Annotated in this window: 93 protein-coding genes, 2 tRNA genes and 1 pseudogene (2 of these 96 only partly in view); 49 read left to right on the top strand and 47 right to left on the bottom strand. The window is 65.3% G+C overall.

From position 1 onward, the window contains the following. Positions 1-168, bottom strand: the start of a protein-coding gene (locus tag RZN05_RS12085; RefSeq protein ID WP_317226855.1) for a pyrimidine 5'-nucleotidase. Its footprint begins 495 nt before the window's first position; only the first 168 of its 663 coding nucleotides appear in the window; the start codon lies at positions 166-168; the stop codon falls past the left edge of the window. A 124-nt stretch (positions 169-292) separates the two neighbouring features. Between RZN05_RS12085 and RZN05_RS12080 the strand changes: the two genes are divergently transcribed. Both RZN05_RS12080 and RZN05_RS12075 read left to right on the top strand, forming a co-directional pair. Continuing rightward, positions 293-2,671 carry a S8 family peptidase gene (locus tag RZN05_RS12080; RefSeq protein ID WP_317226854.1) on the top strand — a complete coding sequence of 793 codons (2,379 nt, stop codon included), beginning with the start codon at positions 293-295 and terminating at the stop codon, positions 2,669-2,671. A 70-nt stretch (positions 2,672-2,741) separates the two neighbouring features. After that, a complete protein-coding gene (locus RZN05_RS12075) occupies positions 2,742-3,728 on the top strand; it encodes an LLM class flavin-dependent oxidoreductase (RefSeq protein ID WP_317226853.1) in 987 nt (328 codons plus the stop codon). Here RZN05_RS12075 and RZN05_RS12070 read toward each other — a convergent pair. The 3 genes from RZN05_RS12070 to RZN05_RS12060 all read right to left on the bottom strand — a co-directional run bounded on the left by RZN05_RS12070 (position 3,725) and on the right by RZN05_RS12060 (position 6,216). Next, the gene (locus RZN05_RS12070) at positions 3,725-5,074 is read right to left on the bottom strand and encodes a sensor histidine kinase (RefSeq protein WP_317227615.1); all 1,350 of its coding nucleotides are present in this window, start codon (positions 5,072-5,074) and stop codon (positions 3,725-3,727) included. The genes RZN05_RS12075 and RZN05_RS12070 overlap by 4 nt on opposite strands. A gap of 106 nt (positions 5,075-5,180) precedes the next feature. Next, on the bottom strand, positions 5,181-5,849 hold the full coding sequence (locus tag RZN05_RS12065; protein ID WP_317226852.1) for a response regulator transcription factor: 669 nt from the start codon (positions 5,847-5,849) through the stop codon (positions 5,181-5,183). Positions 5,850-5,874: 25 nt separating this feature from the next. Beyond that, the gene (locus tag RZN05_RS12060) at positions 5,875-6,216 is read right to left on the bottom strand and encodes a hypothetical protein (protein ID WP_317226851.1); all 342 of its coding nucleotides are present in this window, start codon (positions 6,214-6,216) and stop codon (positions 5,875-5,877) included. Positions 6,217-6,289: 73 nt separating this feature from the next. Here RZN05_RS12060 and RZN05_RS12055 point away from each other — a divergent pair, with 73 nt between their 5' ends. Then, positions 6,290-8,068 (top strand): ABC-F family ATP-binding cassette domain-containing protein, encoded by a 1,779-nt coding sequence (locus RZN05_RS12055; protein WP_317226850.1) that lies wholly within the window; start codon positions 6,290-6,292, stop codon positions 8,066-8,068. Between the two features lie 298 nt (positions 8,069-8,366). Here RZN05_RS12055 and RZN05_RS12050 read toward each other — a convergent pair whose 3' ends face one another. From RZN05_RS12050 to hslV, 4 genes are all read right to left on the bottom strand, one after another. Then, positions 8,367-9,380 carry a sensor histidine kinase gene (locus tag RZN05_RS12050; protein ID WP_317226849.1) on the bottom strand — a complete coding sequence of 338 codons (1,014 nt, stop codon included), beginning with the start codon at positions 9,378-9,380 and terminating at the stop codon, positions 8,367-8,369. A gap of 74 nt (positions 9,381-9,454) precedes the next feature. Continuing rightward, positions 9,455-10,264: a DUF815 domain-containing protein gene (locus RZN05_RS12045; RefSeq protein ID WP_317226848.1), complete on the bottom strand. Its 810-nt coding sequence runs from the start codon at positions 10,262-10,264 to the stop codon at positions 9,455-9,457. A gap of 108 nt (positions 10,265-10,372) precedes the next feature. Next, complete coding sequence (gene mutS, locus RZN05_RS12040; protein ID WP_317227614.1) at positions 10,373-12,955, bottom strand: DNA mismatch repair protein MutS; 2,583 nt, start codon at positions 12,953-12,955, stop codon at positions 10,373-10,375. Between the two features lie 104 nt (positions 12,956-13,059). Next, a complete protein-coding gene (hslV, locus tag RZN05_RS12035; protein ID WP_317226847.1) occupies positions 13,060-13,614 on the bottom strand; it encodes an ATP-dependent protease subunit HslV in 555 nt (184 codons plus the stop codon). A gap of 49 nt (positions 13,615-13,663) precedes the next feature. Between hslV and RZN05_RS12030 the strand changes: the two genes are divergently transcribed. Together RZN05_RS12030 and RZN05_RS12025 are read left to right on the top strand one after the other, a co-directional pair. Continuing rightward, positions 13,664-14,500, top strand: coding sequence for an endonuclease/exonuclease/phosphatase family protein (locus RZN05_RS12030; protein ID WP_317226846.1), 837 nt, complete (start codon positions 13,664-13,666; stop codon positions 14,498-14,500). A gap of 2 nt (positions 14,501-14,502) precedes the next feature. Continuing rightward, positions 14,503-15,726 carry a threonine synthase gene (locus RZN05_RS12025; RefSeq protein ID WP_317226845.1) on the top strand — a complete coding sequence of 408 codons (1,224 nt, stop codon included), beginning with the start codon at positions 14,503-14,505 and terminating at the stop codon, positions 15,724-15,726. A 127-nt stretch (positions 15,727-15,853) separates the two neighbouring features. On the opposite strand, the gene RZN05_RS12020 is transcribed toward RZN05_RS12025, so the two are convergent. Genes RZN05_RS12020 through yajC form a run of 5 tightly spaced genes read right to left on the bottom strand, consistent with a single transcriptional unit; the run spans position 15,854 to position 19,808 of the window. Next, positions 15,854-16,492 carry an alpha/beta hydrolase gene (locus RZN05_RS12020; RefSeq protein WP_317226844.1) on the bottom strand — a complete coding sequence of 213 codons (639 nt, stop codon included), beginning with the start codon at positions 16,490-16,492 and terminating at the stop codon, positions 15,854-15,856. Positions 16,493-16,537: 45 nt separating this feature from the next. Then, complete coding sequence (locus RZN05_RS12015) at positions 16,538-16,909, bottom strand: Mth938-like domain-containing protein (RefSeq protein ID WP_317226843.1); 372 nt, start codon at positions 16,907-16,909, stop codon at positions 16,538-16,540. Continuing rightward, complete coding sequence (gene secF / locus RZN05_RS12010) at positions 16,906-17,868, bottom strand: protein translocase subunit SecF (protein WP_317226842.1); 963 nt, start codon at positions 17,866-17,868, stop codon at positions 16,906-16,908. The genes RZN05_RS12015 and secF overlap by 4 nt, the downstream gene beginning before the upstream one ends. A gap of 12 nt (positions 17,869-17,880) precedes the next feature. Beyond that, entirely contained in the window at positions 17,881-19,467 is a 1,587-nt protein-coding gene (gene secD / locus RZN05_RS12005) for a protein translocase subunit SecD (RefSeq protein WP_317226841.1), read from the bottom strand. After that, complete coding sequence (gene yajC / locus RZN05_RS12000; RefSeq protein ID WP_317226840.1) at positions 19,467-19,808, bottom strand: preprotein translocase subunit YajC; 342 nt, start codon at positions 19,806-19,808, stop codon at positions 19,467-19,469. Before yajC ends, secD begins: the two co-directional genes overlap by 1 nt. A gap of 141 nt (positions 19,809-19,949) precedes the next feature. Here yajC and RZN05_RS11995 point away from each other — a divergent pair. After that, a tRNA-Pro gene (locus RZN05_RS11995) sits at positions 19,950-20,026 on the top strand. A gap of 63 nt (positions 20,027-20,089) precedes the next feature. On the opposite strand, the gene hutU is transcribed toward RZN05_RS11995, so the two are convergent. Genes hutU through hutI form a run of 4 tightly spaced genes read right to left on the bottom strand, consistent with a single transcriptional unit; the run spans position 20,090 to position 25,296 of the window. After that, a complete protein-coding gene (hutU, locus tag RZN05_RS11990) occupies positions 20,090-21,751 on the bottom strand; it encodes a urocanate hydratase (protein WP_317226839.1) in 1,662 nt (553 codons plus the stop codon). After that, on the bottom strand, positions 21,748-22,566 hold the full coding sequence (gene hutG, locus RZN05_RS11985) for an N-formylglutamate deformylase (protein WP_317226838.1): 819 nt from the start codon (positions 22,564-22,566) through the stop codon (positions 21,748-21,750). The genes hutU and hutG overlap by 4 nt, the downstream gene beginning before the upstream one ends. Next, positions 22,559-24,097, bottom strand: coding sequence for a histidine ammonia-lyase (gene hutH / locus RZN05_RS11980; protein ID WP_317226837.1), 1,539 nt, complete (start codon positions 24,095-24,097; stop codon positions 22,559-22,561). The genes hutG and hutH overlap by 8 nt, the downstream gene beginning before the upstream one ends. Then, positions 24,094-25,296, bottom strand: a complete 1,203-nt coding sequence (hutI, locus tag RZN05_RS11975; protein WP_317226836.1) for an imidazolonepropionase — start codon at positions 25,294-25,296, stop codon at positions 24,094-24,096. Before hutI ends, hutH begins: the two co-directional genes overlap by 4 nt. Before the next feature lie 86 nt (positions 25,297-25,382). On the opposite strand from hutI, the gene RZN05_RS11970 reads away from it, so the two are divergent. Both RZN05_RS11970 and hutC read left to right on the top strand, forming a co-directional pair. Further along, positions 25,383-26,738, top strand: a complete 1,356-nt coding sequence (locus tag RZN05_RS11970; RefSeq protein WP_317226835.1) for a formimidoylglutamate deiminase — start codon at positions 25,383-25,385, stop codon at positions 26,736-26,738. Further along, on the top strand, positions 26,738-27,445 hold the full coding sequence (gene hutC / locus RZN05_RS11965) for a histidine utilization repressor (protein ID WP_317226834.1): 708 nt from the start codon (positions 26,738-26,740) through the stop codon (positions 27,443-27,445). Before RZN05_RS11970 ends, hutC begins: the two co-directional genes overlap by 1 nt. 167 nt (positions 27,446-27,612) lie before the next feature. Here hutC and RZN05_RS11960 read toward each other — a convergent pair whose 3' ends face one another. Next, on the bottom strand, positions 27,613-32,466 hold the full coding sequence (locus RZN05_RS11960) for a beta strand repeat-containing protein (RefSeq protein ID WP_317226833.1): 4,854 nt from the start codon (positions 32,464-32,466) through the stop codon (positions 27,613-27,615). Between the two features lie 523 nt (positions 32,467-32,989). Here RZN05_RS11960 and RZN05_RS11955 point away from each other — a divergent pair. Then, positions 32,990-33,076, top strand: a tRNA-Leu gene (locus tag RZN05_RS11955). Positions 33,077-33,240: 164 nt separating this feature from the next. Then, a complete protein-coding gene (locus tag RZN05_RS11950) occupies positions 33,241-33,771 on the top strand; it encodes a tyrosine-type recombinase/integrase (protein WP_317226832.1) in 531 nt (176 codons plus the stop codon). A gap of 242 nt (positions 33,772-34,013) precedes the next feature. Here the strand turns inward: RZN05_RS11950 and RZN05_RS11945 are convergent, their stop codons facing one another. From RZN05_RS11945 to trbL, 5 genes and pseudogenes are all read right to left on the bottom strand, one after another. Continuing rightward, the gene (locus RZN05_RS11945; protein WP_317226831.1) at positions 34,014-34,406 is read right to left on the bottom strand and encodes a PIN-like domain-containing protein; all 393 of its coding nucleotides are present in this window, start codon (positions 34,404-34,406) and stop codon (positions 34,014-34,016) included. Next, entirely contained in the window at positions 34,403-35,092 is a 690-nt protein-coding gene (locus RZN05_RS11940; protein WP_317226830.1) for a DUF433 domain-containing protein, read from the bottom strand. Before RZN05_RS11940 ends, RZN05_RS11945 begins: the two co-directional genes overlap by 4 nt. Next, positions 35,089-35,574: a hypothetical protein gene (locus RZN05_RS11935; protein WP_317226829.1), complete on the bottom strand. Its 486-nt coding sequence runs from the start codon at positions 35,572-35,574 to the stop codon at positions 35,089-35,091. Before RZN05_RS11935 ends, RZN05_RS11940 begins: the two co-directional genes overlap by 4 nt. After that, positions 35,571-36,365 carry a conjugal transfer protein TrbF gene (trbF, locus tag RZN05_RS11930; protein WP_317226828.1) on the bottom strand — a complete coding sequence of 265 codons (795 nt, stop codon included), beginning with the start codon at positions 36,363-36,365 and terminating at the stop codon, positions 35,571-35,573. Before trbF ends, RZN05_RS11935 begins: the two co-directional genes overlap by 4 nt. Continuing rightward, positions 36,365-37,483: pseudogene (gene trbL / locus RZN05_RS11925) on the bottom strand (P-type conjugative transfer protein TrbL); the annotation flags it as partial. The pseudogene trbL and the gene trbF, both read right to left, overlap by 1 nt. A 549-nt stretch (positions 37,484-38,032) precedes the next feature. Between trbL and RZN05_RS11920 the strand changes: the two are divergent. The 4 genes from RZN05_RS11920 to RZN05_RS11905 all read left to right on the top strand — a co-directional run bounded on the left by RZN05_RS11920 (position 38,033) and on the right by RZN05_RS11905 (position 41,067). Further along, on the top strand, positions 38,033-38,443 hold the full coding sequence (locus tag RZN05_RS11920) for a PDDEXK-like family protein (protein ID WP_317226827.1): 411 nt from the start codon (positions 38,033-38,035) through the stop codon (positions 38,441-38,443). Positions 38,444-38,677: 234 nt separating this feature from the next. After that, positions 38,678-39,484, top strand: a complete 807-nt coding sequence (locus RZN05_RS11915) for a hypothetical protein (protein ID WP_317226826.1) — start codon at positions 38,678-38,680, stop codon at positions 39,482-39,484. 45 nt (positions 39,485-39,529) lie between these two features. Further along, entirely contained in the window at positions 39,530-40,561 is a 1,032-nt protein-coding gene (locus RZN05_RS11910) for a hypothetical protein (protein ID WP_317226825.1), read from the top strand. Continuing rightward, positions 40,558-41,067 carry a DUF6998 domain-containing protein gene (locus tag RZN05_RS11905; protein ID WP_317226824.1) on the top strand — a complete coding sequence of 170 codons (510 nt, stop codon included), beginning with the start codon at positions 40,558-40,560 and terminating at the stop codon, positions 41,065-41,067. Before RZN05_RS11910 ends, RZN05_RS11905 begins: the two co-directional genes overlap by 4 nt. A 100-nt stretch (positions 41,068-41,167) precedes the next feature. Here RZN05_RS11905 and RZN05_RS11900 read toward each other — a convergent pair whose 3' ends face one another. Both RZN05_RS11900 and RZN05_RS11895 read right to left on the bottom strand, forming a co-directional pair. Further along, positions 41,168-41,911 (bottom strand): hypothetical protein, encoded by a 744-nt coding sequence (locus RZN05_RS11900; protein ID WP_317226823.1) that lies wholly within the window; start codon positions 41,909-41,911, stop codon positions 41,168-41,170. A gap of 119 nt (positions 41,912-42,030) precedes the next feature. After that, positions 42,031-43,209 (bottom strand): ATP-binding domain-containing protein, encoded by a 1,179-nt coding sequence (locus RZN05_RS11895; RefSeq protein WP_317226822.1) that lies wholly within the window; start codon positions 43,207-43,209, stop codon positions 42,031-42,033. On the opposite strand from RZN05_RS11895, the gene RZN05_RS11890 reads away from it, so the two are divergent. The 3 genes from RZN05_RS11890 (at position 43,175) to RZN05_RS11880 (ending at position 45,854) form a co-directional block, all read left to right on the top strand. Further along, positions 43,175-43,927: a response regulator transcription factor gene (locus RZN05_RS11890; protein WP_317226821.1), complete on the top strand. Its 753-nt coding sequence runs from the start codon at positions 43,175-43,177 to the stop codon at positions 43,925-43,927. The two genes, RZN05_RS11895 and RZN05_RS11890, sit on opposite strands and share 35 nt — an antisense overlap. Before the next feature lie 518 nt (positions 43,928-44,445). Continuing rightward, positions 44,446-44,709, top strand: a complete 264-nt coding sequence (locus RZN05_RS11885; protein ID WP_317226820.1) for a nucleotidyl transferase AbiEii/AbiGii toxin family protein — start codon at positions 44,446-44,448, stop codon at positions 44,707-44,709. Positions 44,710-44,993: 284 nt separating this feature from the next. Then, complete coding sequence (locus RZN05_RS11880; RefSeq protein WP_317226819.1) at positions 44,994-45,854, top strand: aminoglycoside phosphotransferase family protein; 861 nt, start codon at positions 44,994-44,996, stop codon at positions 45,852-45,854. Here the strand turns inward: RZN05_RS11880 and RZN05_RS11875 are convergent. Genes RZN05_RS11875 through RZN05_RS11850 form a run of 6 tightly spaced genes read right to left on the bottom strand, consistent with a single transcriptional unit; the run spans position 45,849 to position 63,219 of the window. Then, complete coding sequence (locus RZN05_RS11875) at positions 45,849-48,311, bottom strand: YncE family protein (RefSeq protein WP_317226818.1); 2,463 nt, start codon at positions 48,309-48,311, stop codon at positions 45,849-45,851. The genes RZN05_RS11880 and RZN05_RS11875 overlap by 6 nt on opposite strands. Positions 48,312-48,325: 14 nt before the next feature. Beyond that, positions 48,326-53,407, bottom strand: coding sequence for a hypothetical protein (locus tag RZN05_RS11870; protein ID WP_317226817.1), 5,082 nt, complete (start codon positions 53,405-53,407; stop codon positions 48,326-48,328). 16 nt (positions 53,408-53,423) lie between these two features. Further along, positions 53,424-54,401, bottom strand: a complete 978-nt coding sequence (locus RZN05_RS11865; protein ID WP_317226816.1) for a hypothetical protein — start codon at positions 54,399-54,401, stop codon at positions 53,424-53,426. Between the two features lie 9 nt (positions 54,402-54,410). Further along, positions 54,411-56,117: a hypothetical protein gene (locus tag RZN05_RS11860; RefSeq protein ID WP_317226815.1), complete on the bottom strand. Its 1,707-nt coding sequence runs from the start codon at positions 56,115-56,117 to the stop codon at positions 54,411-54,413. A 1-nt stretch (position 56,118) separates the two neighbouring features. Beyond that, the gene (locus RZN05_RS11855) at positions 56,119-61,176 is read right to left on the bottom strand and encodes a DUF6603 domain-containing protein (protein WP_317226814.1); all 5,058 of its coding nucleotides are present in this window, start codon (positions 61,174-61,176) and stop codon (positions 56,119-56,121) included. A gap of 15 nt (positions 61,177-61,191) precedes the next feature. After that, a complete protein-coding gene (locus RZN05_RS11850; protein ID WP_317226813.1) occupies positions 61,192-63,219 on the bottom strand; it encodes a DUF4135 domain-containing protein in 2,028 nt (675 codons plus the stop codon). Positions 63,220-64,280: 1,061 nt separating this feature from the next. Between RZN05_RS11850 and RZN05_RS11845 the strand changes: the two genes are divergently transcribed. The 3 genes from RZN05_RS11845 (at position 64,281) to RZN05_RS11835 (ending at position 73,424) form a co-directional block, all read left to right on the top strand. After that, positions 64,281-65,729, top strand: a complete 1,449-nt coding sequence (locus RZN05_RS11845) for a hypothetical protein (RefSeq protein ID WP_317226812.1) — start codon at positions 64,281-64,283, stop codon at positions 65,727-65,729. A gap of 148 nt (positions 65,730-65,877) precedes the next feature. Continuing rightward, entirely contained in the window at positions 65,878-72,687 is a 6,810-nt protein-coding gene (locus tag RZN05_RS11840; protein ID WP_317226811.1) for an SDR family NAD(P)-dependent oxidoreductase, read from the top strand. Next, positions 72,684-73,424 (top strand): aspartyl/asparaginyl beta-hydroxylase domain-containing protein, encoded by a 741-nt coding sequence (locus RZN05_RS11835; RefSeq protein ID WP_317226810.1) that lies wholly within the window; start codon positions 72,684-72,686, stop codon positions 73,422-73,424. The genes RZN05_RS11840 and RZN05_RS11835 overlap by 4 nt, the downstream gene beginning before the upstream one ends. A 318-nt stretch (positions 73,425-73,742) precedes the next feature. Here the strand turns inward: RZN05_RS11835 and RZN05_RS11830 are convergent, their stop codons facing one another. Both RZN05_RS11830 and RZN05_RS11825 read right to left on the bottom strand, forming a co-directional pair. Then, on the bottom strand, positions 73,743-75,812 hold the full coding sequence (locus RZN05_RS11830) for an Atxe2 family lasso peptide isopeptidase (RefSeq protein WP_317226809.1): 2,070 nt from the start codon (positions 75,810-75,812) through the stop codon (positions 73,743-73,745). Between the two features lie 8 nt (positions 75,813-75,820). Then, a complete protein-coding gene (locus tag RZN05_RS11825; RefSeq protein WP_317226808.1) occupies positions 75,821-78,418 on the bottom strand; it encodes a TonB-dependent receptor in 2,598 nt (865 codons plus the stop codon). A 212-nt stretch (positions 78,419-78,630) separates the two neighbouring features. On the opposite strand from RZN05_RS11825, the gene RZN05_RS11820 reads away from it, so the two are divergent. The 9 genes from RZN05_RS11820 (at position 78,631) to RZN05_RS11780 (ending at position 87,180) form a co-directional block, all read left to right on the top strand. Beyond that, entirely contained in the window at positions 78,631-79,404 is a 774-nt protein-coding gene (locus RZN05_RS11820) for an alpha/beta fold hydrolase (RefSeq protein ID WP_317226807.1), read from the top strand. Between the two features lie 499 nt (positions 79,405-79,903). Beyond that, positions 79,904-80,806: an AraC family transcriptional regulator gene (locus RZN05_RS11815; protein ID WP_317226806.1), complete on the top strand. Its 903-nt coding sequence runs from the start codon at positions 79,904-79,906 to the stop codon at positions 80,804-80,806. 270 nt (positions 80,807-81,076) lie between these two features. After that, positions 81,077-81,337, top strand: coding sequence for a hypothetical protein (locus RZN05_RS11810; protein ID WP_317226805.1), 261 nt, complete (start codon positions 81,077-81,079; stop codon positions 81,335-81,337). A 66-nt stretch (positions 81,338-81,403) separates the two neighbouring features. Continuing rightward, complete coding sequence (locus RZN05_RS11805; protein WP_317226804.1) at positions 81,404-82,360, top strand: hypothetical protein; 957 nt, start codon at positions 81,404-81,406, stop codon at positions 82,358-82,360. Next, on the top strand, positions 82,357-84,186 hold the full coding sequence (locus RZN05_RS11800) for a type I secretion system permease/ATPase (protein WP_317226803.1): 1,830 nt from the start codon (positions 82,357-82,359) through the stop codon (positions 84,184-84,186). The genes RZN05_RS11805 and RZN05_RS11800 overlap by 4 nt, the downstream gene beginning before the upstream one ends. Beyond that, on the top strand, positions 84,183-85,520 hold the full coding sequence (locus RZN05_RS11795) for an HlyD family type I secretion periplasmic adaptor subunit (RefSeq protein ID WP_317226801.1): 1,338 nt from the start codon (positions 84,183-84,185) through the stop codon (positions 85,518-85,520). Before RZN05_RS11800 ends, RZN05_RS11795 begins: the two co-directional genes overlap by 4 nt. A gap of 9 nt (positions 85,521-85,529) precedes the next feature. After that, the gene (locus RZN05_RS11790) at positions 85,530-85,799 is read left to right on the top strand and encodes a hypothetical protein (RefSeq protein ID WP_317226800.1); all 270 of its coding nucleotides are present in this window, start codon (positions 85,530-85,532) and stop codon (positions 85,797-85,799) included. 138 nt (positions 85,800-85,937) lie between these two features. Continuing rightward, entirely contained in the window at positions 85,938-86,486 is a 549-nt protein-coding gene (locus RZN05_RS11785) for a sigma-70 family RNA polymerase sigma factor (protein ID WP_317226799.1), read from the top strand. After that, the gene (locus RZN05_RS11780) at positions 86,479-87,180 is read left to right on the top strand and encodes an anti-sigma factor (RefSeq protein ID WP_317226798.1); all 702 of its coding nucleotides are present in this window, start codon (positions 86,479-86,481) and stop codon (positions 87,178-87,180) included. Before RZN05_RS11785 ends, RZN05_RS11780 begins: the two co-directional genes overlap by 8 nt. Before the next feature lie 7 nt (positions 87,181-87,187). On the opposite strand, the gene RZN05_RS11775 is transcribed toward RZN05_RS11780, so the two are convergent. Then, the gene (locus RZN05_RS11775; RefSeq protein WP_317226797.1) at positions 87,188-87,916 is read right to left on the bottom strand and encodes a Crp/Fnr family transcriptional regulator; all 729 of its coding nucleotides are present in this window, start codon (positions 87,914-87,916) and stop codon (positions 87,188-87,190) included. A 167-nt stretch (positions 87,917-88,083) separates the two neighbouring features. Between RZN05_RS11775 and RZN05_RS11770 the strand changes: the two genes are divergently transcribed. From RZN05_RS11770 to RZN05_RS11755, 4 genes are read left to right on the top strand one after another with little or no spacing between them, the layout of a single operon-like run. Continuing rightward, positions 88,084-89,067: a ferritin-like domain-containing protein gene (locus tag RZN05_RS11770; RefSeq protein WP_317227613.1), complete on the top strand. Its 984-nt coding sequence runs from the start codon at positions 88,084-88,086 to the stop codon at positions 89,065-89,067. 22 nt (positions 89,068-89,089) lie between these two features. Beyond that, complete coding sequence (locus RZN05_RS11765; protein ID WP_317226796.1) at positions 89,090-90,103, top strand: ferritin-like domain-containing protein; 1,014 nt, start codon at positions 89,090-89,092, stop codon at positions 90,101-90,103. Between the two features lies 1 nt (position 90,104). Further along, positions 90,105-91,445, top strand: coding sequence for an Nramp family divalent metal transporter (locus RZN05_RS11760; RefSeq protein ID WP_317226795.1), 1,341 nt, complete (start codon positions 90,105-90,107; stop codon positions 91,443-91,445). A 26-nt stretch (positions 91,446-91,471) separates the two neighbouring features. Next, the gene (locus RZN05_RS11755) at positions 91,472-92,281 is read left to right on the top strand and encodes an outer membrane protein (RefSeq protein ID WP_317226794.1); all 810 of its coding nucleotides are present in this window, start codon (positions 91,472-91,474) and stop codon (positions 92,279-92,281) included. A 581-nt stretch (positions 92,282-92,862) separates the two neighbouring features. On the opposite strand, the gene RZN05_RS11750 is transcribed toward RZN05_RS11755, so the two are convergent. From RZN05_RS11750 to RZN05_RS11700, 11 genes are all read right to left on the bottom strand, one after another. Continuing rightward, entirely contained in the window at positions 92,863-93,777 is a 915-nt protein-coding gene (locus RZN05_RS11750; RefSeq protein ID WP_317226793.1) for a right-handed parallel beta-helix repeat-containing protein, read from the bottom strand. 66 nt (positions 93,778-93,843) lie between these two features. Next, complete coding sequence (locus RZN05_RS11745) at positions 93,844-94,092, bottom strand: outer membrane protein (protein WP_317226792.1); 249 nt, start codon at positions 94,090-94,092, stop codon at positions 93,844-93,846. 20 nt (positions 94,093-94,112) lie between these two features. Further along, on the bottom strand, positions 94,113-94,337 hold the full coding sequence (locus tag RZN05_RS11740) for a hypothetical protein (RefSeq protein WP_317226791.1): 225 nt from the start codon (positions 94,335-94,337) through the stop codon (positions 94,113-94,115). Positions 94,338-94,495: 158 nt separating this feature from the next. Further along, positions 94,496-95,374: a 3-hydroxyisobutyrate dehydrogenase gene (gene mmsB, locus RZN05_RS11735; protein WP_317226790.1), complete on the bottom strand. Its 879-nt coding sequence runs from the start codon at positions 95,372-95,374 to the stop codon at positions 94,496-94,498. Positions 95,375-95,477: 103 nt separating this feature from the next. Then, on the bottom strand, positions 95,478-96,251 hold the full coding sequence (locus tag RZN05_RS11730) for an enoyl-CoA hydratase (RefSeq protein ID WP_317226789.1): 774 nt from the start codon (positions 96,249-96,251) through the stop codon (positions 95,478-95,480). Positions 96,252-96,261: 10 nt separating this feature from the next. Next, positions 96,262-97,305 carry an enoyl-CoA hydratase/isomerase family protein gene (locus RZN05_RS11725; protein ID WP_317226788.1) on the bottom strand — a complete coding sequence of 348 codons (1,044 nt, stop codon included), beginning with the start codon at positions 97,303-97,305 and terminating at the stop codon, positions 96,262-96,264. Further along, the gene (locus RZN05_RS11720; RefSeq protein WP_317226787.1) at positions 97,302-98,444 is read right to left on the bottom strand and encodes an acyl-CoA dehydrogenase family protein; all 1,143 of its coding nucleotides are present in this window, start codon (positions 98,442-98,444) and stop codon (positions 97,302-97,304) included. Before RZN05_RS11720 ends, RZN05_RS11725 begins: the two co-directional genes overlap by 4 nt. Then, positions 98,441-98,935 carry a hypothetical protein gene (locus tag RZN05_RS11715; RefSeq protein ID WP_317226786.1) on the bottom strand — a complete coding sequence of 165 codons (495 nt, stop codon included), beginning with the start codon at positions 98,933-98,935 and terminating at the stop codon, positions 98,441-98,443. The genes RZN05_RS11720 and RZN05_RS11715 overlap by 4 nt, the downstream gene beginning before the upstream one ends. Next, a complete protein-coding gene (locus RZN05_RS11710; protein ID WP_317226785.1) occupies positions 98,932-99,867 on the bottom strand; it encodes a polysaccharide deacetylase family protein in 936 nt (311 codons plus the stop codon). The genes RZN05_RS11715 and RZN05_RS11710 overlap by 4 nt, the downstream gene beginning before the upstream one ends. Then, positions 99,864-100,394, bottom strand: a complete 531-nt coding sequence (locus tag RZN05_RS11705) for a hypothetical protein (RefSeq protein ID WP_317226784.1) — start codon at positions 100,392-100,394, stop codon at positions 99,864-99,866. Before RZN05_RS11705 ends, RZN05_RS11710 begins: the two co-directional genes overlap by 4 nt. A 54-nt stretch (positions 100,395-100,448) precedes the next feature. Further along, on the bottom strand, positions 100,449-101,981 hold the full coding sequence (locus RZN05_RS11700) for a CoA-acylating methylmalonate-semialdehyde dehydrogenase (RefSeq protein WP_317226783.1): 1,533 nt from the start codon (positions 101,979-101,981) through the stop codon (positions 100,449-100,451). 207 nt (positions 101,982-102,188) lie between these two features. Between RZN05_RS11700 and RZN05_RS11695 the strand changes: the two genes are divergently transcribed. Together RZN05_RS11695 and RZN05_RS11690 are read left to right on the top strand one after the other, a co-directional pair. Then, on the top strand, positions 102,189-103,502 hold the full coding sequence (locus RZN05_RS11695) for a methyl-accepting chemotaxis protein (protein ID WP_317226782.1): 1,314 nt from the start codon (positions 102,189-102,191) through the stop codon (positions 103,500-103,502). 72 nt (positions 103,503-103,574) lie between these two features. Further along, complete coding sequence (locus RZN05_RS11690) at positions 103,575-104,171, top strand: DUF4142 domain-containing protein (protein WP_317226781.1); 597 nt, start codon at positions 103,575-103,577, stop codon at positions 104,169-104,171. A gap of 88 nt (positions 104,172-104,259) precedes the next feature. On the opposite strand, the gene RZN05_RS11685 is transcribed toward RZN05_RS11690, so the two are convergent. Continuing rightward, positions 104,260-104,688: a bactofilin family protein gene (locus tag RZN05_RS11685; RefSeq protein ID WP_317226780.1), complete on the bottom strand. Its 429-nt coding sequence runs from the start codon at positions 104,686-104,688 to the stop codon at positions 104,260-104,262. Between the two features lie 4 nt (positions 104,689-104,692). Then, entirely contained in the window at positions 104,693-105,283 is a 591-nt protein-coding gene (locus RZN05_RS11680) for a hypothetical protein (protein WP_317226779.1), read from the bottom strand. Positions 105,284-105,562: 279 nt separating this feature from the next. On the opposite strand from RZN05_RS11680, the gene rpsL reads away from it, so the two are divergent. The 14 genes from rpsL to rplP form a co-directional block, all read left to right on the top strand. Further along, positions 105,563-105,934 carry a 30S ribosomal protein S12 gene (gene rpsL, locus RZN05_RS11675; protein ID WP_086129340.1) on the top strand — a complete coding sequence of 124 codons (372 nt, stop codon included), beginning with the start codon at positions 105,563-105,565 and terminating at the stop codon, positions 105,932-105,934. Between the two features lie 52 nt (positions 105,935-105,986). Then, positions 105,987-106,457 (top strand): 30S ribosomal protein S7, encoded by a 471-nt coding sequence (gene rpsG, locus RZN05_RS11670; RefSeq protein ID WP_317226778.1) that lies wholly within the window; start codon positions 105,987-105,989, stop codon positions 106,455-106,457. A 193-nt stretch (positions 106,458-106,650) separates the two neighbouring features. Beyond that, on the top strand, positions 106,651-108,747 hold the full coding sequence (gene fusA, locus RZN05_RS11665) for an elongation factor G (RefSeq protein ID WP_317226777.1): 2,097 nt from the start codon (positions 106,651-106,653) through the stop codon (positions 108,745-108,747). Positions 108,748-108,826: 79 nt separating this feature from the next. Next, positions 108,827-110,023, top strand: a complete 1,197-nt coding sequence (gene tuf, locus RZN05_RS11660) for an elongation factor Tu (RefSeq protein ID WP_317226776.1) — start codon at positions 108,827-108,829, stop codon at positions 110,021-110,023. Positions 110,024-110,107: 84 nt separating this feature from the next. Beyond that, a complete protein-coding gene (locus RZN05_RS11655; protein WP_317227612.1) occupies positions 110,108-110,569 on the top strand; it encodes a hypothetical protein in 462 nt (153 codons plus the stop codon). Positions 110,570-110,747: 178 nt separating this feature from the next. Beyond that, positions 110,748-111,056, top strand: a complete 309-nt coding sequence (gene rpsJ / locus RZN05_RS11650; protein WP_317226775.1) for a 30S ribosomal protein S10 — start codon at positions 110,748-110,750, stop codon at positions 111,054-111,056. A gap of 278 nt (positions 111,057-111,334) precedes the next feature. After that, positions 111,335-112,093 (top strand): 50S ribosomal protein L3, encoded by a 759-nt coding sequence (gene rplC / locus RZN05_RS11645; RefSeq protein WP_317226774.1) that lies wholly within the window; start codon positions 111,335-111,337, stop codon positions 112,091-112,093. Between the two features lie 2 nt (positions 112,094-112,095). Continuing rightward, on the top strand, positions 112,096-112,725 hold the full coding sequence (rplD, locus tag RZN05_RS11640; protein WP_317226773.1) for a 50S ribosomal protein L4: 630 nt from the start codon (positions 112,096-112,098) through the stop codon (positions 112,723-112,725). Next, positions 112,718-113,035 (top strand): 50S ribosomal protein L23, encoded by a 318-nt coding sequence (locus RZN05_RS11635; RefSeq protein ID WP_317226772.1) that lies wholly within the window; start codon positions 112,718-112,720, stop codon positions 113,033-113,035. Before rplD ends, RZN05_RS11635 begins: the two co-directional genes overlap by 8 nt. Beyond that, on the top strand, positions 113,035-113,886 hold the full coding sequence (gene rplB / locus RZN05_RS11630) for a 50S ribosomal protein L2 (RefSeq protein ID WP_317226771.1): 852 nt from the start codon (positions 113,035-113,037) through the stop codon (positions 113,884-113,886). Before RZN05_RS11635 ends, rplB begins: the two co-directional genes overlap by 1 nt. Before the next feature lie 6 nt (positions 113,887-113,892). Then, a complete protein-coding gene (gene rpsS, locus RZN05_RS11625) occupies positions 113,893-114,168 on the top strand; it encodes a 30S ribosomal protein S19 (protein WP_029936458.1) in 276 nt (91 codons plus the stop codon). After that, positions 114,168-114,545, top strand: coding sequence for a 50S ribosomal protein L22 (rplV, locus tag RZN05_RS11620; protein ID WP_037566464.1), 378 nt, complete (start codon positions 114,168-114,170; stop codon positions 114,543-114,545). Before rpsS ends, rplV begins: the two co-directional genes overlap by 1 nt. After that, on the top strand, positions 114,545-115,252 hold the full coding sequence (rpsC, locus tag RZN05_RS11615; RefSeq protein ID WP_317226770.1) for a 30S ribosomal protein S3: 708 nt from the start codon (positions 114,545-114,547) through the stop codon (positions 115,250-115,252). Before rplV ends, rpsC begins: the two co-directional genes overlap by 1 nt. Positions 115,253-115,264: 12 nt before the next feature. Beyond that, positions 115,265-115,343, top strand: partial view of a 50S ribosomal protein L16 gene (gene rplP / locus RZN05_RS11610; protein ID WP_317226769.1) — the start only. 353 nt of this gene lie beyond the right edge of the window; 79 of the gene's 432 nt are visible here — the first part of the coding sequence; it begins with the start codon at positions 115,265-115,267; its stop codon lies beyond the right edge, outside the window.

Raw genomic sequence — 115,343 nt, 5'->3', positions numbered from 1 at the left:
ATATCCCTTTTGGATGCGGTGCGCTTCCTCAGGTCCACATTTCAGCAGTGTTTCCACATATTCGCCGATCCGAGCGTCTATCATAGGGAAGAGATTGGCGCTCACCGGATAGAGCGTGTTGTCCAGATCGAAGATCCAGTTGCGGATATGGGCCAGCGCGGGAAGCATCGGAGCGGGGCTCTACGGAGTGGACGCCATGCCCGCAAGGCGGCAGGGAAGATTAGCGTTAACGCCCCGGAATGGCTGCATAAACTATCGGTGCCATTGGGCAGTTTCCAACAGGATCGGCGATATGCGGGCAATATTCCACGCGCGGTTGATGCAGGGCGTAGCGATCGGCGGTCTGCTGGCGCTCGCCGCATGCGGCGGTGGCAGCGGCGGCGGCAGCCGTCCCGCGCCGATCCCGGCGCCCGCCCCGCCGCCTGTGCCGGTGTCCACGCCGACACCGACTCCCGCGCCGGTCCCAACTCCCACGCCGAGTCCCGCCCCTACGCCGACGGTGAACTATGATACCGCCGAATATCGTGCGACGATCGGCGCGATCTCAATGAATGCGCTCACCGCTTATACGCACGGCGGCACCGGCGCCGGCATTCGCGTCGGGGTGATCGACAGTGGCATCGACCTGCAGAGCGCCGAGTTTGGCGACTGTTCGGGCGGAGTCGGAACCGGAAGCTGTCGAATCGCCGCCGCCTCGATCGCAGCTGCGGGCAATGCCAGCATCGACGACGAAGGTGGGCACGGCACGGCGGTCGCCTTCACTATCGCGGGGCGTCGCAACGATGTAGGCACGCACGGCGTCGCCTTCGACGCACAGCTGATCGTCGCGCGCGCCGACACGCCGGGCACCTGCACCGATACCGGCGACGATGGCGGCTGCAGCTTCGGCGACAACGCCATCGCCGCGGGGCTCGACGCCGCGCGGACCGGCGGCGCGCGCGTGGTCAACATCTCGCTCGGCGGCGATGCGCCCAATGCCCGGCTGCTCCGCGCGATCAGCGACGCGACCGCGGCGGGGATCGTCATCGTGATCTCGGCGGGCAATGACGGTGCCAAGGCCGAGGGCGTCAATCCCGATCCCTTCGCCGCGGGCGCTGCCGCCAGCGCAGGTGCGCGCGGGCTGGTGATCATCGCCGGCTCGGTGGGCACCAACGACCAGATCTCGAGCTTCAGCAACCGCGCCGGCACGGGCGCCAACACCTTTCTAGCCGCGGTCGGCGAGCGCGTGCGCGCCCCCGACGAGAACGCGACGCCGCTGCTCTGGTCGGGCACGTCCTTCTCGGCGCCGCAGATCGCGGGCGCGGTGGCGCTGCTCGCCCAAGCTTTCCCCAACCTCACCGGCGCGCAGATCGTCCAGCTGCTCTACGCCACGGCGCGTGACGCCGGCGAAGCGGGGATCGATGCGATCTATGGCCGCGGCGTGATCGACCTCACGCGTGCCTTCCAGCCGGTGGGCACGACTTCGCTCGCGGGATCGACCGGCGTGGTCTCGAGCGGGGTCAACGGCGCCCTGTCGCTGCCGATGGGGGATGCCCGGCAGGGCGCGCTCGGCGCGGTCGTGCTCGATTCGTTCGACCGTGCCTTCGCCACCGAGCTGGCGCGGACGATCGTCCGCCAGGGACCGGCCCGCCGCCTGCCTGCGCTGATGGCGACGCGCCAGCGCAGCTTCTCGGCCGGGGTGCGCGACCTGAACGTCGCCGTCTCGCTGGTGCCGGCGCGCGACACGGTGCGGCTCGAGCCGCTCGGCATCGGTACGCGCGACGCCAATGTCGCGCGGATGCTCGCCGCAACGGTGAGCGGCAAGCTCGGCAGCACCGCGCAGTTCGCGATCGGCGCGTCGGAGACGGGTAATACGCTCACTGCGCGGCTGGCAGGACGCGACGATCCGGCCTTTCTCGTCGCGCGCGATCCGCTGCGCGATGCGGGTTTCGACGTCGATGTGCAGGGCTCGGTGGCGGTGCGCCACCCGCTCGGGCGCTGGGGCGTGAGCCTCGCGCAGGAGCAGGGACAGGTGCTCAGCCGGCGCGAGACGCAGTTCGCGGCGCTGCGCTGGGATGCACAGCGATCGGGCTATTGGCGCACGACGCTGGGGCTCGACCGCGCACTCGGCGACCTGCGCGTCGGCGTGTCGGTCACGCGGCTCAGCGAGCGCGACACGGTGCTCGGCGCGCGGTTCAGCGGCGGGCTGGGCGGTGCGCGCGCGGACAGCAATTTCGTCGATCTCGGGCTGCGTTACGAGATGGGCGAGGGCTGGTCGCTGGGCGGCTCGATGCGGCAGGGCCGGACCAAGGCCAAGCTGCGCAACGGCGTCGAGGGCGGGGGCATGATCCGCACCAGCGCGTTCGCCGCGGATATCGGCAAGGACGGGCTCTTCGCCGACGCGGACAGCTTCGGACTGCGCATCGCCCAGCCGCTCCGTGTGGCCAGCGGCGGAATCGGCATCGCGCTCCCCGCCGACTGGGATTACGCGACGATGTCGGTGAGCGCCTGGGACAAGGGGTTCATCAACCTGGCGCCACAGGGCCGCGAGGTCGATTACGAGCTGCGGTATGCCTTGCCCGTGTTTGGCGGGAGCCTGAGCAGCAACCTGTTCCTGCGCCGCAACCCAGGCAACTACGCCGCTTTGCCGAGCGACAAGGGCGGAGCGGTGCGGCTGACCTTGGGGTTCTGAGAAACTGCTTGCCTGCCTGAAAGCAAAGCTTCGGGTGGCGCAGCGGACCTGCGCCACCCATCTCCCGAGCATGACCGCTTATTCGCTGCTCGACCTCGTTCCCATCGTCCAGGGTGGGACCGCTTCCCAAGCCTTTGCCAACGCCGCCGATCTGGCGCGGCATGCCGAGGGCCTCGGTTTCACTCGCTACTGGGTCGCCGAGCATCACGGGATGGAGGGCATCGCCAGCGCCGCCACCGCGGTGGTGATCGGCCATGTCGGCGCCGCGACCTCGACGATCCGCGTCGGGGCGGGTGGGATCATGCTGCCCAATCATTCGCCGCTTCAGGTTGCCGAACAGTTCGGCACGCTCGATGCGCTGTTCCCGGGACGGATCGATTTGGGGCTCGGACGTGCGCCGGGATCGGACCAGCGCGTATCGGCCGCGATCCGCCGCGGCATGGGCGGCAGCGGCAACGAATTCCCGCAGGACGTGGTCGAGCTGCAAAGCTATTTCGCCGATGACGGCCAGACCGGCATCCGCGCTACGCCGGGGGCGGGGGCGGACGTCAAGCTCTGGATCCTCGGATCGAGCCTGTTCGGCGCGCAGCTCGCCGCGGCGCTGGGGCTGCCTTATGCCTTTGCCTCGCACTTCGCGCCTGGGTTGATGGACGAAGCAGCCGATGTCTATCGCCGCAACTTCAGGCCCTCGGCAGTGCTCGACAAGCCGCATCTGATGCTCGGGTTCAATGTGTTCGGCGCGGACAGCGACGACGAGGCGGAATATCTCGCGACGTCGCAGCAACAGGCGTTCGTCGCGATCCGTACCGGGCGCGGCATCCAGCTGCCGCCGCCGGTGCGCGGCTATCGCGAGAGCCTGGGGCCGCAGGGCAATGCGATGCTCGAACAGGTGCTCTCGGCGAGCGCGATCGGCGGGCCCGACAAAGTGCGCGCGCAGCTTGCCGCGTTCGTGGCGCGGACGGGGGCGGATGAGCTGATGCTGACCAGCGCGATGTTCGATCACGATGCGCGCAGGAAGAGCCTGACGATCGCCGCGGAGGCGATGAAGTCGCTTTAGCTCGCCGCCGGCAGCCTTAGCCGAACCAGCAGGCCCCCGAGATCTTCGCTCTCTTCGAGGCTGACGGTGCCATCGTAGATCTCGGCCACGTCGCGAACGATCGCCAGGCCCAGGCCGGTCCCGGGCTTGCCGCTGTCGAGGCGGACGCCCCGGTCGAAGATGCGAATGCGGTCGGCCTCCGGGATGCCGCGGCCATCGTCCTCGACGAGGATCTCGACGAACCCGGCCTGAACGCCCGCGGTGATGAACACGCTGCCGCCGCCATATTTGGCGGCGTTCTCGACAAGGTTGCCGAGAAGGTCGTCGAGATCCTGGCGCTCGATATGCGCGACCAGGTCCTTCTGGCCGTCCACGTCGATGCGGACATTCGGATAGAGCCGGGCGACGGCGCGCTCGACGGCCTCGACCGAGGGCCAGACCTGCGCGCGGCTGTGGGCGCTGCCCCGCCTGCCGACGGCGCGGGCGCGGGCGAGGTGGTGGTCGATCTGGCGACGCATCGTCCGCGCCTCGCGGATCACAGTGGGGGCGAGGTCGTCCTGTCCGGCTGCGGCGGCGTTCATGATCACGCTGAGCGGGGTCTTGAGTGCATGGGCGAGGTTGCCGGCATGGCGCCGCGCTTCCTCGGCCTGGCGATCGTTGTGCTCGACCAGCGCGTTCAATTCGTCGACCATCGGCGCGATTTCCGCAGGCATGCGATCCTCGATCCTGCTGGCCTCGCCGGCGCGCAGCCGGGCGATCTCCTTTCGGACCTTCCGCAGCGGCAGCAGTCCGTACCAGGTCTGCAACCCGACCATCACGATCAGCCCGAGCCCGAGCAGCACGAAGCTGCGCACCAGCGTGCGGCGCAGCGTGGCGATCTGGGCGTCGAGACCGTCGCGGCTCTGCGCCACCTGGAATTTCCACCGCACCGGCGATCCGGGCAACGTCAGGTCGCGTTCGGCGATGCGGAGCAACTGGTTGCTCGGATCGTTGGGATCGCGGTCGGCGCGCGGGGTTTTGTCAACGAACTCGTCGCTGTCGTAGATGTGGAGGTCGCGATCGTCATGGCGCTGATTGACGCGCAGCTTGCGGTCCCACAGCGAGCGCGACGGGAAGGGTTCGAAGCCCTTGCCGCTGATTTGCCAATAGGCGCCCGAGCCGGGTTCGAGGAAACGCTGGTCGGCGAGTTCGCGGTTGAGCATCACTTCGCCGCTCGGGCCGAGCTCGGCCGAGACGATCATCGAGGTAAGCAGGTAATCGAGCTGCTCGTCGAAGTTCCGCGTGATCGCGGTGGTGAGCACGCGATCGAGCGCGACGCCGCCGCCGACCAGCAGCACGAAAATCCACGCGCTGGCGATCAGGATCATGCGCCGGCTGACCGAGCCGGTGGCGCGCGGGGCATAATTCCGCGGCTGCGGCTCGAGCGCCGCGTCGCTCAGGGGGGACGGGACATTGTCCCCGGCTTCGGCCATGTCAGGCGACCGCGGGTTCCTCGAGGCTGTAGCCCAGCCCGCGGATGGTAGTGATCACGTCGGGCCCGAGCTTCTTGCGGATGCGGGTGACGAACACTTCGATCGTGTTCGAATCGCGATCGAAATCCTGATCGTAGATGTGCTCGATCAGCTCGGTGCGGCTGACGACCTTGCCCTTGTGGTGGAGCAGATAGCTGAGCAGCTTGTATTCCTGCGCGGTCAGCTTGACCGGCTCGCCGGCCTTGGTGACCTTGCCGCTGCGCGTGTCGAGGCGGATGTCGCCGGCAATGAGCTCCGCGGACGCGTTGCCCGAGGCACGGCGGATCAGCGCGCGCAGCCGGGCGATCAGTTCCTCGGTCTGGAACGGCTTGGCGACATAATCGTCGGCGCCGGCATCGAGCCCGGCGACCTTGTCCGACCAGCTGTCGCGCGCGGTGAGCACGAGCACCGGGGTGGTCTTGCCTTCCTTGCGCCAGCGATCGAGCACGGTGAGGCCGTCGATCTCGGGGAGGCCGAGATCGAGGATGATCGCGTCATATTGCTCGTTCGAGCCGAGATAGAGCCCTTCCTCGCCATCGGTGGCGAGATCGACCGCATAGCCCGCGCCTTCGAGCGCGTTGCGGAGCTGCTGTCCGAGATTGGGTTCGTCCTCGACGATCAGAAGTCGCATATTTGTCCCTGTACCGTTGCTGGCGCTAATTGCCCGTGCGTCGCAGAATGTTCCCCGTGCGCCCGTCCGCATCCACCCAGATCACCGATCCATTGCGCAGGAACTTGAGCGTGTAAACGTCCGTCGACGGGTCGTAGTCGAATCCGAGATATTGCGCGCCGGGCATGCGGGGAACGACGCGGCGCTCGATCTCGCGCACCGGCAGGTTCTGGCCCTTGAGCCGGCGCTGGCTGGCAGCTTCCTGGTTGCTGTCCTGCATGTCGAGCGCATGCGCGTGCTGCCCTCCGGCAAGCGAGAGCACCGCCAGGCACGCACAGAAAACAGGCTTAACCAGCATCTTCATCCGTCTGGCATAGGGTCCGCCCATTGAATAGCCCCTGAACGCCGCCGTCAGCCGGCTGTAACTTGCGGCGGACGGGCGCGGCCCCTAGGTGGCCCGCATGGCTGCACCTGTACTTGCATATGAGGGCCTGGGATTGATCCAGGGCTCGGGCTGGCTGTTCCGCGGGCTCGACGTCTATATCGGCGAGCGCGACCGCCTGGCGCTGATCGGCCGCAACGGCGCGGGCAAATCGACGCTGCTGCGGCTGATCGCCGGGCGTATCGATTGCGACGAGGGCCGGCGGACGATCGTGCCGGGCACGCATGTCGTGCTGCTCGAACAGGATCCGCAGGTCGCGGGATTCGATACCTTGCTCGATTTCGTGCTGGCGGGCGACGATGCGCCCGAGCGTTACGAGGCCGAGGCGATCGCCGACCAGCTCGGCATCGACTTGAACCGCGAAGCGGCGACGGCTTCGGGCGGCGAGCGGCGCCGCGCGGCGATCGCCCGCGCGCTGGCGCAGAACCCCGACGTGCTGCTGATGGACGAGCCGACCAATCATCTCGACATCGCCGCGATCGACTGGCTGGAAAGCTGGCTCAGCCGCTACAATGGCGCGTTCATCGCTATCAGCCACGATCGTACCTTCCTCACCCGGCTGACCCGGCAGACCTTGTGGCTCGACCGCGGGACGGTGCGCCGCGCCGAGATCGGGTTCGGCGGGTTCGAGGCCTGGACCGACCAGGTCTATGCCGAGGAGGAGCGCAACGCCCAGCGGCTCGACGCCAAATTGAAGATCGAGGAACACTGGCTGCTGCGTGGTGTCACCGGACGGCGTCGGCGCAACCAGGGGCGGCTGAGCAAATTGAAGGAAATGCGCGCCGAGCGCGCGGCGATGATGGGGCCACAGGGCGCCGCCAAGCTCCAGATCGGCAGCGACGACGCGCAGACGAAAGTTGTGATCGACGCCAAGCACGTCACCAAGCGCTTTGGTGACCGTACGATCATCAACGATCTGACCTTGCGCGTCACCAAGGGCGATCGGATCGGCGTGGTCGGCAAGAATGGCGCGGGCAAGACGACCTTGCTCAAGCTGCTCACCGGCGAGCTCGTGCCCGACCAAGGCAGCGTGCGGCTCGCCAAAACTCTGGACGAAGTGATCATCGACCAGCAGCGCAGCCTGATGGACCCGGCCAAGACCGTGCGCGACGTACTGACCCAGGGCGGCGAGTGGATCGACGTGCTGGGGGTCAAGAAGCACATCCACGGTTACCTGAAGGAGTTCCTGTTCGAGCCCGGGCTTGCCGACGCGCGGATCGGCACGCTCTCGGGCGGCGAGCGCTCGCGGCTGCTGCTCGCGCGCGAGTTCGCCCGGCCGTCGAACCTGCTCGTGCTCGACGAGCCGACCAACGATCTCGACCTCGAGACGCTCGACCTGCTCCAGGAAGTGATCGCGGACTATGAAGGCACCGTGCTGATCGTCAGCCACGATCGCGACTTCCTCAATCGCACGGTAACGGTGACCTTGGGGCTGGACGGCAGCGGCAAGGTCGATGTCGTCGCGGGCGGCTATGCCGATTGGGAGCGGCAGCGGGCGCCGGTTCGGGCCGAGCCGAAGAAGGCGGCGGCCAAGCCGTTGGCCGAGGCGCCCAAGGCCAAGCCGACCAAGCTCAGCTACAAGGACCAGCGCGACTACGACCTGCTGCCCAAGCGGATCGAGGAAATCGAGGCGCAGATCGCCAAGGACGAGGACGCGATGGCCGATCCGACGCTCTATTCGCGCGACCCCAAGCGGTTCCAGGCGCTCAGCGACGGGATCGGCAAGCTCCGCGACGAGAAGGACGCGGCGGAGATGCGCTGGCTCGAACTGGCCGAGCAGGTCGAGGCGCTGGGGTGACTCCTGACGGCAGGTTGACGAAATTGACTCGAAAGCGGGTTTCTAAGCGAAGTTGACTCCACAAATCCTGGATAGTCAGGGCTTGCCTGCGCGCTTCCTGAACCAGGCGGGCGGCTTCGCGCCCGTAACGCGGCACCGATGCAGCATGCGTGTCGAACGCTCCGTGTGCTCCGGTGAAGGCCGGAGCTCTTGGTACGCGGGGCGATCAATCGGACGGTGTCAAAGAGCGGTCGGCGAACCGACCGCTCGAGGCAAGCAGACGAAATCCTACATTTCAAGTGGGGTGGGCGCCCGCTGGCTAGGCCTCCAGATCCACCGTCACCGTCGTGCCCTCGGCGCCGCTTTCGACCTGCATCGTGCCGCGGGCCTGGCGGACGAAGCCGTCGATCAGCCGCTGGCCGAGGCCGCCGGGGCGGCCCTTGGCGCGGGTCTCGGCGGTCATGCCGGTGCCGTTGTCGGCGATGGTCAGCCGCCAGCCCGGCGCGTGCGCCGCGAACCGCACCGCGATGGCGCCGCCCTCGCGGCCGGTAAAGGCGTGCTTGGCGGCGTTGGTGACGAGCTCGTTGACGATCAGCCCGATCGAGACGGCGCGGTCGCGGGGTAGTGCGGCATGGTCCGATCGATGCTCAAGCACGATCGCGCCGCGCAGGAACAGCGCGTCGGACAGCGCCGCGCAGAGTTCCTGGAGATAGGCCGCCATGTCGACCGTGCCGGGCGTCGCCGTGCCGCGATAGAGATGGCGGTGCGCGCGGGCGATGCTCTCGACCCGGGTGAGCGCGCTCGACAGTGCGTCGGCGGTCTCACCCTCGCCGGCGCGGCGGCGCTGCATGTCGAGCAGCGCAGTGACCAGGGTGAAGTTGTTCTTCACGCGGTGGTCGAATTCCTCGAGGAAGAGCTCGCGCTCGGCGATCTGGCGGTCGCGCTCGTGCGCGGCGCGGCGCACCGAGCGGCGGAACAGCTCGGCGAGCAGGATCGTGATCAGCGCGGTGAGGATCACCGACCCCATCGTCACGGCCTGTGCCGATGTCTCGAAGCGGAAGCTGTTCTTGACCGGATAGAGATAATACCAGCCGAACCCGATCGATACGCTCGCTGCGGTCAGCCCGGCGAGCCAGCGCGCGAACAGCGTCGCGATCATCGCGGCGGGGAACACCCAGGAGAAGATCGCCGCGCCCGGCACCAGCGTATCGACGATGAAGCGCACCACTGCGGCGCAGGCGGTGGCGAGCAGCCCGACCGCGACCGAGGTTACCCAGCGGGGTAGCCAGGGCGCGAGCCGGTCCGGAAGATCGAGTTCGCCAAGACGCGCCATGATCGGCGATTGAACGGGCGGCGCACCGCGCAAGTCAAGCGCCCAGATCGGCGAAGCTGATCTGGATCAACATTTTACAGCGTCTTTCCCGATCTTCCGGCGAGATCGACGACATATTGCCACGCGACCCGGCCCGAGCGGCTGCCGCGGCGGGTCGCCCAGTTGATCGCCTCGGCGGGTTCGAAGGCGAGGCCGTGCGCGTCGGCATAGCCGCGGACGATGTCGACATAGGTGTCCTGGTCGATCGCATGGAAGCCGAGGCTCAATCCGAAGCGATCGGCGAGCGCGAGGCTGTCATCGACCGAATCGCGCGGATTGATCGCGCTGGCCTGTTCGGCGATGTCGCGCGGGACCAGATGGCGGCGGTTCGACGTGACGACCAGCCGCGTGTTGGCAGGCCGCGCCTCGGCACCGCCTTCGAGCAGCGAGCGCAGCGCGCGGGCGTCGCCGGCGGCATCGAAGCCGAGATCGTCGAGGAAGACGACGAACGGGCGGTCGTGCGCCGCGAGCAGGGCGAACAGCGCCGGGAGCGCATCGAGATGCTGGGTGACCGCCTCGACCAAAGCGAGCCTGCCGCCCTGGGCCTGGACCGCGGCGACGGCGCTCTTGACCAAGGCCGACTTGCCGGTGCCGCGCGCGCCCCAGAGTAGGACGTCCTGCGCGGCGCTGCCCGCCGCCAGCCGTTCGAGATTGGAAAGGAGCGCGTCGCGCTGTGGCTCCATCCCACGGAGCATCATTAGCGGGAGCGGGGCGAAGGCGCGCGCGGCGGCGAGGCTGTGGCCGCGCCAGACATAAGCGGGGTGGGCGAGCGGATCGGCGGGCGGGGCCGGCGGCGGCGCGAGGCGTTCGAGAGCTTCGGCGATGCGGGTGAGGGCGTCGGTCATCGGGGAGGGGCTATAGGGCAGGAGGTGGCCGCCGGGAATCCTGCACGAGCGGGCGAAGTCGAAGAAGCGAGCTGACGATAGCACCTCCCCTTCAGGGGAGCGGCTTTGTCAGCCGCCGTCCACGGCAAGCCCCTTGAGCCGATACAGCGTCTCCAGCGCATCGCGCGGGCTCAGCGCGTCCACGTCGAGCGCCTCCAGCTCGGTGCGCAGCGCATCGACCTTCTCCGCCTCCGCCTCCACCGCTGCGGCGAACAGCGGCAAATCGTCGAGGCCCGCGGCTATCCCTCCGGTCTTGGCGCGGCCGGCTTCGAGCTTGTCGAGCACGGCCTTGGCGCGCTTGATCGTCAGCGGCGGCAAGCCGGCGAGGCGGGCGACGGCGAGGCCGTAGCTGCGATCGGCGGGGCCCTCGGCGACTTCATGGAGCAGGACGAGCTCGCCCTTCCATTCGCGGGCGCGGACATTGTGGAGGGTCAGCGCGTCGCAGCGCTCGGCGAGGCGGGTGAGCTCGTGATAGTGGGTCGCGAACAGGCAGCGGCAGCGGTTGTCCTCGTGGATCGCCTCGACCACGGCCCAGGCGATGGCGAGGCCGTCATATGTCGAGGTGCCGCGGCCGACTTCGTCGAGGATGACGAAGCTGCGCGGCGTCGCCTGCGCGAGGATCGCGGCGGTCTCGACCATCTCGACCATGAACGTCGATCGGCCGCGCGCGAGATTGTCCGAGGCGCCGACGCGGCTGAACAGTCGGTCGACCAGCCCGAGCGTCGCGCTGGTCGCGGGGACGTAGCTGCCGGCCTGGGCGAGCACCGCGATGAGCGCGTTCTGGCGCAGGAAAGTCGACTTGCCGCCCATATTGGGTCCGGTGACGAGCCAGAGGCGCGAATCCTCCGACAGATTGCAGTCGTTGGCGACGAAGCGTCCGCCGGATTTGCCGATCGCTTCCTCGACCACCGGGTGGCGCCCGCCGGTGATCTCGAAGCAGCTATGGTCGACTAGCGCCGGGCGCGCCCAGCCCCCTTCGGCGGCGCGCTCGGCGAGCGCGGCGGCGACGTCGATGCGGGCGAGCGCATCGGCGGTGGCGGCGACGGCTTCGCGGCGTTCGAGCGCGGTGCCGGTGAGGTCTTCCAGATGCGCGGCTTCGGCGGTGAGCGCGTGCGCGCCGGCCTGGGTGACCTTGATCGCGACATCGTGGAGATCGGGGGCGTTGAAGCGGACGACGCCGGCGAGCGTCTGGCGATGGGTGAAGCCGCTGGTCGGCGCCATGAGCGGATCGGCGGCGCGGGCGGGGACTTCGATATGGTAGCCGAGCACGCCGTTGTGGCGGATCTTCAGCGCGCCGATGCCGGTGCGGGTGCGATACTCGGCCTCGAGCGCGGCGATCGCGCGGCGGCCACCGGCGCCGGCATCGCGGAGGTCGTCGAGCGCGGCGTCATAGCCCTCGGCGATATAGCCCCCGTTGGCGGCGTCGATCGGCGGCTCGGGGACGAGCGCGCGCGACAGCAGGTCGATCAGCGCGCCGTGGCCGCGGAGTTGGGGCGCCAAGTCGTGCAGAAGGGCGGGAACTTCGCCGATCCCGTCGAGCCGCTCGCCCAGCCGCCAGGCGCCGTCGAGCCCGTCGCGGAGTTGGCCCAGGTCGCGCGGGCTGCCGCGACCCGCCGCGAGCCGGCCGAGCGCGCGGCCGATGTCGGGGAGCGCGCGCAGCGCGCCGCGGACCATGTCGCGCAGCCCGGCATCGTCGTGGAAGCGCTGGACGAGGTCGAGCCGCGCCTCGACCTGGCCGCGGTCCATCAGCGGCGCGGCGACGTCCTGGCCGAGCAGGCGCGCACCGGCGCCGGTGACGGTGCGGTCGATTGCGTCGAGCAAACTCCCCTTGCGAGTGCCGGCCTGGCTGAGGGTGAGCTCAAGGCTCTCGCGGGTGGCAGCGTCGATCGCCATCGCCGCGTCGGTGCGGCTGATCCGTGGGGGACGGAGGAAGGGGAGCGAACCCTTGGCAGTGTGCTCGAGATAGGCGACCAGCCCGCCCGCCGCGGCGAGCGTCGCGCGCGAGAAGCTGCCGAAGCCGTCGAGCGTGGCGACGCCGAACAGCCGCTTGAGGCGCGCCTCGCCCTCGGCGCTGTCGAAATCGAGCCTCGGCCGCGTGAGGGTGGCGAGGTCGGCGAAGCTGGTGGCGTCGCAGGTGACGGTCTCGGCGGGGTTGAGCCGGGCGATCTCGGCGGCGACGCGATCGGGCGTCGTCTCGATGACTTCGAACCGGCCGGTCGATATGTCGGCGCAGGCGATCGCGACGCCGGTCGCGGCCTCGCCGATCGCGGCGCACCAGTTTGCCGATCGGCTGTCGAGCAGCGCCTCCTCGGTGAGCGTGCCGGCAGTGACCACGCGGATGATCGCGCGGTTGACCAGCGCCTTGCTGCCCATCCGCGCCTTGGCCTGCTCGGCGGTCTCGGTCTGTTCGGCGACGGCGACGCGGTGGCCTGCCTTGATCAGCCGGGCGAGATAGCCGTCCATCGCATGGACGGGGACGCCGCACATCGGGATGCGCTCGCCGTCATGCTCGCCGCGCGCGGTCAGCGCAATGTCCAGAACGCCGCTGGCGACCTTGGCATCTTCGAAGAACAGCTCGAAGAAATCGCCCATGCGATAGAAGAGCAGGCAATCTTCGGCCTCGGCCTTGAGCGCCAGATACTGCGCCATCATCGGAGTGGGGGCGGCGGACATGGCGGTGTGGGTAGCCGATGCGGGGAGGGGATCAACACCCAGGCGGCGGATTCCTGGGGACAAATGGTGCGATCCCGATCGGCTCAACTGGCGCTATCGAGGATCTCCACCGTCAGCCGGTCATTGGTGTAGACGCAAAGCTCGCCGGCGATCTTCATGGCGGCGCGCGCGATCTTTTCGGCGTCGGTCTCGTAATCGACCAGCGCGCGGGCGGCGGCGAGGGCGAAGTTGCCGCCCGATCCGATCGCGGCGACGCCGCCCTCGGGCTCGAGCACGTCGCCGTTGCCGGTAACCACCAGCGTCACGTCCTTGTCGGCGACGATCAGCATCGCCTCGAGGTTGCGGAGATACTTGTCGGTGCGCCAGTCCTTGGCGAGCTCGACCGCGGCGCGGAGCAGCTGGCCCTGGTGCCGCTCGAGCTTGGACTCGAGCCGCTCGAACAGAGTGAAGGCGTCGGCGGTGGCGCCGGCGAAACCGGCGATGACCTTGCCGTCACCAAGTGGTCGCACTTTGCGCGCATTGGGCTTCATCACCGTGTTGCCCGCCGAGACCTGCCCGTCGCCTGCGATGACCACCTTGCCGGATTTGCGCACGGAGAGGATTGTGGTGCCGTGCCACGCATTGCTGTTGTCGCTCATAGGCGCCGCATATGGGGAGCCGTTTCGGTGGCGCAAAGAGGAGGTTTGGATGAAGTTGATCCTGTGGGTGCTGGCGGCGATGCTGGCGGTGGGCGGACCGGCCTGGGCGCAGGCGCCGCTAAAGGTGATGAGCTTCAACATCCGCTACGCCAACGACAGCGACGGCGCGAATGCGTGGGACAAGCGCAAGGAAGTCACCGCGGCGATGCTGAAAAAAGCGGCGCCCGATCTGTTCGGGACGCAGGAGCTGCTCAAGGTCCAGGGCGATTTCCTGGTGTCGCGGCTCAAGAATTACGCCTGGTTCGGCAACGATCGCCGCGGCGGCCATGACGACGAGCATATGGGCATCTTCTACCGGACAGACCGGCTCAAGCTGATCGAGTCGGGCCAGTTCTGGCTGTCCGACACGCCGGAGGTGGTGGGCAGCATCAGCTGGGGGCATCCGTTGCCGCGGATGGTGACCTGGGGGTTGTTCGAGACAGTGAAGGGCGGGCGGCGTTTCTATGCATTCAACACGCACTTCCCGTACCGCGAAGAGGACGAGGATGCGCGGACCAAGGGCGCGGCATTGATCCTCGAGCGGATCACCGCGCTCGCCGGCGACCTGCCCGTGGTGCTGACCGGCGACTTCAACACCACGCCCGACAGCGCGGCGCATCGCACGCTGGCGACCAAGCTGGTGGACGCGCGGGCCAGTGCCCCGGTGAAGCTGGGGCCGGCGGAGACGTTCCACAATTTCACCGGCAAGGCCGACAAGCAGATCGACTGGATCTTCCTGCGCGGCTTCGCTGCGAAGCGCGTGACGACGATCACCGACCATCGGGGCGAGGTGCAGACGTCGGACCATTTCCCCGTGCTTGCGGAGCTCGGCTGGCCTAAGCGCTAGTCATGCACGACGATAACCTCTCCGCCGATCGGCCGACCTTCGTCAGCCATCTCGAATGTTCGATGACCGGCGAGCGGTACGAGGCGGACCAACTGCATGGGCTGTCACGGGTCGGACGACCGTTGCTCGTGCGCTATGATCTCGACGGCGTCAGGGCGGCGCTGACACCGGCGGACCTCGCCGCGCGGCCGGCAGACCTGTGGAAGTATCGCGAGCTGTTGCCGGTGCGGCGCACCGCCAACATCGTCAGCCTGGGCGAGACCGCGACGCCGATCGTCCCGCTGGAGAACGAGCCGGGCAATGTCTGGGTCAAGGACGAGGGGCGGCTGCCGACGGGATCGTTCAAGGCGCGCGGGCTGGTGATGGCGATTGCGATGGCGAAGGAACTCGGAGTCGCGACGATCGCGATGCCGACCAACGGCAATGCCGGCGCGGCCGCCGCGGCCTATGCCGCGCGCGCGGGGATCGAGGCGGTGATCTTCTGTCCCGACGACACGCCGGAAATCAACGTCCGCGAAATCGCCGCGCAGGGGGCGCGGGTCTATCGGGTCAACGGCCTGATCGACGATTGCGGCAAATTGGTCGGCGCGGGTAAGGAAGCGCGGGGCTGGTTCGACTTGTCGACGCTCAAGGAACCGTACCGGATCGAGGGCAAGAAGACGATGGGGCTCGAGCTTGCCGAGCAGCTCGGCTGGGAACTGCCCGACGCGATCTTTTATCCCACGGGCGGCGGCACCGGGCTGATCGGGATGTGGAAGGCGTTCGACGAGATGGAGGCGCTCGGCTGGATCGGATCGAAGCGCCCGCGGATGTACGCGGTGCAGGCCGAGGGCTGCGCGCCGATCGTCCGCGCGTTCGAGGCGGGCGAGCGGCATGCGGTGCGCTGGGAGGACGCCCATACCGTGGCAGCAGGGATCCGCGTGCCGCAGGCGGTGGGGGATTTCCTGATCCTCGACGCAGTGCGGGCGAGCGGCGGCAAGGCGCTGGCGGTGTCCGATGCCGCGCTGATGCAGGCCGTGGCAGAAGCGGGGACGCAGGATGGGCTTCTGCTATGTCCAGAGGGCGGGGCGACGCTGGCGGCGTACCGCGATGCGCTGGCGAGCGGGCTGGTGGATGCGGAGGAGCGGGTGGTGCTGTTCAACTGCGCGACGGGGCTGAAGTACCCGTTGGCGGACGCGTCGCGGTTTCTGGATCGAAATGCGGCCATCGACTGGGCGAGTCTCTAATCCTACCCCGGCGGGGGAGGTGGCAGCCGCAGGCTGACGGGGTAGTCTACAGGGGCGACGTCGCTTGTGGAGACTACCCCTCCACCGCTTCGCGGTCCCCCTCTCCCTCCCCCTCCGGGGGAGGATTTTAGCTCAGCACGCGCTGCAGAAATTGGCCGCCTAGCGCGATGCCGTTTGGATCGATGCCGTGGCCCAAACCGGGGGTGACATGCCCCTCCACCGCGAACCCATGCCGCACCAATTCGGCATGCGCATGCTTGTACGCGCCCACCGGCACCACCGTGTCGGCATCGCCGTGGATCAGCAGTACCGGGGGCTTTCTAAGGATCTCGTCCAAAGTCCCGGCGAGCATTCCCGAGTAACCGACGATTCCCGCGAGCGCGCGTTCGCGGCGTGGGCCCACCTGGAGCGCCATCATCGTGCCCTGGCTGAAGCCGACCAGCGCGAGCCTGTCGTCGGCGAGGTCATGCTCGGCGAGCAGGGCGTCGAGAGTCGTATCGAGCGCCGGTGCGGCGGCCTGGGCGCCGGCGGCGAGCGCGGCGCGGTTCAGGTCGTGGAGCGCCCACCATTGATGCCCGCCGGGGACGCCGGGGCAGCGCTCGGGGGCGTTGGGAGCGACGAACAGCGCATCGGGGAGCAGCCGTTGCCACATCGGCGCGAGCGAAATCAGGTCGGCGCCGTTCGAGCCATAGCCGTGGAGCAGCACGACCAGTTGCTGGGGTGAGTTGCCGGACAGGGGCGCCAGGCTGGGGCCGGTTAGGTGCATGGTCGATCCTTCGTGCGAGCCGGCCGCTTCCGTTCGTTGGTGGAATTACGCGAGCGGGTAGAGCGCGCCGGCGACCCAGCGCAGTTCGGCGCGGAGCACGCCCCAGGCGCGCGCGGCGGCGCGGCTGTCCATCGCCTCGACGCCGATGCCGCGCGCGCCGAGCGCCTTTACGAAGGCGGGGGCAGGGCGGACGAGCGTCTCGCCAGTGCCGAGCAGCAGGAATTCGGGCTGCGGATCGAGCGACAGCAGCGGGACGAGATCGGCTTCGCTGAGTTCGGCGATCGGCGGCGGCGACCAGCCATCTGCGCGCTGGGGCGTGATCAGCAGCCCCTCATAGACATTCTCGTCGACCTTGAAGCCGCGCCCCGAAAAGCCGGAGATCACCGGCCCGTCGGCGCTGCGGCGTTCCATCTTCATCCTTCGCGCGGGCCGACGCGCTCGGCGTTGCTCGCCTCCGCCTTGTCCTCGCGGAAGCCGGGCTTGAGGCCAAGCGTGATCAGCAGCGACGACGAGACATAGACCGACGAATAGGTGCCGACGACGATGCCGAGCATCATCGCCGCGGTGAAGCCGCGCAGGACGTGCCCGCCGAAGATCAGCAGCGCGCCCAATGCGAGCATGATCGTCACGGAGGTCATCACCGTGCGGGGCAGGGTCTCGTTGACCGACAGGTCGATCAGCTCCTTCATGCCCATCTTGCGGTATTTGCGCATGTTCTCGCGGATACGGTCGTCGATCACCATCTTGTCGTTGATCGAATAGCCGATGATCGTCAGCACCGCGGCGATGATGTTGAGGTCGAACACCATCTGGGTCAGCGCGAAGAAGCCCAGCGTCATCAGCACGTCGTGGATGATCGCGACCGCGGTGGACACGCCGAACTGCCATTCGTAGCGCAGCCACGAGAAGATCGCGATGCCCATCACCGCCAGCACGACGGCAAGGATGCCGTTCTGGATCAGTTCGTCCGAAACCTTGCCCGAGACGGTGGAATAGTTGCTGAAGGTCGCGCCGGGGAACTTCGCCGCCAGCGCCGCCTTCACCTTCTCGACCATCTGGTCGGTCGCGGCGGGATCGGCCGATTCGGGCACCGGCAGGCGGATCGTCACGGTGTTGGCGCCGCCCAATTGCTGGAGCGCGGCCTCGCCCACGCCGAGCGCATTGACCGTCTCGCGTACTTCGTCTTGCGGTGGCGGCGAGGCGAACTTCTCCTCGATCGACACGCCGCCAATGAAGTCGACGCCCATGTTGAGGCCGCGGGTCAACACCATCGCGATCGCGGCGATGGTGAGCAGCGCAGTGATCGCGAAGGCGATGTGGCGAACCCGGACGAACGCAATGTTCGTGTTGTCCGGAACGATCTTGAGGAGCCGCATGGTCGCGCGTCCTTAAATGTGGATTTCGCTGGGCCGGTTACGGCGCAGCCAGATCGTGACGAGCATGCGAGTGAACACCACGGCGGTGAATACCGATGTGGCGATGCCGATCAGCAACACGACTGCGAAGCCGCGCACCGGACCCGAGCCGAGGATCAGCATGATCACGCCGGCAATGGCGTGCGTCACGTTGGCTTCGAAGATCGTCCGGCTGGCCTCCTTATAGCCCAATTCGACCGATTGCATGATGCTGCGGCCGCGCCGCCGCTCTTCGCGGATGCGCTCGTTGATCAGCACGTTGGCGTCGACCGCGGTGCCGATCGTCAGCACGAAGCCGGCGATGCCGGGCAGGGTGAGCGTGGCGTTGAGGATGCCCATCACCCCGACGATGACCAGCACGTTGATGACCACGGCCAGCGTCGCATAGATGCCGAAGCGGCCATAGGTCAGGATCATGAACGCGATGACCGCGACCACCGCGATGATCGACGCAGTGATGCCGGCGCGGATCGAGTCGGCGCCGAGCTCGGGGCTGACGGTCGATTCCTGGACGACCTTGAGCGTGACGGGCAGCTTGCCCGAGCGCAGCGCGATCGCGAGCTGGTTGGCGCTCTCGACGGTGAAGCCGCCGTTGATCACGGCGCTGCCGCCGAGGATCGGCTCGTTGATGCGCGGCGCCGAGATCACGACATTGTCGACGATGATCGCGAAGGGCTTGCCCGAGTTCTCCTGAGTGACCTTGGCGAAGCGTTTTGCGCCGGCGCCGTCGAGCTGGAGCGTGACGCCGGGCGCGCCGGTCTGCGGATCGTAGCTCTGCGTGGCGTTGACCAGCATCTCGCCGCGGATCATCACTTCGCGATCGACCGCGACGCGCCCGCCTTCCTGATACGGAAGCAGGATGCTGCCCGCCGGCGCGGTGCCGGTTTGCGCGCCCGACTGGTCGGCGCTGACCAGGCGGAATTCGAGCTTGGCGGTCTTGCCGAGCAGCTCCTTGAGTGCCTTTGGATCCTCGAGCCCCGGAACCTGGACGACGATGCGGTTGCCGCCTTCGCGAACCACCGTGGGCTCGACCGTACCCAGCGCATTGATGCGCGTCTCGACGATCTCGCGGGCATCGCCCATCGCAGTGTCGATAGCCTGCTTCAGTCCGGCTTCGGTCGGCGTGAGCACGAAGCGCGACGTGTCGACGACCGCGATTTCCCAATCGCGCTGGCCGGTGGTGCCGACGCCGCTGCCAGTGATTGCCAGCAGCTTCTCGCGCGCGGCATCGACCTTGGACGGGTCGCGGACCATGAAGCTCAGCTTGCCGCCCTGGACCGAGATGTCGCCGATATCGATACGCGGATCGCGGCGCATCTCGGCGCGGACCTGATCACGCATCTGCTCCAGCCGAGCCGCAGCGACGTCCTTGGTGTCGGCCTCGAGCAGCAGGTACGAACCGCCGGCGAGATCGAGGCCCAGGTTGATCGCGGGCTTGGGCATCCACGACGGCCACGTCTCGCGGACGCTCTTGGGGATGAAGCTCGGGATCGAGATCGCGATCATCACCCCGAGGAACAGGGTGATCGTCAGGATCTTCCAGCGCGGAAAATCGAGCATCAGTCGTTCGCGGGCTTGGCGCCGAGCCCGCGAACTTCGGCGAGCGTCGCCTTGATCGCGCGGACCTTGACGTTGGTGCCGAGTTCGATCTCGACTTCGGTTTCATCGACCTTGGTGACCTTGCCGATCAGCCCGCCCGCGGTGACGACGGTGTCGCCCTTCTTCACCGCGGCGACCGAATCCTGCAGCGCCTTCATGCGCTTTTGCTGGGGGCGGATCATCAGGAAGTAGAAGACGACGAAGATGAGGACGAGCGGCAGCAGCGAGACGATCGCGCCGGCGGTGCCTCCGCCCTGTGCCGCGGTGCCGGCTGCCTGTGCATATGCGGGGGTAGCGAACATGGGTTTCCGGATGCCTGGAGTGGGGGGCGCGGAACGGCCCCTTTCAAGCGGGGCGCGCTAACATGGCGCACAAAGGCGCGCAACTATTGTCGCTGCCGCTTGCATCCCGCCGCGGACCGGACTAGAGCGCGCACCCTCGGTCGGGGCGTAGCGCAGCCTGGTAGCGCATCACACTGGGGGTGTGGGGGTCGCAGGTTCGAATCCTGTCGCCCCGACCAGCTTACCAAAGCATTGGAATGGGTTGTGCCGGCGCCGATAGGTGCCGGCACCCCTTTTTCGCGTCAGGCCAGGATGCCGGGCAGATCGAGCCCCTGCTCGCGGGCGCAGTCGATCGCCTCGTCATAGCCCGCATCGGCGTGCCGCATCACGCCGGTCGCCGGATCGTTCCACAGGACGCGCTCGATTCGGCAGGCGGCTTCGGGAGTGCCGTCGGCAACGATGACCATGCCGGCGTGCTGCGAGAAGCCCATGCCGACGCCGCCGCCGTGATGGAGCGAGACCCAGGTCGCGCCGCTCGCGGTGTTGAGCAGCGCGTTGAGCAGCGGCCAGTCGGAGACCGCGTCGGAGCCGTCCGCCATCTTCTCGGTCTCGCGGTTGGGCGAGGCGACCGAGCCCGAATCGAGATGGTCGCGGCCGATGACGATCGGGGCCTTCAATTCGCCGCTCGCGACCAGTTCGTTGAAGGCGAGGCCAAGCCGGTGGCGATCGCCGAGACCTACCCAGCAGATGCGGGCAGGCAGGCCCTGGAAGCGGATTCGCTCGGCCGCCATGTCGAGCCAGGTATGGAGATCCCTATCGTCGGGGAGCAGCTCCTTGACCCTGGCGTCGGTCCTGCGGATGTCCTCGGGATCGCCCGAGAGCGCCGCCCAGCGGAACGGGCCGATGCCGCGGCAGAAGAGCGGGCGGATATAGGCGGGCACGAAGCCGGGGAAGTCGAAGGCGTTTGCGACGCCTTCCTCCAGCGCCATCTGGCGGATGTTGTTGCCGTAATCGACGGTGGGCACGCCCTGGCCGTGGAAGTCGAGCATCGCGCGGACATGGATCGCCATCGAGGCGCGGGCGGCCTTGTCCAGGCCTTCGGGGTCTTCCGCCTTGGCGCGTTCCCATCGGTCGAGCGTCCAGCCGAGGGGGAGGTAGCCGTTGCGAGGATCGTGCGCCGAGGTCTGGTCGGTGACGGCATCGGGGCGGATGCCGCGACGGACGAGTTCGGGATATAGTTCGGCCGCATTTCCCAGCAGGCCGACGGAGATCGGTGCGTCGGCCTTCTCCAACAGCGCGAGCGCCTCGTCGATCGTGGCCGCCTGGGCGTCGAGATAGCCGGTGCGCAGCCGCATCTCGATTCGCGAGGGCTGGCACTCGACGGCGATGCACGAGGCGCCGGCCATCGTCGCCGCCAAGGGCTGGGCGCCGCCCATCCCGCCGAGCCCGGCGGTGAGGATCCAGCGGCCCGTCCAGTCGCCGCCATAATGCTGGCGGCCCATCTCGGCGAAGGTCTCGTAGGTGCCCTGCACGATGCCCTGCGAGCCGATATAGATCCAGCTACCGGCGGTCATCTGGCCGTACATCGCCAGGCCCTTGCGATCGAGGTCGTCGAAATGCGCCCAGTTCGCCCAATGGGGAACGAGGTTGGAGTTGGCGAGGAGGACGCGCGGGGCATCGGCATGCGTGCGGAAGATGCCGACGGGCTTGCCCGACTGGATGAGCAGGGTCTGGTCGTCCTCGAGCCTGCGGAGGCTGGCGACGATCGCGTCGTACGACTCCCAATCGCGCGCGGCGCGGCCGATGCCGCCATAGACGATCAGTTCCTCGGGGCGTTCGGCGACATCGGGATCGAGGTTGTTCATCAGCATGCGCAGCGGCGCCTCGGTGAGCCAGCTCTTGGCGCTGAGGCTGGTGCCGTGCGGCGCGCGGATGACGCGGCTGTTGTCGCGGCGCGTGGTCATGCGGGTTTCCACTCCAGGCAGGCGGTGAGGATATCGCGGAGCTGGCCGGCGAGCGGCGCGGCGCGGGCGGAGTCGTAGCGCGGGGGCCAGTTGGCCTCGTCCGGCGTGTCGGGCTCGTCGATATAGCCGCGGCAGGCGAGCTCCATCTGGATCGCGTGTACGCCGAGATCGGGGCGGCCGTGGTGGCGTGTGGTCCAGCCGCCGCGGAAGCGGCCGTTGATCACCAGCGAGCGGCCGGTGGCGGCGCAGGCGCGCTCGATCGCGGCTTCGAGCATGGGGTCGCACGTGGTGCCGTTATTGGTGCCGACGTTGAACTGGGGGAGTTCGCCGTCGAACAGGCGCGGGACGCGGCTGCGGATAGAATGGCAGTCGTAGAGCACGACATGGCCGTGCGCGTCGCGCAGCCGGGCGAGTTCGGCGGTCAGCGCGGCGTGATAGGGCGTCAGCCAACGGTCGCGGCGCTCGGCGATCTCGGCATCGCCGGGCTCGCCGCCGGGCAGATAGAGCGGTTCGTTATCGAACGTGGCGGTGGGGCAGAGCGTGGTCGTCAGCTGGCCGGGATAGAGCGAAGCGCCAGAAGGATCTCGGTTGACGTCGATGACGCTGCGCGAAATCGTGGTGCGGACGATCGTCGCGTCGAGATCGGCGGCGAAGGCATAGAGCCGGTCGATCCACCAGTCGGTGTCTTTTCGGGCGCGCCAGCGCGAAACGAAATGCGGGAGCAGATCGGCCGGAATGTCGGTGCCGGTATGCGGCATGCCGAGCACCAGCGGCGCATTGCCACGGCGAACGACGAGCCAATCGGGTTCAGTCATGCGCCACCGACGGAACCGGAATGGCGTGGGCATCGACGATGTCGCGCAGCCGGCCGGAGCGGACGATTTGGGTGGCGGCGGCGATGTCGGGGTGGAAATAGCGATCGTCGTCGAGATGCGGGACCGCGGCGCGGACCTCGGCGTGGACGGCGCGGATCGCCTCGCTGCTGGTGACGGGTGCGTGGAAATCATAGCCCTGCGCGGCGGCGAGCAGTTCGATCGCGACGATGTGCCCCCCATTGTCGGCCATCGCCATCAGCCGGCGCGCGCCGTGCGCCGCCATCGAGACATGGTCTTCCTGATTGGCCGAAGTCGGGATCGAATCGACGCTGGCGGGGTAGGCACGCTGCTTGTTCTCGGAGACCAGGGCGGCGGCGGTGACCTGGGGGATCATGAAGCCCGAATTGAGCCCCGGGCGCGGGGTGAGGAAGGCGGGCAGGCCCGATAGCGCCGGATCGACGAGCATCGCCAGCCGGCGCTCGGACAGCGAGCCGATCTCGCACAGCGCCATCGCGATCATGTCTGCGGCGAAGGCGACGGGCTCGGCGTGGAAATTCCCGCCCGACAGCACCTCGCCGGTGTCGGGGAAGACCAAAGGGTTGTCCGAGACGCTGTTCGCCTCGGTGGCGAGCGTGGCGGCGGCCTGGCGGAGGAGATCGAGCGCGGCGCCCATCACCTGGGGCTGGCAGCGCAGGCAATAGGGATCCTGGACGCGCTTGTCGTCGTCGCGGTGCGAGGCGCGCAGTGGCGATTCGTGCATCATCGCGCGGAGCATCGCGGCGACTTCGATCTGGCCGCGATGGCCGCGCAGATCGTGGATGCGCGGGTCGAACGGCGTGTCCGAACCCTTGGCCGCCTCGGTCGACAGCGCACCGGAGACCAACGCGGCGGCGTGGAGCGCCTCGGCCTCGAACAGCCCGGCAAGCGCATAGGCCGTCGAGAATTGGGTGCCGTTGAGCAAGGCGAGGCCTTCCTTGGGGCCGAGCGCGAGGGGGGCGAGGCCGGCGTCGCGCAGGGCCTTGTCGGCAGGCGAGCGGCCCGCAAGTGTATCGATTTCGCCGACACCGATCATCGCCGCGGCCATATGCGCGAGCGGCGCAAGATCGCCCGAGGCGCCGACCGAACCCTGTGCGGGGACGACGGGGAGGAGATCGCGCGCGAGCATCGCTTCGAGCAGGTCGAGCGTTTCGGGGCGGATGCCAGAGGCGCCGCGCGCGAGGCTGGCGAGCTTGAGCGCGAGCATCAGGCGGAGGACCGGGCGCGGCATCGCATCGCCGACACCCGCGGCGTGCGAGACGACGAGGTTGCGCTGGAGCGTGTCGCAATCGGCGGGATCGATGCGGATGCTGGCGAGCAGCCCGAAGCCGGTATTGACGCCGTAGACCGCGCGTTCGCCCGCGGCGATCCGGGCAACGGTTTCGGCGGCGCGCTCGACAGCGGGGCGGCAGGCGGGATCGAGCCGCATCTCCGCGCCGCGATAGATGGCGCGCCACTGCGCGAGCGGCACGGCGCCGGGTTCGAGCACGATCATGGCCGGCCTCCGAAGACGCGCGCGTGGAGCGGATTGAAGCCGATGCGGTAGACCAGCTCGGCAGGCTCGGAGATGTCCCAGATGGCAAGATCACAGCATTTGCCGGGTTCGAGCGTGCCGACCTGATCGAGCCGGCCGAGCGCGCGGGCAGCCTCGCGGGTCATGCCGGCGAGGCATTCGTCGACGGTGAGGCGGAAGAGCGTGGCGGCCATGTTCATCGCGAGGAGGGGCGAGGTGAGCGGCGAGGTGCCGGGATTGCAGTCGGTCGCCACCGCGATCGGCACGCGGGCGCGGCGGAGCGCGTCGATCGGGGGCAGGCGCGTCTCTCGGGTGAAGTAATAGGCACCGGGGAGGAGGACGGCGACGGTGCCGGCCGCGGCCATCGCCTCGACGCCGCCCTGATCGAGATGCTCGAGATGATCGGCCGAGAGCGCGCCGAATTCGGCGGCGAGCGCCGCGCCGTGAAGGTTGGAGAGTTGCTCGGCGTGGAGCTTGACCGGCAGGCCGTGCGCGGCGGCGGCTTCGAACACGCGGCGGACTTGGGGCGCGCTGAAGCCGATGCCTTCGCAGAATGCATCGACCGCATCGGCGCGGCCGGCGAGCGCGGGGATCATGCGCTGGCAGATTTCCGCGACATAGCCGTCGGGGTCGCCGGCATATTCGGGGGGCAGTGCGTGGGCGCCGAGGAAGGTGGTGGCGATATTGACGTCGCGCGCCTTGCCGAGCGCGCGGGCGGCTTCGAGCATCTTGATCTCGTCGGCTAGGGTGAGGCCGTAGCCCGACTTGATCTCGATCGTGGTGAGCCCCTCGGCAAGCATCGCGTCGAGGCGGGGGAGCGCCTGTTCGACCAATTCTTCGGGGCTGGCGGCGCGGGTGGCGGCCATGGTCGAGACGATGCCGCCGCCGGCGCGCGCAATTTCCTCATAGCTCGCGCCTTCGAGCCGCAGCTCGAATTCGCGCGCGCGATTGCCGGCATGGACGAGATGGGTGTGGCAGTCGATCAGACCCGGGGTGATCCAGCGGCCTTCGCAATCCTGGGAGATTGCGGCGTCGAACGACGGGGCGTCGGCGCGCGGACCGGCAAAAGCAATGCGGCCCTCGATCGCGGCGATAACGCCGTCTTCGATCGTGCCGAGCCCGGGCAGGTCGGCGCGCAGCGTGGCCAGCCTGGCGTTGCTCCATAGCCGATCGACGCGCACGCATTCTCTCCCTGAGGGCGACTCAATCGAAGTCTCTAGGATGACGATTTAAATGTCTATACATTTGTCCGCGAAGGGAGGCGACGATGCAAGGCTGGTGGTTCGAGGCGGCGCTGCTGGCGGATGGCTGGGCCGAGCGGGTGCGGATGACGGCGGAGGACGGCCGGATCGTCGCGCTGGCGGTGGGTGTGGACCGCGCGCCGGAAGACGAACGTCATGGCGTCGCGCTGCCGGGCGTCGCGAACCTCCACAGCCACGCCTTCCAGCGCGGGATGGCGGGGCTGGCCGAGCGGCGCGGGCCGAATGCCGACAGCTTCTGGACGTGGCGGGAGATGATGTATCGCTTCGCCAACGCGATCGGGCCCGAGGAACTGGAGGCGATTGCGGCGCTGGCGTTCGTCGAGATGCTCGAGAGCGGCTTCGTCCAGGTCGGCGAATTCCATTATGTCCATCACGACCGCGACGGTGCGGCCTTTGCCGATCCCGCCGAGATGGGCACGCGGATCGCCGCGGCGGCGGCAGAGACCGGGATCGGGCTGACGCTGCTGCCGGTGCTCTACATGGCCTCGGGGTTTGGGGGCACCACGCCGCGGGCCGAGCAGGCGCGCTTCGCCCACGATATCCACGGCTATGCGAAGCTGATCGAGGCGTCGCGGCGCGCGGTGGCGGGGCTCGACGGCGCGCGGGTCGGGGTGGCGCCGCATAGTCTGCGCGCCGTGCCGCCCGAAGAGCTTGCGGCGGCGGTGGCGATCGGCGGGGAGGGGCCGGTGCACATCCATGTCGCCGAGCAGATCGGCGAAGTCGAGGATTGCCTCGCGCATCGCGGGCAGCGGCCGGTGCAGTGGCTGCTCGATCACGCGCCGGTCGATCCGCGCTGGTGCCTGGTGCACGCCACGCATGTCACGCCCGAGGAACTGGCGGGGATCGCGAGGCGCGGTGCGGTGGTGGGGCTGTGCCCGATCACCGAGGCCAATCTTGGGGACGGCGTGTTCCCCGCAGCGGCGTTTCTTGCGGCGGGAGGGCGGTTCGGGGTGGGATCCGATTCGAACGTGCTGATCGATCTGGCGCAGGAGTTGCGCAGCCTCGAATATTCGCAGCGGCTGATGCAGCAGGGGCGGAACCTGGTGTCGAGCGAGGGCTGCCCCTCGACTGGGCGGACCCTGTTCGAAAGCGCGGGGCGCGGGGGCGCGCAGGCGCTGGGAGTCGGCTTCGGGTTGGCGCCGGGCGCGCGCGCGGATTTCTTCACGCTCGATCTCGGGCATCCGACGCTGGCGGGGCGCACGGGGGACGGGTTGCTCGACGGGTTCGTGTTCGCCAATGGCGGCGGGATGATCGACGGGGTGTGGCGCGGCGGACGGCAATGGGTGCGGGGCGGGCGGCATGTCGCGCGCGACGCGGTGGTGCGCCGCTACAAAGCGGCGCTCGCCGGGCTGGGGATCTGATGGCGCCGCTCCACCAGCGCATCCGTGGCGCGATCGAGGCACGTATCCTCTCGGGCGAACTGGGTCCGGGCGACCGCATTCCGTTCGAGCACGAACTGATGGCCGACTATGGCTGTTCGCGAATGACGGTGAACAAGGCCCTGTCGGCGCTGGCGAGCGCGGGGCTTATCGTGCGCCAGCGCGGGCGCGGCTCGTTCGTCGCGCGGCCGCGAATCCATATGGCGGCGCTGGCGATCCCCGACATTCGCGAAACGATCGAGGCGCGCGGACATGTCTATGGGCTGCGGCTGGTGGCGCGCGCGGAGGTGGGGGCCGACGGCGCGGAGGGCGCGCTGCTGCGGCTGCCCGCGGACCGGACGTTGCTGTCGCTGCGCTGCGTGCATCTGGCCGATGCGCGACCCTATGCGGTCGAGGCGCGGCTGATCAACCTAGCTGCGGTGCCCGAGGCGGGGGCGGCCGACTTTGCCGCGACGCCGCCGGGAAGCTGGCTGCTCGCGCATGTGCCGTGGACGCAGGCCGAGCACCGCATCACTGCGGCGGCGGCCGGCGAGGCGGCAGGGCCGCTCGGGGTGGACGCGGCGGCGCCGTGCCTGGTGCTCGAGCGCTGGACGTGGCGCGAGGGAGAATCGATCACCTATGTGCGAACCGTGTTCGACGGTGCGCGGTTCGATTTGACTGCGCATTTTGCTGCGCAGGGGATGGGTTAAGGATAGCTCCCCTTCCTGAAAGGGAGGGGTTGGGGGTGGGTGCGAGCGAAGCGAGCCCAACGAGCTGCGTCGTAGTGGAGAAAAGGCCGGGCATCGAGCCCGGCCTTTCCTAGACCCACCCCTAGCCCCTCCCTTGCAGGGAGGGGAATCTGTGCTGGCTCACCCCATCAAATCAGGCTCTCATGATAAAACAGCCCGGCATCGTGGCCGATATCGGTCCATTCGAACGGCGCGACCTGGCATTCGGCGACCGGCGCGGTGCTCGCGAACGCCAGGAACGAAAGCTCGGACGTCGCGAACAGCATCATCGGCGTCGGGTTGTCGGGCACCAGCGCGGTGCCGGCGCTCGGGCCGGTGGCGCCGCCGGTCTGGGTGACGTTGATGTTCGCGGTGGTCGCGAACGGCGTGTTGCCGTTGGCATTCCACGTCGCGACGGCGTCGTCGTCGAGGCCGGGGCCGCCTTCGACGAAGCCTTCGAGATAGATGCGCGGGTCCGAAGTGCCGTCCAGATCGGCGGTGCGCAGGCGGAGCAGGTTGGTCGGGCCGCCCGCGGCGACATGGTTGTTGATGATGTTGGCATGGACCGAGCTGGTCTCGCCCGATGCCGACGAGCCCGCGGTGATGTTGATGTCGGCGAGCGCGCTCGGGTTCGAATCGAGATTGTTGTTGTCGAGCGTCAGGTCGAGCCGGGCATTGCCCGAGCGCGCGGTGGCGTCGATCGCCGCGCTGGAATTGCCGGTGCCCATCAATACGCCGTTGTTGCGTGCCTCGACGATCGCGGTGGTGCCGGTGTCCTGCGCGAGGATGCGGATGCCCGATCCGACGCCATTGGCGACGATGTCGTTGTCGTTGATCCGGCCCTCGATATGCGCGCCGGCGAGTGCGACGACATTGACCGCGGCGCCGCCCCGGCTGGCGATGTCGTTGTCGAGGACGTTGAAATCGAACTGCGCGGCGCCGTTGGCGGTGAAGTCGATCCCGCTGCCGATATCGGCCTGGCTGTCGATCAGGCTGCCGGTGACGTTGACGCTCAGGATGCTGTCATGGTCGCCCGAGACCTGGATCGCCTGGGTACGCAGGCGGATGAAGTCGCTGTCGATGATATCGATATTGGTGACCGGGGCGCCCGCCGCGGTGCTGAAGCTGCGGAACTGGAAGCCGCCCTCGCCATTGGGATTGGCCGGCCCGCCGCCGCCGGTGGTCTGGCTGTCGCGGAAGGTGACGTTGTCGAGGACGAGGTTCAAGTCGACATCGGTGTTGACGATGTCGAGCCCGTTGGTCTCGGCGAAGGCGATCTCGCTGTCGGTGATCGAGGCATTGCCCGAGAGGTTGAAGAACTCGATGCCGCTTTCGTTGGGGGCGTCGCCGGCCTGCGAGACCGAGCTGCCGGTCATGGTGAAGTCGGCGACGTCGATCCCGACGATGCCGGTGTCGGCGCTGCCGTTGATGTCAACATTGTCGATCGCCACGCCGGCGACGTTTCTCAGATAGATCGCGGCGTTGGAGGCGCTGAGGTCGAGGTCGGTCGAAACGCCGCTGACGGTGTTGGCGTTGGTCAGCGTCAGATTGCCGAGCTGGAGATCGGTGGTGCCGATCGCCTCGATCCCGCGGATGCCGATATTCTGGATCGTGCCGCCCGATCCGTCCACGCCGGCGAGGCCGGTGACGTGGAGCCCGCCCTCGGCACCGGTGCCGTTCAGGCGGATCGCGTAGCTGCCACCATTGGCCGAGACGCTCTCGAAGGTGAGGTCGTCGGCGCCGATCGCGGTGCCGATCACGCTGATCGCGACGCCGCTGCCCGACGTGACGCTGTTGCCGGCGCCGGTGGCGGTGACGGTGCCGCCGCCGGCTGCGTTGAGCCCGGCGCCGCTGGTGGTGACGATGTCGAACCCGCCGCCCAGCGCCAGCGCGCCGCTGTTGCCAGTGAAGTTGACCGCGGTCGCCGCCGCAGTCGCGACGCTGCCGCCGCCGGTGAAGCTTGCGCTGATCGACGAGCCGGTGATGTCGATGCCGCCGCCGCTGTGGAGGCCGTTGATCGTCGTCGCGCCGGTGACGGTGAAGCTGCCGCCGACGCCCGCAAGATCGATCGCGCCGCCGCTCGAGCCGAGCGAGGTGACGCTGTTGAGCGTGACGTTGAGCGTGCCGCCCTGGTCGATATCGACGATCTGGCCGGTGCCCGACTTGCCCACGTCGCTGACCGTCAGGCTGCCGACGCTGCCATTGCTGTCGGCCAGGCCTGCACCCGCAGTGTCGCCGATGTCGAAGCCCGAGACATTGTTGTCCTGGGCCAGATCGACGCCGTTGTTGCTGCCGCTGGTGGTGATGATGGTCGGACGGCCGGTGCCCTGCTCATAGGTCTCGCCGCCGATCACCAGATCCTGCCCGCCGCCGACCAGGGTCTGGCCATCGAGCAGGTTGATGCCGTCGGCCTCGGCATAGGTGCCGGTACCCTGGCGCAGATAGACGGTGTCGCCCGCGCCCGGGCCTTCGGGGGTGCCCTGCGCGGCGTTGAACGATGCCAGCGAGGTGAACGGATCGGCCTGCGTGCCGAGATCGGCGCTGCCGGTCGCGGCATTGTCGATGAACCAGACCGGGTTGCCGACGCTGATCGTCACCGTCGCGGTGTCGGTTTCGCCCTCGGCATCGGTGATCGTGTAGGTGAAGCTGTCGGTGCCGCTGAAACCGGCGGGGGGCTCGTAGCTGAACGAGCCGTCGGGATTGACCGTGACGGTGCCGCCATTGGCCGAGGCCGCGTCATAGGCGGTTACCGATGCCTGGCCCGGGCCAGTGCCCACGCCGCCATCGTCGGTGTCGTTGGCAAGCAGGCCTTCGCTCGCGTCGACGGTGAGGGTGAGGTTGCCGGGCGCACTATACGCGTCGTCGACCGCGTCGGGGGGCGAATTGTCGCCCTCGCCGGTGATCGTCACGGTGACGTCCTGCGTGGTGGTGCCGCCATTGCCGTCGTCGATCGTGACAGTGTAGGTCTGGGTGATCGTCTCGCCTTCCTCCAGGAAGTCGATCGCGCTGTCGTCGACCTGGAAGTTCCAGCCGACATTGTCGCCGGCCTGGTTGACGGGATCGAGGCTGAAGGTGCCGAGATAGCCGGGGCCCTGCGCGGCGAAGCTGGCGCTGTGGGTGTCGGTCAGGTCGAAATCGTCGAAGGCGATCGTGCCGCTGTCCTGATGGGTGAAGGCGTTCTCGTTGGGGGCGCCGTTGGGCAGTTCGGTGACGCTGCCGCTCGCATCGGTGCCGCCCGCGTCGATGGTCGGGGCGTCGTTGGTGCCGGTGATAGTCACCGCGACCGTCGAGGAGGCGGTGGCGCCCTGATCGTCGGTGATCGAATAGTTGAGCGTCACCACCGTGCTTTCGCCGACCGCGAGATAGTCGAAGTCGCTGCCGGGGGTGAACTGGACCTGATTGCCGACGACTGCGGCACTGCCCTGGCCCGACGGCGCCGAAGCGGTGGTGACGGTAAGCGTCGCGCCGGTATCGGGGTCGGTGTCGTTGGCGAGCACGTTGATCACCACCGTCGCATTCTCGGTGGTCGTAGCGGTGTCGGGATTTGCGATCGGGCCGTCATTGGTGCCGGTGACGGTGACCGATACGGTCGAGGCCGAAGTCGCGCCGAACTGGTCGGTGATCGAATAGCTGAGCGTGACCAACTGGGTCGCGCCGACGGCGAGATGATTGAAGTCCGCGCCGGGATTGAACTGGACCTGGTTGCCGACCACCGCGGCATTGCCCTGGCCGGCGGGCGCTGAGGCGGTGGTGACGGTCAGCACTGCGCCGATGTCGACATCGGTGTCGTTGGCGAGTACGTTGATCAGGATGGTCGCATTCTCGCTGGTCGCGGCGCTGTCCGGATTGGCCACCGGCGCATCGTTGAGGCCGGTGATCGTGAAGACAAGGTTGGCCGTGTCGGTCGCGCTGCCGTCCGAGGCGGTGTAGGTGAAGCTGTCCTGCGCGAGCTGGCCCTGGGCGAGCGTCTGCGCGGTGCCGTTGAGGACGTAATTGTAGGTGCCATTGGCGGCGAGGGTCAGCGTTCCATAGGTGCCGTTGAACACGCCGGGGGTGACGGTGAGCGTATCGCCGTCGAAATCGAAATCATTGGCAAGCACGCTGTTGGCGCCGCTATTGTAGCTGCCGGCATCTTCGGTGAGCGCAACCGCGTCGTTGTTGGCTACGGGCGCGTTGTTGCCGAGCAGGTTGATCGTGACGTCGGCGAACTGCAACCGCTCGATGGAGACGAGCAAGTCGCTGCCGTCGGCGCCGGTGCCCGGCCCGCCCGGGCCGTTATGCACCACGCCGGTGACGAAGCCGAGTCGGTAGATCGTGTAGTTGGCGAAATTGCCCGAATAGACTGCGGTATCGGTGCCGGTGCCGCCGTCAAGATAGTCAGTGCCCGCGCCGCCCGTGAGCGTATCGTTGCCCGAACCGCCATAGAGAATGTCGCCGCCATTGCCGCCGCTCAGCGTATCGTTGTCCTCGTCGCCGTTCAGCGTGTCGTTGCCGTCGCCGCCGCTGAGCGTATCGTTGCCGGTGCCGCCCGAGAGCTCATCGTCATCGGCGCCGCCATCGAGCGTATCGATGCCGCTGCCGCCGAACAGCCGGTCATTTCCGGTGCCGCCGTACAGAAAGTCGTTGCCGTCATCGCCCCACAGCGTGTCGTCGCCGGCATCGCCGTTCAGCGTGTCGTTGCCGGTGCCGCCGTGAAGCTCGTCGTCGCCGGTGCCGCCCAAGAGCGTATCGTCATTGGCATCGCCATAGAGCCGGTCGTTGCCCGAGCCGCCGCTCAGAATATCGTTGCCGTTGCCGCCCGAAAGCGTGTCGTTGCCGTCCTCGCCGTATAGCGTGTCGGTGCCGTCATTGCCTTCGATCTCGTCATTGCCGGTGCCGCCATAAATGGTGTCGTTGCCGCCGCGGCCGTAGAGCCTGTCGTGTCCGCCAAGACCGTAAATGGTGTCGTTACCATTCGATCCGTTGATGGTATTGTTGCTGTTGTTTCCGGTATAGGTGGGCACGTCGACATCCTCCCATCATGACGCAGTTCGGACAAGTCGAGCCCCGAACGGGCAAGGAGTCGCGACTGCGGCGCGCCACAGCAATGTCGCGCGCTTCGCTGAATTCACTATAATTTCCCCAATCCCCGATCGTATCGATCCGATCAAATGTCCGATCGAAAGATACTCCGCACGACTCGATTATGATTTAGATCAGATATGTGCGAAATTAGTCGGTGATTACTTCAAGTCCATAGCAAATCCTCTTAAGGCTGGAGCTTTTCGAGAAGCCCTTGACTTTGTGGGAGAAGGTGGACGTGGCGGGTTGGCGCAAGCGCTGGGAGGGGCGCGAAGCCCGGCACGGGGCGGGACAGGAGAATCGTCATTGTGCGGCGTGCCGGAGCCGGGCAGGTCGGGGGCGACGGAGCGGCTCTTGTCTGGGCTCTCGCACATTCGTCGATCTGATACTGGCGCGATGGGCAAATCGTCGGCCAGATGGTTGACAGCACATACGCGCCTCCGTAGAGGCGCTCGCCTACCCCGTGCCCAGATGGCGGAATTGGTAGACGCACCAGCTTCAGGTGCTGGCGCTCGCAAGGGCGTGGAGGTTCGAGTCCTCTTCTGGGCACCATTTTCCAGTCCATTGACGCCCATCGGCGTCGCGTAAGTGGCTGGGGCCAAAGGCCTTTTTCAAATATCTTGTCCGACATGGTTCGGGTGGGTTCGCCCATATACCCCCGCTTTTGTGGGTATATTTCGGCTCCCAATCCACCCGTTTTTGGATGGAGATACCCCATGGGCCTTACCGCACTCGCGATCCGGAACGCCAAGCCTCGAACGAAGCCCTACAAGCTCGCTGATGAGCGCTCCCTGTACCTCCTCGTCATGCCCAACGGCGCAAAATACTGGCGACTAAGCTATCGTTGGAGTGGTAAGGACAAGACTCTCGCGCTCGGCGTCTGGCCGGAAGTCAGCCTCGCCGATGCACGCGACAAACGAGACGCTGCCCGCAAGATGGTCGCCGATGGCATCGATCCCGCCGTCGAGAAGAAGCGTCGCAAGCTTCGCGCGCAGATCGACGGCAACACCACGTTCAAGGGCGTGGCGGAGGAATGGCTAGCCAAGATCACTCGTGAGGAGCGCGCCGAGGTGACCCTCCGCAAGGTGCGCTGGCTGCTTGATATGGTCTACCCGTTCCTCGGCGAAATGCCGCTTCATGAGATCGAAGTGCAGGAGGTGCTCGCCGTACTGCGCAAGATCGAGGCGACGGGCCGTTATGAGAGCGCCCGTCGCATGCGCAGCGTCATCAGCCGCGTCTTCCGCTAGCTTCGCGAAGATGAGTTCCGGAAGCAGCATGCTTCCGAACGCGGCATGGCCAAGCCTCAGCTTCACCTGGCCCTCGTACCGTGTCAGCGAATTGTTCCCGAGCGCGGGCGAGTATCGCGAGGGCGGCCCTGCGAGCCTCGGATCGTAGGGCGCACGCATTTCCTCATCCTATTCCGCGGCACCTGGAGCGTCTAATTAATACAATTAGTCAGCCGCGCTCGCCAAGTCGGTCCATTCTCGCCTCATAGCGCCCTGAACTGATCTCCGCGCTGCTGAAGCTCGAAAACTCCTGGCCGCACGTCGCGAGATATACCGACCATCCGCTCCCATACGCTGAGTATCCTCGCCGCCTTCTTCGCAAGAGGGAGTTCCATAACGGCAGGGCGCGGGAAGAAGCCCACAAGGTTCGATCGGAAGAACAACTCGCGTTGCGGCCGCTTGCGCGCAATGTTCACATCGCCAGACAGAACGACCCAATCCCCCTCGCGCCCTAATTCAGGAATCCACTCTTCATCGAGCCGGCACTGCATCCCGAACTTGTCCCGGTGGCAGATCACCTCGTGATCACCGTTAAACAATGCGGCAAGGCCCCGCGCCAACTGCGGGGGTAAATTCTCGTCGACGAAAAGCTTCAAGCCGCCTTGCGGAGTTGGAGGTCGCGCTCAAAACGGAGCGCGTCTCGGATCGAGCGAACGGGCAATTCGTAGAGCTTGGCCACCCGCTCCGGGGTGCCTTCCGCCTTCAATTCTTGAAGTACCCGCGACGTTAGCAGTCCCGACGCGGCAACGATCGGTTGACCGAATGAGCGTTCCGGATCGGCAACAATCGTGCGGCGTCCAGGAACCAGCCACCATCGCTCGGCGAAGTCCGGCCCGAAGTCTAGGCCGGATAGCGATGGAAGAACAAAATCTCGAAACACGCGCTGCCGCGATCGCAGATCATACATGACGGCGTCTTCAACGGTGCCAGCGATATCAAGGAATAGCTTTCGCCCGTCTGTTTTGAAAGCAGTTGTAGAGAACGGATGCTCATCTCCGAGAATTTCGCGCGCCGCAGTGATGCATGATCTGATTGTTGGCAGGCCGAAGCCCGCCCGGCGCAATCCCTCGACGATCCTGGCCTCAATCAGGTCACGGAATCCAATCAGTTGCCCATCGTCTTCTGGATCGTACTGTGGACGCCAAAGCGCGGGCTGTGAGCCCTCCCCGCCTTCATACTCGTAGCCATATATCCAGCGGCGGAGGCGCGTGGGCGTCATCCTCAGGAGACGCGCGGCCTCTGCGATCGTGTACGCTCCGACGCCGTAATGCGCAGTCGTCATGCCAATCCAATCGTCATTGAACCCACCTTCGCAGACTGATTCCTGCGAGGCAATTGCCTGCGCGCGACTGGAGGATCTATCGTCGTCAGCCTCAAGGATGGCACGCGTTTAGTGCGCGTTCCGTTATTGCGCAGAGCTACTGCCCACCTGCCGTCTTGAACGGTTGCGCTGACGTCAAAGGCCTGGTGGTACAGGACGCCTTCGCCAAAGGGATAGACCTGCACGGCATTGACGAAGGCCGGAGTCGCCGGCTCCTGGATCGCCTTGGCATTCGCCGTGCGGACCCGAAGCTCCGCGGCGGACGGCACATGGCGATGGCGTGCCATCGGTGGCGGCACCGGCGCGGGGGGCACGACGGGCTTCGCGACAGGGGGCGCCGCGCCCGGGCTCGCCGCGACCGGCTGGGTCGGTTGCGGCGGCGCGGTTTGCGCATGGGCGGGAACGGCGGCGAGCGCGCTCGCCGCAAGCAGGATGCGGTTCATGGGCGTATCTCCGGTTGGGATTGGGCGGGCTGGCCGAGGTTGGGATCGAGCGGCGATCCGCTCGGCACGCCGGCATTCGGCACGGGCGCCGGCGCATGGTCGGCGGGCGTGTCGAGCTCGCGGCTCCAGTCGATCCCATCGACATAGAGGCCGAGCGGGTTCTTGCGCAGCGTGTCGGCATCGCGCGGGGGCTTGAGAAGCACGGTGACGATGGCGGTCCAGCGCGACGTGCCGGCGAGGCTCCCGCGTTCATAGGCGCGCTCGGCCCATTTCACCTGGAAGCTCGACGCGGATGCGCGGACGACGCTGGTCACCTGGACCGATACGGTCTTGTCGCCGACATCGGCGAACGGGTTCGCCGAGCGGGCATATTCGCCGAGGAAGATCGCGCCGCGCTTCGACGCGAAGTCATAGGCCTGGAGCCAGTTCTCGCGCATGAGCACCGCGTCGAGCGAGCGCCCGCGGATATCGGTGATGAAGCGCGCGAGGAACCAGGCCAGCTGGGGGTCGGTCGGCCGGTACTCGGCGGCGGCGGGCGACACTGCCTGCGGCTGGCCGAGGCTGTCGACCGCGACGACATAGGGGACGACCCGGCTCTGCATCGACTGCCAGACGAGCGCGCCGGACAGGCCCGTGGTCAGCGCGAGGCCGCCGAATGCCATCAGCCGCCAGTTGCTGGCCTGGGCCCGGGCAGAGCCGATCCGCTCGTCCCAGAGTTGGCCGGCGCGGCGGTACGGGGTGTCGGGTTCGTCCGTGCGCCCGTAGCGCTGGACGGCACGTTTGAAGCGCATCAGTCCTTCTCCTTGATGTCGGGGGTTGCGCCGCCGCCGCCGCGATCCGAGCCCTGGAGGGCGTGGATCGCCGCCTGGCGATGGTGACGGCGGGATTGCGTGTTCTGGAGGTCGCGCGCCCAACCCGGCATGGCGTTAGACGCAGGGCTCGGCGCTTCCCCGGGGTGCGACTGCGCGCCCGTCGTGCCGGCATTCCACGCCGCGCGCTGGCCTTCGGCCGCCGCTGCTCGCAGCCCGAGCCCACCGCCCATGCGCTGCGCGGCGGCGCCACGGGCGGCGGTCGCGACACCGCTCATGCCGGCGGCGACCGACTTGGAACCGGAGGTCTCCTGGCCGAGCTTGTAGGCGGTCGACGCGGCAGACCCCATCGAGGTGCCGGCCCGGATCGCTCCGAGCCCGGCTCCGGCAAGGCCCTTGGCCGCGGCGACGCCCGCACCGCCGGCGACTGCGAACCCGCCCGCCGCGAGCGCGGTGGTTGCGACCGCCGAGCCGGCGCCGAGCTGCGGCGCGCCGGACACGAGGCCGGAGGCGATGCCGGGTCCGAAGATACCGAGGCCGAACAATGCGAGGCTGGCGAGCACGAGGCTCATCGCCTGGCCGATATCGGGTTCCTTGCCCTGGAGCGCGGAGGCGAACTCGGTGAAGAAGCCCGAGCCTATGCCGACGATGACGGCGAGCACCATTACCTTGATGCCGGACGAGATGACGTTGCCGAGCACGCGCTCGGCGAGGAAGGTGGTGCGGTTCCACAAGGCGAACGGCACGAGGATGAACCCGGCCAGGGTCGTCAGCTTGAACTCGAGGATGCAGACAAACATTTGCACCGCGAGGATGAAGAAGGCGACGATCACGATCACCCAAGCGATCAGGAGCACCATGATCGTCATGAAGTTCTCGAAGAAGGTCGTGAAGCCGAGCAGGTCGCTGGCCTGGTCGAGCAGTGGCCAGGCAGCCTGGAACCCGGTGCCGGCGAGACGGCCGGGGCGCAGCAGGTCGTCGGCCGAAATCGTCCCCCCGCCCGCGGTCAGGCCTGCCTGGGCGAACGAGCGGAAGATGATGTCGGCGAGCGTCTGGAAGCGATTCAGGATCAGCGCGAACACGCCGATGTAGAGAAAGCGGGGTGGGCGGCGAGGAAGCCCGAAAAGGCCCGCGGCCAGGGGCGGGGCGCACCGCAGGCAGGAACGCGAGTGGAGGACCCGGGCAGCGCCCGGGTTGCGCCCCGCCAGAGCGGGCCTAGAAGGGCGCGACGGCCATCCCGCTGACCGGGACCGGCCCAGCAGCGCCGGCGCGCGAGCGCGCCGACCGCATCAGAAAGCGCCAGCGATCGTCACCGCCAGGCCGGGACGCACCGCGCCCCGGCGGCGCGAAGCGCCGTAGAGCGCGGTCGCAGCGACGCGATGCAAACAACAAGGACGCACCCTTGCCGACACCGCAGGCGCGGCGGCGTGCGCGCGGGCCAAGGGGGCCAGCCGCCGCCGCGCCCCCGGTCCAAGGCAAGCGTGCATGCGCGGGCAAACGGGAAAGCAGCGAACCCTGCGGCTGCATCGCATGCCGCAGTGTGCGCTCAGAAAATCCCGCGCGCCAAACGCATCGCGCTGCGAGGCACCCTGCCGACGGGCACGGACACGGTTCACGCAAACTAAACGGGTGCCCTTTAGCCAGGACGAATGACCATGACGCGGAACGAGGCCGAATGGGCCGCAGTCTTTCTGGCAGCTGGCGAGCTGACTCGGCGCGGCTATTCCGTTAGCCTCACTCTGGGGCCTAACGCACCACTCGCGGACCTCGTGGTGCGAGCCCCCAGTGGCGAGGCATTCATCGTTGACGTCAAGGGCAAGTGCAAACCTGGCGCGTGGATGGTAAAACCCAAAAGCCCGACACCTGGTCTCTTTTATATGCTGGTGCGGCTAGGAATGACTTCCGCTGGCATCGATCGTGCCGCCGATCGCTTCTACATCATGCCTCAGACAGAAGCGCTTCGGCTAACCAGAACGAACGTCAAGCATCCCGCGCTGAGTGGCTTCACATCGGCGGCGGCCTCGGGTTCGCTTGACGATTGGTCGTGCCTGCCAAACTGACGTGAAGCGGCCCCGTTGCCACAACAAAGCGACTTATGCCGTCGTTCGAACATCCGTAGCCGGCACCAGACACAGCGCGCTCGGGTCAAATCGCGCTTTCCGGACGGACCCATCTCTCAATGCTGGGCAGTTAACGGCAAGTCTCGCCTGACAGCTTTCGCTGTGCCAGAAAGTGGTATGACCCACGCACCTCCTGCGCTCCGTAGTGGATCGATCGTCACAGCCTGCGACATCATGAATTTCAGCAAGACCAATGCCGAGCTCGAAGGTCTCATCCTCGAGCATGATCTGCTAGATCAGGTGGAACCCGGCGGGTCGGTCGCGAAGACGATGCTGAATCTGAAGAAATTCGCGGTGTTGAATCCGTCGCACCGGGTGATGACCGACAGAGGCGAACGGCCGCTCGCCGCCGTCCTTGTCGACAAGGCTATCGAAATCGCGCGCAAGGAACGAGGCGCCGCGGCATTGCTTGAGAAGCTCGAGCGCTACCTCAACCTAGACGGCTATTCGCTCATGTTCTGCGCCGTTGACGGCCTTTTCGAGACCAGGAAAGAGCCCTCGGGATTCACGATCAGCATGCCTGCCTTTGCAGAGCTTCCGGAAAGTGCGAGCGAGGTGGACCTGCTACTCAGCGCAAACGGCTTCGAGACCGCAATGCGCCATCTCGAAAGCGCGAGAGAGAACATCACGCAACGCGACTGGGAGGCGGCGAACGGTCAATGCCGCACCTTCCTCGAAGCGCTTACCGACGCGATCGCAGACGATCTTTACGGTGCGGACGCAGCACCACTACAGGGCGGGCTGGCGAAGCGCCGGTTGCTCGCGGACAAGGGGTTCCTATCGCGTGCGAAGCACGAGTTTGGTGAAGGTAAGGGGCACGCATTCCTTCCAGGCCTGGCGAAACTTCTACATCCCGACGGCGCGCACCCCGGGGTCTCGAATCAATCCGACGCACTGTTCCGGCTTCAGGCGGTCGTCGTGACGGCGCGCTGGCTTCTGAAACGCCATGAGTCCGTTCTTCAGGAACGCGCTGCGCCGTGACGTCGGGTCAAGCCGGGGAGAATCTGGATGGTCGGAATTAGGGGATTGGAGCTCTGGGACGACGCGAGGCTGGTTGCCGATGCCTATAGAGAATGGCACCGAATCCTGATCGCAGGATCCGAACCGGCAGGTTCCGCGCACCAGATCATTGGGACCAATGTCCGTTTTGAGCGCAACCCCAGGCACGAGAGGACACACCTCGACTTCTGGGTAGGCACCGCAGCCGGTACCGCGGTGCAATTGAATCAGCCCGGGGCCGCGGGATCGGAGAACCCGGGAACCACTATAGCAGTGGACGACAAGGGCGATCGATATCTCGTGCGCCAGGGGGACCTGCACGGGAGCCCGTCGTCGCCGCGCATACAATGGGCGGAGTTCACTCGCCGGACCGGTCTCGAGCCAGCGCCGATGCAAGTGAAAGGCGCGCCGTCGCGGAAGGAGTGGCACGTCGTCACGCCGCTGGATCATGTGCCCCACGCCGCGATCCGCGAATCGACCGCCGAATTCGTCCGGACCTGCTGGAACGCGCGAACCTACGGGCAAAAAGCCGCTGACGACCAGAGTCAGATGGCCGCGCTGTTCGGCAAGCGAGAGCGGGGCGGTTGGTATGATATTGACCCTGCGTTGCAGCCAACACGCGTACTGCGCGTCCAGGGCTACGTCCTCGAATGCCTCGAAGACATGCTGGAGCCGTTCGGGATTGAGATCCAGAAGCCGCGCCACGCGGCCAATTACGAGGTGGATGGCGCGATCGACACCAGTGCGGGACCGTTGCTCATAGAGATTAAGACCAGTGTTTCGGCCGCCGATGTCTATTGCGGTGTCGGCCAACTCACGCTCTATCCAATCGTGTTGCCGGATCTCGCGGCGCACGCGAGGCTGTTGCTGCTTCCAGGCGATCCGACCGCACATCTCGTCACGGCACTGAAAGCCTGCAAGGTGGAACTGCACAGGTACGAGCTCAAGCGAGGCCGGCGCCGTGCGACCGCGGTCTTCTCAGCTGCATTCCTGCGCCGTTGCGGCGTATCGGATGTCGATGTCCGGAACCTGGTCGCGGCAGGCAAGGCCCTGGCATGAAGCATGCGGCACCTGCGAGCACTGCCCGCACAGGCCAATTTGATGGCGCGATACGCCTGCCGGAAGCGGTGAGGGCGTTGGTGACAGCGCACCGTGCCCTGGTCCTTTCGTACGTAGCAACCGCTCTGCGCTTCACCCTTGATGGTCGGCTGGTCGGCGATATCGGCGAGGCCACCGCTGCAAGCGCCTTCGGGTTAGAGCTTTGCCGGACGCGCACGCCGGGCATTGATGCCCTGACCGATGACGGTCGCACGGTGCAGATCAAGGCCAGCGGCATCGGCAAGGGGCCAGCGTTCTCGCCGGGAGAAGGCCGCGCGGATCACCTCATTTTCCTGATGCTCGACTTCGAGCGGGCGGAGGCTCGCGTCCGCTACAATGGCCCCGAAGCACCGGTCCGGGCCGAGTTACCGCCTGAGTTCACCAGCACCAAGCGCGTGTCGGTGCCGCGCATTCTGACGTTGGACGCTGCCGTGGACAAGTCGGATCGTCTGAAGAGGATATGTTGAATCAAGGCCAAAGGGTTCGACTCTCGGAGAGAATCGTATCGGCGCGCGCATGGAATGTGCACATGGCAGCGTGCCTCAAGGTGCTTAGGCGACGTGCCGCTCAGTTGTCCGGATAGTAGACTTCGCGAACGTGGGCGCCGGCGGCGTCCATGACCTCGTCGATGAAGTCCAGCACCCGCGCGAAGAAGACCTCCGTCGCATACCAAACCCAAGGCTTGTGGTTCGAGAGCGCCGACATGAACCATGTCGGTTCCCACGTCTTGACACGCTGGGCGAACTTCTCGCGGCGATCCAAGGGCCATTCGAAGCCGTCGTGCAGCATCGCGTTGCGGTATTCGAACAGCGCCTCTAGCACCTTCGTCGTGTCGACCGGCAGTCGGGGGAGGAGCCTGGTGGCTTCGGCCAACTGCATGATGCCGGCGGTCAGGTTCTGCTTCGGCTCGCGGCTGGCATACATGACGTGCGGATTCCAGAAATGCGCGCGCGAGAGCTTCGAGCGCTTGGAATCCTTGTCACGACCGAGATAATCGTCCTCCATCTTTCCGATCTCGCGGAAAAGGCCGGTGAACAGGTTTTCAACGAAGGGAGCGAGCATTCCTATCGCGGCGGCTGCGCGAGCCGCGTCGCTGTATACGGAGGCATGGGCGGCGTCCGTATACATCCCGATGAGATGCTCGCTTCCGATCTCTTCGGCTCGCTTGGCGAGCCGCTTGATCTCAGCCGCCTCCTCGTCCTCGACGGTGCGAGAGCGGATGAGGAAGCCCTTGATCGCGATGAGTTGCGCTTCAAGATCGTAGTCATCGAAGCCGAAGTGGGCATAGTCGCGGTTGGTGAGTTCAAACATCGTTCCAGCCGTAGCACGTTCGCATGCCTTCAACATTCAACTCCTTCGCTAGCTGCGGTGCCGGGGGCATACGGCCCGCAAGCAGCTGGCCGTTGTGATCACTAGGGAAGTTCCTCGGGCTAGGTGCGCTCGCTCCAGTTCGACGCGAAGTCCGCCGCCAACCCGCTCAATCTGGCCGGAAGGTCCTGCTCGCACGTGATGCCGAGATAGGTCGCGGCGCGCGTGGCACCCACGTAGAGATACTTGTCGAACAGCAACGGCTTCGCCGCCGCCAGCTTGTCGACGCCCACGAAGAACACGGCTTCGAATTCCAACCCCTTGATGTGCTGCACGTCGAAGACGCGAATCTCGTCGTCGCTGCCGATGATCCGCCCGTCCACGCATGCGATCGCACGAAGGTTTGTCTCGGCGAACGCACGATTCAAGGCATCGGTCATCGGGCGCACGACGGCCTCCTCGTGCACGAGCACTGCGACGGTCGGTAGCGCTTCGCCCTTCATATGGTCCTCGATCTCGCCGATCCGGGCAGTAAGCCAACGGGCGACATCGTCGAGGTCGGGCGTGCCGGTCACCAGGATCGGTTCGACCGCGTCGTTTGTGGTCTCGTCTGGGAGCTCGACGTCACCCTGCGTCTCGAACAGCGCCGCAAGTGCCCGCCCGAAATCGAACAGCTGGCGGCTCTGCCGGTAGGAGATCGATACGGGCCGGATCTCGATGCCCGGGCTGACCCATTCGAGGTCGGACCGACGCTTGCTGCCCCACGGCGTGATGCGTTGATCGAAGTCGCCGCACGCGAAGAACGAATTCGTCGAGTGCGAAGCGAGCAATCGCATGCAGCCTAGCTGCACGGGCGAGAAGTCCGTGGCTTCGTCCACGAGAATCTGGTTCCGCTGCGCGCCGACGATCGAACCCAATGCCGAATAGGCTGGTTCATCGATAACCCGGTTGATGCGCTGGTCCGCCAGGAGGACGCTGGCCGAGCGAAGGATCGCCAGGAGGATGACGTCGATCTCGAAGTCGTTGGCGAGCCTGCCGCTACCCGCCTCGGTGTACCACTTCTCCTCGCTCCGACGAGCGCGCCGGAAGCGCACGTAGCGTGCGGGCACGCCGCGAACGAACGAACGGACGGGGTTGGAGAAGCGACGCAGCGCGCGGACCAGTAGCAGGCGCTGGCCGACGGCCTCGCGGTCCTCCTCGCTAAATCCGCGGTCGCCCAGCCATTCGAGCACCTGCGCTGCGAGGCTGAACGCGGCGGTCGAGCTCGTGGGCCTGGGGCTATACTCGATCGAGTTCGTCAACGGTGAAAGTCGCCTGACCTGGGATGACCGGATCCGCGGACTGTGGGGCTTGGCCGACGATATCCCGATAACCTATCAGGTCTGGATCGATGGCATTCATCCTGAGGATCGACCGCGGGTCGAGACGGCGGTCCATCGGGCCTATGACCCGACGGGCGACGGTGCATACGATGTCGAGTATCGGGTTGTTGGCGGCGAGGGGGTCGAGCGCTGGGTCGCAACGCGCGGCGAGACCTGCTTCGAGAACGGCAAGCCAGTATCGTTCCTTGGCGTGGCGCTCGACATCACCGAGCGAAAGATGATCGAGCAGGGGCTCGGCCTCATCATCGAGATGCGTAACAGCCAATTGGAAGAAGCGAGTGAGACCCTGGCGGCCGAGGCGAAAGCGCATGAGCGGGTCAGCGAACGGCTCGAGCTACTCCAGTCCGAACTATCGCGCGGCCTGTTCGCAGCGCTCGAACGACGACAGAAGGGAGCTTCTGGACCATATCGGAGCGTCGTTGAGGCGGCACGAAAGATTGCCGACCTGACCCCGCGCGAGCGGGAGGTGCTTAACGGCCTCGTCGCAGGCGAGCCGCACAAGCGGATCGCGTATCAGCTCGGCATCAGCGTGCGGACTGTAGAGATTCACAGGGCCCGGATGCTCCACCGTTTGGGGACTCCGCACCTCGCGGATGCCATTCGCCTCGCTGTGCGCGCCGAGCTCGCCGCCGGCTAAACGGCGCCGCTCGCCATCGATACCGTTCGCAAAGTCGCCAAGTAGACAATTTCGATCTTGCGCTGCCGTGAGAATGTTCTCCCGACGGTGTAAGATCGACGCGGGCTTGAGACGCACGGATATCGCACGTTCGACGGGGCAGGTGGCGCCAATGATCGGCTACAGTGCCGAGCTTCAAGGAAACTGCAGGACCTCTGTCCGAAATTTGTTGTTGCTTTTCAGACAGGGAATTTTCGGACTGTCCGAAATATGTAGGCAAATTTCGGACATGGCCGCCCCAGACCTCAAAAGGCAGATCATACGGCGCGTTGCCTTGGTAAAGCCGCGCGCGCAATGGCATCTCGGAAGGTCTGCTAAAGATAGTCCCCAACGATAAGGACAAGCAGACGTTGCTGGTCCGCTGTCCCACGGCGACCGAAGCCGATGCCTATATCCCCAAGTGGTGAAGATCGAATCCGGTGCCAAGTCGGCGCTCGATCCGAACGCGGTCCATTCGATCCGCCCCTATCTCGAAGAGGATGCGTCGGGGTCTCGACCTCGAAATCCCGGGCGTGACGATCGTGAATGCCGAGCGAACCTTCTGGGATAAGGTCGTCATCCTGCACTGTCTGCGCCGCTGGTACGAGCTGAAGGGCGTGCTCAAGGGCGGCGGCAACCGTATCTCGCGCCACTATTACGACCTGCACGAACTCATGCAGTCGCCCGTAGGGCAAGCTGCAATCGCCGACCCGACCCAGGCTGGTGACGATGGCGCTATTATCGTCCGAAGGCGAGGCTGGTGAAAATGGTTTGGTGGATCCCGCAACGAGAATTACTCTGACGGCTGGATTGGCTGCGTCTGGTCTGCGAGTGCGTACGGCGGCGCCGTGTGAAAATCGATCGCTGACATGAAGTGTAAGGGGGATGTTCTGTGGCTATAGGGATAGTACCGATTGACCCCCGGATCCCCATGCAAGCCTGCGAGCCGGTTCCCGCGCGCGGGTTATATTTTTATCCGAAAGAGAAACAACGCGATCGGCTGAGACTGGCATAACCCGTCATGCCCCCGGACCCCTACACTCTGCAGTTGCTCAAGCCGACGCGTCTTAGGAACCTTGCGCGTTACCGCTTCCGCGACCGGGGCTATTCGGCCGAAGTTTTTACCGATGCCGACGGTATCGCCCTGAAACTCTATGATGCGCGGTTCGGGATCGATACCGCGCATTACGAATATAGCGTGCTCAAGCATTTGCAGGGCACTAGGCTGGCCTGCGCTGAACTGGTCGATGCGGTGCAACTGGGCGCGCGCTGGGGCCTGCGCTATCGCTGGATCGAGGCCTTGCCGCTCAAGGATGCGTTATACGCGCGCATGAGCGAGATCGATCAGATGGCGCAGGACTTCGCGCGTCTGCACGCCGATATCCACGATGTGCCAGGGTTCGCCGTGCTGCCCACCCAGGTCCAGTGTTTCAACTCCATCCTCGCCTTGCAGGAGCATCTGGAAAGTCCCAGGCGCCGCCGCCTGATGGCGGAGGTCGCGGCGATGCCGGATGCCGATCGGCTGTGTCATGGCGATTTCAATCCGCGCAACACGCTCATGGATGCCGAGCGCGGTTATGTCATCGACTGGCAGAGCGCGTATCGCGGAGACCCTTTGGGCGACGTCGCCAAAACCTGGGTCAAGCTAAGCTTCTTCGTGCATCGCTCGCCGCTCACGAATGAGGGCGAAAAAGCCCTGATGGCCAGATTCTGCAGCACCTACCTCGCCAGCTACCGCAAGATTGGCTGCTTCGAGCCCGAAATGTTTCTGCGCTGGGTGGAGCTCGTGGCGGGCGTGCAGAGTCGTTCGGACGAGCCGCTGAAGCGGGATTGGTATACACACCTCGTCACGCTGGCGGAGACGGATCCTGACCGTCTCAGCCATCTGGTGTTCGGCGCCGCCTCATGAACTAGGCAGCACCGGGACGATCGTCATCACCTGGCCGGTGGTGCCCGTACCAGTATCATAGGTGCTGACGTAGAAGCGGCTACCGTCGGGCGCCATCACGATGTCGCCATAGAATGCCGTCACCGGGATCGGCGACCAGTCCAGCTCTTCCAGCGTGCTGGAATTGTACACATTGAAGATCGTGCTGGCAGTGTCCGGCGGGGTTTTGGAATAATCCATGCCGAAAACGAACAGATACTGGCCGTCGGTGGAGTAAGCCATGCCGGTGGACGGCGCTGGCGGTGCGTTGGAAAACCCGACGGTGACCTCGACACGCCTGGCAAGTTTCATGTTCGCGGGATCAGAGACATCGACCGTGCAGAGCACGAAGACGCGTCTGTTGGCGAGCACGCCGAGTGCGAGTGTCGCGACGAAGTTTCCGTCGGGCGAGACCGCGAGCGGGCCCGGCGCATAGGCCAGCTGATCGGTGGATTTCAGCGACACCGGGCTGCCGGCAATGGGGGATAAAGTCGTGCGGTCGAGCACGCCCAACCCGTTCTTGTCGGGATAGAAAACATAACCGTTCGAGACCGCGAGGCCGACGCCGCGCAAATTCTGGTTCTTATAGGGCGATCCCGCCGTCAGGTTCAGGTTTGCCGTATTGTAGCCCAGGATCGAGGGTCCATTGGCATTATTGGCGAACGGCATGGAGATGACCAGCTGGGTGCCGTCGGCGCTGATCGCCATCGGGTAAAGGTCCGGCGAGCCGTTGCTGCCAGGCTGGGCCACCGATATATTGGGGAGTGGCTGGAAGGTGGAGGTATAGGCGCGCAGCTCGCCACCGCCGGCAAAGGGTATATCGGCGAGATAAATCCGGCTGCCGTCAGGGCTGGGCACCATGTTGGCAATCGTCGCATTCTGTCCCGGCACCGTGCCGTCCGGCACAGTCAGCGGCGTTACGGTGGTATTGAGCGTCTGGCTGTCGAGCGCATTCACGCTGCCATTGCCGACAACATAAATCGTCTTTCCGTCCGGCGAGATTTCGATCGCCGACGGCACGTTGAAAGTGGTCGACGAGGTCAGCGCCCCCTGAATCCATCTGACGTAGATCGTGCGTTGTAGCTGCGAGGTACCGCCGTTGCCGATGGCGGTGAGCGTGTAGCTGGAGGCCAGCGGGTTGGTGAGGTTGATGGTGCGTTTATAAGCGCCCACGCTGTTGGCGTCTTGCTGTGTGGCGTCGCCCGAAAGCAGGCAGTGATCGGCATCGGTATGCCAGTTCAGCGCGAGGGTGGTAATGCCGCCCTGGGTTTTGATGCTGCCGTAGAAATCCGTGATGCTGACAGAATGCACCTTGAACAGGGGGAGCTGCATGACACGATCGTTGAAGCCCGGGAAATCCGTGGACTCCATGTACAATATCGTCTGGTTGTTATTCTCGTCGAACTGCAAATCCGTGTAGATGTGCGAGAAATAGAGATTGAGGAACGGCCCCGGCGCATTCGGTCCGATGGTGGTGCCGGTGAAGAGATATTTATTCTGCGCCGTCGGCCTCACCTGCCAGATCGGCGAGTCCGCCTTCGGGTCGGGGGGAGTGATGACCCACCAGTCATTCTGCAGCGTGTTGGGGTCGGTTTTGCTCAGCGACAGGCCGATGTTCCAGCCTGATGTGTATGTGTTGTAGTTGGGATCGCCCTGGCGATATGCATCGGTGAGATCATATGGCGCCGCGAATTTGCTGGATCCGGCAAAGAAGGGAAACTGGATCTGAAAGGTCGGCGGGTGGAGAGGGTCCCATCCATTGACCAGCTTGCCCAGCGTGCTGTCGCCAGGCTTGGTCTGGTCCTGAAAATCGAACAGGATCTGTACGATGTTCTCGGCCGCATTTTCGGCGGTGACCGGGCTCGCGGTGACGACAATGCCATTGGTCGCGGGACCGTCGTTGACTTTTAGGGTTAGGGCGAGCGCATTGCCGTCGCCGATCAATGGCAGGTTGCCAGGGCTCGGCATACCGATGACAGCGAGCTGCGCGCTGGACTGCATCCCGATGCCGAGATCCGCGAAATTATAGGTCGCAACCACCGTGGCATTACCCTTGGCGTTCGGGACAATGCCGGCGAGCGAAATTTTTACGCTGGTCCCGTCATCGAAAGTTACGCCCGCGCCGTCAGGGGCGGCGAGCTTCACCACGTAGAATGCCCCCTTATCGCCGGGGATCGGATCGTTGGCGGGGGTATAGATGCCGTCGGTGGTCCAAGGGGCGGCGACGGTGATCTTGGCCGCACTGTCGGCATCGATGATGTTCGCGGGGATTTTGATCAGAAGCTCGCCGCTCGCGGTACTGAAGGAGGTGTCAAAGCCGCTGTTGTTGGTCAGCGTGAGATCCAGCCGGTTGCCGCCGGTCTTGTCGGTGTAGATCTGGTTCAGCGGGGCGCTGGTCAGATCGGGATTGGTGAGTGTGAGCGTGAATTGCTGTGCCATGGGTCCGGTCCCAACTACATATTCTTGTGAAGTTTGAGCCAGCCATCGACCAGCATTTGCGGAGTTTGCGGGAAGGTAGCGGCCGTAACGCCCTGTGCCGGGGTGAGCACGGCTTCCTCGGAGCCGTTGGCGCCGATCTGGACCCAGGACCACCCGAACCCATTTTCCGCCGGTAGCGGCATAGCGGGCGGGTTGTTCGCCACAAGCAGCGGCGCGGTTAGGAAAGTGATTTCAAGCCGGTCCAGCATTGCGGCGAATTGCTCGGGCGGGATGGCCAGGGCCTTGACCGGCAGAATTCCGGTGGTGGCGTGTGCGGTCGCGCGCGGATCCAGCACCATTGTCAGCATGCGCGCTGTGCCGTTCGGGGTGAGTATCAATGGGTCGTTACCCGCCACCGCAACCGAGGTGATGCCGGGAGTGTCCGCCATGGCCACCGGCGTATACAGCGTCTGCCAGGTGCCATCGAGGAAGTAGCCGGCTACGCCATCGTCGAAATAAGGAATTTTGTCGCCGGATTTGCGCTGAATTTCTGCCATGCCGACACGTACCGGAACGTCCACCGCCGACAGACCGGCCTGGTTGAAATTGCCGAAATCATACGGGATGTAGGCATCCGCAGTGACGGTGAAGCTAGGACCGTATTCATTCCATTGCGGGTACGTCTGCGCGTTGAGCCCGACATAGGGCGTGCCCTGCTGTTCGAGGCCTATTTCAGCCTGGACGATAACCAGGGGCTGGCCGATGAGCACGCCGAGCGCCTGGTCCTGCTGCATCGCTGCAGTGACGATGAATTGCTGCGACTTGCGCAGAACCTCCAGAAAGGACTGGAATTTCGTGTCGGTGGCGGGGCTGTCGTCGGTGTAGAGGAAATCTGAAACGAAATCCTGGAAGACCGGATTGACCACATTCGAGGCGAAATAGGCGAGCATCTCGCTGCGATTGTCCGCCCCGGGCACTGTGGTCTCTCCCGGCACCGGGAACCAGTGCAGCACCGTCCCCCGGGTACGAAGCGAGCCCATGGGTCGGCCTGTGCCGTCGTACAGCATCAGCGAATCATCGAGGTGATTGGGCCACAGCCAGCCGCAGATGGGCGACGCCGCCGGCAGGCTGCCGGGCTCGGTGAAACTGCCGATGCCGCTGCGTGTAGCAGCCGCGACCCAGTCGAAATTCAGACGCGAGGGCTGCACCAGTCGGGGGGCGAGATACGTGTAATGCGTATCCGGCGCCGGCTGGGCCGCCGTCATGTTCTCGGAGATGAAGCTGGCCGGGGTCTGGGCCGGGTTCGGCGTGGGCAGATCGACGAAGCGACCGAAGGCGTCCACCAGCGTGATCTGCGTCATCTGCATGAAGCCGGCGCGCAGTGGGTTGAAAAATACCCGGCTTGCCCCCGGCTGATAGGCATTGAAGTTCGGCCCCTCATCGCTCCAGGTTACCGGCCAGCCGGCCGACTGGTTGTGCAGAAAGGAAGTCGGCCAGAAGTCCGAGAGCGCAAAATTGCGTTGGTCCTCGCCGGTCCAGGTCGCGGGGATGTTGATGGGGATCTGCAGTTCCTGCGCGCGCTGTACCAACCCTGCATTGAAGCCGCTCAGCCCCTGGCTCAGGATGTTACGGGTGCGGTAGTCTTGATAGGCATTGTAGAAATTCTGCTTCTCGGCAAAATCCGGCGCACCCTGTACCGGCGGCCCACCGCCCGGATCGTAGGCGAGATAGGTGAGGCAATAGCTCTGAATCTGGCTGCACAGGCTGGTCGTTGAGGCCGAGGACAACGGAATCAGCCCGCGGAAGGTGAAGGAGTTCGCCGTGGTGCCGCCAGGGGTGAAGTTGCTCATCGCTGCGGCCTGCGGTTGCAGCTCGACCTCGTACTGGCCGAGCTGGAACTGACTGAGGAAATCGCTGGGGTAGGTTTCGGTGTCGGGCTGGAACGCCTTCGACAGGCGGTAATCCGTCTCCCACCAGATGAACAAGGGCAGGAACGGATCCTCTCCTGCGCGCCAGTTATAGGCGATGTAGTAAGGCAGCTTGCCGTTCAACCCGGCGGGAGCCGAGGCGAGCACCACTTCCTGGAAATTATTGTAATGCAGCGTCTGATTTTCCGCCGCCGCCGCCTCCAGTGCCGCGGCCGAAACCACGTTCGACAATTCCGGCGTCAACAGGAAAGACTCCTGGGCCAGGGCCTGCAAGGTGCCGCTCAATTCGGGAATGCCCGTGTCCAGCGCTCCCGCCAACCCACTGATCACCGGGGGATAGGTGATCTCGCTTGCGGGGGTGACGATTTCTCCCGCCAGGCGGCAGGGCACGATGGAGGCGGCGCCATTGCGCCCTGTCGGGGCGAGCAGCCCGTCGTCCGCGTCCTCGGCAAACACCATTACCGGCTCGGAGGGCAGGGCGAAGGGATCCGCAGGCGTTGTCGTCAGCTCGTAGCCGTCGCTGATCCTCTCGTAGAGGAACTGGTTCAATATCGCGGCCTGCTGCGCCAGCGGCAGGCGAGCGGTCACGAGGATGCTGGCATCGGCAATGCCCTGGCGGATTGCCTGCCAGTTCGCCCCGCGCGCCGTGGCCTCGAAGGCCGGCAGGTTGGGATCATTCGCGGTGCCGGAATGGCCCAGCAGCAATGCAATTTCCTCGAGTGCGGCCGCCACGTCGGGGGTTGGTTGGGTCAGGTCGGCGTCGATCTGCGGCAGTACGGTGTCGAGGATGGTTTGCAGCCCCGCGATCAGCGCCGTGATATCCGCGCCCGCCAGAGCCGTGACGGCGGCCCCCAGCGCCTGGCTGGCCTGGGCGGCGGCGGCTACGGCGTTGCTGACCTCCTGCTCGGCCATTTGGAGGTAATAAGCCGAGGCGGCTTTGAACGCATATTGCGAATGCACGTAGAAATGCGCAAAGCCGAGGTACAGGGCGGCCGCCTGGATATCGAGCAGGTTCTGGGCCTGGCCGTTCTGCCCGCTGAAACTATCCATCTGCGCCTTCATGCCCGGAAACGGCCCCACGGCGCTTCCCCAGCTCATCAGCGCGCCGAAGGGCTTCAGGATAGCACCTGCATAGCTCTGCCCCGGCGGAAGCGGCGCCTTGCCCGGATCGGCGGTGTATTTCAGGGCGGTGGCGAATACGCCGCTGGTGGGGTCGATGAATCCCGCGAGCTTGGTATGCGCGGCATCGAGCTGTGCCTTCTGCGCGGCCAGACCATTTTCGGTGGAGAGTGCGGCAAGTGCCGCCTGGGCCGCCTGCAGCGCGGTTTTAACTTCGGACAGCAGCACCTGGGCCGAGGCGATGTAGCTACCGGCATTGGCCCCGCCCGTTGCTGCCAGCTGCAGCAAGGTCGCAGCCTTGGCGAGGTTGCCGTCGGCCAATGTGAGATCGCCGTCGGCCAGGGCATCGAGCCCCGTGCCCAACTGCAACAGCATACCGGCAAACGCAGCGGCCGGCGCGTTTGCCGCCGTATTGAAGTTGTAGCTGCCTAGTTCGGAAGCGCCCTCGTTGGGGAAGGTCGATGGCAGCATGACGGCAAACGGATCGGCGATCGGTTGGTAAGGAGCGGTGGGCGTGCCGGCTTCGATGAAATTGCCGGCCTGCAGCAGTGCGGGGAATAACTGCAGCAGCCCGTCGACCACGAAATTTCCGGTGACGTCGTCGCTGACAGCCCCGGTGCCGGTTACGACATTCGTGTCGATCTCGGAGATATGGTACGACCAGTCGAAAAATAGTTGTTTTTGCCGGGCCGCGATCTGGCTGCGTTTGGCGTCCAGTGCCCTTTGCGTGGTGTTGAGCTGGGCCAGGATTTTGGCCAGATACAGCGGCAATATGGCTTGGTTATCGGCGGCCTGGCCGGCGGGAGTCGCCGCATCCTGTTTTTGCCGCGCCGTCCACGTATAGCCGCCAGCGGTCGCGGCGAAAGCGGTGCCGTGCAGATATTGTTCAAGCTCGCCAATACCGACGTCGCCCGCCGATAATTTGGCGAGTTGGTTGAACTGCAGCGCATTGAGCAGCCATTCGACATTCGATGTCACATCGTCGTTGCTGGCCAGCGCGCCGCCGGTTTCCACGGCGTTGATATAGACTGACACCGCTTCGAACGTGTTGTTACCGATCGCCACCTGCACACCTGCGGTGCTGGGCAGGGCGGAGGGATAGCTGGTATTGCCCACACCCGGGGATTTGATCTGCCATTCGATATCGGCCAGCACGCCGGACAACACGCCTTGCGTGGCTGGAATCGTGGCGTCGGTGATGCCGTCATAGGCAGAGAGGGACCAGCCGAGGTTCTTGTTGAAAACGTTCTCCAGATAGGAGGCGAAATCAGGCTTGTTCCCGATAATTTTCTGGTAGGCGGCGAGTGCCTGGTTCAGGATGAGGTTGCACTCGTCCGCACTTGTCTCGTTGACCCAGCCCATCACCGCATAAGAGACGGTGAAGTCCGCATTGTTCTCGAGCCCGACGGTGGGATTGGGAAAATAGTCGTCCAGCGTATCGTACAGCCCCAGCACACTGTTGCAATTGGGATAGTAGGCGGTGAAGGTCTCGCCATAGCCATAGGTGGCCTGGAACATCTCGCCGAGAAACCCGACCTCGTCGGCGCCCAACGCCGCGGTGGTGCGGATGCCGCTGGCTGGCTCGGCCCAGTTGCCCTGCAGGTCGATCCGCCTGCCCAAGAAATGCGCCTCGAGTCCCTGGAGGGCCGCTGCATCATCCATCCACGGCACTTTCGTCGTGCTGCCGGTATTCTCGGAGGTGCTGCCGTGCGCATCGCTCTCGAGCACCCACAGACGGATGGCGGTGTTGTCGGTGGTCTTGGTGTTGTCCTCGAGAAAGCGGATGACCAGCCAGCGGTTAGGCACCACCGGGTAGCGTACCTGACCGGTGGCTTCATCCTGCACACCGCGCGTATAGGCGCGCGGCAACGACCAATGGATATGGATTCCGGGCTCGACCGCAAGCTTGGTCATCGCGGTCTGAAAATGGTTCGAGGCGATCAGATCGCCCATCGCCGAACCCGGCTGGCTGCCCAGCAGAGTGAAATCATACAGCGCCGTTTTGGCGGTCTGGCCCGAAGAGGGCGATACCCGCAACGCTTCGAGATGGATGGGGACGATGATGTTCATGGTGTCGCGTCCCCCTCTATTCGTTGATGAAGCTGACAAGACCAACGCCGTGCACCATTTCGAGGCCGAAATCAGATGACACGAGATGGTCCTTGAAATTGGCGTCTGCCGGTGTGGCGCTGTAATAGCCGGGCGCCCCGTTCGCGCCGTTAGTCGTGATCGCGGCGAGCGCTGCGGCAAGACCCTTGCTCATCGCCATCATATCCAGCACGCGGTCGTCCGGATTGACGAAGACATTGTCGATCGACACCCCCTGATGGGTGTCGGCATCGTAGCTTGTGTCCGGATCGTCCCAGCTCGTCGTCGGAACGCGCAGGTTCTTGGTCACGCCGTTGGGCGTGCCGGAGGGGTTGATCGTTTCAAAGCCAAAGTGGATCGCCTCAGGCGGCTGGTGCAGCACCAGCTCGAACAGTTCGCCCTCGAAAATGCCGAACAGCACAGTAGGCGAAAGCCTGACCAGCCGCAGGACTTTGAGCGGCGTGACTGCACTCGCCGGTGTCTGCGGGTTGTTTTCGTAATCAAAGGGGGACGAGCCTGCGGCGTAGCCCGCCACATCCATATTCTTCCACCCGCTCACCGCCGCAGAGTTCAGCATGAAGCCGGAGCGCACGGCACTTGCCAAAGCGGTGTTGGGGGGGTCGTCAGCCAGCCCAAGTTGCGCACGGCGGCGGTTGCCCAGGCGCATGCTGGGGTCGTTATGAGCGCGCAGCATATGCGCCTGCTCGGAATACAGCGTCACAGGCTTGGCATCCGCTCCGTTGTAATGCCGCCCGATGCTGAGCGCCCCGTCAGTCAGCGCATTGATCCAGTTCGCGTCTAGCGTGAAGAAGCGGATGGTTTCGGCCGGCAGGAAACTGTTGTCGGGCACCAGATAATTGAACGGCACGCCGATCAGCAGCTTGAGCTTGATCAGCCAGTTGACGAGATCCGTCGGTACGCCGTCCGCGGCGAGGCTGTCGGCCAACGCACTCAGCTGTTGTTCGGATTTCAGCATGATCGCCCATCAGTCCCGGTTTGATTTGGTCAGGAGATTCATCACGGCCTTGAGCATCGGCTTGTCGGCCACATCCTTGGCGCCAGCGGTCAGGTTGCTGCGGTACAGCGCCATCACCGCCGAGAAATCCTGCTGCAGAACCTGATCCTCCAGCATCATGCGGTATTTTTGGTCGGCGTTCTTCTTCCAGCGGTAGAGCGCCAACGAGAAGCTTTTATCCTGCAGTGCCACCAGCCGCCCGATCTGCCAGGCCGCGGCATAGGAGACATCGTACATGCCGACATTGGGGTCGAAGCGCAGCAACTGATCGGCCGAATAGATCAGCTCCGTCTGGTCCTGCGGCGCGCTGACGCTGCCGGTGAGAAATTCCAGCGTATTTGCCACCGCAAACGGGGCGAGCGGGCCGCGATACCAGGACACGAGCTGGATGGCCTGATCGTCAGTGTCCGCCGTATCCGGCACGCGTGTGAGCTGGTTCATCGGCGTATAGCCAAGTTCCAGCATCTGCTGGGCAATAGTCTGCAGATCGTTCGGGGTGGCATAAGCTGGCGGGTCCGGCCGGCGCATGAGCGGGTTGGGAACCTTCGGGCCGCTGTTCGGCGCACTGGCATCGCGCCCGTTCAGCCCTTTCAGAATATGCTCGAAGTCGAAACTCGTATCCTGCCAGGAGGTGAAATCCCACTGGTAGAGCACGGGCAGGCGCACCGTACCGCTGGGCGCCGGGACCACGGACTTGGCGTAATAGCCCGTCGCCGGATAACCGCGCAGGGCATTCTGCATAGATTCAAGCGAGACGAGCAACGCGAGGTTTCTGCCCACCGCAGGGCCGGTTTGTGCGGCCGGCGGTACCTGCGTGGGCGGCGTCGTCTGCGGCAGGCGGTTGCCCACGACGATGCCGTAGCTCTCGGTGGCGGAAACGGAATCATTATCCTGGATCGGCTTGCTGTCCATCTCAACCGCGCGGACGTGCGCCATCATTTGCAGGTCATCGAGGCTGGGTGCGATCCTGTTGAACAATGCCGCCGGGATGTCTGCAAAGCTGCACGGTTCGTCGGAAGTATAGCCGACGCCGGGGTCGATGATGCCGTCCTTCGGCGCCAGCCCTGGTTCCAGCATGTAGGAAAAAATCGAGTAATGATCGGCCGGCAGTTTGCCCGCTACCGTCGTCGTCCCGGGCCCCTGCATCTGCATCGTATCGGGGGCGAGGTCGGCCGCGGTCCCGGCCGTGATCAACGTCGCGGGGTCAGCTCCGTCGAGATCGCCGGTGGTGATCAATATGACCGCGAGCCAACTCGCTTTATCGTCGTCATAAGTGATCGGATGCGCGGTGCCGCCATAGGTGGCGGTGTAGTGACGTATCTCCACCTCCGGCTCGCCGCCCGGCAGATACGGCGTGCGGATCCAGGGCAACTTTTCCTGGTTGAGCACCACATGCGCGATACTGCTGGAATAGCCGCCCGCAGTCCCCAGCGGTGGATATTCCGCGTTGATGACATTGGCCGGAAGGGAGTAGCGCGGTCCCTGCACCCCGAAGCGGCGGGTGAGCGTGGCCAGCTCCTCGGAATTGATCGGCGTGCCGCTGCTGTCGAAAAACTGCTGCTGGACGGAGAGTTCATACACACCGGCCTCGAGCCCCGGCAGGCTGTGCTGAATAAAGGACGCCTTCTTCGCGAAAAGCTGATTGTCGCTCGGCCGGGGGGTGCCATCGCTTGCCATATCAGGCTCCAACCTGGCCGGAGAAATTGATTTCCTGTGTCGAGCTCATGAAGGTCAGCATCGGGTCGTCCACGTAATCCTGAGTGCTGAGCGCGTCCGCATTTTTCAGCTCGAGATTGCTGAAGCCCAGCGCCTGCAGGGCAGCGACGATTCCGGCGCGCTGCGTCTGGGTCGCCGCGAAGGCACTGCCGTTTTGCATGCTGGTATAAATCGCCTGCGGGTTCGCAAATGGGGCGGGGTTGATGACCGGGGCCGTGGCCTGATCGAGAAACAAGTTGTTGGTGTCGAACACCAGATAATAATACGGAATGAAAGTGGTCCGCCTGGGGAACCAAATCATCGGCGTGAACTGCAGACCGATGAGCGCATTATTGATCGTGCTCTTGGCCGGATCCGGTGCCGCTTTGGCTGAAACCGGTTCGTTGCCCCACAGCGAAGGTGGTACCGCACCGGTGGTCAGCGTGATGATGACATCTTCCACCTTAGTCGGGCTGGCGAGCGGCAGCTGCACCATTGTAACCTTGTGCACGATGCTGACGTTGGTCTTCTCCATCGGCGGAATGCCGAAGGCTTGATCAAACCAGGCCGTCGCCCCCGCGGGCGTGGCGTAGACGTAATAAGGCGGTTCTTGACTCTCATGCGCGGGAGCGGCGATCTGGGCGCGCAGATCCCCCGGCTCGAGATAGTTATAATCCCTGGGCAGTATATCGCCGTTGTAATTCACAACCGTGCAGGGGGCGGTGGATTCAGTGCGGATCTCAAAATGATTGGCATCGACCAGCCAGTCGAGACCATCGACCTTGTCATCGGCGGTAAAGGCCTTCAGCAGCCCTTTCTTGATGGTCAGGTTCACCAGCGGCTTGTCGGCGGAATCGTTCGCCGGAGCCTCGTCGGCAAGGGCGGCAGCCTTGAGCCTGGGTGCGGCAGGGGCGGCCACGCTGGGCAGGAAATCCTTGAAGTCCTCCCAGCTAAGCGCCGGGGCGGGCTGCTGGCCCGCGCCGAACTTGATCGTGAAGGAGATGATGTCGAGATCGACCACCGCCTGGCCGCCGAAGGCGGGCCCCCACAGGCTCAGCATCACTCCTACATGGATCGTGATCTTGGTTTTTACGAAGCCAAGATCAATGGTGAAGGAGGCGCCGATCGCGATCCCGACTTCGGCCGTATATTGGAATGGCTTCCAGCCCATGAAGAAATCGGCCCCGGCATAGAACCAGGCCGAAATCGGGCCAAGATCGGCGGTGACGTGGACATCGATCCCCGCCATGATCGCATTCGGCAGCAAAGCGAAATAAGCTTCGCCGACCATGTTGACGATGCCGATGCCGGCCCGCATCTGCATGCGCGGCACCAGCGGGTAGTGCGCAGGGGGGGGGTAGGCCGAGCTGTAGCCGCCGATGGTCAGCACGAAATCGCCCGCATTGGGTCCTGCGAGCCATGTGCAGAAGGCAAACCCGCCGGAAATGCGCACCAGCCCTTCAAGCACGTAGGAGGCCGGGGTGAGCACCCCCATCACCGTCAGCAGCTCATCCTCGGAGGAATACGCCGCTTCGAAATTGATCTGCACGTAGGCGATCGGGTCCGGCACCTCGACCGGCAGAGTCATGATAGCCGAACCGATGACGGCGATCTGCAGGTTGACGCCGAAGGAGATCGACAGAATGGCCGAGACCTCGATCATCTCGAAGGACGTGACATCGAGCCCGATGGCGAACCAGAATTGGCCTTCCTCCACCGGGAAATATTCGGCCAGCCCCAGCAACGAATTGGTCATCGTCTGAAGCTTTTGTTCGTTCGTCTGACTGGCGAGCCCTGAGGCCGTGGGGATGGCCGGAGCTGCGGGCAGAAGCGGGTAGGTCGCGAGCTGGGAGATATCCGGCAGCTTGAAACCGCGGTTGACGCCGAATCCGCCCGACACGCCTGTGACGAAGAAGAACGGCGGGCCGCCGAGCGGTGCGTCGAGATGCAGGAAGATGAACAAGGACGGGTCGCTGATGGAGCCGGCGAACCCGCCATAGCCCTGCACCCCGAACGGGCCCGCCTGGACGATGAACTCGCCGATCATGTTAACCCCGTCGCCGGGCAACGTGAGGAAGCCGCCGGCGATCTCGAGCCCCGGCTCCTTGAACTCCAGGAACAGGCCCTGCAGATGGAAACCGATCTGGTCGAGCGGGTTGGCGATGGCTTTGCCGGGCACCGGTAGCGGGAACGTGATGCCGAGCCCCTGCAGGATCAGCGATAGCCCGGCCAGGGTGAAACCGCCATCGATATACAGCCCGACGGTGCCAAGCTGGCCGTCCGCCCCCTTGGGTGGGGAGGCGAAACTGAGCCCGACCTTGTCGAGAGATACCGGCCCCAGTGTCTTATTCACAGCAAGCCAGCTGATCGGCTTGCGCGGGTCCGCCGGGGTGGTCGCGAAGCTCGGCGGCGTGCTCGGCGGCGGCGTTCCTGTGGAGGTGCCGAGCGGCATGGCATTGGGGGTCTGGTTCTGGCTCTGGTTTACCTGGTTACCGAACAAGGCCAGCAGGTTGAAGCCGGGCTGATCAAGGAACGCCGCGGCCGGGTCAGGAGCAAGCTTGGTATCCGTGCCAAGCTCGGCCACTGCAAAGATCAGCTTGTTGTTGGCGGTGGTGAATGCTGCATTGGTATAATAGAATCCCAGTTTGTCGATGCTGAAATCGCCCACGCCGGGGATGCTGCCGACGAGCGGCAGGTTGGACAGATCGAGCGCACCGCTGAGGGCGACACCCAGCACATAGGCCGGCTTGCCATCCTTACCGCTGGCGCGCGTAGTCTTTCCGAGGTTCTGGAAATAACTGTTGTTGGTGTGCGAAAGATATAATTTCCAGCTGTCGTTGTCGCCAAAACTCAACTCGAACAGCCCCGCGGTTTCGATCCTCAACGGATCGGTCAGGTTCTTGTCCAGCTCCAGCGTGAGGCTTTTCAGATCTGCATCGAAGTTCAACGCACCCGGAAGGTCGACGTCGAATTCCAGATCGTTGCTGACCATCTGCAGGAACTGTGAAAGGGTCGGAGGCTTAACGGCATTATAGGTTGCGATCGTCGTCGAGCTCTTGCCCGCGGCGGCAACCGCTTCGACGAAATCCAGCGTGAAGTCGAGTTGAATACCCTCGGAGACATAATGCGCGGTGCCGCTGAATTCGGCCTGGTATTCGGTCGTGGTCTTATGCGTGATGGAGATGTCTATATTGAGCGAAAGATTTGGTACCGCATCATCCTTCAGCACGCATGAGAAGGTGAAATCCTTCGTGCTGGTATTGAAATCGACAGAAAGATTATGGATGTTCAGCCCGGTGAGGATCGTCGGCAACGTCACATCGCCGAAGATATTCGCAAGGTCCTGGATCAGCTGACCGATCGGGATGGGGGCGGTGTCCTGGGTGCCGGAGAACTGCCAGCCGCCGCTGGGCGTGTCGTTGAGCGAGGCCGAGAGGTTCAACGTGACGCCGGCGATTAGCAGGGTACTGGCGACACTACCCTTTACCGCGCTGCCGGTCTCGGTCTTGGTTCGGCTGAAGGAGAGCGCGATGCTCTCGATTGCCAGATCCTCGCCGATCAGCTGCCACTCGCTGTTGGACCCGGCGTTGAAGGCGAAACTCTGCTGTGCCGGGTTCACCATAATCTGCAGCACATTGAACGCCACCACCGGCACGCCATCCGGCAACGTGGCCTGGCCTTCGAACAATTGTGCCGCAACGTCGGTGAGGCTCAGCACGCCCCCAGGCGCAAGTCCCGCGGTGATCGTCCAATCCTGATCGGTGGCGGTGTTCTGCAGCCGCACCATCAGCGGCACGGACCCCACCTTGAACGTCGCCCCCATGTCGCCGATCACCTGGCGGTTGGCCGGCAGGGTCAGGTTGGTGATGTCGAAGGCGAAGCTCAGCTGCTCGATTTCGAAATAACCGGCGATCACTGGCCAGCTCGAGCCGGTCTGGAGCGCGAAGCTGAGCAAGGTGAGATTCTTCGTCGCCGGATCGAACTGGACGAGGAGTTTGTCTATCTCGATCTGCGGAATATCTTGCAGCCCGCTTGGCAATGAGGCGAAAAAGTCCGCCCCGCCGGCAAGGGAGAGAAGATCCGAGAAGCTGGGCAGGGTGACAATTTGAGCCGGCTGCAGCCCAAAGGTCCACAGTGAGGTGGCACCGCTGCTCGCGCCGAGATAGATCGGCAGCTCGACCCCGGCGATATCGAAGGTCGCGGCGACCGAGCCCACCACGGTCAGGCTGCTGGATACGACCGGCGCGCCGTTGCCGCTCTGCGGCGAGGCACCATTGCCGCTCTTCGGCGGGGCGGAGGTGAGCGCGCTCGCCAATGTCAGCCCGATCTGCAGCCCCGGCTTCAGCGAGACTTTCGGCGCGATGTCCCAGCCATTGGTGACCGCGACACCGGTACTGAAATAGGTGACGCTCTTCGCCGCGGTATCGAGCTCGGCCTCCATGCCGTTGATCGTGAAGCCCGCGAGCTCCCCGGTCAGGGCCGGCGGGAGAAAGTTCTCCAGCGCCTGGCCGCCGAGCAGGAAGACGAGATCATCCCCCGTCACCCCTTTCGCGGTCCCCTCGGCAATGTCGATGCGCCAGACATCCGCCGTCAGCTGCGTCACCAGGATCGGGATGGTGTCACCATTCTGCAGCAGAATATCCATGCCGAAGGCTAAGGCGACGATCTCCAGCGATTCGGTGAACGAGGTGCTGATGCTGATATTGCCGGCTTTGAGCCAGGTCAGGAGCGGCAGGGTGATCTGCCGGGAGGTCGCGAATTTCCCGGTTAGTGTCGCTACCGTATTGCCCTCGGCCACCGTAAAGCTCAGCGTGCAGTCGAGATCCGCATAATCGAATATCGTGGCGGTGCCGGCAATCACGATTGTCTCTGTGCCGGGTGTAATCTGCACGCCCGCGAAGCTGAGGCTCTGCGTTGCCAGCAGCCGGGTGAACACGCTGTTCATGAAGTCGAGATTGAAATCCGCGGGCGTCAGCGTGAGCACCCCGCCCGTCGTGGGCAGTTTGTCGATCGCCGCGGTGATGGCGTCGATTGTGCTCAAGATCCCACCCTCCTGTCAGACACGCGGCACGATCCGCTGGACCGTGGCGTTGCTGTTTGCGCCGATGAAAAAAGCATTGATGGAATTGCGCAGCAGCGTCGCCCGCGGCGCGGATGTCATCGGTGCGCCCAATATCGTTACCTGGCTGGCTTGAATCACAGGCGTGGGGGCTGCCGCATAATAGGTCGCGCGGTTGAGCACGGCATTGGGCACGCCCTGCACGGGCACCATCCGCGTGGCCGGCATCGGCGGAGTGCCCGGCCCTGCGACACTCACCTGCTGCGGGATCGCCATCGTGGCGCCGCGCGAGTTCATGATGTCGGTGGTGCCGATGCGGTGGTAGAAGACCGGGATGTCGAGGGTCAGATAATCGACCCCCGCTTCCGTCAGCGCCAGCGACAGGAAGCGTGGAAGCTCCGTGTTCGCACCCTGCGCATAATTATTATATTCGTCGCGGATGAAGCGTTCGAGGACGACGTCGATCCCCTGCTGCAAGGTCAGGGCCGGATCCAACCCGGTGATCAGGGCCCGGATGAGCAGATTTTTGAAGGTAGACGTGGGATAAGGCAGGCAGCGCACGGTGACATTGGCGAGACGCGCGAACCAGCCGTTGAAATCATTGGCCGCCTGCGCGGCACTCAGCACTGCCATGCCGTCGTTGAAGCCCTCTATGAGGTTCGGCTGGTCGACCGGCACCGTGCGCTGCTGACCCCCGGTCTGAACGCGCCACAGGCGATTCTGGTAATAGAATGTCGGGTACTCTCGCTCCATATAGGCGCCCCCGGCGACATTGCCGTTCGCGACCCGCCAGAGTGAATCCTGTCCTTCGACAGTGATCCCGTTGATGCCGCCGAACCCGCCGAGGAGCAGGGTCTGGGTCACGTCGTTCACCGGTGTGGTCAGACAAATTTCGAGGTCGATCGGATAGGGGTCGCGTCTCATGACGCGCATGTTCTCGACATGCATATCCATCAGCGAAAATGTCCCGGCGAGCGCCGAAAACGCGCCCTCGCGGCGGTAGAAATCGCGGATGATCTCGGCTTGGTTCTCGGAGTTGAAAAGCAGATAATCGCTGCTAGCCCACGGGTAATAGCCGAACACCGAACTCGACGTTCCGGAAATGTCATTGTCGAGATACTCGATATACCCGTAACAGTCGCGGATCGGCATCGGGTTCGCCACCGGCACTGCCGAGAGATAGTTGCGGGGCAGCAGGCGGTAGGTCTTGAGCGGCAGGCCGGTGAAGTTCGGATTGCCGGCCTTAATCGTTGCCAGCCGGGCATTATAGATTTCGACCAGCGAACTCGCCATGAACACCGTTGGGTGTAGCACACGGTTTATCACCGTGCTGTCGCCCACGATCAGGCAGTCCGCCTCAAGGTCGGAAGGTTTGTAGATCGTTTTCAGCTTGCTCGGGGTGGCTGACCTAGCTGGCGACGTTATGTTGAACGTCAGGATCAGAACCTGCTTGCCGCCTTTGTGGAAATCCGAACCGGTGGATTTGATCCGCGCCAACGTATCAATGGTAAGTTGCGGGTCGAGATCGATGTAAAAATTCTGCAGCGCCAAGCGGTCGGAATAAATTCGGTCGCAGGCCTGTTTGACATTGGCCATGAAGTTCTGCGCCAGCTGCTGGATGGCGGTGGCGGAGGCTGGGATGGCGGCGCGGAACGCGTTAATATTGTTCGTGAAATTTAACGGTACTGCATCGAATATCTCGTTGTCGAAATATTGTGCGTAGGTATAACCATTTCCCGGTGGTACCTGAAATGCCGCCGTCATCCGTATATCGAGCGCAGGACAGGCGTAGAAATCCAGGATCTCGGCCAGCTCCTGCAGAAGATTGGATGAGGTGAGGGCCGGCTGGCAGAAGGCATAAGATGCCGCGCCAAGCCCGCCCGGCGCCACCGCATTCAGCGTCGTATTGAAATACAGATGGGCTGCATCCAGATAGTCTACATACAGAGCCGCCCGCCGTGCGGCGTCAGGCTCTAGCACCACGCCCAGTGTGGTCAGATGAGCAGAGAGCTGGGCAAAATCCATCCTTTCAGTCCCCTGCAGATATGTATTAGAGAACGATGTTCCTAATCCGGCGTGCTGGTCCTACGCATATTCTGTCGCAGCCGCTTCACGCAGGCAGGGCAGCGCAAAAATTGCGGATACGCAAACGGTGATTTGTCACGCGAATCCTCATTCCAAACTGTCGCAATCTATCCGTTACTTGGCAATGCAAATTCGTCATTGCATCTTATTTCCATATACCGCGTGATTCTAGCGGGTTGGCGATTACTCAGGCCGATAGGAAAGCCCATTTTATCGATATCAGAGCCTTTCGTTTCGCCGTGTTTGTCCACTTGGGATGAGGATTACATTACGCGGACCGATATTTACGCCAGCAATATTTCGCGCGATTTTCCACGTTATCAAAGCGATTGGCGCGATGAGAAACGGGCTCGATCAAGCCCATGTTGTCAGGTGGGCGGCTGCGCACGACCTGCCTGATGAGGTGATATACGCGGTCCGGTATATTGCGTTGGGCGGCGCGGTGGGGCGAATGCCCGCCCGATACTCTCCGCCCCGTGAGGGTGCGCGGCTATCCCACGCAGGGCGCAATAGTGTCCTGGTGATCCCGATCAATGACCTGGTGGTGATGACGGCGCGCCGGAAAGACAGCCGGAAACGTCGCCGAGCGCCGGCGTAATCGACAGCGGGTCGGTCACTGACACGAAATGGTGGGGTTTGCGGCTATGGCGCGAGCGAAAGGCGAAGGGTGCAAGCACCGATATCGTCACCTCACCTGCGGCTTTATTGTTTCCTCCTCGTCCAAACCGAGGACAGGCAGGATCGCGACAGGGCAGGGACCGCGGTAATCATCAAACGCTCAGATACGACAAAGGGCTTCCAGCTTTTGCCGCGGCACTGGTGGACAAGGCGCATTCGCATCGCTCGGCGTCGCCGCCTCACCGAAGGCCGGCAATGATGCCCAAAGGCGCACACGCGTTAGCAAATATCGCAGCATCCGAATGCTCACCTGCCAAAGTCGCAGGTTCCAACTCGTTGAAAAGCTTTTGAGGCGGGCCCTCCAATTGATGTCATTGCGCAACATGATCACCCGGCGCCCAGGTGCGCCGAAATTGTTCTATGACGGGCGAAAACTACTTTATATTGCCTTGGATTGCCGTTTACATCATTCCAGTCGATATATTCTATTCGATACCGAGTCGCCCGAAAAAGAGAGGACGCATCTCGTCATGGAATTCCTCAGTGCTGAGCAAAACGACAGGTTTGCAGCTACCAACCAGCGTTTTGGCCTAGGGGCTGCGGATTTTTCTGCACAGCTGAGCGCGGACGAGTTTGCGGCTCTGCCGCAGACCCGGGTCATGGCGAGCACTGGAAAGTCGGATTTCCCGTCCCACGTAGTTGCTGTCGGCTCGATCCAGGAACTGCGTGCGCTGGTGGGCAATGATGATACGGCCGTTGCCACGCCGCTATTGGGGCAGGAGCCGCATTATCCCGAACCGCTCAGCGACGCCGAACTCGCCGGCTTCAAAGGCCTCGCGGCAACTTCACTCAAACCGGAGATCTCGGCGGAACTTGCCGACCGCATCACCAAGGCAGCGGAAGCCTATGTCTTGGGCGATCCCGCGAAGGTTGAGAGTTATGTTGAAGCCATCAACGCGCTGAAATTCCCCGGTCGTGCCGTGGTGTTCAGCGGCGACACGCTGGAGATACCTGCCGGGGCAACGCATGTCCTGACCGGCGACGATCCAGTTCTGCTGAATTATGGCCATATCAGTATCGCCCCCGGCGGATCGCTGCGCATCGAAACCGAGTTCTTCATCAACGCGCAGATGTTTACCCACACCCCGGCGCTTCAGGCGATGGACGATGCGTTGGGGGACAGTCCCGCCGCCATCTACATCACCGGTGCGCCATGGACCGAACCGGCCGCGATCGGTGCCGTTGGCGATCCAGCACCGGTACAGACCGGCACCGGCACGAATGGCGCTTCCCATTACGATGGTGGCTCGTGCAAGAATGTTTGCGACACACAGCCCACGAACGGACCCACGGGCAACAATGGCGGTACCGGAAAGACTGGAACGCAAGGCGCGCCTGGCCGCCCCTCTCCGGCTGGACCGGCCAGGCTTGGCATCCTCACCCAGCCCCTCACCGTGTATCTGGGCGGCGGTAACGGCCAGAAGGGCGGCCAAGGCGGCCCGGGTGCGCCGGGCGGGGCGGGTGGTTCGCCCGGCTCGGCCGCTACGGGATGCAATAACTCGGTCAGCCAGGGGGCGCAGGGTAAAGGCGGGCAAGGTGGGGTCGGCGGCGTCGGTGGGCCGGGCGGCGTCAGCGGATTTGTCTCGATCTATTACACGTGGACAGGGCCAGGCCAAGGTGTCACCGTAACGGTCGCCACGGTCGATGGCGGCGATGGCGGCGATCCAGGGGTCGCCGGCGCTAGCGCCAGCGGGGATCTCGGGCCAGGTTCACAGGGCGGGCGCGGCGCCCAGGGTGCCGTGCCGCAATTCGCCCTTTACAACGAAGCGTGAATTCGTCGCACCGCCGCGCTGCCCGCGTCCGGCCGAGCAAACCACGCGGTGAGCAACCGGTTGTTGCAGCATAATTTTAGGGATGCCGAACTCTTCGCATTTCCCACCCGATCGGGCCGCAACGGACCAGCCTGGCCCACAATCGTTGGTGGATCTGATCGACGGGATGGCCGCCGCGTCCGCGCGTGAGGCACTCGTTTTCCTCAATGTCCGCGGGGAAGTATCGGAGAGCGTCACCTATGGCGTCCTGCGTACTGGCGCGAGGCGGCTCGCGGCGAATCTGCGGCGCCATATGCTGCCAGGCCAAGCGGTGCTGCTCGCGGTCGAGACCCAGGCCGATTTTGTCTTCGGTTTCTGCGGTGCGACCCTGGCGGGTGTCATTCCCGCTCCCGTGGCACCGCTGCGCCGCAAGGCCAATGCGCCGGAGGTGCAGAGGATCCTGCGGATATTGCTCAGAGACGGGATTGAATATGTGATCGTCGACCGCGGCGAGGCTGACCGCGCCCGCGCGATTCTTGCCGAAGCCGGATTGGGCGCGGTGACAGTATTGGACATAGGCGCGTTACGGGATGGTCCCGGCGGTATGTTCGAACCGGCGGCACCTGACCCCGAGGCGATCGCCTACCTGCAATACACATCCGGCTCCACCGCCAGCCCCAAGGGGGTGGTGCTGCGCCACCGCAACGTTCTGGCCAATCTGCGTTTTATGGAATCGGTGTTTGCCCGCACGGAACCGGTGCGGGTGGCCAGCTGGCTTCCTCTGCATCACGATATGGGTCTGGTCGGCCATCTCTTCACCATCCTCTACGAGCGCGGCTTCGGGGTGTTTATGCCGCCGGCGGGGTTTTTGGCCGACCCCGGACTCTGGCTTGGCGCCGTGCATCGCTACCGCGCCAACCTCTCAGCCGCTCCTAACTTCGCGCTGGAGTATTGCGTGCGCAAGGCCAGGCCCGACCCCGCCTGGGACCTCAGCTGCTGGAAATATATTTATATTGGCTCGGAGACCGTGAGCCTGCCGGTTTTGAAAGGCTTCGCCGAAAGGTTCGGTGACAACGGCGTAGCCGAGGCGGCGCTGCGCCCGGTTTACGGCCTTGCGGAGGCAACTTTGCTTGCCGCCGGTGGCGCAGCGGGGCTGGCGGACCTGGTGCCGCGTATCGAGAGCCACGGACCCCAGGCGCGTCAGCTGCTGCCCTATTTTCTGCACGATGGGCTCGCCATAAGCATTCGCAACCCGCACAACGGTTCGGAACTGCCCGCGGGCGAGAGCGGAGAAATCTGGATCGAAGGTGACTCGGTAAGCCCCGGCTATTTTGGCGCCCTGCCTGACCAAGAGTCCGGTCGGCTAGCCACTGGAGACCTCGGCTTTCTGCGCGACGGCGCCCTCTATGTCACCGGGCGGCTGAAGGAAATCGTGGTCATTCGTGGCCAGAACCATACCGTCGAGGATATCGAGCTCGTGGCTGTCGACGGTATTTGCGGGCATGCGCCGCATCACCGCACCGCTTGCGCTGCGGATATCGGTGCGCGATCAGAGTATCTTGTCGTTTTCCAGGAGGTGGCACGGCATTTGCCACTAGACCAGGCGCGCGCGATCCATGCCCGCATCACCGCCAATATCACGGAAACGTTTGGCGTCGCGCCCGCCGAAGTGGTGCTGCTGCCGGCCGGGCTGCTGCCGCGCACGCCCAACAATAAAATCGCCCGCGCCGAGTGTCTGCGCCGCTACCGCGCCGGCGAGCTGCGCACGCTACATGTCCTGAGCGGTCCACCTGCGGCCGAAGCCCAGACCCGGGCCCCGGCCGACCCGGTCGTCATCGTCGGCATGGCTTGCCGCTTCCCCGGCGCGGATAACCCCGAACAATTCTGGCAAAACCTCGCCGCCGGCACCGATTCCATCACCGAGGTTCCCGCTACGCGGTGGGACAATGACCTGTTCTACGACGCACACCCGGCTGTGCCTGGCAAGGTCAACACGAAATGGGGGGGCTTCCTCGCAGATATATCACATTTCGATCCCGAATTTTTCGGCATCTCCACCCTCGAAGCCCCCGAGATCGACCCGCAGCAGCGCTTGCTGCTGGAGACCTCGTATCGGTTGCTGGAAGATGCGGGTTGGAAGAAGCAGCGCCTGGTCGGCAGCGCCACGGGCGTTTTCGTCGGCATTTCCACCAACGATTATCTCTATTCCAAAATCAAGCTGAGCCCGGGCATGACCAGTTTCAATGCTTATGCCGGCCTGGGCAACGCCAACAGTATCGCCGCCAACCGGCTGAGCTACGTGTATGATCTGCGTGGGCCCAGTATCGCGGTCGACACCGCCTGCTCCTCCTCGCTTACCGCCTTCCACCTCGGCGCACAGGCCATCCTCGCCGGCGAATGCGATCAGGCCATCGTCGGCGGCGTCAACGCCACCCTTTCGCCTGGCCCGACCATCACCCTCAGCCAGTTCGGCATGATGGCGCCCGACGGCCGGTGCAAGAGTTTCGATGCGCGGGCAGATGGTTATGTACGCGCCGAAGGCTGCGGCCTGGTCATGCTCAAGCGGCAATCGGCGGCACTTGCAGATGGCGACCGGATCCTCGCCGTGCTGGAAGCTTCGGTGACTGGGCAGGATGGCGCAAGTGCCGGCATCACCTACCCCAACGGCGCCGCCCAGCAGGCATTGATCGCTCGCGCCCTGGGCCGTGCCGGACTGGAGGGAGGCGAAATCAGTTATATGGAGGCGCACGGCACCGGCACGGCGGCAGGTGATCCGGTGGAAGTTGAGGCGCTGAAGGCGTTTTACGGCACCGGCGCGGACTGCGCGCTGGGTTCGGTCAAAGCCAATATCGGCCATCTCGAAGCCGCCGCCGGAATAGCCAGCGTGATCAAAGTGCTGCTGATGCTGCGGCACCGTGAAATGCCGCCACAGATCAATCTGCACGAGATCAACCCGAAACTCGGTCTGGCAGGCACAGGTTTGCGTATCCCGCGCGCCCGTGCCGCGTGGGCAGCGGAGGGCCGGCGCCGTGCCGCGATCAGCTCGTTCGGTTTCGGTGGCGCTCTGGCGCATGTACTGCTGGTCGAGCCATTGGAGCCGCCAGTTGCTCAGCCGACCGCCGATTTCTCAGCGGGCGATCCGCATCCCCTTGTCGTCTCCGGTGCCACGCCCGGCGGATTGCGTGCCCAGCTCAATGCTATGGCGGACTGGCTCGAAAGTCATCCCAGACTGAGCTATCGCGACATCTGCCACAGTCAGGCCGCCTGTCGATCCGACTTGCGGTATCGCAGCGCGGTTCTCGCTACCTCGCGCAAGGGGGCGGCCGAGCGTATTGCCTCCCTGCTGCAGACCGAACGGGCGCCCAATCCCGCGCGCAACGATGTGGCCACGGCTTTCCTGTTTACCGGCCAGGGCGAGCATTATCTTCACATGGGGCGCGAACTCTACCGCCGCTTCGTCCTCTTCCGCCAAGAATTCGATCGCTGCGCCGCGGTCATCGACCGCCCCAGCCATGCGCACACACTGTCCCAGCTTGCCTTCGAGGTCGAGGATACGCGCGAATGGGCCGACATATTGATGCAGCCCATTTTGTTCGCCGTCCAACATGCGCTCTCTCAGCTGCTGCTGGCCTGCGGCGTAGCCCCCGGCATGCTCATCGGCCACAGCCTTGGCGAATATGCGGCGGCCAGCCTTGCCGGCTGCCTCGCCCCGGAGGATGCCATGCGCATCCTGCACCGCCGTGGTGAGTTGATGTGCGCATTGCCCGGCGGCAATTTCATGGCCGTTATCTTTGCCGCGCGCAGCCTGGTGGAGCCGGAGCTGGACCAGGCAAAAGCCCAGGTCGCGGCGGTCAACAGCCCAGGCAAAACCGTTATCTCCGGCAACGGCCATGAGGTCGACCGGGTTCGGCTACTGTTCGAGCAGCGCGGGCATGAAGGGTATTTCCTGAAAACCGGCCAAGCCTATCACAGCCATATCATGGACCCGATCCTCGAGGATTTTCGCGCCAGCCTCGCGGCCTACAAGTTCGTTCCGCCGCAGCGCCCCTGGATCTCCACCCTAACCGGCCGGCTGATGACGGCGGCGCCGGACGCCGGCCATTGGGTTGAACATCTGCGGCGGCCGGTTCTGTTTTCTCCAGCCCTCGCCAGCCTTGGCGATACGGAGTTCGATTTTATCGAAGTCGGCCCAGGCGCGAGCGGGCTGGCTGGGGCGCGCGAAACCTTGCAGCGCAGGGACGCCCTGTATCTGCGCACGCTCAACCCGAGGAAAGGCGAGCGCACCGAAAGTTACTTTCTGCTCGAAGCCCTTTGTCGCCTGTATGAGCGCGGCGCTCCGGTAGATTGGTCGCCAATATTGTCCGGTACCGCTCGGCCTGACCTGCTGCCGCGCCAGGTGCTTGAACGAAAGCCCTATTGGATCAAGGGTTTTACGGCCAAGGATCTTTCGGCCTTCGCGCCCGATGCGAAACCGGCCGCCAAGCCGGGCCAAAACTGGCATTATACGCTGCGCTGGCGCGAGGCCGGCGGTGTCGCCGCCTCGGAGCAGGGCTACAATCGTGCGCCCCACTGGTTGCTGGTGGCAGCTCCTGGTCCACTCACAGAAGCCATTATCGCTTCGGCAAAAAAGCGCGGCGAGCCGCTCTTCTGGGTGAATAGCGCCAAGCCGGTGCCTGATTGGTCCAGAACTCTGGGACGAATTTTCAATCTTAAAAGCCGTTCAGGCGAAAAATCCTGGAAACTTCTGTATCTAGACGAGCCGGGCGGGGCGGAAACACCGATCGATGCGGCGCAGACGCGCATTTTCGGACGGCTTTTCCCGCTGCTGCGGTCGTTGCACGGGCAAGGCGTTGCCTGCCCGGTGTGGATTGTCACGCAAAACAGCCAGAAGGTGAAGGAAGACGAGGCGCTGAATCTGGCCGCCGCCCCACTCTGGGGTTTCGCCAAGACCTTGTTTCTGGAACATCCCGAATGGCGCGGCGGGCAGATCGACCTTTCCGCCTCCGATCCGGCGCCCGAGACGGCCCGGCAGCTGCTGGATAAGATGCTCACCCCGGCTTTCGAAGCCTGCATCGCCTTGCGCGGTTCGGCGCAATACGTTCAAGAGCTTCAACCCGCGCCATTGTCCGCCGCCGTTTGTAACGATTTTCGCGGCGACGGCGCCTTCATCGTTACCGGCGGGCTAGGGGGGCTGGGCCTCGCTACAGCGGAATGGATAGTGCGCAAAGGCGGGCGGCATCTTATCCTGCTCGGCCGCACAGCGCCGAAAGACGAGGTGCGGGAGCGGATCGCGATCTTGCAAGCGGCGGGGGCGAAGGTCGAGACGCGTGCGATGGATATACGCGACAGCGCCGCGTTAGCCGCTTTGTTCGCGGAGCTGGATGCGGCGGGTGTGCCGGTCCGCGGCATAGTCCATGCCGCGGGAGAAAACTGGTTCGGAAAAGTACTCGCGTTGAACCCCGCGCGGTTCCTCGAAACCTTGCGCACCAAGGTCGGTGCCGCCTGGGAGCTGCACCTTCAAACCGCACAGCGCGATCTCGACTGCTTTATCCTTTTTTCCTCGGTTTCCGCTCTCTGGGGCTCGGTCGAGCTGAGCCACTACACCGCCGCCAACCATTTCCTGGATGCACTCAGCCTCCACCGCGCACAGCGGGGGCTGCCCAGTCTCTCGATCGATTGGGGCCCTTGGGCCGAGGCCGGCATGAGCGCCAACCCGGCCGACCAAGCGGTGCTGGAAAAACTCGGCTTTGCGCTGATGCCGCCCGCACCTGCCCTGACAGCTCTTGAGGCGGCGATGGCTGCCGATCGGCCGCTGAGCCTGATTGCCGACATCGATTGGGAGCGTTTTCAGCTCTTCATCGATTTCTGCCCGCAGCCCTCGCTGTTTACCGCGGTTGCGGTGCGTCACGAGCGTACCGAGATGGCCCGCCCCGGCCGGCTCGACGCCATTCTCGCCGCCTCGCCCGAGGGGGCGCGAGAGCTGATCGAAAAAGCGGTACGAATGGAGCTGCGCGCAGTCACCCTGATCGAATCAAGTTTCACCATTGATGCCGAGCAGCGCTTCAATTTCATCGGCATGGACTCGCTAATGGCCTTGTCGTTCGCCGCGGCACTCGAAACCTATTTTCGGATCGAACTACCCAGCACGCTGACCTATAATTATCCCACCATCCGAGCGGTGACGGATTTTATAGCGGCGCAGCTGCGCGGGCAACTAGGGGCTTTGCCATCTGCGCCAGCCGCGCCCCAAAACCGCTGGTTCAGTTCGCTGTCAGCGACCTCGACCGGGGGCCCTGTTCTCTTTTGCCTGCCCTTCGCCGGCTCCGGCGCCTCCGCCTTCACCGGGCTGGCCCAGGCGCTTGGCGATACGGCGGAAGTCATCGGCGTTCAGACGCCAGGACGCGAGGACCATGCCGGCGCGCCTGCCTTCCGCCGGATGGATGCGCTGATTGGCGCCCTTGCCCCACTTCTTCCATGCGAAAATCCATTTTACCTCTACGGCCACAGCATGGGAGCCGCCATTGCCGTCGAACTGGCACTGGCCCTGCAACGCCTCGGTCGGCCGCAGCCAGTTGGGCTGATCGTGTCCGGTGCCCACCCGCCCGGTGAGCGCCGCCAGCTCGCCGTCCATGATCTGCCGGAGGAAGAATTCATCCAGCAGGTGCTGCGGACCTACGCCAGCCCACACGAGCCTGAAGCGCGCGCCCAAGCACTGGCGAAACTCCAGCCGCTGCTGCGCGCCGACCTCGAGCTTTTCGAAACTCACCAAGCGTCGATGGGCCAGCTCGACGTGCCGGTCGCTGCCCTCTACGCCCGTCAGGATCCGATGGTCGACGCCGAGGCCATGCGCGGCTGGGCGAGCTTCTCAACAGGCGATTTCCTGTTCTGCAACCTTGATGGCACGCACCAGCTCGTCACCGACGCCCCGCAGGATCTGGCCAAGGCGATCCGGCGGGCGATGGCGTCTTTCCGGCCGTGACCAGACCCTGGTACAATATCCTCGGGGGCCGCTACCCCGGCAGCGAGCCGTGCTTCTATGACAGCGCGGCGCTGCCCTGGACGAAAGTGCTGGAGGACAATTGGGAAGTGATGCGCGACGAGCTGATCGCGCTGATGGAGGCCCGGCCTGCCCAAGTGCGCCCCTATTTCATCAACCACGCTATGTCGTTCCCGCCGCGGCAGTGGAAGACCATGGGCCTGTCTTTCTGGCGGTTTACCATGCATGCCAACTGCAGGCGCTGCCCCGAGACGATGCGGATATTGAAAACCATTCCAGGGGTGACTTCGTGCTCACTGAGCATTCTTGAACCGGGCGCGAACATCAATCCGCATCAAGGCGACACAGATGCGATCATACGGTGCCACCTCGGCCTCGTGATCCCCGCTGGCCTGCCGGATTGCGGTTTTCAGGTCGGACCGGACATCCGCGCATGGGAACAAGGCAAAGCCTTGCCCTTTTGCGATGCCCAAACCCACACCGCATGGAACCATAGCCAAGCTCGCCGGCTGATCATGATCGTCGATGTCATCCGCCCCGAATTCCGCCCACAGCAGAACTGGGTCTGCGCCCACGTTCTCGCCTCATCAGTCATCCAGATGACCTACCAATCCGCCCCATTCCTCAACAATTGGCCGGGCTTCGTAAAACGCGCCCTCTACTCAGCCATCCGCATCGCCATCCACGCCTACCTGCCCCTACAACGCCGGTTCCGATGAAACAGAAAGCTAGTTGGTAAAGTAGGAGGTGGTCCGCCCCAGTCATCTCCGGTGCTTATCAATCCGAAAAAGGGCGGTGTCGTGAAAAGTAGCCATGACGCCAGATATTTATGGCTTCACGACCTAGAGGAACCGCGGAATTGACAAGGCCGCTAGCCCTGACGACGACCGGTGTGGCCGCCTCATCGCCGGTCGGCCTAGCCGACTCTGCTTTGCAGCTTCTAGGTGGAGCCGGACAGAGGCCGCGGGCCCACTATTTGGCTTCCGTCTAGCCCGTTCAACCAGTCGTACGTATTGATAGATGGCAGTGCGGCGCGGTTACCTGTGCACAATGGCCATCCGCCTGCGCATCGCCCCCCAGCGATCGGTTTCGTCCTTCCGTCCGGGTGCCTCCGCCCCATTCAGCCAATAGTCGAACCAGTCGATCGCCCGAGTATAGACCGCGAGCCGGTGTGCAGGTTGCCATTTGACGTGATGCTCGTTCGGGAAGACATAGAGGTCGACCGGACGGTCCAGCTCGCGCAGCGCCGTGACGCTCTGCAACGCGACCCAAAATTCGTCGTCCGATACCTGCGCGAGGAGCGGCGCGTGGATATCCCGGGCGTTTCGGGAGACGGAGAAGCTACGCCAGAAGTCCTGGGCGGTCGTGTCGTCGTCGACGGTCCGGGGATAGCCCATCTGGTGGAACTGCCGCGCCGCCATCGGACCGACCCGGAGCGGCAGGCTGGTATCCCAGCAGCAGCTGCTCATCGCGAAAGCCGAGAACAGCTTGCTGTGGAGCAGCGCATACTGGACTGTGGACGCGCCGTCGCTCAACCCGGTGATCCCGATCCGCCTGGGGTCTGCGATGCCGCGATCGATCGCTAGCCGCACCGGGCTCTCGATCGCCTCGAGCACGCTGCGCCGGTCGGCAAAGTCCTTGAGGTTGATCCTTTCGGCCTCAGGGGTGTCCGTGGTGGACTTGAAGCCGACCGAGCGCGGCCGATCGAAGCTCAGCACCGCGAAGCCCCGATTGGCGAAGGCCTGGATCGGATAGTCGTCGCCGGTCCCGCCGCGCAGGAAGCCGCGCGAGTTGTATTGCACGACGACCAGCGGATAGCGCCTGCCGGGCACATAGCCGACCGGCAGGACGAGGTCGGCGAAGGATTCCATGCCGAAGCTGTTGCGCGAGTGCAGCCGCTCGACCCGGCCCAGCTTGAGGCTCGCGAACTCGGGGTTCGGGTCGAACAACAGCGTGCGTCGTCCGCTGGCCGGGTCGAGCTGCTCGAGCCGCCGGGGCTGGAGCGATCCCTCGCGCAGGCAAATGAGCGTCGCATCCGTCGGTACGCAGCCAAGGAAAAGGTCCTCGGTCGCATAGAGCCGGCGCACGCCGGGCGTGCCCGGCTTCCACTCGTAGATCGCAGTGACGCTGTTGGCCCAGCCTTCGCGGCGAACGAAGCGGACTGTGCCACCGACCCACCAGGGCTGGTTCGCCTCGCCGCATTCGGGCGCACTGCACGACAGCCTACGTCCGCGCCTCGTCACCACCAGCCGGCCTGGCGAGGAATAGAGCGTCCTGGCCGGGACCTGCAGCCATGCCCGGTCGCCCACCGCGGAAGTCGCCTCGCTCCAGCTGCCCTCCTGCATCGCGCCCTTGTCGAGCAGCGCGGCCTCCCCGGGCGTCGCCGGACGCACCGCCCGGCTGGCCAGGTCGAGATACCATGCCGCCCGCGCGATCGGCGCCAACGGGAACGGACGATTGCTCGCCGCCGGCACGAAGCGGTCGTCATAGTGGAAGCCCGACAGCCCCTCCTTGTCGATCGCGGCCGACGCATCGCGCAGACCCGGCTTGGTCGCATAGACGAGGCCCATGCCGTCGGCGGCAACCCGGAAGTCGTCCACGTCGTCGACGCTGTCCGTGACGGCTTCGCTGCCGCTGCCGTCCGCCCGGGCGCGCCACAGCTGCACGCCGCCGCGGTCGCGGCGGCGATAGACGATCCATTTGCCGTCGGGCGACCAGCGCGGCGTGATCGGGTCGGCGAAGCCGCTCGGGAAGCTCGCGACGCCGCGCGCATCGAAGCGAAGCCGGATGAAATCCCCGCCGCGATCGACCATGCGCACGGCGCCGGTACCAAGGTCCACCACCAGCATCGCCAGGCAAAAGCCGTTGGTGGCGGGATCGCCGCGCCGGAGCTGGAACGCGGCGTGTCGGCCGTCCGGCGAAACCGAGAACAGCCCCTCGTCCTGCTGGTTGGGATCGACCGGCCCGATGTCGCGCAGGCGCGCCAGATCCTCCGGCACGAGATTGCGGGCGGGCAATTTTGCCCCGGACGGCACCAGGTCGGTGCAGTCCGGGGCGGCCCACGCCGCCGCCGGGGCGAGGAGCGAGGCGGCGACGGCGAGCGCCATGCGAAGGCTCACCATTGCTTGGTCACCGAGAAGCTGACGAAGCGCCCGATCGGCGACTGGTTGGTCGAATCGAAGGGGATGGACGAGGCCGAGGAGTTGCGGATCGGGTCGGGCTGCTCGCCCAGCAGGTTCTGCAGATTGAGCCGGAATTCCAGGTTGGCAAGCGGGCCGTGCTCTATGGCGGGGCGAAACGCCGCGCTCAGGTCGACCGTGGTGAAGGCACCGATCGTCTCGACCTGGGGGAAGCGATTGTCGAGGGTGCTGCCGACATAGTTCACCGAGGCCGAAACCTGATATTCGCGGCCCTGCCAGCTCGCCGAGCCATGGGCCCGGAAATGCGGCGGGGTGAAGATCAGGCCCGCACGCCCCTCATAGGGCTGGCCGGCGACGGGCTGACGCTTGCCGTCGAGATAGCTGGCGGACGCGGCCAGCTGGAGCTGGCTGCCGCCCCTGAGCGCCGTGCTATAGTCGATCGCGAGATCGACGCCGCGGGCGTGCTCGCGCGCGGTGTTGCGCAGGCTGGAATCCACTACCGCTGCGACCTGCGCCGGGTCATAGGCTTGGCTGCTCTGGTTATCGAGGCCGAGCGGCGCCTGCGCGATCAGCTCCTGCAGAAGGGAGGTGCTGGGGGCGAAGGTAACGAAGTCTGCGGCGACCGGGTTGGTCAGCGCCGTCGTGAAATCGCTCACCGCCTCGGCGATCCGGCCGCGATAGTCGATGTCGAACCAGCTCGCCTCGATGCGCAGGCCCTTCAGGAAGCGCGGTTTGAACTCGACCGACAGCGTTGAGCTGGTCGCCCGCTCGGCGCGCAGGTCGGGATTGCCGCCGGCCAGGAGCAGCACGGTCGAGCCTGGAGGCAGCCCCGGGACGGGCTGCGGCGAGAACTCGCTCTCGTCCAGCAGGATGGCTTCGCGCGACTGGTTGACCTGCTGCAACGTCGGGATCTTGAACGAGCGGCCCCAGCTATATTTGAGGGTGACGTCGGGATGCGGCGCATAGACCAGCCCGAGCTTGGGGGTCGCGACCGCGTTGATCCCCTTATAGTCCTCGTAGCGGACAGCGGCGCTGAGGCGCAGTGCGTCGACCAGCGGCATGCGATTGGCGGCGCCGACCAGCGGCACCGACAGTTCGCCATAGCCAAAGCGGCTTTCCCGCCGCTCGACCGCGTCGCGCATTCCCTGGGTGACGCCGCCGCTGGTCGCCCGGACATTGAACGCGAGCCGGAATCGCCGATAGCCGCCGCCCAAAGCGAGCCGCACGTCGCCGCCCGGCAGGCGAACCAGCGGGCCCTCGGCGCTAGCCTCGAAGTTGGTGAGATAGTCGTCATAGGCGGTGCGACCGTCCAGCAGGGCGCCGCCCGTGTAGCGCATCGCTGTGCTGACGGTGGCACTCTCCCCCTGCGTCGCCTCGAGAATCGCCTCCCAGCCGCCGCCGGGCCGGAGATGCAGTGACGGCGTGATCGCATAGGAGCGCACCACCGGCAGGTTGACCTGGCCGAAATAGGTCGCCGGGTCGGTCACCGAGAAGGCGTTGGTCTTGCGCGCGCGGCGATCGGCGAGCTGGGCGTCGAGCTCCAGCGATGCCCAGCCGGCAAGGTCCTGGTGCGCGGTAAGCACGCCGCTGACCTGCCGCCCGCCGCTCGCTATCATCTGCGAAGGATGAAGGCCGCGCGAATGGTCGCGCTGGTCGGCGTAGACCGGCGTCGTCTTGCTATAGTCGAGCGCGGTCATGAACCCGCCGCCGGTCCAGCGCTTGCCGCCGATCCCGGAATATTGCTGCTGGACGTTGCCGCCTTCGGTCGAGGCGCCGACACGGGCGTTGGTCTGGAGGCCATCATAATCGCGGCGCAGGATGAGGTTGGCGACGCCACCCACGGCGTCCGAGCCGTAGAGGGCGGAGGCTCCGTCGGTGATCACCTCCATGCGGTCGAGCGCCGCCAGGGGGATGACCGAGATATCGACGCCCTGGTTGACGGCATCGTAAGGAAGGCGGTGACCATTGATGAGCGTCAACGTCGCGTCCGAGCCCAGCCCGCGAAGGTTGAGCGTCGTCGAGTTGTTGATGTTGTTGTATCCGCCCTGGTCACCGCCCCCAGCGACCCCGGGGTTTTGCCCTCCGGTGAAATTCTGCGGGATGATCCGCGAAACGCTTGCCATGTCGGGCAGGCCATGTTCCTCCAATCCCCGCCGCGTCAGCGCGATGACCGGCGACGGGCCGCTGGCGCCCCGGATGCGGGTGCCGGTCACCGTGATCGGCGTCTCGAGGGCGCCGTCCTCGGCCGTTTGGAGACGCGCCCGCACGACCAGCGCGCCCGCCTGCTCGTCGACGATGAGCCCGCTGCCGCCGATGGCGAGCCGCACCGCCTGCTCGACGGTGAAGGTGCCATGCACCGCAGGAGATCGCCGGCCGCGCACGTCGCTATCGGCGAACAGGATTTCGCGGCCCCCTTGGCGCGCCAGCGCGCGCAGTGTCGTTGCCAAGTCCTGCGCGGGCAGGTCGAACGCCACAGTCGCCTCCTGCGCACTGGCCGGCAGGATTACCATGCCCGCAGGAGTCGCGGTCGCGGCAAGCAGCGCGGCGCACAGCGCCTTTTTCGAGATCGTCATTCTTCCCTCCCATCGCCGGTTGCTCCGGCATTGAGGGGTTGACGCTGCGCATCGCGAACTACGGGCGGCATTCGAAAATAATTTTCGCGCGACCAACGCCGACCGGACATCGCGGATTCCACTGCTTGACGATGCAATCGTTGGACAAGCTCATCGGCCCCGAAGGACGATCCTGATCGTTGAGCACCCCGATCCATCGGAGTGCCCCCTGAATGTACGAGATCCAACGCGGTGCCGGCCGCAAGCTGCTACTCGTGCATGGTCTCGGCGGGAGCTGGCAGTCGTGGAGCACCGTCATGGAGGCTCTCAGCGCCGAACGGTCGGTGATTGCGATCGACCTCCCCGGCCACGGCGCCACACCGGCGAAACCCGACAGCGGAACCTTCGATGGCCTGGTCGATAGCGTAGAGCGCTATATTGCCGACAACGGACTCGACGGGGTCGACGCCGTCGGTAGCTCGATGGGCGCGCGGATCGTGCTCGAACTTGCTCGGCGTGGCCGTGTCGGCAACGTCGTGGCGCTGGATCCCGGCGGCTTTTGGCACGGTTGGGAGCGCACCTTCTTCAAGACCACCATAGGCGCCTCGGGGCGCCTGCTTCGGGCAATCCGACCCATGTTGCCGATGCTGAGCAAGAACGCCGCGTCGCGCTCCGCGTTGCTGGCGCAACTGTCCGCGCGTCCCTGGGCGCTGGATCCGAAAACCGTCGCGACCGAGCTGGCAAGCCTGAGCACGACAGGGACGTTCGACGCATTGGTCCGCGACCTTGCGAGCGGGCCTGAGCAAGCGGGTCCGGCAGCCGACCTCTCTCGTCGGATCGTGATCGGTTGGGGTCGCCATGATAGGCTGTGCCTGCCGAGGCAGGCCGCGCGGGCAAAGGCCGCCTTTCCCTCCGCCGATCTACACTGGTTCGAGGCCAGCGGACATTTTCCCATGTGGGATCAGCCAGACGAAACGGTTGCCGTGATCCTAGCCGCAACCCAGTGACGTGAGCTCCTTGGCCAGGCCAGGTCGTCAGGTCAGGTCAGGACCGACAGCATGGGGCAGCCCTGAGCAGTCGAAGACGAGACCTGAAGCCACTGGCCGATATTTAGTGTCCCCTACGCTCTCGTCCGCAACTCAGGGAGCATATGTCCATCACCCTCACACCCGCGTTGGACGCCGCCAGCCTGCGTGTCACCTGCGACATCGGGGCCACGCTGACGAGCCCCGCGGACCCCTCGTTCGAGTTCGGCGGCGAAACCTTCATTCATTATATCGCCCTGTCCAACGGCTCACCGCGCGCGCCCTGCCGCCGGTTTCCCCGATGTCGCTGGCGGCCTGCGCAACAGCGGAAGGGAGGCATCGCATCTTTTCGGCCGCACCAGCCGTAACTCGCTGAAGAGGCCCGGCAATCGATCGGGTGATGACGGTCAGGATGCAGCGTGAGGACAGGTGTAAGCGGGCAGGGCCCACGGAATTTTCGTGCGCAAACAAGCGGACACGCATGAGCGAGGTCGTTCAGCTGTCGTCGTTGCTGTCGACCTTCGACTCCTCCGCACCGGCGCTGACGCTGCTGCGCCTGGCGCCGGGCGTCCGCATGATCGGTCCGCCGGTCGAGGGCGTCATCGCGATGCTCGTGATCGCGGGCACCTTGTATCTTGAGATCGGCGGCGCGCCGCCCAGGCTGGTCCGGCAAGGTGAACTGGTGCTGGTGCCGGCCGGCCGCCGGTCCCATCTTGCCGCCTCCGCGCTCACTCAGATGACGATCGATGGGCAGCAATGCCTGGTCCGGCGCGAAGGCTGGCTGGTAGCCGACGCGACCAACGGCCGCGAGCCGGCGCTGATCGTCGGCGCCGGCAGGATTGCCGGTAGCAGTCCGGAAGGGTTGGGCAGCGCGGTCATATCTCCCGTCGTCAAATGCCGTATCGGGAAGCGCATTTTCGCGCTGCTGCGCGCAGAGTGTTTGCAGCGCGACGCGGGGCAGGCGGCGCTGGCGAGTGCGCTGATGAATGCGTGCGTCGTCCAGGGGCTGCGGCGCGCAATCGAGGAGCATCCTGCCAGATCCGCAACGAACTCCGGCGGGCGCGGACCTATCGGCGGCGCGCTTGCCGCGATACGGGCGCGCCCCGGTGCGAGGCATACGGTGGACACCCTTGCCGATGCGGCAGGAATGAGCCGATCGAGCTTCGTGCGACACTTCAAACGCATCATGCGCACAGGACCGGCGGACTATGTGCGCACCGTCCGGCTCGAAGAAGCGCGGGCCATGCTCGATACGACCGACCTGCCGATCAAGACCATCGCATCGCGCGCCGGCTTTCCCAGCCGCAGCCATTTCTCGCGCGCTTTCCGTCAGACATTCGGCCGTGATCCGAGCAGCTATCGCGATCGCGATGCGGAGGGTTGACGGTTCGGCCTCGCCGCCCCGTGCCCACGCGGCTCAAACGTGTGCCCCAGATGGTCAATAAAGCGCCGCTGATTTGAGAGCGAGCGTCAGTTCGATCTCCGGAATCGAACGTATTTCTGCCATTCGTTACGGTAAGATGATCCAACATCAATGTTGCAGGCGATCGCGCCTGCCAAGAGTCCGCGCGGAACGGGCGCCGCTAAAGCTTTGTTTTAACTCCACGATCCGCGGGTCGTCGAAAGTATAATCCCCCTATTCTGGAGAGTTACAATGCCCGGCCTTTCAAACATCTTTGGTAGCGACGACAGCAACAGCAGCAACGATTCGGACGCTTCGGGCGGTATCGTCGGCGATGTCGGCTCGACGCTGGGTCTGGACGTTTCGTCGTCGCAGAACTCCGAATCTACCGATGAGGACGGCAACAGCTCGTCCAATAGCAGCGACAACGCAATCGGCCTCGACACGAGCACCGACGGCCTGCTCGGCGCAGTCGGCGACACGATGAGCGCGAGCGACGAGTCTTCGTCGTAAGGACATCGGATCTGGGGTGGGCGGCTTGCGCCGCTCACCTCATCCTCTTGCAAGTGCAGCACCCCTATGCCGATCTCCGCCAGTCCGCTGATCGACTCGACCAATCGCCTGCTGGGCTGGTCGACGAACGACTTCAGCATGTACGGAGCACTGCCAGCGGCGACCATCGGCGCGCCCGGCGCGGCCCCGCGCCTGTCCGACGGGCTGTCGGTGGCCGCCCCCGCCCAGCCGACGCACGATACGGGCGTCGATGGCGCCAATTCGGCGCCTCTTGCCGATCGCGCTTCCCCTGACGCGATCGTCGATGTTTCTGCCGGTCCCGCGCAGTCGGCGTTTTCCTACCCATCTTCCTCCCCGCTTACGGGCGCCGGCAGTTCCCAGCCCGGCACCGCGCAAGCGCTATTCGCGGATGCCGTCGTCCTTCCGACCGGCGCGGGATCGGCGGCGCCGGTCCTTCCGACCCAGCTCCTGCACGCCGGCGATGGCGCTGCGCCACTCACTGCCTCCGCGTTGAGCGCCCCCGATCTTGGTCTTGCCAGCACCGACACCGCGCTCTCGATGCTTTCGTCGAACCCGGTAGCCGATTTCACCGCGCCCGTCTTCGTGCTCGGCGACGCGGGCGTGGAAGGCCTTGTCGGCACCACGGCCAGTGTCGTGGACGCGCTTAGCCATGTGACGGACACGCTGGGCGACCATCTGGTCGCGGCGACCGGCACCATCGGCGAAGTCCTTCCCGCAGTGAGTGACCTCGCGTCGGGCGATCATCAGATCACTGCGGCGGACGGATTCACCGGCAGCGATCCGGCCGGCGGCGTTACCACGCTCGTCGGCATGGTCGATTCGGCCGACGCTTTCGATCTCGCCCATGTTGGCGCAGAGGCGCCGGTTTTCGGCAGCTCGGGGTCAATCCTTGATTCGCTGGTCGACGACCCGTCCACAGACAGCCTGTTGGGCGATGCCGCCCACCACGCGGACGACAGCGCGTCGGATCATCACGACGACGGAGTTTTGGGGATAATATGAGCCAGGTCGACGGCCCCGCCACAACGCCCGAAGATGTCCGCGAAGCGCAGGAACGCGCGGCCCAGGAGGCTGCTCATGTCATTGCGCTCGACAGCGCCCAGCGCGCGACCGAGCTTGCCAAGGGCGACGAGTTTGCCTCCGCACTTCGGCAATGCAAGCGGCTGATCTGGACCGCGGCGATGTTCAGTGGCGGGGTCAATATCCTGTTCCTCGCCTCCCCGATCTACCTCACCGAAGTCTACAACCGGGTGATCCCGTCGGGAAGCATACCGACGCTGGTATCGCTGAGCATCGGGCTCGTCCTCGCCCTAGGCACCATGGCGATCTTCGATGCCGTGCGGGGCCGGATCCTGATCCGCGCCGCCGCCCGGCTCGATCGCATCCTCGCGCACCGGGTGTTCCAGGCGATCATCGAGCTGTCCGCGACGAACGGGGCAGTTGCGCGCAACGCGAACATGCTGCGCGATCTCGACCAGTTTCGTAGCGCACTGGCGGGACAGGGCGCGCAATTCTTCTTCGACGTGCCGTGGATGCCGCTCTTCCTGATCGTGCTGTTCCTGATCAATCCGATGCTCGGCATGGTCGGCCTCGCCGGCGCGGTAACGCTGCTGGTGATGGCGATCGTCAACAATCGGCTCACGCGGGATTCGGGCGAAGTGGCGCAGGCGGCGGCCACGCGCAGCTATCGCTTCACCGATGCCGTGGCGCGCTATGCCGGGCCGGTTCGGGCCATGGGCATGGAAGATGCGCTCGCCATCCACTGGCATATCGACCGCGAGACGATGATGCGCCGCCAGGCCGAAGGCAGCGATCGCGGCGCCGACATGGGCTCGTCGATCAAGTTCCTGCGGCTGGTCTTGCAAAGCGCGATGATCGGCATCGGCGGCTACCTCGTCATCGAGAATGCGATGCTGCCGGCCAGCATCTTCGCGGCGAACGTGCTGCTCGGACGCGCGCTGGCGCCCCTCGAAGTGGCCGTGACCGGCTGGCGCACGATCGGCAGCGCCGTATCGGCAGGCAAGCGCGTGCAGAAATCGCTCAGCCAGGCGCCGGCGCGCGACACCAAGGTCGAACTGCCCAAGCGCGACGTCGCGATCCATCTGGAGAAAGTGAGCTTCACGCCTCCCGGGGCGCGCCAGCCGGCGCTGCGCGGCATCGACCTCGACATCGCTGCCGGGGAAGTCATCGGCGTGGTCGGTCCAAGCGGGGCCGGCAAGACCTGCCTCGCACGCATGCTCGTCGCGGTGAGCAGCCCCAGCCAGGGTCTTTGCACGATCGGCGGCATCGAGGGGCGGCACTGGACGCCGGAGAACCTCGCCAAGACGGTCGGCTATCTGCCCCAGACCGTCGGCCTGTTCCCCGGTACCATCCGCCAGAACATCGCCCGCTTCACCAAGGCAAGCGACGAGGAAGTGGTCGAGGCCGCGTCGCGCGCGAACGTGCACGACATGATCATGGCATTGCCCGATGGCTACGAGACCCAGATCGACGAAGGCGGCTCAAGCCTGTCGGGCGGACAGCGCCAGCGCATCGGCCTTGCGCGCGCCATGTTCGGCAGTCCCCGCCTGCTGGTGCTCGACGAGCCCAACGCGCACCTCGATGCCGATGGCGAGGAGGCGCTTGCCGCCGCCTTGTCGACGCTCAAATCGGAAGGCTCGACGATCGTGCTGATCGCCCATCGGCTCAATCCGATCGCGCATGTCGATCGGGTGCTGGTGATGTGCAAGGGCGAGCTCCAGCTCGATGGACCCCGCGCGCGGGTGTTCCGCAAGGTCAAGACCGAGCTGGTACGCTCGATCGCTCGCGAGCCGGTGGAGGCGGTATGAAGCTCGACTTTCTCTCCCAGGGCGGTGGCGGCGGCGCCGGTTCTTCGCTGCCGCGCGATGCCATCGAGCGGCGGATGCGCCAGCTCGACATCCGGCCGCTCGACCATGCCGATCGTTCGATCAAGTTCGGTCTCATCGCTGCCGGCGTGTTTCTGCTGATCTTCCTCGCCTTCGCCACGCTGGCGCCGATCTCGGCCGCTGCGATCGCTTCGGGCGAAGTCACGGTGAGCGGGGACAAGATCGTCGTGCAGCCGGTCACGGGCGGCATTGTCACCCAGGTGCTCGTCCGCGAAGGTCAGACGGTCCGGGCGGGGCAAGCGCTCGTCCGCCTCAACGGGGTGCGATCGGGAGCGCAACTGATCCAGGCCCAGGCGCGACGCGACAGCCTCCGGGCGCTGGAAGCCCGGCTGATCGCCGAACGCGATGGCCGCGACGTGCTGCTGTTCCCGGCCGATCTCACCGGGCGCGCCGCGGATCCGCAGGTCGCCAAGGCGCTCACCACCCAGCAGCGCATCTTCGCCCAGCATCTCGCGGTGCTCGGCGCCGATCGAGACACCAGCACGCAGGACCTCGTCGCTGCGCGTGCGACGGTGGAGGCGTCGAGCAAACAGCTGGCGCTCATCAGCGACGAGCTGGAAGACTATCGGATGCTCTATCGCAAGGGCTTCGCCCGAAAGACCACAATACGGTCGCTCGAGCGCACGCAGGCCCAGCTGCGCGCCGACACCGTGGCGGGCGCTGCGACGGTGCGGAAGGCTGAGATTGCGGCAGCGCGGGTCAGCGATGCGCAAGGCCTCGACCTCGCCTCGCAGCTTGGACAGGTCCAGGACCAGCTCGCACAGGTCAGCCCACAGCTCGACGTCACGCGCTATATGGCTGATCAGGACGTGATACGCGCACCCGCCGCCGGCAAGGTGTCCGGAGTCACCGAAATGGGGCCGGGCATGGTCGTCGGCGGCGGGAAGACGCTGATGGAAATCGTGCCGACGGGGCGCTCGCTCATCGTCGAAGTGCGGGTCAAGCCGCAGGATATCGACGATGTCCGCATCGGGCAGGAAGCAACGGTGCGCTTCTCGAGCGTCAACCCGCACGGCCGGACCGCATTCAAGGGCCGCGTCATGACGCTGTCGCCAGCAAGGATCGAGCAGGGCGGCCAATCCTATTACAAGGCGCAGGTCTACCTCGACGATCCGGAGACCCTGCAGCGCGAGGGGCTGGCGCTGCAGCCGGGCATCCCCGCATCGGTGAACATCAAGACCCAGGAACGCACGCTGTTCGACTATCTGATTGCGCCGCTCAGCGACGCGTTCAGCCGCAGCATGCGCGAAGAATAGGAGAGAAAGATGTCTGGTTTGTTGAGCAACATGTTTGGCGACGATGAAGGCCAGGACGCGCAGTCCTCCCAGGAAGCGCAGAGCTATGACGCGTCGGGTGATGCAGGGCTCGACCTGTCTCCGACGGTAAACCTCGGGCACGAGGCGAGCGGAAGCTACGAGAATCTCGATGGCTCGACGACCGAGTGGAGCAGCGATACCGATATCACCGCCACAGTGGACGTGTCTGCCGCATTGGGCGCGGTGGCCGCGTACGAGACAGAGAGCGACGCGAACTGAGCCTTGCGCACGGTCGCCGGCTGATCGGTTACGGCACGGCGATGGCGCACAATCGCGCGGCGCACATCGACGCCGCGTTCCCGGGTGGATCCACAACCGGCAATTGGCGTTATTCGCGAAACGAAGAGGGATGCCTGGATGATCGCCGCCGAAGCCGCCCGGGCGCGCCTGAGCGCCGAACTCGAGCGGGTTGCTCAGGGGGACAAGGCGGCATTACGAACGGTCTACGATCTCACCTCCGCCAAGCTCCTGGGTATCTGCCTACAATTCCTTCCAGACCGCGCGATTGCGGAAGATGTGCTGCAGGAGGTATATCTCAAGGTCTGGCAGGGTGCTGCCACCTTTGATCCGCAGCGGGCTAGCCCCATAACCTGGTTGTGCATGATTGCGCGCAATCGGGCGATAGACTGGCGCAGGGCGTCTGGTCGGTACGAAGCCGTCTTGCAATCGGCGGCCGACGAACTGCCGATCGAAAGCGCCGAAGCCGACACCGACGAGCGGCACCGGCTGCTGCACCAATGCCTCGATATGCTCGAGACGGAACGCCGGGCCTCCATTCGCGCTGCGTTCATGGAGGGCTTCACGTATTCCGAGCTGGCAGCGCGGGCGAGTGTGCCGCTGGGAACGATGAAGAGCTGGGTCCGTCGCGGACTTCTCCAATTACGGAAGTGCATCGAAGATGCCTGAGGACATCCCCCCCGAGGAATTCGACCTGCTGGCGGCGGAACTGGCTTTAGGTCTTCTTGAAGGCGAGGATCGCGTGCGCGCGTTGCGCCTTCGACTTTCGGATCGGTCGTTTCGCATGGCGGTATCGGCATGGCAGGACAGGCTGGCGCCCATGTTCGCAGAAGTGCCGGACGCGGAGCCGCGACCGGATGTATGGTCGCGTGTGGCGGCGCTGCTTGAGGATCGGGCGCCGAACGGCGTGGTCCGGAAACTTCGCGCCTGGCGAATCGGCGCGTTCGCCGCGTCGGCGGTCGCCGCTGGCCTGGCGCTGCTGATTCTCTTCGCGCCGCTTCGCGCGCCGCGCCCCCCACAGCCGGCCCAACCCGTGGCGATTGCGCAGCTGCTAGACAAATCGGGTCAGGCATTGTTGCTGGCTCGGCTCGACGGGGAAAGCGGGAAATTGCGGGTTCAGGCGATTCAGCTGCCCGAGGACGCCCGCGTACCCGAACTATGGGTTATTCCGCCCGGAGGCGCCCCACTTTCGCTGGGCCTAATCGGCCGCAGTGGGAGCAGCGATCTCGCCGCCGACGCTCGCAGCCGCGCGCTGCTGCGGCCGGGCTCGGTGATTGCGGTCACACTCGAGCCGGCCGACGGTGCGCCGCATCGCGCGCCGACGGGCGAGATTCTGGGTTCGGCGCCGCTTACCGCACTGTAACCCGCGATCAGCCCTGCTTTCCGAATGGGCAGAGGCTTTGCGCGTAATGGGCTTCGGCCATGCCATAGGATTTTGCTGCCACGGCCTGAAGCCCAGCGCGATCGCGGACAATGAGCTTACCGCGCTTGCAGCGAATCAATCCAATCCCTTCAAGGACGTGGAAGCAATCAGTCACGCTGGCACGTCGGATGTTCAGGGCAGCGCTAACATGGTCGTGGGTCAAGGGCAGGAGGTCTTCGTCCGCGCGATCATGCATCATCAGCAGCCAGCGGGCGATCCGGCGTTCGTTGGGGTCCGACGCGTTGGAGACGATCGTGCACGCCATCTGGACCATGAAATTGTGGACGAAGCGCAACAGCTTGTCGTTGAGCGAAGGGCTGGCACGGCAGGCCCAGATCAGCGGTTCCGCCCCTACCGACAATGCGGTCCCGCCGTGGAATTGCGCCAGCCCGAGAAATGGCGAGTGATCGCTGCCGAGCAAAAGCGGCCAGCCCGCCAGCCCTTCGCGACCGACTATCCCCACATGCGCGCGGTTGTCGGAAAAATGGGGCTCGCGGAACGTAATCAGCAGTTTCTCGGGAAACAGGACCCGGGTCAATTTCGCTCCCGGCTCCACCACGATTTCTCCATCCTCCAGAGTAACTCGGGTGAGGTGCGGGGAGATTAGGGCAAGATCGCTGAAGGAAAGCGAGCGCAGCAACAAATTTACATGCTGCCCTGTCTGCTCGGCGTTCACCTTTCGTCCGCCTTCATCTTGGTTTCAGCCAGCCAATCATGATTGAGATTCGCTTGCCGGCGCCAAAAAGATGCACCGCGTACGCCACCGTACTGGGCGGCTTCCTCAGCGGAACTTGCGTGTTTGCGCCATGGTTGGGCTCTCACTGCAATCCAGGGAGGCAGCCGATGACCAGCGACACCGAATTGCTCGAAGTCTTCGATGCGCGCGCGAAGCGCCGCGACTCGCGACGAGATTTTTTCAAGGCGTTCGGAACGGCTTCGGCGCTCGCCGGTGGTTTCGTCCTTGCGACCAAAACGGATCCCGCCTCCGCCCAGGCAGCGCCGAGCGACGCGGATATCCTCAACTTCGCGCTCAATCTCGAATATCTGGAGGCGCAATTCTATTCCTACGCGGCCAACGGCGTGGGCCTTCCGGCAAACCTCCTGTCCGGGCCCGGCACGACAGGCGCAGCTACCGGCGGTCGCGCGGTGGCGTTCACCGATCCGGTGGTAGCGCAATATGCCCGTGAGATCGCCGCGGACGAGATAGCGCACGTCACATTCTTGCGCACTGCCATCGGCGCAACCGCGGTAGGTCAGCCTGCGATCGACATCGGCACGGCACCCAGCGGTGCGTTCTCGACTGCGGCCCGCGCCGCCGGTCTCATTCCGGCAGGCGCCTCGTTCGACCCCTATGGGAGTGACGAAGCCTTCCTGCTGGCGGCCTTCATTTTCGAGGATGTTGGGGTGACTGCCTATAAAGGCGCGTCGCCGCTGCTTAGCAGCAAGGTCTTCCTGGAGGCCGCCGCGGGTATCCTTGCGGTCGAGGCCTATCACGCCAGCATCGTCCGCACGACGCTCTACGCCAAGGGGATCGCGACCCCGGCGGCGATGATCGGGTCCAAGACGATCATCGAGGCGACCGAGAGCGTTTCAGGCGCGCGCGACAGTCTGGATGGTGCGAGCGATATCGACCAGGGCGTTCGTGCCACCGGTGCCGGCGCAACCCTGGCGAGCAACATCGCTCCGCTGGACGGCAACGGTCTCGCCTACAGCAGGACGGCGGGTCAGGTTCTCAACATCGTCTATCTCAACAATGCCGCCGTTACGGGCGGCGGGTTCTTTCCCGCCGGCGTCAATGGTCCGCTGCGCATGAGCGCCGCCAACTAAACCTCACAGGGAGCTAATCGTCATGAACCAGCACGACATGGTCCTCGAGGTTCTCGAGGCGCGCGAAAAGCGCCAGGCGGATCGCCGCCGTTTCATCAAGGTGGCGAGTGCAGCGTCTGCCGCCGTCGCGGGCGCAACCCTTCTCAGCGCATGCGGCAGCAAAAATGACGGCGATGTCTTCAGCCCCATCGTCACCCCGACCCCGACGCCCCCCGCGGCGATTACCGATCAGGATGTTCTGAACTTTGCGCTCAACCTCGAATATCTCGAAGCGCAATTCTATTCCTACGCTGCGTTCGGCACGGGGCTTCCAGCCAACATCCTAACGGGCACCGGCACCCAGGGCGCGGTGACCGGCGGTCGCCAGGTCGCTTTCACCGATCCGCTCGTGGCGCAATATGCGCGCGAGATCGCTGCCGACGAAGTGGCGCATGTGCGTTTCCTGCGCACGGCGATCGGCGCAACGGCGGTCGCCCAGCCGGCGATTGACATCGGGAGCTCTGCGACGGGCGCATTCTCGGCGGCGGCCCAGGCGGCGGGCGTGATCCCGGCCGGCGCGGCGTTCGATCCCTACGCAAGCGACGAGGCGTTCCTGCTCGGCGCCTTCATCTTCGAGGATGTGGGCGTCACGGCCTATAAGGGCGCGTCGCCGCTAATCACCAACAAGACCTTCCTCGAGGCCGCCGCCGGCATCCTCGCTGCCGAGGCCTATCATGCCGGCTTGGTCCGCACGGTGCTATACCGCAAGGGCATCAACGCGCCGACGGCGATGATCGGCACCAAGACGATCATCGAAGCGACCGAGAGCGTTTCCGGCGCGCGCGACAGTTTGGACGGTGCCAGCGATCTCGATCAGGGCGTTCGGCCGATCGGTACCGCGTCGAATATCGTGCCCACCGACGGCAGTGGTGTCGCCTACAGCCGCACCGCCGGGCAGGTGCTCAACATCGCCTTCCTGAACCGCATGGCAACGGATCGCGGCGGCTTCTTCCCGGCGGGGGTGAACGGATCGATCCGCCTCAGCACGGCGAGCTAAGATGCCGCCTTTTGCGGGCGATGCAGCCGCGTCCGGCGGCATCGTGGAAGAGCGGTCTCCCAGCCTGGCCGGGTCCTTTCGCACCATCGCGGTGCCGATCGGCCCCGGCCACTTCTGGCGCAAGCTCGCGGCCTTTGCCGGACCCGGCTATCTCGTCGCGGTCGGCTATATGGATCCGGGCAATTGGGCGACCGATCTGGCTGGCGGTTCGGGATTCGGTTACACCCTTCTCTCGGTTATCCTGCTGTCGAACCTGATGGCGATGCTGCTTCAGTCACTCTCCGCGAAGCTGGGTATCGTGACCGGCCTCGACCTCGCCCAAACCTGCCGCCAGGCCTATGGCCCCAAGGTCCGGCTCGGACTTTGGGGTCTTTGCGAACTGGCGATCATCGCCTGCGACCTCGCAGAAGTGCTGGGTACTGCGATCGCGCTGAAGCTGCTGTTCGGCATCCCGCTCGTGGCCGGGGTCGCGATTACCGCTCTGGACGTGCTGCTGATCCTGACGCTGCAGCGCTACGGCTTCCGCAAGCTCGAAGCCTTCATCTTCGCCCTGCTGATCGTGGTCGCGCTGTGCTTCGGCGTGGAGCTGGCGATGGCCCAGCCGAGCCTCGCCGCGATTGGCGCGGGTCTCGTCCCGAGCGTGGAAATCGCGACAAACCCGGCGATGCTCTACATCGCCATCGGCATCCTCGGCGCGACGGTGATGCCGCATAATCTCTATCTTCACTCTTCGATCGTGCAGACGCGCAGCTTCGAACGCTCGACGGAGGGCAGGAAGGAAGCGATCGCCCTCGCGACGATCGACAGCACCGTCGCGCTCGCGCTCGCCTTCTTCGTCAACGCCGCGATCCTGATCCTCGCAGCCGCCGCCTTCCACGAGACGGGCCGCACCGACGTGGCCGGAATCCAGGACGCCTATCATCTGCTCACCCCAGCCCTCGGCGCCGGGATCGCCAGCACGCTGTTCGGCGTCGCCCTGCTCGCCTCGGGCCAGAATTCGACGATCACTGGCACGCTCGCCGGGCAGATCGTGATGGAGGGGTTCCTCAATCTGCGCATGCCTGTCTGGTTGCGGCGGACGATCACGCGCTCGCTGGCAATCATTCCCGCGGTCATTGTGGTCGGTCTCTATGGCGACAGCGGCGCGACCAAGTTGCTGGTGTTCAGCCAGGTGGTGCTGAGCCTGCAGCTCCCTTTTGCGGTGGTGCCGTTGGTGCGCTTCACCGGCGATCGCGTACGCATGGGCCAGTTCGCTAATCGCGGCTGGATCCGCTTCGCCGCGTGGGCCGTCGCGGCGACCATCATAGGGCTCAACGGCCTTCTGCTCAGCTACATGTTCTGATCATCGTTACGACAGGGAGAATAATCATGCGCAAATCGATACTCGGAGCTTCGGGCCTCCTCCTGTTTGTCGCCCCGTCCGCCTATGCGCAGGAATTCGATGGCCCCTATATCGGTGTCGCCGTAGGGTATGGCTTCGAGAAGGGCGGCACCAACGAGACCGTCCGCTTCGATCGCGGCTTCGATGGCACCGACGATGTCGTGACCACCACCGCCGGCACCGACGCCTTCTCCCCCGGCTTCTGCGACGGCCGCGCCAGATCGACCGCCAACGCCGGCTGCAAGCGCGAGAACGGCATCGATTACCATTTTCGCGCCGGGTACGACGCCCAGTTCGGAAATTTCGTCCTGGGTGTGGTGGGCGAAGCCGGCAGCAGTTCGATGCGCGACAGCGTGAGTGCCTTCAGCACCACGCCCGCTTCTTACACCCTCACCCGCAAGATCGACTGGGAAGCGGCGGTTCGTGTTCGCGCCGGCTATGCGCTCGGCGGCACGACCCTTGCCTATGTGACGGCCGGGCCATCCTATGCCGAGATCAAGAACACCTTCTCGACAAGCAATGGTCAGAACGCCTTCCTGGACAATGGCGATTTCAGGGAATGGGGCGTATCGGGCGGCGGCGGCATCGAGCACAAGATTTCGTCGAGCGTCTCGGTCGGCGTGGAATATCTCTACACGCGCTACAACGACGACAATTATCGCGTGCGCGCCACCCGCGGCGCGGCAAACGCGATCAACCCGTTCATCCTGTTCGGCGCGCCTGGGACCGAGTTTCGTCGAAGCGACGATCGCTTCGACTTTCATGCGGTCCGCGGCACGTTATCGTTTCGATTCTGAACGGCAGATGAGGTGAGGACGCCGAGAAGCGGCATGCCCTGAGCAGCCCCCCAAATGCACGCAACATGCACGCCGAATACATTTGTGCCTATTGGCGTTGGCTAGAGAATGCATCCGCGCGCATCTGGACATATCCATTCGTAGATCGTATAGTGCGGACGTCGGCAAAGATGACTGAAGGCTGATTGAGGGGTAACCGAAACAAGTAATCACTATGATCTGTAGGTGTATTTGTGGGTATAAAATCGAAATCAATTTTAGTTGGGAAATGTTCTCAAATTGATGTCGATATTTATTAGGTTCTCTTCTGACCTACACCGTCGGCGGCAGCGGCCTGTACGGCAGCGACACGCTACACGGCAAGTGCGGTGCTACGCGATGCGGTCGCCGAGCAATGGCGCCCAGTCCGGACTGCGCTTAAAGCCCTCCGCGGGGCGGGTCCGCAGCCGATATTCACCATGGCTCCGATCTGCTTCAGCCAAGTAGGCTGCGAAGTCGTTCGATAGCAAAATACGAGTTCTTTCGGGAGCGGCAAGGAACCGCCTTTGGTGCAGGCTTGCCGCACCCTGCTGCCGCGCGTCTCAGCGTCGCTCGAACGCGCGCATCCCCGTCAGGCGGTTGTTGCTCAGCTCGATCGTCGAGCCGCTGAGGTCGGCGACGAAGGCCGGGTTGGGCGGCGCGCCGGGGGCCATGCTGGCGGTGTTGTCCTCGATGCGCAGGCCGCTCGAGGGATAGGTCCGCCCCTCCGCTGCCACCACGATCAGGCCCGAATGGTTGTCCTTGCTCTTGCCCTGGACGAAGGTGTTGCGCGCGATCAGCCCGGTGCCGCCTTCGGACAGGTCGATCATGTAGTTGGTCTTCTTGCCGGCGCTGTCGTCGAAGCTCGAATCGGTGATGTTCACCCGGCGTGCGCGCAGCTTGACGTAATGCCCGCCGGTGCCGCGCTCGAAGCGCGAGCGGGTGACCGAGACTTCGCCGTCGACCGCGAGATAGATCGCATGGCTGCAATTCTCGGTCTCGCATTGGCCGAGCCCGGAAAAGGTCGAGCGGTCGATGCTGATGCGGCGCACGGTCTCGTGGCCGCCGCCGAGGATGCCTTCCTGGCTGTCGAGGAACATCGAATTGGTGATCGTCAGGTCGCCCATCTCGTGGCGGATGCCGGCGCCGTTGCCGTCGGAGACGGCGTAACCGCGAAAGACGATGCCATCGATCGTCGAGCCGCGGCCGCGCAGCACGAAGCCGGCCTTTTCCTCGCAAACTTCCTTCTCGAAGACCACCGTGCCGGGCTGGCGCGCCTTGAAGGTGATCTTGCCGCCGGTCTGGACGGTGCATTGGCGATAGGTGCCCGGCGCGATCAGGATCGTGGCGTCGTCGTCGCGGATCGCAGTGACGGCGTCGTCGATCGAGCGATAGCCTTGACCCGTTTCGGCGACGACGAAAGGGGCTTCCTGCGCGGGAGCAGGGGCGGCGAGGGCGAGGAGGAGGAGAGCGCGCATGGTGCCGCCATACGCGCTCAGGTGGAAAGTTCGGGTTAATCGCGGAAGGAGCGGCTCCTCCTCCGCTCAGAAGCGGATGCCGACGCCGGCGCCGAGCAGCACGCCGTCGAGATCCTCCTTGGCGCTGGTGGTGACGCCCGCCACGGTCTGGTCCTCGCGCAGCTGGAGGTTGGCGTATCCCACCTTGCCGTAGAGCAACGCGTTAGGCGTGATCGGGGTGCCGATCCGGCCGGCCAGCGTCCATTCGCGGCGTTTCCGCAGCTCGCTGCCGTCGGTGGCGTTGCCGGTGGCGAAGCGTATGTCGGAGAGGTTCACGCCGCCTTCGATACCGGCGATCAGGCGGGAGTGAGCGCGGCGTCGTAGCCGATCGCGATGCCGTAGCCGAGGTCCGACTGCTTTGCCTTGCCGTCGCTGCCCAGCGTAGCGAGGTCGAAGCGGAGCTGGTCGAGGCCGATGCTGGCTTCGGCGCGCGGGCCGGCGAATTCGGTGGCGTCCTGCGCGAGTGCGGGCGTGCCTGCGAACATCGCCGCGGTCAGGACGATGAGGTGAAACCGGGTCATGGATACTCCTGTACTGGCGCGCCCTGGGGGTGCGGGCGCTGGAGCCAGTTGCGGAGCGGCAGTCTCGGCGGGATTTCGTTTCGTTGCGGGATGTGGGGCATTGTTGCGAGGCGATCACGCCAATGAGCTCCCCTCCCTGAAAGGGAGGGGAGTTTTGTTTATCCCCGCAGCATCTTGATGATCCCCGAGAAATCGAGCGTCGCGCCGTCGCCATTGGCGAAATTCTCGTAGAGTTCCTCGGCGCGCGCGGCCATCGGGGTTTCGGCATCGACGCTGGCCGCCGCTTCGAGCGCGAGCTTGAGGTCCTTGAGCATCAGCGCGGCGGCAAACCCGCCTTGATAGTCGCGGTCAGCCGGGGTTTCGGGGCCGACGCCGGGGACGGGGCAATAGCTCGTGATCGACCAGCTCTGGCCCGAGCTGACCGAGGCGATGTCGTAGAGCTTCTGCAAGTCGAGCCCGAGCTTCTCGGCCAGCGCGAAGCTCTCGCAGGTGGCGATCATCGTCGCGCCGAGCATCATGTTGTTGCAGATCTTCGCGCCCTGGCCCGCGCCGCTGGTCCCCGCGTGGATCACGGCCTTGCCCATGTCCGACAGGAAGGGCTCGGCGCGGCTGAACGCGGCCTCGCTGCCGCCGACCATGAAGGTGAGCGACCCCGCATTGGCCGCGGCGATCCCCCCCGAGACCGGCGCGTCGACCGCGGCAAGGCCGTTCGCGGCGGCGGCCTCGGCGACGCGGCGCGCGGTGGCGACGTCGATCGTCGAGCAGTCGATCAGGATCGCGCCGGCATCGGCGTGGGGGAGGATGTTGTCGGTATAGACCGCTTCGACATGTCGGCCGGCGGGGAGCATGGTGATGACCGCCTCGGCGCCTTCGATCGCGGCATTGGCGTCCTGGGCAGGGAGGCAGCCGGCCTTCTTCGCCTTGTCGAGGGCCTCTGCAGATAGGTCGAAGGCGCGGACATCATGGCCCGCCTTGGCGAGGTTGGCAGCCATGCCGCCGCCCATATTGCCCAGCCCGATGAATGCGATGCGTGCCATGTTGTCCTCTCTTTTATCGTCATCCCGGCGAAAGCCGGGATCTCGTGCCGCGCGCGTGCGCTAACCTCATGAGACCCCGGCTTTCGCCGGGGTGACGGTTATTCTACTTCCCCGACCACGCACCCGGGCGCTTTTCGACGAAGGCGGCCATGCCCTCCTTCTGGTCCGCCGTGCCGAACAGCGCGTGGAACAGCCGGCGCTCGAACTGGACGCCCTGCGCCAGATTGGTCTCGAACGCCGCGTTGACCATCTCCTTGCTCGCCAGCACGGCGAGCGGCGCCATGCCGGCGATCGTCGCGGCGGTCTCGACCGCGTCCTCGACCAGTTCGGCGGCGGGGACGATGCGCGCCACCAGCCCGGCCCGCTCTGCCTCGGCGGCGTCGATCATCCGGCCGGTGAGGCACATCTCCATCGCCTTGGCCTTGCCGACCGCGCGGGCGAGGCGCTGCGAGCCGCCCATGCCCGGCGAGACGGCAAGCTTGATCTCGGGCTGGCCGAATTTGGCGCTGTCCGCGGCGAGGATGAAGTCGCACATCATCGCCAGCTCGCAGCCGCCGCCCAGCGCATAGCCGGCGACCGCGGCGATGACCGGCTTCCGCGTGCGGGTGAAGGCGTCCCAGCCGGCAAAGAAGTCGTGGCCGTACATGTCGGCAAAGCCCTGCGCCTGCATCTCCTTGATGTCGGCACCCGCGGCAAAGGCCTTTTCGCTGCCCGTGATCACCGCGCAGCCCTGCGTGGGATCCTTGTCGAACGCGGCCATCGCTTCGAGCAGCTCGGAGAGGACCTGGCTGTTGAGTGCGTTCAATGCCTGGGGGCGGTTGAGCGTGACGAGCGTGACGGCGCCGCGCTGCTCGACGAGGATGGTCTGGTAGCTCATTGGAAATCCTTCATGCGGGCGCCCATTCCTGGTCGGCGGGAAGGGGCGCGAAGATCTGGTCGATGACGTGATCGGTAACGCCTTCGATCGTGGCGGGCTGCCAGCGCGGGGCGTTGTCCTTGTCGACGATCACCGCGCGGACGCCCTCGGCGAAATCGGGGCGCTGGACGACGCGCGAGGCGACGGCGAATTCCTGGCGCATCTCGTCCTCGAAGCTCGGCATGTGGCGGCCCTGGCGGACGAGGTGGAGCGAGACCTTCATCGCCTGGGGCGACTTGGTAGCGAGGATCGCGAGCTGTTCGCGCGCCCATAGCCCGCCATCGGCAGCGAGCGCGGCGACGATCTCCTCGAGCGTATCGGCGGCGAACAGGCGGTCGATATCGGCGCGCTGGTCGAGGATCGCGGCTTGGCCGGGGTCTTCGGAGAGGGCGTCGAGCGTGGCGGCGATCGCCTGGGGATTGGCGGCGATCTCGGCCTTGGCCTGGTCGAGCTTCTCGGCTGCGAGATAATGGGTGGCGAGGCCGAGCGCGCGGCAATCGGCGCCGTTCAGCCGCGCGCCGGTGAGCGCGATATATTCGCCCAGATGACCCGGCAGGCGCGAGAGATACCAGCCGCCGCCGACATCGGGGAACAGGCCGATCCCGGTCTCGGGCATCGCGAAGCGGGTATTCTCGGTCGCTACGCGGAACTTGGCGGGCTGCGAGATGCCGACGCCGCCGCCCATCGTGATCCCGTCCATGAACGCGACGATCGGCTTGGCATAGGTGAACAGCGCGTGGTTGAGCTGGTATTCGAGCCTGAAGAAGGCGCGCGCGGCTTCGCCGTCGCCGGCGCCACTCAGCGCGATCATGCGGATGTCGCCGCCGGCACAGAAGCCGCGGCCTTCGGCATGGTCGATCAGCACGGCCTCGATCGCGGGGTCCGCACGCCAGGCGGCGAGGGCTTCGAGCATCGCGGCGCACATCTGCGTGTTGAGCGCGTGGATCGCCTTGGGGCGGTTGAGCCGGATCCGGCCGGTGCGGGCTTCGGTGAAGGAGAGAATGTCTTCGGTCACTGTCGCGTCAACTCCCGGCCGATGATCATGCGCATCACCTGGTTGGTCCCTTCGAGGATCGAGTGGACGCGCAGGTCGCGCCAGAAGCGTTCGATCGGATAGTCCTGGAGATAGCCATACCCCCCGTGAAGCTGGAGCGCGCGATCGACCACCGAGCTGCCGGTATCGGTGGCGAGGCGCTTCGCCATTGCCGCAAACCGCGTCTTGTCGGGCGCGCCGGCGGTGACCTTGGCGGCGGCGAGGTAGAGCAGCGCGCGGGCGGCCTCGAGCTCGGTCGCCATGTCGGCCAGCACGAACTGGGTGTTCTGGAAGTCCGCGATCGGCTTGCCGAATTGCTGACGATCCTTGGTATAGGCGATCGCCTCGTCGAGGCAGCGTTGCGCGCCGCCCAGCGAGCAGGCGCCGATGTTCAAGCGGCCGCCGTCCAATCCCATCATCGCGAAGCGGAAGCCGTCGCCTTCGCCGCCGACACGGTTCTCGACCGGAACGCGGACGTCCTCGAAGGTCACCTGCCGCGTCGGCTGCGAATGCCAGCCGAGTTTCCGCTCGTTGGCGCCGAAGCTCACGCCAGGCATGTCCTTCTCGATCACCAGGCAGGAGATGCCCTTGGGGCCCTCCTCGCCGGTGCGGACCATCGTGACGTAGACCTCGTTCTCGCCCGCGCCCGAGATGAACTGCTTCGATCCATTGACGACATAATGATCGCCGTCGCGCACCGCCTTGGTCTTGAGCGCGGCGGCATCGGAGCCCGACGACGGTTCGGTGAGACAATAGCTGGCGAGGCGCTCCATCGTGATCAGGCTGGGGAGGTACTTGGCCTTGAGGTCGGCGCTGCCGAAGGTATCGATCATCCAGCTCGCCATGTTGTGGATAGAGATGAAGGCGCTGGTCGACGGGCAGCCATAGGCCATCGCCTCCATGATCAGCGCCGCCTCGAGCCGGCCGAGGCCGATCCCGCCGCTCTCCTCCGAGACGTAGATCGAGGCGAAGCCGAGCTCGGCCGCGGCCTTGATCGTCTCGCGCGGGAAGATGTGCTTTTCGTCCCACTCCGCGGCATGCGGGGTGATCGCGTCCGCGGTGAATTGCTGCGCCATCTCCTGGATCTGGCGCTGCTCGTCGGTGAGGTCGAATTGGGTCATTTGTCGATGGTTTCCGAGATGAGGTCCCACCCGTACCGGTAGGAATGATTGCAGGAACCCGGTTCCGGCTCGGCCACATGGATACGGTGTATCAGGGAGGCGCGCTCGGTCGCATCCTTCGCGCGCAATCCGATCAGGATGAGCGTCAGCCGGTCTTCGTCCGGAGAATAGTTGGTCCGACCGTGGAACAGGTGCCTGGTGCGCCGTCCACCGGCGCTGCGGAACACGCGGGTCTGGCCATCCTCGGTGACCGCCATGCTGGTGTAGGACTCGCCGCCGATGATCTCGCTTTCGATCAACTGCAATTTGTCATGCGGGGTGCGCAGCGTGAAGCGCGCGGATTCAGTGCCCGCACTTTCGACCTTGAGGGTCTCGCCCTCGGCCAGATCGACATAGCTATGCATCAGGCACGCGCGGCCCGGCCCCTTAAATGCTCCGGTTTCCGGCGCAGCGCCAAGGCCCGGCGACAGCGCGAGGAGGGCGAGGATCATTCTGCGGAGGCTTCATGCAGCACGCGCTCGGCGAAGAGGCGGTTGGCGAGCTTGATGTCGTTGCGGGCGTACCAGCGTGGGGCGGGCAGGCCCTTTTCCCAGGCGAGCAGCTCGGTGAGCGTGCCGTTGGCGCTGGGGACGTCGGGGGCGGCGGTGTTGAGCGGGTCGGCATAGGCGACATCCGCAGTGACGATTTCCCAGCCTTTGGCGCGCAGGCCCGCGACGAGGTCGCCGATGTAGAGCGCGGCGATGTCGGTCTCGTGGAGGAGCATGACATGGACCGGCGAGCGGCTGATCGTCTTGACCATCAGGCCGTCGGCGAACTCGGCGGCCTCGACATGCGTCTCGACATAGAGGTCGCGCAGCGCAGCCATGTCGATCGTCTTGCCGGCCTTCTTCGCCTCGACCGTCAGCGTTTCGATATTCCAGTCCGAGCCCTCGGCGGTGACATAGCCGTTGGTGAGGCCGCGCGCAGCCAGGCCCGCGCGGACGGCGTCGCGCTTGGCCTTGTCCTTCCCGCCTTCGTCGAGAAACGGATAGCGGAACCAGGGGCGGTGGCCGGGGCGCGGGGCGAGCCACGCCTCGGCTTTATCTATATCGGCGAGATAGGCGTCGGCGGTCAGCTGGTTGAGGTGCGGGTGGCTGAAGCTGTGGTTGGCGATGACGTGGCCGGCGCGGACATAGTTCGCAACCAGCGCTTCGTCGGCGGGGCTCTGCACCTTGCCCGGATTGACGAAGAACGCGGCCTGCTCGACCTGGGCTTTCTTGAGGCTGGCGATCAGGCGTTTGGCGCGTTCCTGCGGCGTGAAGAACGCGCCGGCGGCGCGGGGCGTGTCGTCGAAAGTCAGCGCGATGCGCTTCTGCGCGACTGCAGTCGGTGCGAGCACGAGCAGGAACAGCGCGGCAAAGGCGGAGACGAGGCTTCGGATCATGCGCACCTGCGATAGCGCAGCGCGCCGGGCATTGCATCGGCGCCCTGTTCGCGGCGAACCAGCGTCTTGCCGCCATCCTGGCCGTCGAGCACCACGCGGCGCTTCCAGGTCGTGCCTTCGCCTTCGAAGATGAAATCGCCGACGATGCGGCTGTCGTCCTTCTCGACGACCGTGCCGAGCGTGCCGACCGATTCGTAGAAGCGCAGCGTCTCGCCCGAGACGACGAGCGATCCTTGATGCTCGCCGGGGACCGACTTGCAGTCGGCGGCTACGAGGCCCCATCGGCCGCGCAGCGTGCGGGGAATGCGCGCCTCGATCGGGCCGGCGTCTTCGGTCGCGCTGGGCGAAGGCGTAGGGGAGGCGACGGCCGCGGGAGATGCTGCCGGTGCCGGCTGCACGGGCCGGGCGGGGGTGGTCACCGTCTCGTTGCGCGGGATCGCGATCGTGTCGTTGCCCGGTGCCGGCTCGCGGTCGCCGCCGCAGCCGGCGAGCGTCAATGCGGCGACGATCATCACGGTGTTGCGCATGCTCTTCCCTCGTTTCGATCGCGAGTCCAACGCAGGCCGGCGCCGGGTCGATCCTCAGCCCATCGTCGGGATGACGAAGGCGTCCTGGATGCGCGACGGGCCGCCATCCTCGCTGCCGCGCGGGAGATCGGCCGAGCCGTCGGGCCAGCGCTGCGTGACGGTCTTGGTCTTGGTCCAGAAGCGGACGCCCTCCATCCCGTGCTGGTTGATGTCGCCGAATGCGCTGCGCTTCCACCCGCCGAAGCTGTGATAGGCGACCGGCACCGGGATCGGCACGTTGATCCCGACCATGCCGACATTGACGCGCGATGCGAACTCGCGCGCGGCATGGCCGTTGCGGGTGAAGATCGCGACGCCGTTGCCGTACTGGTGCTCGCTCGGCAGGCGCAGTGCGGTCTCGAAATCGGGGGCGCGGACGATCTGGAGGACTGGCCCGAAGATCTCCTCCTTGTACGCCTGCATGTCGGGCGTGACGCGGTCGAACAGCGACGGGCCGATGAAGAAGCCTTCTTCATGCCCCTGCAGCTGGAAGCCGCGGCCGTCGACGACGAGCTCGGCGCCTTCGTCGACCCCGGTCTTGATCCAGTTCTCGACGCGTTGCTTGTGCGCGGCGTTCACGACGGGGCCGTAATGCGCGTCATTGTCGGTCGAGACGCCGACGCGGAGCGCTTCGATTGCGGGGATCAGCTTGGCGCGCAGCGCGTCGGCGGTCTTGTCGCCGACGGGGACCACCACCGGCAGCGCCATGCAGCGCTCGCCCGCCGAGCCGAACGCTGCGCCCGACAGATCCGCGACGACCTGGTCGAGATCGGCATCGGGCATGACGATGCCGTGGTTCTTGGCGCCGCCCATCGCCTGAACGCGCTTTCCGGCCTCGACACCGCGGCGATAGACATAATGTGCGATGTCCGACGAGCCGACGAACGACACGGCGCTGATCGCGGGATGGTCGAGGATCGCGTCGACCATTTCCTTGTCGCCCTGGACGACCTGGAGCACGCCCTCGGGCAGCCCAGCCTCGAGCATCAGCTCGGCGAGGCGGACGGGGACCGACGGGTCGCGCTCGGAGGGCTTGAGCAGGAAGGCGTTGCCGGTGGCGATGGCGATGCCCGACATCCAGAGCGGAATCATCGCCGGGAAGTTGAACGGCGTGATGCCCGCGCCGATCCCGAGCGGCTGGCGCATCGAATAGACGTCGATGCCGGGGCCGGCGCCCTGGGTATATTCGCCCTTGAGGACGTGCGGGATGCCGCAGGCGAATTCGATGACTTCGAGCCCGCGCTGGATGTCGCCCTTGGCGTCGGCGATGACCTTGCCGTGCTCGGAGGAAAGCAGGTGGGCGAGGGCGTCCATGTTCGCCTCGACCAGTTCCTTGAACTTGAACATCACGCGGGCGCGGCGCTGCGGGTTGGTCGCGGCCCAGCCGGGCTGGGCGGTCTGCGCGGCGGCGATGGCGCGGTCGAGGTCGGCCTGGGTGCCGAGCGACACGCGCGCCTGGACCTGGCCGGTATTGGGATCAAAAACGTCGGCGGTGCGCGATGCTCCGCCGCCCGAATGGCCTGCGATGAGGTGATCGATCGTGCGCATAAACTCTCCTGCGGCGGGCACGATGGCCCGACTCGTCGTGTAATTTTATTGCGCAATGACACAGTGACCGCGGCTACTCAATCCTCCGGAACCGCGTCCATCCGCGCCGCGCTCCGGCCTGCCGCAGGCGCAAATAAATTCGCGATTGTCACGGAGGTGTAACCAGCGGTGAAGCTCGCCTTTACCAACCAGCCCTAGGCGGGGTGCATGACGGTCGCACCCGCATCCCCTCCGCCAGCACCGAATTCGGGCTGGCTTTCCGACGCCGAAGCCGATCCGCCCTGGGCGACGCTCGACGATTCGCTGTTCAAGGCAGTCGATCTGTTCAACTCGGATACCGACCTGCGGCTGATGCCGGTGGTCGATACCGCGCATCGCCCGATCGGCGCGATCTTCGAAAAGGACGTGCGGCGGCTGCTGCTCAATCCGTTTGGGCACGCGCTGCTGCGAAACCCGTATTTCGGGCATGGCGTGGTGCGCCACGTCCGCGCCTGCCCGGTCGCCGAGATCGACACCGGCATCGGCGCGCTGATCCACGCCTATCGGCGTGCCGGGGGCAGCGAAGGCATGATCCTGACCCGCAACGGCCGGCTGGCGGGGGTGATCGGCAATCGCCGGCTGCTGCTGCTTGCCGCCGAATATGAGCGGACCAGCGCCGCGGGCCGCGTAGCGCGTGCCGAGCGGATCGAGCGCGCCAGCGAACGGTTCGAAGGCGAAGTCGCGTCGCTGGCGCAGGCGCTCGGCGACCTTTCGGCGATGCTCCAGCACAGCGCCGCCGAAACCGGCCACCGCGCGACCGAAGTCGGCGAGCGGGCAGTGGCCGTCGCCTCGGCCGCGTCGCAGACCAGCGACAATATGCGCGAGATCGCTGCGCGCGGGCGCGACCTTGCCGCGTCGCTCGAACAGGTCGAGGGCAATACCCAGGCGGCCGAGGCGGCAGCGGGCAAGGTCTCGGCGCTGGTCCGTGCCGGCAGCGCACGCACCCGCGAACTGCATCGCGCGGCGCAGACGGTCGATTCGGTGATCGCGCTGATCAGCGACATTGCCGGGCAGGTGAATCTGCTCGCGCTCAACGCGACGATCGAGGCGGCGCGCGCGGGCGAAGCGGGGCGGGGCTTCACCGTCGTCGCCAACGAAGTGAAGCAGCTCTCCAACCAGACCGGCGTGGCGGCGGGGCGGATCACTGCGCACGTCGCCGAGATCCGCCGCGGTATCGACGACGTCGCGCTCGGGCATATGCAGGTCGAAGAGGCGATCGCGTCGATGGTCGATCTCGCCGCGGGGGTGCAGGGCGCGATCGCGGCGCAGCAGGCCGCGACGCACCTGATCGCGCGCAATGTCGAGGAGGCGGTCGGCGCGAGCAATGCGATTCGTCACGATGTCGAGGCGATCGGCGGCACCTCGCGCACTGCGTCGAGCAGCGCGGGCGACATGCACGCGCTGGCCGCGCGGCTTCAGCGCGATGCCGGCACGCTGTCGGTCGAGCTGGGCGCCTTCCTGGCGGAGCTGCGCAGCGCCTGATCCGGCTATCCTATTGAGAAAGCGGAACGAGTGCGAAGGGGCGGCGTTGGGGCAGCGCAGGAGGATGCCATCATGAAGAAGCTACATCTGGTTCTGGGATTCACGTCGGCGCTCGCGCTTTCCGCGTGCGGTGGCAGCGAGACCACCACCACGACGACCAACACGGTTGTCACCGATAATTACACCGGCATGGACGCACCCACCGACGCCAACATGGCCGACAACGCGCTGATGACCGATGCAGCCGCGACGCCGGGCCAGACCTTCGCCAACGAAGTCGGCGCGAGCAATCACTATGAGGTCGAGGCGGGCAAGCTCGCGCAGGAAAAGGCGCAGGAGCAGAAGTTCAAGGACTTCGGCAAGATGATGGTCGAGCAGCACAATGCCTCGACCGAGAAGCTCAAGGCCGCGGCGGCCAAGGCGAGCCCGGCGATCGCGCCCAACCCGGCGCTGACTGCCGAGCAGGAGACCAACCTCGCGGCGCTGCGCAGTGCCGAGGGCGCGGCGTTCGACGCGCTCTACAAGACCCAGCAGGTCGCGGCGCACGAGAAGGCGCTGACGACGGTCAAGGCCTATGCCGCGAGCGGCGAGGTGGCCGAGCTCAAAACCTTTGCGGGCGACGCCGTGAAGGTAGTCGAGGCGCATCTGGCGAAGATCAAGGGGCTCTAAGGGCTCCGACAAGGTTTGGAGAGTCGCCTTCGGCAAGGGGGCGCCTCTTCTATATTCCCCTCCCTGAAAGGGAGGGGAGTTTTAGGTTCTACGCCGCCTGTTCCCGCCCTGCATCGGGCACCGCGCGGGGGCCGGTCGCCGCGGTTTCGGTACCCACGCGCTTGAGGCGGCCGTCGACTTGCCCCCCATTCTCGATCGTGATGTCCTCATATTCGATATCGCCGGCGATCCGGGCCGAGCGCTCGACCGTTAGATGCTTCACCCGGACGCTGCCTTCGATCGTGCCGGCGACCCGCGCGGTCTCGGCGGTGATGCCCCCGACGATGCGGCTGTCGGCGCCCTGGACGAGGCTGGCGCAGGCGACGTCGCCTTCGATGCTGCCGTCGATATGAAGGTCGGCGGTGGCGCGGACGTCGCCGGTAACCGCCATGTCGGGGCCGATCACCGAGAACATGCCGCGGCCTTTGGCATTGGCCTGGCCCGATCCCGAACTGCGCGCACCCTTGCTGCTGAACATCGGCTCACTCCCCCAATCCGGGACTCGAAGTCCGTTCGCGCTGCCTAGCATAGCGTACTTCCTCAGGCAGACTCCACAAGGCAGGTGGCGCGTCATCGTTGGCTGCGCAGCGGGCAGCGCGGCGAATCGCCAGCGCCGCGGCGGCGAGCATGGTCAGCGCGCCGAACGTGCCGAGCAGCGGGCTGCCCAGCCAAGCGGCGGCGACGCCGGTCGCGGTACCAACGAGCGCGGGCAGGTCGGTCGCGCGGGGGCGGCGGATCCGTGGCGCCACGAGAAGCAGCGGCACCAGCAGCGCCGCCGATCCCGGGCCGGGCAGCGCCGCGGCGATCAGCGCAGCGGGGAGCGCGGTGTCGGCGGCGGGGCGGGCAGGGGGTGCGCTGGTTTGCGCGAGATGGCAGGCAAGCAGCCCGGCAGCACCGGCGAAGAGCAGTCCGGTCAGCGGCGCGAGCCCGAGCGAGTCGAGGAGCTGCCACGCGCCCGGCTGCGGCGTGCCGATCGCACCAAGCAGCAGCGTAACCGCCGCGGCGAGGAGCGGGGGTGCGAGCCGGGAGAGAATCGGCCGCGAGAGCGCGATGGGGGAGGGGGCGTGCTGCATGCGGGGCGACTCTAGCGCGCGATGCGTTTATGGGCGGTTATCCTCGGGAGGCGAGCCAAGGGCGCCCCATTGACCGGTCTTGCCCGCACGGCTATAGGCGCCCCCGTTCCGCGAGGGCCCATTGGGCCGCAAGACTCGGGGAACAAAGAGCTGAACGTTGCTGGAGACGCAATGGCCCGGGGGGTCGCAGACACCCGGGGCCTTTTCGTATTCGTTAGAGTCTGGGCTCCAGCAAAGTAACCGCCGGGATATCCCGGTAACGCAAAGGTGAAGGGCTTCATGCCAACGATCAACCAGCTGGTCCGCAAGGGCCGCGAACTGCAGAAGACCAAGTCGAAGGTCCCTGCGATGGAGCAGAACCCGCAAAAGCGCGGCGTCTGCACCCGTGTCTATACCACGACCCCGAAGAAGCCGAACTCGGCGCTGCGCAAGGTTGCGAAGGTCCGCCTGACCAACCAGCGCGAAGTCATTTCGTACATTCCGGGCGAGGGCCACAATCTTCAGGAGCACTCGGTGGTCCTGATCCGCGGCGGCCGCGTGCGCGACCTTCCCGGCGTTCGCTACCACGTCCTTCGCGGCGTGCTCGATACGCAGGGTGTGAAGGATCGCCGCCAGTCGCGTTCCAAGTACGGCGCGAAGCGTCCGAAGTAAGCCGGTCGAGCATTCGACCATTTACGGCTGAAGTTTAGAAGGAAGATATCAGATGGCTCGTCGTCGTCGTCCCGAAAAGCGGGAAATCCTGCCTGATCCCGTGTACGGGGATGAGGTTCTTTCGAAGTTCATGAACTCGGTGATGCTCGACGGCAAGAAGTCCGTCGCCGAGAACATCGTCTATTCGGCGCTCGAAACCGTCGAGCAGCGCGCCAAGCGCGAACCGATCGGCGTGTTCCATGACGCGCTCAACAACATCAAGCCGGGCATCGAGGTCCGTTCGCGCCGCGTCGGCGGTGCGACCTACCAGGTTCCCGTGGAAGTGCGCCCCGAGCGCGCCCAGGCGCTTGCGATCCGCTGGCTCATCGCCTCGGCCCGCAATCGCAGCGAGCACACCATGTCGGCTCGTCTTTCGGGCGAGTTGCTAGACGCTTCGAACAACCGCGGCAATGCGGTCAAGAAGCGCGAAGATACCCACCGTATGGCCGAAGCGAACCGCGCCTTCAGCCACTACCGCTGGTAAAAAACGTGACTATATGGGTGGCGAGCGCTCCGGCGCTTTCCACCCATCACCGTTTGCCCTGAGCTTGTCGAAGGGCTGTACTTCTTCCCCGGAAGAAAGTGCGACAGGGCTTCGACAAGCTCAGCCCGAACGGGTTGGGATGTAGCCCAATCTTAGGTTTCAGCCCGCCATCCGGCGGCATTGGAGAAGACACATGGCCCGCAGCCATCCGCTCGAGCGTTATCGCAATATCGGCATCATGGCGCACATCGACGCCGGCAAGACGACGACGACCGAGCGCATCCTCTATTACACCGGCAAGTCCTACAAGATCGGCGAAGTGCACGAAGGCACCGCGACGATGGACTGGATGGAGCAGGAGCAGGAGCGCGGGATCACGATCACGTCCGCCGCTACGACGTGCAAGTGGCGCGCCGAAGAGGGCAAGGGCGAAGAGCACCTGATCAACATCATCGACACTCCGGGTCACGTCGACTTCACGATCGAAGTCGAGCGTTCGCTGCGCGTGCTCGACGGTGCCGTGGCATGCTTCGACGGCGTTGCCGGCGTCGAGCCGCAGTCGGAGACCGTGTGGCGCCAGGCCGACAAGTACGGCGTGCCGCGCATGTGCTTCGTCAACAAGCTCGACCGCACCGGCGCGGACTTCTATTTCTGCGTCAACTCGATCATCGAGCGCCTCGGCGCGCGCCCGGCCGTGCTGTATCTTCCGATCGGCATTGAGGGCGGCTTCAAGGGCCTGGTCGATCTGGTCGAGAACCGCGCGATCATCTGGCTCGAAGAGTCGCTCGGCGCGAAGTTCGAATATCAGGACATCCCCGATGACCTGAAGGAAAAGGCCGCCAAGTATCGCAGCGACCTGATCGAGATGGCCGTCGAGCAGGACGACGACCTGATGGAAGCGTATCTCGAGGGCAACGAGCCGTCGACGGCCGACCTCAAGAAGCTGATCCGCAAGGGCACGCTCAGCATGGCGTTCGTTCCGGTGGTGTGCGGCTCGGCGTTCAAGAACAAGGGCGTCCAGCCCCTGCTCGACGCCGTGGTCGACTATCTGCCTTCGCCGCTCGACGTTCCCGCGATCAAGGGCGTCAAGCTCGACGGCGAGACCCCGGACGAGCGTCCGTCGTCGGATACCGAGCCCTTCTCGGCGCTCGCGTTCAAGATCATGAACGATCCGTTCGTCGGCACGCTGACCTTCGCGCGCATCTATTCGGGCAAGCTCGAGGCCGCTTCGACCGTCACCAACTCGGTGAAGGACAAGAAGGAGAAGGTCGGTCGCATGCTGCTGATGCATGCGAACAGCCGTGAGGACATCCAGGAAGCGTTCGCGGGCGACATCGTCGCACTCGCGGGCCTCAAGGACACCACGACCGGTGACACGCTCTGCGCGCAGAACGCCCCGATCATCCTCGAGCGGATGGAATTCCCCGAGCCGGTGATCGAGCTGTCGGTGGAGCCGAAGACCAAGGCCGACCAGGAGAAGATGGGCGTCGCGCTCAATCGCCTCGCCCGCGAGGATCCGTCGTTCCGCGTCACCTCCGATTCGGAGAGCGGCCAGACCATCATCAAGGGGATGGGCGAGCTCCACCTTGAGATCCTGGTCGATCGCATGAAGCGCGAGTTCAAGGTCGAGGCCAATGTCGGCGCGCCGCAGGTGGCGTATCGCGAGTATCTCGCGAAGCCTGTCGATATCGACTACACGCACAAGAAGCAGTCGGGTGGCACCGGGCAGTTCGGTCGCGTCAAGGTCAAGCTGACTCCGGGCGAGCGCGGTTCGGGCATCGTCTTCAAGGACGAGATCAAGGGCGGCAACATTCCGAAGGAATATCTGCCGGCGATCGAAAAGGGCTTCCGCGAGACGGCTGCCACCGGTTCGCTGGTCGGCTTCCCGATCATCGACTTCGAGATCGTGCTGTATGACGGCGCGTACCACGACGTCGACTCGTCGGCGCTGGCGTTCGAAATCACCGCACGCGGCGCGATGCGCGAAGCGGCCCAGAAGGCCGGCATCAAGCTGCTCGAGCCGATCATGAAGGTCGAAGTCGTCACCCCGGAGGATTATCTGGGCGACGTCATCGGCGACATGAACAGCCGTCGTGGCCAGATCCAGGGCACCGATACGCGCGGCAACGCGCAGACGGTGGACGCGATGGTCCCGTTGGCGAACATGTTCGGCTATGTGAACGCGCTCCGCTCGTTCACTCAGGGCCGCGCGCAGTACAGCATGCAGTTCTCGCATTACGACGAAGTGCCCGCAAATGTGGCCGACGAAGTGAAGGCGAAGCTGGCGTAACCCCAAATGAGTCGCTAAGGGGCCGCGTTCGCGTGGCGCCCTGAAGGCCGCGAATCAGAATCCAGAAGGTAGGAATCCAATGGCGAAGGCAAAGTTTGAGCGGAACAAGCCGCACCTCAACATCGGCACCATCGGTCACGTCGATCACGGCAAGACCTCGCTGACTGCGGCGATCACCAAGATCCTGGCAGAGAACGTCGCCGGCAACGCCGCTGTCGATTTTGCCAACATCGACAAGGCTCCCGAGGAGCGCGAGCGCGGCATCACGATCTCGACCGCGCACGTCGAGTACGAGACCGACGCACGCCACTACGCGCACGTCGATTGCCCGGGCCACGCCGACTATGTGAAGAACATGATCACGGGCGCCGCGCAGATGGACGGCGCGATCCTCGTCGTTGCCGCCACCGACGGCCCGATGCCGCAGACCAAGGAGCACATCCTGCTCGCGCGTCAGGTCGGCGTGCCGACGATGGTCGTCTTCCTCAACAAGGTCGACCTGGTCGACGACGAGGAAATCCTCGAGCTCGTCGAGATGGAAATCCGCGAAGAGCTGTCGCGTCGCGAGTTCGACGGTGACAACATTCCGATCATCCGTGGTTCGGCTACCGCCGCGCTTTCGGGTTCGGACGACAAGCTCGGCAAGGACGCCATCCTGGCGCTCATGAAGGCAGTCGACGAGTCGATCCCGCAGCCGGAGCGTCCGGTTGACCAGCCCTTCATGATGCCGATCGAGGACGTGTTCTCGATCTCGGGCCGCGGCACGGTCGTTACCGGCCGCGTCGAGACCGGCATCGTCAAGGTTGGCGAGGAAGTCGAGATCGTCGGCATCCAGGAAGCCGTCCGCAAGACCACCGTCACCGGCGTGGAAATGTTCCGCAAGCTGCTCGACGAAGGCCGTGCAGGCGACAACATCGGCGCGCTGATCCGCGGCGTGGGTCGTGAGGAAGTCGAGCGTGGCCAGGTTCTGGCCAAGCCGGGTTCGATCAAGCCGCACACCGACTTCAAGTCGGAAGTGTACGTGCTGTCGAAGGACGAGGGTGGCCGTCACACGCCGTTCTTCGCCAACTATCGCCCGCAGTTCTACTTCCGCACCACCGACGTCACCGGCACGATCGAGCTGCCCGAGGGCACCGAGATGGTGATGCCGGGCGACAACGTCGCACTGGGCATCAAGCTCATCGCGCCGATCGCGATGGACGTCGGCCAGCGCTTCACGATCCGCGAAGGCGGCCGCACCGTGGGTGCAGGCGTCGTTGCCGAGATCCAGAAGTAAGAGACTTTGCCCGCAAGGGTTAGGTTCGAACAGCCCGGCTTCCCATCAGGGAGGCCGGGCTTTTTCGTAGCTGCGGTCGTGACGATGCTTGCGCTCACCGGCTGCGACGACATCGGGCCGCCGCCGCCCGAACTGATGTACGAAGGGCTTCCCGTCCAGGGCGATTGGCAGACGGCACAGCGCGCGGGCTTTACGAAGTGTATCGAATATGGCCGCGGGCTGCGCTGCCGTGCCAAGGCGGTCATGCTGAAGGGGCGGGGCCCCTTCCAGGCTGCGGTCGACCTGCTCGGCAAGGATGCGCGTGGCGGCTTTCGCGAACTCACGTTATGGCACGATAGCGATCATCGGGCGGCCCTCAGCGTGGGTGACCTGCTTGAGACGCAGGGCTGGAAGCTCTGCCGCACCGGCCAGGAAGATCGCGGCGACCAGGAGATCTACACCAAGGCGGGATCGCCGGTTCGAATCTCGATCGACATCAGCTATTTCGGCAAGCGCCGCCTTCGCGTGCTGCCCGAGAGGAGCCAGGCGACAGGGCGCTGCTGGTAGACCAGCGTAGGCGGTGGCGCTGGCTCGGGTCGTCGCATCCTGCATCCGCGCAGTGTGCAAAAGCAGTGTGTCGGGGCTTGATCCTCCCGGTGCTCCTGTGTATGGGCCCGCCTTCGGTTTTCGTATTCACAGCAAGAGCCTCGGCAACGAGGCCCGCTCTTTCGCATCGGTAGGGAACATGGACAGCAATATCCGCATTCGCCTGAAGGCGTTCGACCATCGCGTGCTCGATCAGGCGACCGGCGACATCGCCGACACTGCACGCCGCACCGGCGCGCTCATCCGTGGCCCCATCCCGCTTCCGACCAAGATCGAGAAGTTCACGGTCAACCGTGGTCCCCACATCGACAAGAAGTCGCGCGAGCAGTTCGAGGTTCGCACCTACAAGCGCATGCTCGACATCGTGCAGCCGACCCCGCAGACGGTCGATGCGCTGATGAAGCTCGACCTCGCGGCCGGCGTTGACGTGGAGATCAAGCTGGCGTAATGCGCCGCCTCCACACGAGATTCGCGAGTCTTCCTTAGGGAGATTCGCTGGTTCCTCGACCGGATCGATCCCGATCCAACGCAAGGAACACGAGAGCGCGAAGGCGCACTCAACTACGAGATGGGATACCGCCGGGCTTGCCCGGGCCTGCGTCCCCCGTCGTTTCCGCTTCCGGGCGGAAATTCAGCCCAGACGGGGGGCTCGCATCTAAATTTTGGGCTGAGGCACGCACCCGGGGGAATGGTCCGTCGGGTGCCTATGCATAGGAGCATAAGATCATGCGCACTGGCGTGATCGCGAAGAAGTTGGGGATGACCCGCCTGTTCCAGGACGACGGCCGCCACGTGCCGGTCACCGTTCTGGCGCTCGAAGGCGTTCAGGTCGTCTCGGTTCGCGAACAAGATCGTGACGGCTATACCGCCGTCCAGCTCGGCGCCGGTTCGGCGAAGAGCAAGAATGTCGCCAAGCCGCAGCGCGGCCACTTCGGCAAGGCCGAAGTCGAGCCCAAGGCGGTTGTCCATGAATTCCGCGTCGACGCGGACGGCCTGCTCGAAGTGGGCGCCGAGATCTCGGCCGACCATTATGTCGCCGGCCAGTTCGTCGACATCCAGGGTCGCACCCAGGGTAAGGGTTTCGCCGGCGGCATGAAGCGTTGGGGCTTCGGCGGTCTGCGCGCTACCCACGGCGTCTCGGTCTCGCACCGCTCGCTCGGTTCGACCGGTCAGCGCCAGGATCCGGGCAAGGTCTTCAAGAACAAGAAGATGGCCGGTCACATGGGCGACAAGTATCGCACCCAGCAGAACCTCGAGATCGTCGGCACCGACGTCGAGCGCGGCCTGATCTTCGTCAAGGGCTCGGTCCCTGGTTCGAAGGGCGGCTGGCTGTTCGTCAAGGACTCGGTGAAGGTCGACCGCCATGCGGACGCGCCGTTCCCCGCCGGCCTCAAGCAGGTCGCCAACAACAACGACACCGCTCCCGCGGAAACCCCGGCCGACACGGTCGAGGCTCCCGAAGCGACCGACGGCCAGGAGGGCTGAACGTGAAGGTCAAGGTTCAATCCTTCGACGCCAAGGCGAAGGCCGCGGACATCGAGCTCAACGACGAGGTCTTCGGCCTCGATCCGCGCGCCGACATCCTGCATCGCGTCGTCACCTGGCAGCTCGAGAAGCGTCGCGAGACGGCCCGTGGCACGCGCGAGCGCGCCGACGTTGCCCGCACCGGCAAGAAGTTCGGTCGCCAGAAGGGTGGCGGCACCGCCCGTCACGGCGATCGCCGCGCTCCGGTGTTCATCGGCGGTGGTAAGGCGCACGGCGCCCGCGTCCGCGACTTCAATCCGTCGCTGAACAAGAAGATCCGCGCACTCGGCCTCAAGATGGCGCTCAGCAGCCATGCCAAGGCCGGCTCGCTGATCGTCATGGACAGCCTGGCGGTTGCCGACAGCAAGACCAAGACGCTGCTCGGCAGCCTGGAGACGCTGAACTTCGGCAAGAAGACGCTGGTGATCGATGGCGACGCCGTCGAGAACAGCTTCGCGCTGGCCGCCGGCAACCTGCACACGGTCAACGTGCTGCCGGCCCAGGGCGCCAACGTGTACGACATCCTGAAGAGCGACACGCTGGTCCTGACCCGCGCTGCCGTCGAGAAGCTGGAGGCGCGCTTCAATGGCTAAGCAGAAGGAAGCGATCGACAACCGTCACTATGACGTGATTGTCGCGCCGCACATCACCGAAAAGTCGACGCTCGTCTCCGAGCACAACGCCGTTGTGTTCAAGGTCGCCGGCGACGCCACCAAGCCCGAGATCAAGGCCGCCGTCGAGGCGCTCTGGAACGTCAAGGTGACCGGCGTCAACACGATCGTCCAGAAGGGCAAGACCAAGCGCTGGAAGGGTGCTCCCTACAAGCGCTCCGACATCAAGAAGGCAATCGTGACGCTCGCCGACGGTGAGCAGATCGACGTGACCTCGGGGGTCAACTCGTAATGGCACTCAAGAATTACAACCCGACGTCGCCTGGCGTTCGTGGCCTCATCCTCATCGACCGTTCGGGCCTCTACAAGGGCCGCCCGGTCAAGTCGCTGACCGAAGGCAAGAACAAGACCGGCGGTCGCAACAACAAGGGTCACGTGACCTCGCGCGGCATCGCCGGCGGCCACAAGCAGCGCTATCGCATCGTCGATTTCAAGCGCCGCCTGTGGGATGTCGAGGGCGCCGTCGAGCGGATCGAGTATGACCCGAACCGCACCGCGTTCATCGCGCTGGTCAATTACGGCAAGGACGAAGCGGGCAAGGACCGCGTCGCCTACATCATCGCCCCGCAGCGCCTCGCTGTCGGCGACAAGGTGATCGCCGGCAAGAAGACCGACGTGAAGCCGGGCAACGCCATGGAACTCGCGTCGATGCCGGTCGGCACCATCGTCCACAACGTGGAGATGAAGCCGGGCAAGGGCGGCCAGATCGCCCGTTCGGCCGGCACCTATGTGCAGGTCGTCGGCCGCGACCGCGGCATGGTGATCGTTCGCCTCAACTCGGGCGAGCAGCGCTACATCCACGGCAATTGCATGGCGACGGTCGGTGCGGTGTCCAACCCGGACAACCAGAACACCAACCTCGGCAAGGCCGGCCGCAACCGCTGGAAGGGCATCCGCCCGCTGACCCGCGGCGTCGCGAAGAACCCGGTCGACCACCCGCACGGCGGTGGTGAAGGCCGGACCTCGGGCGGCCGTCATCCGGTCACCCCGTGGGGCAAGCCGACCAAGGGTGCGCGCACCCGCCACAACAAGGCGACGGACAAGATGATCATCCGTTCGCGTCACGCCAAGAAGAAGGGCTAACCGCTCATGGCTCGTTCCGTCTGGAAGGGTCCGTTCGTGGACCTCCACCTCCTGAAGAAGGCGCAGACCGCGCAGGAGACCAACGCGCGTGCGCCGATCAAGACCTGGTCGCGCCGCTCGACGATCCTGCCCGACTTCGTCGGCCTGACCTTCAGCGTCTACAACGGCCGCAAGTTCGTGCCGGTGTCGGTCAACGAAGACATGGTCGGCATGAAGCTCGGCGAGTTCGCGCCGACCCGCTTCTTCCCCGGCCACGCCGCCGACAAGAAGGGTAAGCGCTAATGTCCAAGCCTCAGGCACCCCGCAAGGTCGGCGACAAGGAAGCGCTGGCGGTTGCAACCCAGATCCGCGGTTCGGCCCAGAAGCTGAACCTCGTCGCGGGCCTCATCCGCGGCCGCAAGGCCGGTGACGCGCTGAACATCCTTCAGTTCTCCACCAAGGCGATGGCGGTCGATGCGCGCAAGGTTCTCGCTTCGGCGATCGCCAATGCGGAAAACAACCATAACCTCGACGTCGACGCGCTCGTCGTCGCCGAGGCGTCGGTCGGCAAGTCGATCACGATGAAGCGCTTCGCGACCCGCGGCCGTGGCAAGTCCACCCGCATCCTGAAGCCGTTCAGCCGTCTTCGCATCGTCGTCCGCGAGCAGGAAGAAGCATAATGGGTCACAAGAGCAACCCGATCGGCCTGCGTCTGCAGATCAACCGTACCTGGGACAGCCGCTGGTTCGCGGAAGGCGCCGATTACGGCCGCCTGCTCCTCGAGGATCTCAAGATCCGCCAGTACATCGTCAAGACGCTGCCCCAGGCCGCGATCTCGAAGGTGGTGATCGAGCGTCCGGCCAAGCTGTGCCGTATCTCGATCTATGCCGCACGCCCCGGCGTGATCATCGGCAAGAAGGGCACCGACATCGAGAAGCTGCGCAAGACGCTCGGCGCGATGACCAGCTCGGACGTGTCGCTGAACATCGTCGAGATCCGCAAGCCTGAAGTCGACGCCAAGCTCGTCGCGCAGGGCATCGCCGATCAGCTCGAGCGCCGTATCGCGTTCCGCCGCGCCATGAAGCGCGCCGTCCAGTCGGCGATGCGCCTGGGTGCCGACGGCATCCGCGTTGCCTGCGGCGGCCGTCTCGGCGGCGCCGAGATCGCGCGTGCCGAGGGCTATCGCGAGGGCCGCGTTCCGCTGCACACGCTGCGCGCCAACCTCGACTACGCCACCGCCGAAGCCCACACCGCCTATGGCGTGTGCGGCGTCAAGGTCTGGATCTTCAAGGGCGAGATTCTCGGCCACGATCCGATGGCGCAGGACCGGCTCAACATGGAAGCCCAGACGACCGGCGTGCGCCCCGCGCGCGACGATCGCCGCTAAGGACCCAAGAACATGCTGCAACCAAAGCGCACCAAGTTCCGCAAGGCCTTCAAGGGCCGCATCCATGGCGACGCCAAGGGTGGCACCAGCC

It is taken from the genome of Sphingomonas sp. HF-S4 (assembly GCF_032911445.1).
In the GTDB taxonomy this organism is placed as follows: Bacteria; Pseudomonadota; Alphaproteobacteria; order Sphingomonadales; family Sphingomonadaceae; genus Sphingomonas; species Sphingomonas agrestis.
This window is presented reverse-complemented; position numbering and strand designations above follow the sequence as displayed.

What these genes read in the sequence shown, in the direction of transcription:
- rpsS (WP_029936458.1), top strand. Translation starts at nt 113,893, where the DNA reads ATGGCTCGTTCCGTCTGGAAGGGTCCGTTCGTGGACCTCCACCTCCTG.
- rpsG (WP_317226778.1), top strand. Translation starts at nt 105,987, where the DNA reads ATGGCTCGTCGTCGTCGTCCCGAAAAGCGGGAAATCCTGCCTGATCCC.
- RZN05_RS11865 (WP_317226816.1), bottom strand. Translation starts at nt 54,401, where the DNA reads ATGCTGAAATCCGAACAACAGCTGAGTGCGTTGGCCGACAGCCTCGCC.
- RZN05_RS11695 (WP_317226782.1), top strand. Translation starts at nt 102,189, where the DNA reads ATGACGGTCGCACCCGCATCCCCTCCGCCAGCACCGAATTCGGGCTGG.
- rplC (WP_317226774.1), top strand. Translation starts at nt 111,335, where the DNA reads ATGCGCACTGGCGTGATCGCGAAGAAGTTGGGGATGACCCGCCTGTTC.
- RZN05_RS11900 (WP_317226823.1), bottom strand. Translation starts at nt 41,911, where the DNA reads ATGTTTGAACTCACCAACCGCGACTATGCCCACTTCGGCTTCGATGAC.
- RZN05_RS11795 (WP_317226801.1), top strand. Translation starts at nt 84,183, where the DNA reads ATGAAGCTCGACTTTCTCTCCCAGGGCGGTGGCGGCGGCGCCGGTTCT.
- hutG (WP_317226838.1), bottom strand. Translation starts at nt 22,566, where the DNA reads ATGACTGAACCCGATTGGCTCGTCGTTCGCCGTGGCAATGCGCCGCTG.
- RZN05_RS11815 (WP_317226806.1), top strand. Translation starts at nt 79,904, where the DNA reads ATGAGCGAGGTCGTTCAGCTGTCGTCGTTGCTGTCGACCTTCGACTCC.
- rpsJ (WP_317226775.1), top strand. Translation starts at nt 110,748, where the DNA reads ATGGACAGCAATATCCGCATTCGCCTGAAGGCGTTCGACCATCGCGTG.
- RZN05_RS11825 (WP_317226808.1), bottom strand. Translation starts at nt 78,418, where the DNA reads ATGACGATCTCGAAAAAGGCGCTGTGCGCCGCGCTGCTTGCCGCGACC.
- RZN05_RS12030 (WP_317226846.1), top strand. Translation starts at nt 13,664, where the DNA reads ATGAAGTTGATCCTGTGGGTGCTGGCGGCGATGCTGGCGGTGGGCGGA.
- RZN05_RS11780 (WP_317226798.1), top strand. Translation starts at nt 86,479, where the DNA reads ATGCCTGAGGACATCCCCCCCGAGGAATTCGACCTGCTGGCGGCGGAA.
- rpsC (WP_317226770.1), top strand. Translation starts at nt 114,545, where the DNA reads ATGGGTCACAAGAGCAACCCGATCGGCCTGCGTCTGCAGATCAACCGT.
- RZN05_RS11885 (WP_317226820.1), top strand. Translation starts at nt 44,446, where the DNA reads ATGCGTCGGGGTCTCGACCTCGAAATCCCGGGCGTGACGATCGTGAAT.
- RZN05_RS12025 (WP_317226845.1), top strand. Translation starts at nt 14,503, where the DNA reads ATGCACGACGATAACCTCTCCGCCGATCGGCCGACCTTCGTCAGCCAT.
- RZN05_RS12060 (WP_317226851.1), bottom strand. Translation starts at nt 6,216, where the DNA reads ATGGGCGGACCCTATGCCAGACGGATGAAGATGCTGGTTAAGCCTGTT.
- RZN05_RS11810 (WP_317226805.1), top strand. Translation starts at nt 81,077, where the DNA reads ATGCCCGGCCTTTCAAACATCTTTGGTAGCGACGACAGCAACAGCAGC.
- RZN05_RS11730 (WP_317226789.1), bottom strand. Translation starts at nt 96,251, where the DNA reads ATGAGCTACCAGACCATCCTCGTCGAGCAGCGCGGCGCCGTCACGCTC.
- RZN05_RS11970 (WP_317226835.1), top strand. Translation starts at nt 25,383, where the DNA reads ATGCAAGGCTGGTGGTTCGAGGCGGCGCTGCTGGCGGATGGCTGGGCC.
- RZN05_RS12045 (WP_317226848.1), bottom strand. Translation starts at nt 10,264, where the DNA reads ATGACCGACGCCCTCACCCGCATCGCCGAAGCTCTCGAACGCCTCGCG.
- RZN05_RS11870 (WP_317226817.1), bottom strand. Translation starts at nt 53,407, where the DNA reads ATGAACATCATCGTCCCCATCCATCTCGAAGCGTTGCGGGTATCGCCC.
- RZN05_RS11690 (WP_317226781.1), top strand. Translation starts at nt 103,575, where the DNA reads ATGAAGAAGCTACATCTGGTTCTGGGATTCACGTCGGCGCTCGCGCTT.
- RZN05_RS11820 (WP_317226807.1), top strand. Translation starts at nt 78,631, where the DNA reads ATGTACGAGATCCAACGCGGTGCCGGCCGCAAGCTGCTACTCGTGCAT.
- RZN05_RS11940 (WP_317226830.1), bottom strand. Translation starts at nt 35,092, where the DNA reads ATGACGACTGCGCATTACGGCGTCGGAGCGTACACGATCGCAGAGGCC.
- RZN05_RS11905 (WP_317226824.1), top strand. Translation starts at nt 40,558, where the DNA reads ATGAAGCATGCGGCACCTGCGAGCACTGCCCGCACAGGCCAATTTGAT.
- RZN05_RS11805 (WP_317226804.1), top strand. Translation starts at nt 81,404, where the DNA reads ATGCCGATCTCCGCCAGTCCGCTGATCGACTCGACCAATCGCCTGCTG.
- RZN05_RS12075 (WP_317226853.1), top strand. Translation starts at nt 2,742, where the DNA reads ATGACCGCTTATTCGCTGCTCGACCTCGTTCCCATCGTCCAGGGTGGG.
- rpsL (WP_086129340.1), top strand. Translation starts at nt 105,563, where the DNA reads ATGCCAACGATCAACCAGCTGGTCCGCAAGGGCCGCGAACTGCAGAAG.
- RZN05_RS11680 (WP_317226779.1), bottom strand. Translation starts at nt 105,283, where the DNA reads ATGCAGCACGCCCCCTCCCCCATCGCGCTCTCGCGGCCGATTCTCTCC.
- RZN05_RS12055 (WP_317226850.1), top strand. Translation starts at nt 6,290, where the DNA reads ATGGCTGCACCTGTACTTGCATATGAGGGCCTGGGATTGATCCAGGGC.
- RZN05_RS12080 (WP_317226854.1), top strand. Translation starts at nt 293, where the DNA reads ATGCGGGCAATATTCCACGCGCGGTTGATGCAGGGCGTAGCGATCGGC.
- RZN05_RS12065 (WP_317226852.1), bottom strand. Translation starts at nt 5,849, where the DNA reads ATGCGACTTCTGATCGTCGAGGACGAACCCAATCTCGGACAGCAGCTC.
- RZN05_RS11685 (WP_317226780.1), bottom strand. Translation starts at nt 104,688, where the DNA reads ATGTTCAGCAGCAAGGGTGCGCGCAGTTCGGGATCGGGCCAGGCCAAT.
- secD (WP_317226841.1), bottom strand. Translation starts at nt 19,467, where the DNA reads ATGCTCGATTTTCCGCGCTGGAAGATCCTGACGATCACCCTGTTCCTC.
- hutU (WP_317226839.1), bottom strand. Translation starts at nt 21,751, where the DNA reads ATGACCACGCGCCGCGACAACAGCCGCGTCATCCGCGCGCCGCACGGC.
- mmsB (WP_317226790.1), bottom strand. Translation starts at nt 95,374, where the DNA reads ATGGCACGCATCGCATTCATCGGGCTGGGCAATATGGGCGGCGGCATG.
- mutS (WP_317227614.1), bottom strand. Translation starts at nt 12,955, where the DNA reads ATGATGGCGCAGTATCTGGCGCTCAAGGCCGAGGCCGAAGATTGCCTG.
- RZN05_RS11760 (WP_317226795.1), top strand. Translation starts at nt 90,105, where the DNA reads ATGCCGCCTTTTGCGGGCGATGCAGCCGCGTCCGGCGGCATCGTGGAA.
- RZN05_RS11950 (WP_317226832.1), top strand. Translation starts at nt 33,241, where the DNA reads ATGGGCCTTACCGCACTCGCGATCCGGAACGCCAAGCCTCGAACGAAG.
- RZN05_RS11740 (WP_317226791.1), bottom strand. Translation starts at nt 94,337, where the DNA reads ATGACCCGGTTTCACCTCATCGTCCTGACCGCGGCGATGTTCGCAGGC.
- fusA (WP_317226777.1), top strand. Translation starts at nt 106,651, where the DNA reads ATGGCCCGCAGCCATCCGCTCGAGCGTTATCGCAATATCGGCATCATG.
- RZN05_RS12020 (WP_317226844.1), bottom strand. Translation starts at nt 16,492, where the DNA reads ATGCACCTAACCGGCCCCAGCCTGGCGCCCCTGTCCGGCAACTCACCC.
- RZN05_RS11770 (WP_317227613.1), top strand. Translation starts at nt 88,084, where the DNA reads ATGACCAGCGACACCGAATTGCTCGAAGTCTTCGATGCGCGCGCGAAG.
- RZN05_RS11655 (WP_317227612.1), top strand. Translation starts at nt 110,108, where the DNA reads ATGCTTGCGCTCACCGGCTGCGACGACATCGGGCCGCCGCCGCCCGAA.
- hutH (WP_317226837.1), bottom strand. Translation starts at nt 24,097, where the DNA reads ATGATCGTGCTCGAACCCGGCGCCGTGCCGCTCGCGCAGTGGCGCGCC.
- RZN05_RS11860 (WP_317226815.1), bottom strand. Translation starts at nt 56,117, where the DNA reads ATGGCAAGCGATGGCACCCCCCGGCCGAGCGACAATCAGCTTTTCGCG.
- RZN05_RS11915 (WP_317226826.1), top strand. Translation starts at nt 38,678, where the DNA reads ATGAATTTCAGCAAGACCAATGCCGAGCTCGAAGGTCTCATCCTCGAG.
- RZN05_RS11710 (WP_317226785.1), bottom strand. Translation starts at nt 99,867, where the DNA reads ATGATCCGAAGCCTCGTCTCCGCCTTTGCCGCGCTGTTCCTGCTCGTG.
- RZN05_RS11790 (WP_317226800.1), top strand. Translation starts at nt 85,530, where the DNA reads ATGTCTGGTTTGTTGAGCAACATGTTTGGCGACGATGAAGGCCAGGAC.
- yajC (WP_317226840.1), bottom strand. Translation starts at nt 19,808, where the DNA reads ATGTTCGCTACCCCCGCATATGCACAGGCAGCCGGCACCGCGGCACAG.
- RZN05_RS11755 (WP_317226794.1), top strand. Translation starts at nt 91,472, where the DNA reads ATGCGCAAATCGATACTCGGAGCTTCGGGCCTCCTCCTGTTTGTCGCC.
- RZN05_RS11935 (WP_317226829.1), bottom strand. Translation starts at nt 35,574, where the DNA reads ATGAACCGCATCCTGCTTGCGGCGAGCGCGCTCGCCGCCGTTCCCGCC.
- trbF (WP_317226828.1), bottom strand. Translation starts at nt 36,365, where the DNA reads ATGCGCTTCAAACGTGCCGTCCAGCGCTACGGGCGCACGGACGAACCC.
- RZN05_RS11765 (WP_317226796.1), top strand. Translation starts at nt 89,090, where the DNA reads ATGAACCAGCACGACATGGTCCTCGAGGTTCTCGAGGCGCGCGAAAAG.
- RZN05_RS11705 (WP_317226784.1), bottom strand. Translation starts at nt 100,394, where the DNA reads ATGCGCAACACCGTGATGATCGTCGCCGCATTGACGCTCGCCGGCTGC.
- rplV (WP_037566464.1), top strand. Translation starts at nt 114,168, where the DNA reads ATGTCCAAGCCTCAGGCACCCCGCAAGGTCGGCGACAAGGAAGCGCTG.
- rplB (WP_317226771.1), top strand. Translation starts at nt 113,035, where the DNA reads ATGGCACTCAAGAATTACAACCCGACGTCGCCTGGCGTTCGTGGCCTC.
- RZN05_RS11830 (WP_317226809.1), bottom strand. Translation starts at nt 75,812, where the DNA reads ATGGCGCTCGCCGTCGCCGCCTCGCTCCTCGCCCCGGCGGCGGCGTGG.
- RZN05_RS12070 (WP_317227615.1), bottom strand. Translation starts at nt 5,074, where the DNA reads ATGATCCTGATCGCCAGCGCGTGGATTTTCGTGCTGCTGGTCGGCGGC.
- hslV (WP_317226847.1), bottom strand. Translation starts at nt 13,614, where the DNA reads ATGAGCGACAACAGCAATGCGTGGCACGGCACCACAATCCTCTCCGTG.
- RZN05_RS11635 (WP_317226772.1), top strand. Translation starts at nt 112,718, where the DNA reads ATGGCTAAGCAGAAGGAAGCGATCGACAACCGTCACTATGACGTGATT.
- RZN05_RS11845 (WP_317226812.1), top strand. Translation starts at nt 64,281, where the DNA reads ATGATCACCCGGCGCCCAGGTGCGCCGAAATTGTTCTATGACGGGCGA.
- RZN05_RS11800 (WP_317226803.1), top strand. Translation starts at nt 82,357, where the DNA reads ATGAGCCAGGTCGACGGCCCCGCCACAACGCCCGAAGATGTCCGCGAA.
- secF (WP_317226842.1), bottom strand. Translation starts at nt 17,868, where the DNA reads ATGCGGCTCCTCAAGATCGTTCCGGACAACACGAACATTGCGTTCGTC.
- RZN05_RS11850 (WP_317226813.1), bottom strand. Translation starts at nt 63,219, where the DNA reads ATGGATTTTGCCCAGCTCTCTGCTCATCTGACCACACTGGGCGTGGTG.
- RZN05_RS11875 (WP_317226818.1), bottom strand. Translation starts at nt 48,311, where the DNA reads ATGGCACAGCAATTCACGCTCACACTCACCAATCCCGATCTGACCAGC.
- RZN05_RS11785 (WP_317226799.1), top strand. Translation starts at nt 85,938, where the DNA reads ATGATCGCCGCCGAAGCCGCCCGGGCGCGCCTGAGCGCCGAACTCGAG.
- RZN05_RS12015 (WP_317226843.1), bottom strand. Translation starts at nt 16,909, where the DNA reads ATGAAGATGGAACGCCGCAGCGCCGACGGGCCGGTGATCTCCGGCTTT.
- hutC (WP_317226834.1), top strand. Translation starts at nt 26,738, where the DNA reads ATGGCGCCGCTCCACCAGCGCATCCGTGGCGCGATCGAGGCACGTATC.
- RZN05_RS12050 (WP_317226849.1), bottom strand. Translation starts at nt 9,380, where the DNA reads ATGGCGCGTCTTGGCGAACTCGATCTTCCGGACCGGCTCGCGCCCTGG.
- tuf (WP_317226776.1), top strand. Translation starts at nt 108,827, where the DNA reads ATGGCGAAGGCAAAGTTTGAGCGGAACAAGCCGCACCTCAACATCGGC.
- RZN05_RS11700 (WP_317226783.1), bottom strand. Translation starts at nt 101,981, where the DNA reads ATGCGCACGATCGATCACCTCATCGCAGGCCATTCGGGCGGCGGAGCA.
- RZN05_RS11720 (WP_317226787.1), bottom strand. Translation starts at nt 98,444, where the DNA reads ATGACCCAATTCGACCTCACCGACGAGCAGCGCCAGATCCAGGAGATG.
- RZN05_RS11715 (WP_317226786.1), bottom strand. Translation starts at nt 98,935, where the DNA reads ATGATCCTCGCCCTCCTCGCGCTGTCGCCGGGCCTTGGCGCTGCGCCG.
- RZN05_RS11750 (WP_317226793.1), bottom strand. Translation starts at nt 93,777, where the DNA reads ATGCGCGCTCTCCTCCTCCTCGCCCTCGCCGCCCCTGCTCCCGCGCAG.
- RZN05_RS11920 (WP_317226827.1), top strand. Translation starts at nt 38,033, where the DNA reads ATGACCATGACGCGGAACGAGGCCGAATGGGCCGCAGTCTTTCTGGCA.